Annotated in this window: 107 protein-coding genes and 4 tRNA genes; 48 read left to right on the plus strand and 63 right to left on the minus strand. The window is 66.7% G+C overall.

Features of this window, described 5'->3' with window-relative positions:
* Positions 1–307: 307 nt before the first annotated feature.
* From J2X09_RS23540 to J2X09_RS23550, 3 genes are read right to left on the minus strand one after another with little or no spacing between them, the layout of a single operon-like run.
* Positions 308–1498, minus strand: a complete 1191-nt coding sequence (locus tag J2X09_RS23540; protein WP_310309559.1) for a phospholipase A — start codon at positions 1496–1498, stop codon at positions 308–310.
* 36 nt (positions 1499–1534) lie between these two features.
* Entirely contained in the window at positions 1535–2005 is a 471-nt protein-coding gene (locus tag J2X09_RS23545) for an EVE domain-containing protein (RefSeq protein WP_204735250.1), read from the minus strand.
* A gap of 18 nt (positions 2006–2023) precedes the next feature.
* Positions 2024–3325, minus strand: a complete 1302-nt coding sequence (locus tag J2X09_RS23550) for an NAD(P)/FAD-dependent oxidoreductase (RefSeq protein WP_204735251.1) — start codon at positions 3323–3325, stop codon at positions 2024–2026.
* Between the two features lie 66 nt (positions 3326–3391).
* Between J2X09_RS23550 and J2X09_RS23555 the strand changes: the two genes are divergently transcribed.
* Positions 3392–4546, plus strand: coding sequence for a mechanosensitive ion channel family protein (locus J2X09_RS23555; protein WP_204735252.1), 1155 nt, complete (start codon positions 3392–3394; stop codon positions 4544–4546).
* Positions 4547–4571: 25 nt separating this feature from the next.
* Here the strand turns inward: J2X09_RS23555 and hpnC are convergent, their stop codons facing one another.
* Complete coding sequence (gene hpnC, locus J2X09_RS23560; RefSeq protein WP_204735253.1) at positions 4572–5468, minus strand: squalene synthase HpnC; 897 nt, start codon at positions 5466–5468, stop codon at positions 4572–4574.
* A gap of 122 nt (positions 5469–5590) precedes the next feature.
* Here hpnC and J2X09_RS23565 point away from each other — a divergent pair, with 122 nt between their 5' ends.
* From J2X09_RS23565 to J2X09_RS23575, 3 genes are all read left to right on the plus strand, one after another.
* Positions 5591–6700 carry an efflux RND transporter periplasmic adaptor subunit gene (locus tag J2X09_RS23565; protein WP_204735254.1) on the plus strand — a complete coding sequence of 370 codons (1110 nt, stop codon included), beginning with the start codon at positions 5591–5593 and terminating at the stop codon, positions 6698–6700.
* A gap of 8 nt (positions 6701–6708) precedes the next feature.
* Positions 6709–9867, plus strand: coding sequence for an efflux RND transporter permease subunit (locus J2X09_RS23570; protein ID WP_204735255.1), 3159 nt, complete (start codon positions 6709–6711; stop codon positions 9865–9867).
* A 323-nt stretch (positions 9868–10190) separates the two neighbouring features.
* Positions 10191–11093: a LysR family transcriptional regulator gene (locus J2X09_RS23575; protein WP_204735256.1), complete on the plus strand. Its 903-nt coding sequence runs from the start codon at positions 10191–10193 to the stop codon at positions 11091–11093.
* A 3-nt stretch (positions 11094–11096) separates the two neighbouring features.
* On the opposite strand, the gene J2X09_RS23580 is transcribed toward J2X09_RS23575, so the two are convergent.
* Complete coding sequence (locus J2X09_RS23580) at positions 11097–12338, minus strand: D-amino acid dehydrogenase (RefSeq protein WP_204735257.1); 1242 nt, start codon at positions 12336–12338, stop codon at positions 11097–11099.
* A 182-nt stretch (positions 12339–12520) separates the two neighbouring features.
* Here J2X09_RS23580 and J2X09_RS23585 point away from each other — a divergent pair, with 182 nt between their 5' ends.
* The 4 genes from J2X09_RS23585 to J2X09_RS23600 all read left to right on the plus strand — a co-directional run bounded on the left by J2X09_RS23585 (position 12521) and on the right by J2X09_RS23600 (position 17766).
* The gene (locus J2X09_RS23585; protein WP_204735258.1) at positions 12521–13855 is read left to right on the plus strand and encodes an aspartate aminotransferase family protein; all 1335 of its coding nucleotides are present in this window, start codon (positions 12521–12523) and stop codon (positions 13853–13855) included.
* Positions 13856–14010: 155 nt separating this feature from the next.
* Complete coding sequence (locus J2X09_RS23590) at positions 14011–14982, plus strand: TAXI family TRAP transporter solute-binding subunit (RefSeq protein WP_204735259.1); 972 nt, start codon at positions 14011–14013, stop codon at positions 14980–14982.
* Positions 14983–15083: 101 nt separating this feature from the next.
* Entirely contained in the window at positions 15084–17645 is a 2562-nt protein-coding gene (locus J2X09_RS23595) for a TRAP transporter permease (RefSeq protein WP_204735260.1), read from the plus strand.
* A gap of 34 nt (positions 17646–17679) precedes the next feature.
* Positions 17680–17766, plus strand: a tRNA-Leu gene (locus tag J2X09_RS23600).
* A 65-nt stretch (positions 17767–17831) separates the two neighbouring features.
* Here J2X09_RS23600 and J2X09_RS23605 read toward each other — a convergent pair.
* From J2X09_RS23605 to J2X09_RS23680, 16 genes are all read right to left on the minus strand, one after another.
* The gene (locus tag J2X09_RS23605) at positions 17832–18527 is read right to left on the minus strand and encodes a fumarylacetoacetate hydrolase family protein (RefSeq protein ID WP_204735261.1); all 696 of its coding nucleotides are present in this window, start codon (positions 18525–18527) and stop codon (positions 17832–17834) included.
* Between the two features lie 184 nt (positions 18528–18711).
* Positions 18712–19014 (minus strand): DUF1330 domain-containing protein, encoded by a 303-nt coding sequence (locus J2X09_RS23610; RefSeq protein ID WP_204735262.1) that lies wholly within the window; start codon positions 19012–19014, stop codon positions 18712–18714.
* 17 nt (positions 19015–19031) lie between these two features.
* On the minus strand, positions 19032–20396 hold the full coding sequence (locus J2X09_RS23615; protein ID WP_204735263.1) for a TRAP transporter large permease: 1365 nt from the start codon (positions 20394–20396) through the stop codon (positions 19032–19034).
* A gap of 10 nt (positions 20397–20406) precedes the next feature.
* Positions 20407–20931 (minus strand): TRAP transporter small permease, encoded by a 525-nt coding sequence (locus tag J2X09_RS23620; protein WP_204735264.1) that lies wholly within the window; start codon positions 20929–20931, stop codon positions 20407–20409.
* Between the two features lie 38 nt (positions 20932–20969).
* Positions 20970–22037 (minus strand): C4-dicarboxylate TRAP transporter substrate-binding protein, encoded by a 1068-nt coding sequence (locus J2X09_RS23625; RefSeq protein WP_204735265.1) that lies wholly within the window; start codon positions 22035–22037, stop codon positions 20970–20972.
* 122 nt (positions 22038–22159) lie between these two features.
* Positions 22160–23140 carry a quinone oxidoreductase family protein gene (locus J2X09_RS23630; protein ID WP_204735266.1) on the minus strand — a complete coding sequence of 327 codons (981 nt, stop codon included), beginning with the start codon at positions 23138–23140 and terminating at the stop codon, positions 22160–22162.
* A gap of 42 nt (positions 23141–23182) precedes the next feature.
* The gene (locus J2X09_RS23635) at positions 23183–24121 is read right to left on the minus strand and encodes a TRAP transporter substrate-binding protein (RefSeq protein WP_204735267.1); all 939 of its coding nucleotides are present in this window, start codon (positions 24119–24121) and stop codon (positions 23183–23185) included.
* Entirely contained in the window at positions 24118–25074 is a 957-nt protein-coding gene (locus J2X09_RS23640; protein WP_204735268.1) for an NAD(P)-dependent oxidoreductase, read from the minus strand. The genes J2X09_RS23635 and J2X09_RS23640 overlap by 4 nt, the downstream gene beginning before the upstream one ends.
* Positions 25074–26063, minus strand: a complete 990-nt coding sequence (locus J2X09_RS23645; protein WP_204735269.1) for a Bug family tripartite tricarboxylate transporter substrate binding protein — start codon at positions 26061–26063, stop codon at positions 25074–25076. Before J2X09_RS23645 ends, J2X09_RS23640 begins: the two co-directional genes overlap by 1 nt.
* A gap of 108 nt (positions 26064–26171) precedes the next feature.
* The gene (locus tag J2X09_RS23650) at positions 26172–27137 is read right to left on the minus strand and encodes a Bug family tripartite tricarboxylate transporter substrate binding protein (RefSeq protein ID WP_204735270.1); all 966 of its coding nucleotides are present in this window, start codon (positions 27135–27137) and stop codon (positions 26172–26174) included.
* Between the two features lie 42 nt (positions 27138–27179).
* Positions 27180–27944 (minus strand): SDR family NAD(P)-dependent oxidoreductase, encoded by a 765-nt coding sequence (locus tag J2X09_RS23655; protein ID WP_204735271.1) that lies wholly within the window; start codon positions 27942–27944, stop codon positions 27180–27182.
* Between the two features lie 43 nt (positions 27945–27987).
* Positions 27988–28527: a VOC family protein gene (locus tag J2X09_RS23660; protein ID WP_204735272.1), complete on the minus strand. Its 540-nt coding sequence runs from the start codon at positions 28525–28527 to the stop codon at positions 27988–27990.
* A 28-nt stretch (positions 28528–28555) separates the two neighbouring features.
* Positions 28556–28972, minus strand: coding sequence for a cupin domain-containing protein (locus J2X09_RS23665; RefSeq protein ID WP_204735273.1), 417 nt, complete (start codon positions 28970–28972; stop codon positions 28556–28558).
* Positions 28973–29004: 32 nt separating this feature from the next.
* A complete protein-coding gene (locus J2X09_RS23670; protein WP_204735274.1) occupies positions 29005–30381 on the minus strand; it encodes an NAD-dependent succinate-semialdehyde dehydrogenase in 1377 nt (458 codons plus the stop codon).
* Positions 30378–31445 (minus strand): Ldh family oxidoreductase, encoded by a 1068-nt coding sequence (locus J2X09_RS23675; RefSeq protein WP_204735275.1) that lies wholly within the window; start codon positions 31443–31445, stop codon positions 30378–30380. Before J2X09_RS23675 ends, J2X09_RS23670 begins: the two co-directional genes overlap by 4 nt.
* 52 nt (positions 31446–31497) lie before the next feature.
* The gene (locus tag J2X09_RS23680; RefSeq protein WP_204735276.1) at positions 31498–32463 is read right to left on the minus strand and encodes a Bug family tripartite tricarboxylate transporter substrate binding protein; all 966 of its coding nucleotides are present in this window, start codon (positions 32461–32463) and stop codon (positions 31498–31500) included.
* A 134-nt stretch (positions 32464–32597) separates the two neighbouring features.
* Here J2X09_RS23680 and J2X09_RS23685 point away from each other — a divergent pair, with 134 nt between their 5' ends.
* Positions 32598–33524 (plus strand): LysR family transcriptional regulator, encoded by a 927-nt coding sequence (locus J2X09_RS23685; protein ID WP_204735277.1) that lies wholly within the window; start codon positions 32598–32600, stop codon positions 33522–33524.
* A 48-nt stretch (positions 33525–33572) separates the two neighbouring features.
* Here J2X09_RS23685 and pcaD read toward each other — a convergent pair whose 3' ends face one another.
* The 6 genes from pcaD to J2X09_RS23715 form a co-directional block, all read right to left on the minus strand.
* Entirely contained in the window at positions 33573–34358 is a 786-nt protein-coding gene (gene pcaD, locus J2X09_RS23690; protein ID WP_204735278.1) for a 3-oxoadipate enol-lactonase, read from the minus strand.
* A complete protein-coding gene (locus tag J2X09_RS23695; protein WP_204735279.1) occupies positions 34355–34816 on the minus strand; it encodes a GlcG/HbpS family heme-binding protein in 462 nt (153 codons plus the stop codon). Before J2X09_RS23695 ends, pcaD begins: the two co-directional genes overlap by 4 nt.
* Before the next feature lie 17 nt (positions 34817–34833).
* Positions 34834–35955: an LLM class flavin-dependent oxidoreductase gene (locus J2X09_RS23700; RefSeq protein WP_204735280.1), complete on the minus strand. Its 1122-nt coding sequence runs from the start codon at positions 35953–35955 to the stop codon at positions 34834–34836.
* 32 nt (positions 35956–35987) lie between these two features.
* Entirely contained in the window at positions 35988–36512 is a 525-nt protein-coding gene (locus tag J2X09_RS23705) for a flavin reductase family protein (protein WP_204735281.1), read from the minus strand.
* Between the two features lie 87 nt (positions 36513–36599).
* Positions 36600–37301, minus strand: coding sequence for a TetR/AcrR family transcriptional regulator (locus tag J2X09_RS23710; RefSeq protein WP_204735282.1), 702 nt, complete (start codon positions 37299–37301; stop codon positions 36600–36602).
* Between the two features lie 13 nt (positions 37302–37314).
* The gene (locus J2X09_RS23715) at positions 37315–38346 is read right to left on the minus strand and encodes a Gfo/Idh/MocA family protein (RefSeq protein WP_204735283.1); all 1032 of its coding nucleotides are present in this window, start codon (positions 38344–38346) and stop codon (positions 37315–37317) included.
* Between the two features lie 68 nt (positions 38347–38414).
* On the opposite strand from J2X09_RS23715, the gene J2X09_RS23720 reads away from it, so the two are divergent.
* From J2X09_RS23720 to J2X09_RS23780, 13 genes are all read left to right on the plus strand, one after another.
* Complete coding sequence (locus tag J2X09_RS23720; RefSeq protein WP_204735284.1) at positions 38415–39386, plus strand: NAD(P)-dependent oxidoreductase; 972 nt, start codon at positions 38415–38417, stop codon at positions 39384–39386.
* A 24-nt stretch (positions 39387–39410) separates the two neighbouring features.
* Positions 39411–39869 (plus strand): VOC family protein, encoded by a 459-nt coding sequence (locus tag J2X09_RS23725; protein WP_204735285.1) that lies wholly within the window; start codon positions 39411–39413, stop codon positions 39867–39869.
* 19 nt (positions 39870–39888) lie between these two features.
* The gene (locus J2X09_RS23730; protein WP_204735286.1) at positions 39889–41142 is read left to right on the plus strand and encodes an FAD binding domain-containing protein; all 1254 of its coding nucleotides are present in this window, start codon (positions 39889–39891) and stop codon (positions 41140–41142) included.
* A complete protein-coding gene (locus tag J2X09_RS23735; protein WP_204735287.1) occupies positions 41139–41696 on the plus strand; it encodes a carboxymuconolactone decarboxylase family protein in 558 nt (185 codons plus the stop codon). The genes J2X09_RS23730 and J2X09_RS23735 overlap by 4 nt, the downstream gene beginning before the upstream one ends.
* Before the next feature lie 206 nt (positions 41697–41902).
* Positions 41903–43213: a trigger factor gene (gene tig, locus J2X09_RS23740; RefSeq protein WP_204735288.1), complete on the plus strand. Its 1311-nt coding sequence runs from the start codon at positions 41903–41905 to the stop codon at positions 43211–43213.
* 182 nt (positions 43214–43395) lie between these two features.
* The gene (gene clpP / locus J2X09_RS23745) at positions 43396–44016 is read left to right on the plus strand and encodes an ATP-dependent Clp endopeptidase proteolytic subunit ClpP (RefSeq protein WP_310309569.1); all 621 of its coding nucleotides are present in this window, start codon (positions 43396–43398) and stop codon (positions 44014–44016) included.
* Between the two features lie 134 nt (positions 44017–44150).
* Positions 44151–45416, plus strand: a complete 1266-nt coding sequence (gene clpX, locus J2X09_RS23750) for an ATP-dependent Clp protease ATP-binding subunit ClpX (RefSeq protein ID WP_204735290.1) — start codon at positions 44151–44153, stop codon at positions 45414–45416.
* Positions 45417–45514: 98 nt separating this feature from the next.
* Positions 45515–47947 carry an endopeptidase La gene (gene lon, locus J2X09_RS23755; RefSeq protein ID WP_204735291.1) on the plus strand — a complete coding sequence of 811 codons (2433 nt, stop codon included), beginning with the start codon at positions 45515–45517 and terminating at the stop codon, positions 47945–47947.
* Between the two features lie 88 nt (positions 47948–48035).
* Positions 48036–48111 (plus strand) — tRNA-Gly (locus J2X09_RS23760).
* A gap of 74 nt (positions 48112–48185) precedes the next feature.
* Positions 48186–48259 (plus strand) — tRNA-Cys (locus J2X09_RS23765).
* A 73-nt stretch (positions 48260–48332) separates the two neighbouring features.
* A tRNA-Leu gene (locus tag J2X09_RS23770) sits at positions 48333–48425 on the plus strand.
* Positions 48426–48466: 41 nt separating this feature from the next.
* The gene (locus tag J2X09_RS23775) at positions 48467–49090 is read left to right on the plus strand and encodes a DUF6806 family protein (protein WP_204735292.1); all 624 of its coding nucleotides are present in this window, start codon (positions 48467–48469) and stop codon (positions 49088–49090) included.
* 93 nt (positions 49091–49183) lie between these two features.
* The gene (locus tag J2X09_RS23780; protein ID WP_204735293.1) at positions 49184–50497 is read left to right on the plus strand and encodes an MFS transporter; all 1314 of its coding nucleotides are present in this window, start codon (positions 49184–49186) and stop codon (positions 50495–50497) included.
* A gap of 16 nt (positions 50498–50513) precedes the next feature.
* On the opposite strand, the gene murI is transcribed toward J2X09_RS23780, so the two are convergent.
* Positions 50514–51323: a glutamate racemase gene (gene murI, locus J2X09_RS23785; RefSeq protein WP_204735295.1), complete on the minus strand. Its 810-nt coding sequence runs from the start codon at positions 51321–51323 to the stop codon at positions 50514–50516.
* Complete coding sequence (locus J2X09_RS23790; protein ID WP_204735296.1) at positions 51320–52873, minus strand: fumarate hydratase; 1554 nt, start codon at positions 52871–52873, stop codon at positions 51320–51322. The genes murI and J2X09_RS23790 overlap by 4 nt, the downstream gene beginning before the upstream one ends.
* A gap of 147 nt (positions 52874–53020) precedes the next feature.
* Between J2X09_RS23790 and fumC the strand changes: the two genes are divergently transcribed.
* A complete protein-coding gene (fumC, locus tag J2X09_RS23795; RefSeq protein ID WP_204735297.1) occupies positions 53021–54418 on the plus strand; it encodes a class II fumarate hydratase in 1398 nt (465 codons plus the stop codon).
* Between the two features lie 39 nt (positions 54419–54457).
* On the plus strand, positions 54458–55687 hold the full coding sequence (gene gltS / locus J2X09_RS23800; protein WP_204735364.1) for a sodium/glutamate symporter: 1230 nt from the start codon (positions 54458–54460) through the stop codon (positions 55685–55687).
* A gap of 56 nt (positions 55688–55743) precedes the next feature.
* Here the strand turns inward: gltS and proX are convergent, their stop codons facing one another.
* From proX to J2X09_RS23850, 10 genes are all read right to left on the minus strand, one after another.
* Positions 55744–56709, minus strand: a complete 966-nt coding sequence (proX, locus tag J2X09_RS23805) for a glycine betaine/L-proline ABC transporter substrate-binding protein ProX (protein ID WP_310309599.1) — start codon at positions 56707–56709, stop codon at positions 55744–55746.
* Between the two features lie 100 nt (positions 56710–56809).
* Complete coding sequence (gene proW, locus J2X09_RS23810; RefSeq protein ID WP_204735299.1) at positions 56810–57916, minus strand: glycine betaine/L-proline ABC transporter permease ProW; 1107 nt, start codon at positions 57914–57916, stop codon at positions 56810–56812.
* 64 nt (positions 57917–57980) lie between these two features.
* Positions 57981–59180: a glycine betaine/L-proline ABC transporter ATP-binding protein ProV gene (gene proV, locus J2X09_RS23815; RefSeq protein ID WP_204735300.1), complete on the minus strand. Its 1200-nt coding sequence runs from the start codon at positions 59178–59180 to the stop codon at positions 57981–57983.
* Positions 59181–59592: 412 nt separating this feature from the next.
* Complete coding sequence (locus J2X09_RS23820) at positions 59593–60081, minus strand: ureidoglycolate lyase (protein ID WP_204735301.1); 489 nt, start codon at positions 60079–60081, stop codon at positions 59593–59595.
* A complete protein-coding gene (locus tag J2X09_RS23825; RefSeq protein WP_204735302.1) occupies positions 60078–60425 on the minus strand; it encodes a DUF4286 family protein in 348 nt (115 codons plus the stop codon). Before J2X09_RS23825 ends, J2X09_RS23820 begins: the two co-directional genes overlap by 4 nt.
* Positions 60422–60871, minus strand: a complete 450-nt coding sequence (locus J2X09_RS23830; RefSeq protein WP_204735303.1) for a MaoC family dehydratase — start codon at positions 60869–60871, stop codon at positions 60422–60424. The genes J2X09_RS23825 and J2X09_RS23830 overlap by 4 nt, the downstream gene beginning before the upstream one ends.
* 2 nt (positions 60872–60873) lie before the next feature.
* Positions 60874–61275, minus strand: coding sequence for a MaoC/PaaZ C-terminal domain-containing protein (locus J2X09_RS23835; protein WP_204735304.1), 402 nt, complete (start codon positions 61273–61275; stop codon positions 60874–60876).
* Positions 61276–61401: 126 nt separating this feature from the next.
* A complete protein-coding gene (locus J2X09_RS23840; RefSeq protein ID WP_204735305.1) occupies positions 61402–62565 on the minus strand; it encodes an acyl-CoA dehydrogenase family protein in 1164 nt (387 codons plus the stop codon).
* A 22-nt stretch (positions 62566–62587) separates the two neighbouring features.
* Positions 62588–63784 carry a CaiB/BaiF CoA transferase family protein gene (locus J2X09_RS23845; RefSeq protein WP_204735306.1) on the minus strand — a complete coding sequence of 399 codons (1197 nt, stop codon included), beginning with the start codon at positions 63782–63784 and terminating at the stop codon, positions 62588–62590.
* Positions 63785–63795: 11 nt separating this feature from the next.
* Complete coding sequence (locus tag J2X09_RS23850) at positions 63796–64983, minus strand: CaiB/BaiF CoA transferase family protein (protein ID WP_204735307.1); 1188 nt, start codon at positions 64981–64983, stop codon at positions 63796–63798.
* Between the two features lie 245 nt (positions 64984–65228).
* On the opposite strand from J2X09_RS23850, the gene J2X09_RS23855 reads away from it, so the two are divergent.
* Genes J2X09_RS23855 through J2X09_RS23865 form a run of 3 tightly spaced genes read left to right on the plus strand, consistent with a single transcriptional unit; the run spans position 65229 to position 68372 of the window.
* The gene (locus tag J2X09_RS23855; protein WP_204735308.1) at positions 65229–66161 is read left to right on the plus strand and encodes a dihydrodipicolinate synthase family protein; all 933 of its coding nucleotides are present in this window, start codon (positions 65229–65231) and stop codon (positions 66159–66161) included.
* Positions 66162–66181: 20 nt separating this feature from the next.
* Entirely contained in the window at positions 66182–67594 is a 1413-nt protein-coding gene (gene hydA, locus J2X09_RS23860) for a dihydropyrimidinase (protein WP_204735309.1), read from the plus strand.
* The gene (locus J2X09_RS23865) at positions 67584–68372 is read left to right on the plus strand and encodes an HpcH/HpaI aldolase family protein (RefSeq protein ID WP_204735310.1); all 789 of its coding nucleotides are present in this window, start codon (positions 67584–67586) and stop codon (positions 68370–68372) included. Before hydA ends, J2X09_RS23865 begins: the two co-directional genes overlap by 11 nt.
* A 4-nt stretch (positions 68373–68376) precedes the next feature.
* On the opposite strand, the gene J2X09_RS23870 is transcribed toward J2X09_RS23865, so the two are convergent.
* The 5 genes from J2X09_RS23870 to J2X09_RS23890 are packed head-to-tail and all read right to left on the minus strand — an operon-like array spanning position 68377 to position 72557.
* Entirely contained in the window at positions 68377–69231 is an 855-nt protein-coding gene (locus J2X09_RS23870) for a phytanoyl-CoA dioxygenase family protein (protein ID WP_204735311.1), read from the minus strand.
* Positions 69232–69238: 7 nt separating this feature from the next.
* Positions 69239–70012 (minus strand): amino acid ABC transporter ATP-binding protein, encoded by a 774-nt coding sequence (locus tag J2X09_RS23875; RefSeq protein WP_204735312.1) that lies wholly within the window; start codon positions 70010–70012, stop codon positions 69239–69241.
* Entirely contained in the window at positions 70009–70947 is a 939-nt protein-coding gene (locus tag J2X09_RS23880; protein ID WP_204735313.1) for a dihydrodipicolinate synthase family protein, read from the minus strand. Before J2X09_RS23880 ends, J2X09_RS23875 begins: the two co-directional genes overlap by 4 nt.
* Before the next feature lie 36 nt (positions 70948–70983).
* The gene (locus J2X09_RS23885) at positions 70984–71661 is read right to left on the minus strand and encodes an amino acid ABC transporter permease (protein WP_204735314.1); all 678 of its coding nucleotides are present in this window, start codon (positions 71659–71661) and stop codon (positions 70984–70986) included.
* A 35-nt stretch (positions 71662–71696) separates the two neighbouring features.
* A complete protein-coding gene (locus tag J2X09_RS23890) occupies positions 71697–72557 on the minus strand; it encodes a transporter substrate-binding domain-containing protein (RefSeq protein WP_204735315.1) in 861 nt (286 codons plus the stop codon).
* 246 nt (positions 72558–72803) lie between these two features.
* Here J2X09_RS23890 and J2X09_RS23895 point away from each other — a divergent pair, with 246 nt between their 5' ends.
* Positions 72804–73748: a LysR family transcriptional regulator gene (locus J2X09_RS23895; protein ID WP_204735316.1), complete on the plus strand. Its 945-nt coding sequence runs from the start codon at positions 72804–72806 to the stop codon at positions 73746–73748.
* A gap of 3 nt (positions 73749–73751) precedes the next feature.
* Here J2X09_RS23895 and J2X09_RS23900 read toward each other — a convergent pair whose 3' ends face one another.
* The gene (locus tag J2X09_RS23900; protein WP_204735317.1) at positions 73752–74354 is read right to left on the minus strand and encodes a YqhA family protein; all 603 of its coding nucleotides are present in this window, start codon (positions 74352–74354) and stop codon (positions 73752–73754) included.
* Between the two features lie 148 nt (positions 74355–74502).
* Here J2X09_RS23900 and acs point away from each other — a divergent pair, with 148 nt between their 5' ends.
* Complete coding sequence (acs, locus tag J2X09_RS23905) at positions 74503–76497, plus strand: acetate--CoA ligase (protein ID WP_204735318.1); 1995 nt, start codon at positions 74503–74505, stop codon at positions 76495–76497.
* 82 nt (positions 76498–76579) lie between these two features.
* On the opposite strand, the gene J2X09_RS23910 is transcribed toward acs, so the two are convergent.
* Positions 76580–76894 carry a c-type cytochrome gene (locus tag J2X09_RS23910; RefSeq protein WP_204735319.1) on the minus strand — a complete coding sequence of 105 codons (315 nt, stop codon included), beginning with the start codon at positions 76892–76894 and terminating at the stop codon, positions 76580–76582.
* A 123-nt stretch (positions 76895–77017) separates the two neighbouring features.
* On the opposite strand from J2X09_RS23910, the gene J2X09_RS23915 reads away from it, so the two are divergent.
* Positions 77018–77263 (plus strand): TIGR04438 family Trp-rich protein, encoded by a 246-nt coding sequence (locus tag J2X09_RS23915; RefSeq protein WP_204735320.1) that lies wholly within the window; start codon positions 77018–77020, stop codon positions 77261–77263.
* Positions 77264–77279: 16 nt separating this feature from the next.
* Here the strand turns inward: J2X09_RS23915 and ilvD are convergent, their stop codons facing one another.
* A complete protein-coding gene (gene ilvD / locus J2X09_RS23920; protein ID WP_204735321.1) occupies positions 77280–78983 on the minus strand; it encodes a dihydroxy-acid dehydratase in 1704 nt (567 codons plus the stop codon).
* A gap of 140 nt (positions 78984–79123) precedes the next feature.
* On the opposite strand from ilvD, the gene J2X09_RS23925 reads away from it, so the two are divergent.
* Positions 79124–80050, plus strand: a complete 927-nt coding sequence (locus tag J2X09_RS23925) for a LysR family transcriptional regulator (RefSeq protein ID WP_310309584.1) — start codon at positions 79124–79126, stop codon at positions 80048–80050.
* A 43-nt stretch (positions 80051–80093) separates the two neighbouring features.
* Positions 80094–80894, plus strand: coding sequence for a prolipoprotein diacylglyceryl transferase (gene lgt / locus J2X09_RS23930; RefSeq protein WP_204735323.1), 801 nt, complete (start codon positions 80094–80096; stop codon positions 80892–80894).
* A gap of 166 nt (positions 80895–81060) precedes the next feature.
* On the opposite strand, the gene J2X09_RS23935 is transcribed toward lgt, so the two are convergent.
* From J2X09_RS23935 to J2X09_RS23995, 13 genes are read right to left on the minus strand one after another with little or no spacing between them, the layout of a single operon-like run.
* On the minus strand, positions 81061–83154 hold the full coding sequence (locus J2X09_RS23935; protein ID WP_204735324.1) for a TadG family pilus assembly protein: 2094 nt from the start codon (positions 83152–83154) through the stop codon (positions 81061–81063).
* 10 nt (positions 83155–83164) lie between these two features.
* The gene (locus J2X09_RS23940) at positions 83165–83641 is read right to left on the minus strand and encodes a TadE/TadG family type IV pilus assembly protein (protein WP_204735325.1); all 477 of its coding nucleotides are present in this window, start codon (positions 83639–83641) and stop codon (positions 83165–83167) included.
* Positions 83638–84129 carry a TadE/TadG family type IV pilus assembly protein gene (locus tag J2X09_RS23945; protein ID WP_204735326.1) on the minus strand — a complete coding sequence of 164 codons (492 nt, stop codon included), beginning with the start codon at positions 84127–84129 and terminating at the stop codon, positions 83638–83640. The genes J2X09_RS23940 and J2X09_RS23945 overlap by 4 nt, the downstream gene beginning before the upstream one ends.
* An 11-nt stretch (positions 84130–84140) precedes the next feature.
* Complete coding sequence (locus tag J2X09_RS23950) at positions 84141–84449, minus strand: DUF3613 domain-containing protein (RefSeq protein ID WP_204735327.1); 309 nt, start codon at positions 84447–84449, stop codon at positions 84141–84143.
* 39 nt (positions 84450–84488) lie between these two features.
* On the minus strand, positions 84489–85277 hold the full coding sequence (locus J2X09_RS23955; RefSeq protein ID WP_204735328.1) for a tetratricopeptide repeat protein: 789 nt from the start codon (positions 85275–85277) through the stop codon (positions 84489–84491).
* Positions 85274–86203, minus strand: a complete 930-nt coding sequence (locus J2X09_RS23960) for a type II secretion system F family protein (protein WP_204735329.1) — start codon at positions 86201–86203, stop codon at positions 85274–85276. Before J2X09_RS23960 ends, J2X09_RS23955 begins: the two co-directional genes overlap by 4 nt.
* Positions 86204–86218: 15 nt before the next feature.
* Positions 86219–87163, minus strand: coding sequence for a type II secretion system F family protein (locus J2X09_RS23965; protein ID WP_204735330.1), 945 nt, complete (start codon positions 87161–87163; stop codon positions 86219–86221).
* Complete coding sequence (locus tag J2X09_RS23970; protein WP_204735331.1) at positions 87156–88472, minus strand: TadA family conjugal transfer-associated ATPase; 1317 nt, start codon at positions 88470–88472, stop codon at positions 87156–87158. Before J2X09_RS23970 ends, J2X09_RS23965 begins: the two co-directional genes overlap by 8 nt.
* A gap of 6 nt (positions 88473–88478) precedes the next feature.
* A complete protein-coding gene (locus tag J2X09_RS23975) occupies positions 88479–89765 on the minus strand; it encodes a CpaE/TadZ family protein (protein WP_204735332.1) in 1287 nt (428 codons plus the stop codon).
* A gap of 16 nt (positions 89766–89781) precedes the next feature.
* Entirely contained in the window at positions 89782–91167 is a 1386-nt protein-coding gene (locus J2X09_RS23980; RefSeq protein WP_204735333.1) for a type II and III secretion system protein family protein, read from the minus strand.
* A 32-nt stretch (positions 91168–91199) separates the two neighbouring features.
* Positions 91200–92159 (minus strand): Flp pilus assembly protein CpaB, encoded by a 960-nt coding sequence (gene cpaB / locus J2X09_RS23985; protein ID WP_204735334.1) that lies wholly within the window; start codon positions 92157–92159, stop codon positions 91200–91202.
* Between the two features lie 41 nt (positions 92160–92200).
* Positions 92201–92683, minus strand: a complete 483-nt coding sequence (locus J2X09_RS23990; protein WP_204735335.1) for an A24 family peptidase — start codon at positions 92681–92683, stop codon at positions 92201–92203.
* A 21-nt stretch (positions 92684–92704) separates the two neighbouring features.
* Complete coding sequence (locus J2X09_RS23995) at positions 92705–92896, minus strand: Flp family type IVb pilin (RefSeq protein WP_204735336.1); 192 nt, start codon at positions 92894–92896, stop codon at positions 92705–92707.
* Positions 92897–93584: 688 nt separating this feature from the next.
* On the opposite strand from J2X09_RS23995, the gene J2X09_RS24000 reads away from it, so the two are divergent.
* Genes J2X09_RS24000 through J2X09_RS24020 form a run of 5 tightly spaced genes read left to right on the plus strand, consistent with a single transcriptional unit; the run spans position 93585 to position 99004 of the window.
* Entirely contained in the window at positions 93585–94253 is a 669-nt protein-coding gene (locus J2X09_RS24000) for a GntR family transcriptional regulator (protein WP_204735337.1), read from the plus strand.
* 55 nt (positions 94254–94308) lie between these two features.
* Positions 94309–95640: a malonyl-CoA decarboxylase domain-containing protein gene (locus tag J2X09_RS24005; RefSeq protein ID WP_204735338.1), complete on the plus strand. Its 1332-nt coding sequence runs from the start codon at positions 94309–94311 to the stop codon at positions 95638–95640.
* 32 nt (positions 95641–95672) lie between these two features.
* Positions 95673–96659: a Bug family tripartite tricarboxylate transporter substrate binding protein gene (locus tag J2X09_RS24010; RefSeq protein WP_204735339.1), complete on the plus strand. Its 987-nt coding sequence runs from the start codon at positions 95673–95675 to the stop codon at positions 96657–96659.
* Positions 96656–97423, plus strand: coding sequence for an enoyl-CoA hydratase/isomerase family protein (locus J2X09_RS24015; protein WP_204735340.1), 768 nt, complete (start codon positions 96656–96658; stop codon positions 97421–97423). Before J2X09_RS24010 ends, J2X09_RS24015 begins: the two co-directional genes overlap by 4 nt.
* A gap of 24 nt (positions 97424–97447) precedes the next feature.
* Complete coding sequence (locus J2X09_RS24020) at positions 97448–99004, plus strand: malonate--CoA ligase (protein WP_204735341.1); 1557 nt, start codon at positions 97448–97450, stop codon at positions 99002–99004.
* 303 nt (positions 99005–99307) lie between these two features.
* Here J2X09_RS24020 and J2X09_RS24025 read toward each other — a convergent pair whose 3' ends face one another.
* On the minus strand, positions 99308–99751 hold the full coding sequence (locus tag J2X09_RS24025; protein WP_204735342.1) for a universal stress protein: 444 nt from the start codon (positions 99749–99751) through the stop codon (positions 99308–99310).
* Positions 99752–99861: 110 nt separating this feature from the next.
* Between J2X09_RS24025 and J2X09_RS24030 the strand changes: the two genes are divergently transcribed.
* From J2X09_RS24030 to J2X09_RS24070, 9 genes are all read left to right on the plus strand, one after another.
* Complete coding sequence (locus J2X09_RS24030) at positions 99862–102225, plus strand: heavy metal translocating P-type ATPase (RefSeq protein WP_204735343.1); 2364 nt, start codon at positions 99862–99864, stop codon at positions 102223–102225.
* Between the two features lie 9 nt (positions 102226–102234).
* Complete coding sequence (gene ccoS, locus J2X09_RS24035) at positions 102235–102372, plus strand: cbb3-type cytochrome oxidase assembly protein CcoS (protein ID WP_204735344.1); 138 nt, start codon at positions 102235–102237, stop codon at positions 102370–102372.
* 81 nt (positions 102373–102453) lie between these two features.
* Positions 102454–103899, plus strand: coding sequence for a cytochrome-c oxidase, cbb3-type subunit I (gene ccoN, locus J2X09_RS24040; RefSeq protein ID WP_204735345.1), 1446 nt, complete (start codon positions 102454–102456; stop codon positions 103897–103899).
* Positions 103900–103911: 12 nt separating this feature from the next.
* Positions 103912–104538, plus strand: coding sequence for a cytochrome-c oxidase, cbb3-type subunit II (ccoO, locus tag J2X09_RS24045; protein ID WP_204735346.1), 627 nt, complete (start codon positions 103912–103914; stop codon positions 104536–104538).
* A 17-nt stretch (positions 104539–104555) separates the two neighbouring features.
* Complete coding sequence (locus J2X09_RS24050) at positions 104556–104723, plus strand: cbb3-type cytochrome oxidase subunit 3 (RefSeq protein WP_204735347.1); 168 nt, start codon at positions 104556–104558, stop codon at positions 104721–104723.
* Positions 104720–105634, plus strand: coding sequence for a cytochrome-c oxidase, cbb3-type subunit III (gene ccoP, locus J2X09_RS24055; protein ID WP_204735348.1), 915 nt, complete (start codon positions 104720–104722; stop codon positions 105632–105634). The genes J2X09_RS24050 and ccoP overlap by 4 nt, the downstream gene beginning before the upstream one ends.
* An 85-nt stretch (positions 105635–105719) precedes the next feature.
* Complete coding sequence (gene ccoG / locus J2X09_RS24060; protein WP_204735365.1) at positions 105720–107093, plus strand: cytochrome c oxidase accessory protein CcoG; 1374 nt, start codon at positions 105720–105722, stop codon at positions 107091–107093.
* 27 nt (positions 107094–107120) lie between these two features.
* Positions 107121–107414 (plus strand): nitrogen fixation protein FixH, encoded by a 294-nt coding sequence (locus tag J2X09_RS24065; protein ID WP_204735349.1) that lies wholly within the window; start codon positions 107121–107123, stop codon positions 107412–107414.
* 1 nt (position 107415) lies between these two features.
* Complete coding sequence (locus J2X09_RS24070) at positions 107416–107649, plus strand: hypothetical protein (RefSeq protein WP_204735350.1); 234 nt, start codon at positions 107416–107418, stop codon at positions 107647–107649.
* Here the strand turns inward: J2X09_RS24070 and fnr are convergent.
* The gene (gene fnr, locus J2X09_RS24075; RefSeq protein WP_204735351.1) at positions 107627–108346 is read right to left on the minus strand and encodes a fumarate/nitrate reduction transcriptional regulator Fnr; all 720 of its coding nucleotides are present in this window, start codon (positions 108344–108346) and stop codon (positions 107627–107629) included. The two genes, J2X09_RS24070 and fnr, sit on opposite strands and share 23 nt — an antisense overlap.
* 153 nt (positions 108347–108499) lie before the next feature.
* Here fnr and hemN point away from each other — a divergent pair, with 153 nt between their 5' ends.
* Entirely contained in the window at positions 108500–109879 is a 1380-nt protein-coding gene (gene hemN / locus J2X09_RS24080) for an oxygen-independent coproporphyrinogen III oxidase (RefSeq protein ID WP_204735352.1), read from the plus strand.
* A gap of 21 nt (positions 109880–109900) precedes the next feature.
* Positions 109901–110572 (plus strand): sulfite exporter TauE/SafE family protein, encoded by a 672-nt coding sequence (locus J2X09_RS24085; protein ID WP_204735353.1) that lies wholly within the window; start codon positions 109901–109903, stop codon positions 110570–110572.
* 7 nt (positions 110573–110579) lie between these two features.
* On the opposite strand, the gene J2X09_RS24090 is transcribed toward J2X09_RS24085, so the two are convergent.
* Positions 110580–111548 (minus strand): DMT family transporter, encoded by a 969-nt coding sequence (locus J2X09_RS24090; protein ID WP_204735366.1) that lies wholly within the window; start codon positions 111546–111548, stop codon positions 110580–110582.
* Positions 111549–111750 lie beyond the last annotated feature (202 nt).

A 111750-nucleotide genomic window follows, 5' to 3' on the forward strand; every position in this document is an offset into this window, starting at 1 on the left:
GCGCCGGCATTCGACGCTCGGGTACGTCAGTCCCATACAGTTCGAGCAAGCTAAAGAAGCTTAGGCCGGTGTCAACGAAACCGGCAGCAGCCCAGGTGACGTTCTCCCTGAAACCGGACAGTTCTGAACTACAGGCTGGCCGCTTCGTTTGGTTGAACTGACCTGCTGTTGACGAACTCGTTCGGGGTCAGATTGCCGAGCGAGCCGTGGGGACGGTGGTGGTTCCGACGATTTTTCGCCAGCCGCAAGCGCTCAATGACCGCTTTTAGCGGCGGATTCAACCGGTCGATGCAACACACTAGCCCCCTCAAAACTGCAAAAAGCTGACCCCTGCCCCGACACTCGTCTGCCGGAAGTTGTAGTCCGACAGCGTTTCCCCATACCCGCTGAACAGCTGCACGTACCAGCGCAGGCCGTTGGGCTGGTCGCGGTAGACGGGGTAGGTCCATTCCAGTTGTGCGGTGTTGCCTTTGCCGCCGCGCATGTAGAGCGAGGCGGTGTGCAGGCCGCTGGCCCAGCCGAGGGTGAATTCCGAGCGGCCGCGGTAGTCGATGAGGTCGGGGTTGTTGTCGACTTCCGGGCGTTCTTTCAGGCGCTGTGTGTAGCGGCCGGTGAAGTTCCAGTTGCCCCGCTCGAAGCCGGCGGCGAGGTAGGCGCGGTTCCAGCTGCGCGACAGCGGGTCTGACTGGCCGTTGGACTGGTGGGCCACGCCCGCCATGGTGTAGCGCCATTGCCAGCCGAAGGGCAGGTAGCGCAGGCCGGGGCCGGTGGGCACCACGTACATCAGCTCGGGCTGGTAGTCCGTGTTGCGGAAGGGGCGAGAGTCAGCGTGGTTGTACACCTGCCACATGGTCTGCATGGTGAAGGCGGCCCACAGGTCGGCGCCGGGCAGGCCCACGTTCTGCAGCACCTTGGTGCGTACCGACAGCTGGAACTTGGCTTCTTCGCGCCGGTTGTCCGGCTCGCTCACGGCGGCCTGCGTGGGGGACTGCGGTGAGCGGTTGATGCGGCTGGTGATGTGGATCGGCAGGATGTAGTTCTTCTGGTACCCGACGAAGTTGAAGACGCCGCGCTTGTCTTCGGGGTCGAGCTCCCAGAATTTGGAGATGAGGCTGGTGCTCGCAGGCGCTGTGCCGGATGCGGCGGTGGTCGCGGTCAAGGGGGCGCCGGTGGGTTCCAGCAGCGAAGGGCCGTCGGCGATGGGGGCTGCGGTGGCTGGAGCGGCGGGCGTGGCCACCACTTCACCGGGTGAGGGCTGCACGCCGGGCGGCGGTGGCGCGCCGGGCGCGCGCTTGGCCAGGCGGTCGTAGCAGGCGAGCCGGTCCGTTGGGGCGCCAATGACGGCGCAGCGTTCCAGCGTGGGTTCAGGCAGGTCTGTGATGACAGGTGCGCTGGTCTGTGCGTGCAGCGCGGGCGCGGCGCCCACCGACAGGGCGCAGAGCAGGGACGAATGGAGCAGCGAAGGACGGGGCATGCGGCGGGCGTGTGGTGGTTTCATGGTCGGATGGCGTGGTTCGCTGAAAGTTCGGTGCCGTCAGGCGCCGGCAAGCAGCGTGCCCGTGATGAGTTTCCAGTGCGCTTCGCTCACCGGTGTGATGGACAGCCGGTTGCCGCGCTTGAGCACGACCATGTCGGCCAGCTCGGGGGTGTCGCGCAGCTCGGGCAGGCCGAGCAGGCGGGTCTTGCGCACGGCCTGCACGTCGAGCAGCAGCCAGCGCGGCGCGTCGGGCTTGGATGCGGCGTCGTAGTAGGGCGATGTCTTGTCGAACTGCGTGGGGTCGGGCCGTGTGCCGGAGGCCACGCGCGCAATGCCGGCGATGCCGGGTTCGGGGCAGCTGGAGTGGTAGAACAGCACGCCGTCGCCCACCTGCATGCCGTCGCGCATGAAGTTGCGCGCCTGGTAGTTGCGCACGCCGGTCCAGGCCACGGTGTGTTTCGGGGCCTTGATCGCGTCGTCGATGGAGACTTCGTCGGGCTCGGATTTCATCAGCCAGTAGTTGGGCATGGTCGTGTCCTTCTGGGTTCAATGCAGCTTCACCAGCGGCGTGGCCCGCTTCACCAGGTAGCGCGCCACCGCGAGCACGCCGGTGCGCAGGGTGCCGAGCACGGCCTGGTGGTGCATGAGGTGCAGGCTCACGTACATGAGGCGGGCGAACATGCCTTGCACGTACCAGCTGGAGGAGCGGAACAGGTTGCCCATGAGGTTGCCCACGGACGTCTGCGTGCCGAGCGAGACGAGGGAGCCGTGGTCTTTGTAGATGTAGGGCCGGGTGTTGGCCACCTGGTGGCGGGCGCGGCGCATGAGGGCGTCCACCAGGTAGCTGGCCTGCTGGTGCGCGGCCTGCGCGCGTGGGGGCACGAAGCCGCCATCGGCCGTGGGGCAGGCGGCGCAGTCGCCCAGGGCGTAGATGTCGCTCCGGCCTTTCACGAGCAGGTTGGGCTCCACTTCGACCAGACCGGCGCGCGTGGTGGGCAGGCCGAGCGTGCCCAGGAAGTCGGGCGCCTTGATGCCGGCCGCCCACACCACGATGTCGGCCGGGAACACGCGGCCGGTGGCGTCTTCCACCTGTTCGGGTGTGATGCGCGCCACACGGCAATTGGTTTCGATGCTGACGTGGCGTTCGCGCAGCAACTGCGCGGCGGCGGTGGACACCTTCTCGGGCAGCGGTGCCAGGATGCGCGCCGCGCCTTCGAGCAGCGTGATCTGTACGTCGTGGTGTGGGTCCAGCCGGCGGAAGCCGTAGCGCGAATGCACCACGCTGGCTTCGCGCAACTCTGCCGCGAGCTCCACGCCGGTGGCGCCACCGCCGATGATGACCACACGCACCTGCGCCTCGGCGCCTGCGCTCTTGCGCAGTTCGGCGGCGGTGAGCAGCTTGAGCATGCGCAGACGGAAGTGCTCGGCATCCGCAGGGCGGTTGAGCGAGAGCGTGTGTTCGGCCGCGCCGGGCACGTTGAAGTGGTTGGCCGTGCTGCCCACGGCGATGACGAGCTGGTCGAAGGGCAGGGTGCGTTCCGGAACGAGTTCTTCGCCGTTCTCGTCCTTCACGGGGGCGACGGTGAGGGTCTTGGCCGAAGCGTCGAGCCCGGTCATGGCACCGAAGCAGAAGGTGAAGCGGTTGTCGTGCGCGAGCATTTCGTACGACAGACCTTCCTGGTGAATGTCCAGCGTGCCGGCGGCCACTTCGTGCAGCGAGGGTTTCCAGATGTGGAAGAGCTGCTGGTCCACCAGGGTGACCTGAGCCGCACCCAGCCTGCGCCCCAGTTTGCAGGCCAGTTCCAGGCCGCCTGCGCCACCACCCACGATCACGATCCTTGTCTGCATCCGTCAAGCCTCGCTTCAAAAAACCAAGCGTCACTGTAGACCACAAGCATGGGGATAGGATGGGCCATGAACGCTATTGAACAGTTGCTTGCATCCTCGCCCCCGTTTCTTGCCGACTGGCTGCCCGCGCTCTTGCTGGCGCTTCCATTGCTGATACTGGCCGAGGTGGTGTTCCGCGTGGGCCGGCGCGTGGTGCGCCGCGCCGCGCAACGCGCGCCCATGGTGGGCAGCGTGGGCAGGGCCATCGAGGTGCCCGCGCACTGGCTGCTGCACCTGCTGGCCCTCAATCTCGCCTGGCAGCAGGTTGCCCCGCAGGTGGCGGCGCAGGCGCGCGTGGAGCGCATTCTTTCTCTGCTGCTCATCGGTGTGATGACGTGGCTGCTCGCGCGCGTGGTGCACGGCGTGGCGCGGGGCGTGGCCGAAGCGCACCCCACCGCCGTGGCCGACAACCTGGCGGCGCGCCGCATCCAGACGCAGACGCTGGTGCTGTCGCGCACGGTGCAGGGCCTGGTGGTGCTGATCGGCGTGTCGCTGATGCTGATGACGTTTCCCGCCGTGCGGCAGATCGGCACCAGCCTGCTGGCTTCGGCGGGGCTGGTGGGCATCGTGGCTGGCTTTGCCGCGCGGCCGGTGCTGGGCAACCTCATCGCCGGGCTGCAGATCGGGCTGAGTCAGCCCATTCGCATCGACGATGTGGTGATCGTGGAGAACGAGTGGGGCGTGATCGAGGAAATCACCGGCACTTACGTGGTGGTGCGCATCTGGGACCAGCGGCGGCTGGTGGTGCCGCTGCAGTACTGGATCGAGAAGCCGTTCCAGAACTGGACGCGCGCCACGTCCGAGCTGATTGGCACGGTGTTTCTGTGGGTGGACTACCGCATGCCGCTGGCGCCGCTGCGTGAGGCGCTGCAACAGGCCTGCGAGAAGACGCCGCACTGGGACCGGCGTTTCGCACTGCTGCAGGTGGTGGAGGCGGGCGAGAAGGCGATGCAGCTGCGTTGCCTGGTGACGGCGGCTTCCGCGCCCGCCGCCTGGGACTTGCGCTGCCACGTGCGCGAGTCACTCATCGACTTCATCCAGCGCGAGTACCCGGGCTACCTGCCGCGCCACCGCGCCGAGCTGGACCCGCCGGAGCCCGAGGCCTCGGTGCCTGTGGGCAATGGGCCGCCGCCAGTGGAAGGCGGTGCGGTGGAAATGCAGACGCCGAACACGCCCAGCTGACCAAGGGCGGGCCGACCGCCACACGTCACATCCACAGCGCGCGCCAGACCAGCAGGGGCAGCTCGGTCTTGTGCACGGTCACGCGCGTCTGCCAGCTGCGGTGCTGTTGCGCGGCGATGCGGTCCAGGATGCGCAGCCCGCCTTGCACCACCAGCCGCAGCTCCCACCCGGCGCGGCCCGGCACGCGGTGCACCAGCGGCGCGCCCTGCTGCATCAGGCCGCGCGCATGCGCGCACAGTTCGGCCACGAGCGCCTGCATGGCGGCGGTTTTTGCCGGGTTGGCGGACTCGAAGTCGGCCACGCTCAAACCGTGGCGTTGCAGCGCATCGGCCGGCAGATAGCAGCGTTGGCGCGGCAGGTCCACGCTGATGTCCTGCCAGAAGTTGATGAGTTGCAGCGCGCTGCAGATCTGGTCGCTCTGCTGCAGCGCCGTGTTGTCGCGCACGCCGTACAGATGCAGCAGCAGGCGGCCCACCGGGTTGGCCGACAGGCGGCAGTAGGCCAGCAGCTCGGCCATGTCGGCGTAGCGATGGCCACTGGCGGTGTGGCGCACGTCTTGCTCGAAGGCGCTGAGCAGGTCGTGAAGGCAGGCGGCAGGCAGGCCATGGCGGTGCGCGGCCTGGCCCAGTGCCTGGAAGAGGCCGGGCCAGCGGGCGTCGGGCATGTCCAGGGTGGAGCGCGAGGTGGGCTGCAGGCAGTGGTGCAGTTCGGCGCGGTAGCGGGCGAGGTCGGCCAGGCGCTGGGTTGGGGTGGCCTCGCCCTCGTCGGCCAGGTCGTCGGCCGTGCGGGCGAAGTGGTAGATGGCGGCCACGGCCGGGCGCAACGCCGGCGGGCACAGCCAGGACGCCACGGGGAAGTTCTCGTAGTGCCCGACACCCGAGCCCAACGGCGCGTCAGGGCTGCTGGATGACGCCGTTGTCATGAAGAAGGGCCATGGTTTTGATCTACAATTTTGTTACTAACCGGTCAGTCATTAGTGCGTGCCGCGCCCCGCGGACATTCGCCATCCGTGTTTCCGAACACAAGCATTCAGCCTGTCACACCATGAAAACACCGCATTTTGTCCTGATCGTGATCGCCTCCCTGACGCTCGTGGCCTGTTCACGCCCTCCTGCCCCGGAGGAGCCGATCCGCTCGGTGAAGCTGGTCACCGTGGGCACCGGTCAGGTGGTGGCGCGCAGCGAGTATGCGGGTGAGGTTCGGGCACGCACCGAGTCTCGCCTGGGCTTCCGGGTGGGGGGCAAGCTGGTGCAGCGGCCGGCCGAGGTGGGGCAGCGGGTGAAGGCGGGCCAGTTGCTGGCGCAACTGGACGCCCAGGACCTGGCCCTGTCCAGCCAGGCCGCGCAGGCCCAGGTGAGCGCCGCACAGACGCAGCGCGATCTGGCGGCGGCCGACCTCAAGCGTTACCAGGACCTGCAGGCGCAGGGTTTCGTGAGCGGTGCCGAGATCGAACGGCGCATGGCCACGCTGCAGTCGGCCGAGGCCACGTTGCGGCAGGCCAGGGCACAGGGCGCGGTGCAGGGCAACCAGGCCGGTTACGCGCGCCTGCTGGCCGATGGTGCCGGCGTGGTGCTGGCGGTGGACGCCGAGGTGGGCCAGGTGGTGGCCGCCGGCACGCCGGTGGTGCGCGTGGCGCGCGACGGCGCGCGCGACGTGGTCATCGCCGTGCCCGAAGACCGCGTGGCGCAGATGCGGCCGGGGGCGACCGCTCAGGTGCGCCTGTGGGCGGGGGCGGGCACGGTGTCCAGCGCCGCGCCGATGGAGGCCACGGTGCGCGAGGTGGCGGCCAGCGCCGATCCTGCGACGCGCACCTACCAGGTCAAGCTGTCGCTGCCCGATCAGGCCGCCGTGCCACTGGGTGCGACGGCCTATGTCACCCTGGGTAGCCAGACGGCTGCGAAGGACGTGATCAAACTGCCCACCAGCGCATTGATGCGCTCCGACCAGGGCGACCGGCAGGGCTCGGCCGTGTGGGTGTACGACGCCGCCGCGAGCACGGTACAGCCGCGCCCGGTTCAGGTGGCGGGGGCCGACGGCAATGAGATGGTCATCGTTGCCGGTCTCAAGCCGGGAGAAGAGGTGGTGGTCACCGGCGTACATGTGCTCTCGCCGGGCCAGAAGGTCACGCGCTTCACCGCCACCACCGCGCAGTGAGGCCCGGCATGCACGAAGCCGCCCCGACCTCCGCTGGTGAACCCACATCGTGGGTGTCGCGTTTCAATCTTTCGCAGTGGGCGCTGGACCACCAGGCCTTCACGCGCTACCTGATGATCGTGCTGATGCTGCTGGGCGTTGCCGCCTATTTCCAGCTCGGCCAGGACGAAGACCCGCCTTTCACCTTCCGCGCCATGGTGGTGCGGGCCTACTGGCCCGGCGCCACCGCCGAACAGGTGGCCGAGCAGGTGGCCGACCGCATCGAGAAGACGCTGCAGGAGGTGCCCTACGCGGACAAGATCCGCAGCTATTCCAAGCCCGGCGAGACGCTGATCATCTTCCAGCTCAAGGACTCTTCGCCGCCGACGGAAGTGCCGCAGATCTGGTACACGGCGCGCAAGAAGGTGGGCGACATGCGCGGCACCCTGCCGCAGGGCGTGGTGGGGCCGTTCTTCAACGACGAGTTCGGCGACGTGTACGGCGTGATCTACGCGCTGCAGGGCGAGGGCTTCACCCCCGCGGAGAAGAAGGCGGTGGCCGACGAAGTGCGCCAGCGCCTGCTGCGCGTGAAAGACGTGAGCAAGGTCGAACTCTTCGGCGTGCAGGACGAGAAGCTCTACATCGAGATCTCACAGAAGCGCCTGGCCACGCTGGGCTTGAACCTGCAGCAGGTGCTGGACGCGCTGGGCCAGCAGAACGCGGTGGAGTCGGCCGGTCAGGTGCAGGCGCCGCAGGATGTGGTGCAGGTGCGCGTGGCCGGTGCCTTCAATTCGGTGGAGCAACTGCGCGCCATGCCGATTCGCGCGGGCAACGGCACACAGATCCGCCTGGGCGATATCGCCCGCATTGGCCTGGGTTATGTGGACCCGGCGCAGGTCCTGGTGCGGCACGACGGCAAGGACAGCATCGCGCTGGGCATTTCCATGGCCAAGGGCGGCGACATCATCGCCCTGGGCAAGGCGCTCAAGTCCACCGTGGCCGGCATCGAGGCCACGCTGCCCGCCGGCATGACGCTGGCGCAGGTGCAGGACCAACCCAGCGCGGTGACGAACTCGGTGAACGAGTTCGTGAAGGTGCTGATCGAGGCGGTGGTGATCGTGCTGGCCGTCAGCTTCCTTGCGCTGGGGCTGCACCGGCGCCCGGGCGGTCGGGGGCTCAAACGCTACGTGCTGGACATGCGGCCCGGGCTGGTGGTGTTCATCACCATCCCGCTGGTGCTGGCGATCACCTTCCTCGCCATGCACTACTGGGGCATCGGCCTGCACAAGATCTCGCTGGGCTCGCTCATCATCGCGCTCGGCCTGCTGGTGGACGACGCCATCATCGCGGTGGAGATGATGGTGCGCAAACTGGAGGAGGGCTATGACATGATGCGCGCGGCCACCTTCACCTGGGACGCCACCGCCATGCCGATGCTCACCGGCACACTGATCACGGCGGCGGGTTTCCTGCCCATCGGTCTGGCCAACTCCACCACGGGCGAATACACCTTCGCCATCTTTGCGGTGACTGTGCTCGCGCTGGTCATCTCGTGGGTGGTGGCCGTGCTGTTCGTGCCCTATCTGGGCTTCGTGCTGCTGAAGGTGAAACCGCACACCGAGGGTGAACCGCACGAGGTGTTCGACGGCCCGTTCTACGTGCGCTTTCGCGCGGTGGTGGACTGGTGCGTGCAGCACCGCTGGCTGACCATCGGCGCCACCATCCTGACTTTCGTGCTGGGCATTGCGGGCATGGGCAAGGTGCAGCAGCAGTTCTTTCCCGATTCGAGCCGCCCCGAGATCCTGGTGGACATCTGGCTACCCGAGGGCAGCAGCATGAACGCGATGGACGAGGTGACGCGCCGGGTGGAAAACCGCCTGACGAAGGAAGAGGGCGTGCGCAGCGTGACGACCTGGGTGGGGTCGGGCGTGCCGCGCTTCTACCTGCCGCTGGACCAGATCTTTCCGCAGACCAACGTGTCGCAGATGATCGTGTTGCCCAGGGACCTGAGGACGCGCGAGACGCTGCGCAAGGCCCTGCCGGCCGTGCTGGCCACCGAGTTTCCCGAGGTGCGTGGGCGCGTGAAGCTGCTGCCCAACGGGCCGCCCGTGCCGTACCCGGTGCAGTTCCGTGTGGTCGGCACCGACCCGCAGGTGCTGCGCGGCCTGGCCGACGAGGTCAAGCAGGCGATGCGCGAGAGCCCGAACATGCGCGGCGTGAACGACAACTGGAACGAGTCGGTGAAGCGCCTGCGGCTGGAGGTGGACCAGGCCAAGGCGCGCGCCCTGGGGGTGTCGAGCCAGTCCATCGCGCAGGCCTCGCGCACGCTGCTCTCCGGCACCACGGTGGGCCAGTACCGCGAGGGCGACAAACTGATCGACATCGTGCTGCGCCAGCCGATCGAGGAGCGCGATGCCATCACCAGCCTGGCCAACGCCTACCTGCCCACGGCCAGCGGCCAGGCGATTCCGCTGCTGCAGATTGCGCGGCCGGTGTTCGACTGGGAGCCTGGTGTGTTGTGGCGCGAGAACCGCGATTACGCGATCACGGTGCAGGGTGACGTGGTGGAGGGTTTGCAGGGTGCGACGGTGACGGCCGAGCTGCAGCCGAAACTGAAGGCGATCAGCGACGGCTGGGTCTCCCGTGGCCTCGGGGCGTACCACATCGAGGTGGCTGGCGCGGTGGAAGAGAGCAGCAAGGGTTCGGCGTCCATCGTGGTGGGGGTGCCTTTGATGTTGTTCATCGTGTTCACGCTGTTGATGCTGCAGCTGCAGAGCTTCAGCCGTTCGATGCTGGTGTTTCTGACAGGACCGCTGGGCATGGCGGGCGTGGCGGGTGCGCTGTTGTTGCTGAACAGGCCGTTCGGTTTCGTGGCGTTGCTGGGGGTGATCGCGCTGATGGGGATGATTCAGCGCAACTCGGTGATCCTGATCGATCAGATCGAGCAGGATCGGGCGCGGGGTGTGCCGGCCTGGAATGCGATCGTGGAGGCTGCGGTGCGCCGGATGCGGCCGATCGTGTTGACGGCGGCTGCGGCGGTGCTGGCGATGATTCCGTTGTCGCGCAGTGTGTTCTGGGGGCCGATGGCGGTGGCGATCATGGGTGGGCTCATCGTGGCGACGGTGTTGACCTTGCTGGCCTTGCCGGCGATGTATGCGGCCTGGTTCCGGGTGAAGCGGCCTGCTTGAGGTTCGTTTCTTGCTTCTGTTTCGCGGGGTTCGGAGGTGATTGGCGCTCTGCTCCGCGAATGTCCCCCGGCGGCGGGAGGCCGCCTCCTCCTTTATTTCGCTGCGCAGAGCGCCAATCACCTCCGAACCCAGAACGTGCAGGCATGCCCACAGCGGCGTGCCTGTAGGTCATCGGTGATGCCGGGGCGCGGCGCAGCGGCATAAAAGGAGGAGAACCGGCGAAGCCGGTTCGGGGGACAGCCGCGGAGCCGCGCCCCGGCGTCGCCGATGACCGTTCTCGCCGGAGAAAACCGCCGAAGAAAACACATCGTCAACAATAGGCCATGCGACTAAGACACATCGAAGTCTTCAACGCGGTGATGCTCACCGGCAGCGTGAGCGCGGCCGCCCGCATGATCAACGTCACGCAGCCCGCCGTGAGCCGCACCCTGCAGCACGCTGAAATTCAACTGGGCTTTCCGCTCTTCCAGCGCGTCGGCGGGCGGCTGCGACCGACCGAAGAGGCCCAGACCCTTTATCCCCACATCGAACGCCTCTTCGCCCAGCTCGACGAAGTGCAGCGCCTCTCCGCCAGCCTCAGGGCCGGGCGGGGCAAAGGCGAACTGCGCGTGCTCACCGTGCTCGCTCTCAGCTACGAAGTGTTCCCGCGCGCCATGCGCCTCTTCCGCGAAAAGCATCCCAGCGTGCGCGTGCACCACGAAGCCCTGCATTCGCCGCAGATCATCGCCTCACTCGTGCTGCAGGAAGCCGACGTGGGCTACGTCTTCAGCGCCGTCTCGCACCCCGCGCTCGTGCAGGAAAAGCTCGCCGAACGCCACGTGGTGTGCGTGGTGCCCAAGGGCATGCTGCCTGCGCGGCAGGTGCGGGCCGGCACCATCAACCTCACCCAGCTCTCCAGGCTGCCCGTCATCGCGCTCGACGGGCGCGACCCGCTGGGTCTGCTGCTCGCTCATACCGTGCGCGACAGCGGTGCCGGCCTGCAGGAAGTGATGACCGTGCAGACCTACCACGTGGCGCTCGCGCTCGCGCACCACGGCGTGGGCGTGGCCATGGTGGAGGCCTGCACCGCGGCGTCGGCCGACCCGGAGAAGGTGGATGTGCTCAAGCTCGAACCCGTCGTTCCCACCACCGTGCGCATGCTGCGGCCCGCCGCGAGGCCGAACTCGCTGGTGGCCCGCGCCTTCACGCGCTGCATGCAGCAGGCGCTGCAGGAAATGGAAGACTGAACCTCAGGCGGGCTGCGCGCGCAGCAGCGCAGCCAGGCGCTGTGCGCTGCCGAAGGCCAGCGTGAAACCCAGGGCACCGTGCCCGGTGTTGAACCACAGGTTGCCCGGGCCGCCGGGCAGTTGGCCCAGCACCGGCAGGCCGGTGGGCGTGGCGGGGCGCAGGCCGGCCCAGGGCCGCAGCTCGTCATAGTCGCTGGCATCCGGGAACAGGGCACGTGCACTGGCCCGCAGCGAGTCGATGCGGTCACCGGGAATGTGCGTGTTGTCGCCCGCCAGCTCGGCCATGCCCGCCACGCGCATGCGCTGGCCCAGGCGCGCGAACACCACCTTGCGGGCAGCGTCGGTCACGTTCACCTTGGGGGCGGCCGAGGTCTCTTTCACGTCCACCGTGAGGCTGTAACCCTTGAGCGGGTAGACCGGCACGCGCAGACCGAGCATGCGTGCCAGGGGGTGCGAGGCGGTGCCGAGCGCCACCACGAAGGCATCGGCCTCGATCGGACCGCGCGGCGTCTGGGCTGCCACGATGCGGTCGCCTGAGCGCTTCAGGCCCGTGACGGGCGTGTCGAACGCGAAACGCACGCCCTGCGCGAGCAGCAGGCGCAGGAGCTCGAGGCAGACCTTGTGGCAGTCCGCCGCGCATTCGCTGGGGGTGTGGATGGCGCCGGCAAAGCGCGGCGCATAGCCCGCCAGCGCGGGCTCGATGGCGACGCATTCGGCCGGTGAAAGCGCGTGTTGCACGCTGCCCAGTTCGCGTTGCAGTGCCATCTGCTGGCGTGCACTGGCGAAGCTGGCCTCATCCTGATACAGCACCAGCTTGCCGGTGGCGGAGAAGTCGCATTCGATGTCGGTCTCGGCCCTGAGCTGTTCAAAACCCGCGCGACTCTCGGCGGCGAGGGCGAGCAGGCTGCCCGTGGTGCGGCGCGACACGGAGGCGCGGCAGGCCGCGAGGAACTGCAGACCCCAGGCCCACTGGTGGGGGTCGGCCTGCAGGCGCAGCTTCAACGGTGAGTCCGGCGCCAGCAGCAACTTGGGCAACTGCCGCCAGATGCCGGGGTCGGCCAGCGGTTGCACGTAGGCGTAGCTGAGTTGGGCGCCGTTGGCCGCGCTCGCGCCGGTGCCGGCGTGGGCGCGGTCGACCACGGTGACCTCGAAGCCTTCCCGGCGCAGTTGCCAGGCCGCGGCCAGCCCGACGATGCCCGCACCGAGCACGCACACGTGCCGCGCGGGGGTGGAAGAAGCGTTCATGGCGTCCACTGTAGGCAGACGGCAGTCGGCGGAAAAATGCCAATCGTGCCAACGCCCATGCCGCGAATTTATGGATGGCCCATAACCGGAAGGCATGGATCGGGTTGAAAAAGGCATTTTTCCCGAGGCGGGAGCGCTGCCTACACTGCGCCAGACATCCTCAGTGCCCCCATCGCCACCGCATGAGTTCACCCACCCGCGTCTTTCACCGCCAGCTGCACAAACCGATGCTCTTCGCCGTGAGCGGCCAGGGTATCACGCTCACCGACCAGGCGGGCAAGACCTACCTCGATGCCTCGGGTGGCGCGGCTGTGTCCTGTCTGGGCCATGGGCATCCCGACGTGGTGGCCGCGATGCACGCGCAGATCGACCAGCTCGCGTACGCGCACACCAGCTTCTTCACCACCGAGGTGGCCGAGGAGCTGGCCAACGTGCTGATCGATACCGCACCCGCTGGCATGAGCCATGTGTACTTCGTGAGCGGCGGTTCCGAGGCAGTGGAGGCCGCGCTGAAGATGGCGCGGCAGTATTTCGTGGAGATCGGGCAGCCGCAGCGCCGGCACTTCATCGCGCGCCGCCAGAGCTACCACGGCAACACGCTGGGTGCGCTCGCGGTGGGCGGCAACGCGTGGCGGCGCGAACAGTTCAAACCGCTGCTGATCGATGTGACCCACGTGTCGCCCTGCTACGAGTACCGCGATCGCCGCACCGACGAGACCGCCGAACAATACGGCCAGCGCCTGGTGGCGGAACTGTCCGGCGCGATCGACCGGCTGGGTGGCGAGAACGTGATGGCCTTCGTGGCCGAGACCGTGGGCGGCGCCACGGCCGGTGTGCTCACACCGGTGCCGGGCTACTTCAAGGCGGTGCGCGAGCTGTGCGACCGGCACGGCATCTTACTGATCCTGGACGAGGTGATGTGCGGTATGGGCCGCACCGGCACCCTGCACGCCTGCGAGCAGGAGGGTGTGACGCCCGATCTCATGACCATCGCCAAGGGCCTTGGTGGCGGTTACCAGCCCATCGGCGCGGTGCTGGCGCAGGGCAGGGTGGTGGACGCCTTCCGCCAGGGCAGTGGGCTTTTCCAGCATGGCCACACCTACCTGGGCCACGCCATCGCGTGTGCGGCCGCGCTCGCGGTGCAGCGCGTCATCCAGCGCGATGGCCTGCTTGAACAGGTGCGAGAGCGCGGGCAGCAACTCGAGACCTTGCTGCAACAGGCGTTCGGCGACCACCCGCACGTCGGCGACCTGCGTGGCCGTGGCCTGTTCCGTGGCATCGAGCTGGTGGCCGACCGCGGCAGCAAACAATGGTTCGACCCCGCGCGCAAGCTGCACGCCCGCATCAAGAGCGAGGCCATGGCCAGTGGTCTGATGGTCTATCCGATGGGAGGCACGGTGGATGGCCGCTGCGGCGACCACGTGTTGCTCGCACCGCCTTTCATCAGCACGCCCGCCGAACTGGAAGAGATCGTGGCCCGGCTGGCGGGCGCCATCGACCGCGCGGTGGCGGCGTGATGCACCACCATGCTCCAGCGGCATTCGCGGGCCCTTTCGGGGTAAACCCCGTCGCCCCCGCGGCTGGTCTGCACGATGCTTGCTAGAGGACATCAGAAGCCTTTTCCCGCGCACCAAGTTTGTTCAACCCGTCGAAACCTGCAGGAGCACCCAGCATGAAAAAGATCACCCTCAGCACCCTCGCCGCGGCCGCCGCCCTGATGGCGCCCATGGCGTCTGTCCAGGCGCAACAGAAGTTCATGACCATCGGGACAGGGGGCGTGACGGGTGTGTACTACGCGGCCGGTGGTGCCATCTGCCGCCTGGTGAACAAGGACCGCGCCAAACACGGGATCCGCTGTTCGGTGGAGTCCACCGGTGGCTCGGTGTTCAACGTGAACACCATCAAGGCCGGTGAGCTGGACCTGGGCTTCACCCAGTCCGATGTGCAGTTCAACGCCGTCAAGGGCGTGGGCCAGTTCAAGGACGCGGGCGCGTACGGCGACCTGCGCGCGGTCTTCGCCGTGCACCCTGAGCCTTTCACCGTGGTGGCGCGCAAGGAAGCCAACATCGCCAAGTTCGAGGATTTCAAGGGCAAGCGCTTCAACGTGGGCAACCCGGGTTCGGGCACGCGCGCATCCATGGAGGAGTTGCTGGCTGCCATGGGCTGGAAGATGAGCGACTTCTCGCTCGCCTCCGAACTCAAGGCCGACGAGCATGGCCCCGCGCTGTGCGACGGCAAGATCGACGGCTTCTACTACGCCGTGGGCCACCCGAGTGCCAACATCCAGGACCCGACCACCTCGTGCGGTGCGAAGCTGGTTTCGCTCACCGGCCCTGCGGTGGACAAACTGGTGGCAGAGAAGCCGTACTACGCCAAGGTCACGCTGCCCGGCGGCCTGTACCCGAACAACCCGCAGCCCACGCAGACCTATGGCGTTTCCGCAACCGTGGTGGCATCGAGCAAGACCTCGCCCGACACCGTGTACCAGGTGGTCAAGGCCGTGTTCGACAACTTCGACGAGTTCAAGAAGCTGCACCCCGCGCTGGCCAACCTCACGCCCGAAGGCATGGTGAAGGACGGCCTGAGTGCCCCGCTGCACGAAGGCGCGCTCAAGTTCTACAAGGAAAAGGGCTGGGTCAAGTGATGTGACGTGCGGGGCCGCCACTGGCGCGGCTCGCCGGTCACGAATGGCGAAGTTGCTTCGCCATTTTTTTTATCGCATGCCCTGCACAACCGGAGCGCACCATGAGCACCGACATCGAAAAAGCGCCCGAGGCCCTGCAGCAGCTCGTGGCCGACAGCGACACGGGCGGCCGCAAGCCGGTGGGCCTCACGGCCCGCATCATCTTCGCCGTGGCCTTGCTGTGGGCGCTGTTCCAGTACTGGTACGCCTCGCCCCTGCCGTTCGAGCTGGGCATCGGCATCCTCAACGACACCGAGGCGCGCGCGATCCATCTCGCGTTCGCGCTGTTCCTCGCTTTCCTGGCTTGGCCGGCGTTCAAGCGTTCGCTGCGCAGCCGCGTGCCATTGGTGGACTGGCTGCTGGCCCTGGCCGCTGCGTTTTGCGGCGCCTACATCATGTTGTTCTACGCGGAACTGGCCACGCGGCCAGGCCAGCCCAACACGATGGACATCGCGGTGGGTTCGATCGGCATCGTGTTGCTGCTGGAGGCCACGCGGCGCGCTGTGGGGTGGCCCATGGCTGCGCTCGCGGTGATCTTCCTCGCGTATTGCCTGCTCGGGCCGTATCTGCCAGATGTGCTCTCGCACAAGGGGGCTTCGATCAACCGGTTGATCTCGCACATGTGGCTCACGACCGAGGGTGTCTACGGCATTGCGCTGGGCGTGTCGGCCGGCACCATCTTCGTGTATGTGCTGTTCGGGGCGTTGCTCGATCGCGCGGGTGGCGGCAACTACATGATGCAGGTCAGCTTTGCGGCACTGGGCCATCTGCGCGGCGGGCCTGCCAAGGTCGCGGTCGTGTCCTCGGCGCTCAACGGCATGATCTCGGGATCTTCCGTCTCCAACGTGGTCTCAGGGGGCATCTTCACGATTCCGCTGATGAAGAAGGCAGGCTATGGTGGCGTGAAGGCGGGGGCCATCGAGACCATGAGTTCGGTCAATGGCCAGATCATGCCGCCCGTGATGGGTGCGGCCGCCTTCCTCATGGTCGAGTATGTCGGTATCCCCTACGCCGACATCGTCAAGCATGCGTTCCTGCCCGCCACGCTGTCGTACATCGGGTTGCTCTACATCGTGCACCTGGAGGCGCTCAAACTGGGCATGCAGCCCATCGTGCAGGCGGTGGCTCGGCCGTGGCGCGTGCGCCTGATGCGAAACGCGATCGGCATTGCTGGCAGCATCGTCGTGGTGTGCGCGATCTACTACCTGTTGCAGGCCATCAAGGCGTTCATGGGTGCGGCTGCGCCGTATGCGGCCTCGGCTGTTGTGGTCGGGCTCTACCTGTTCTCGGTGTATCAGGCCGCCAGCTGTCCGGATCTGCCGGAAGACATCGACATCGAACACCCCCAGCCACTGCAGACCTGGCCCACAGTGCGTGCCGGGTTGCACTACATCATGCCGATCGCGGTTCTGATCTGGTGTCTGATGGTAGAGGAGATGTCACCCGCGCTCTCGGCGTTCTGGGCCGTGACCGTGCTGGTGGTGCTGATGCTCACGCAAAGGCCGCTCATCGCAGGGTTCCGCCACGCCGGTGGCGAGGGCAGCTGGCGGCAGGGCTGGCGTTCCGTGGTGGACGGCTTCAACGACGGTTCGCGCAACATGATCGGCATCGGCGTGGCCACCGCCACCGCAGGCATCATCGTGGGGGCCATCACGCTCACAGGTCTCGGGCTGCGCATGACGGAATTTGTCGAGTTCGTGGCGCAAGGCAACGTGATGGTGATGCTGCTGTTCATTGCCTTCGTCTGTCTTGTGCTGGGGTTGGGCGTACCCACCACCGCCAACTATGTGCTCGTGGCCACGCTGATGGCGCCGGTGGTGGTGGAGCTGGGCGCCCAGAGCGGCCTGATCATTCCTCTGATTGCCGTGCATCTGTTCGTCTTCTACTACGGGATCATGGGTGACATCACGCCTCCAGTGGGGCTGGCCACCTTTGCCGCCGCAGCCATTTCCGGCGAAGACGCCATCAAGACAGGCGTGCAAGGCGCCATCTATGCGCTGCGAACGGTCATCCTGCCTTTCATCTGGATCTTCAATCCGCAACTGTTGCTGATCAATGTTCATGGTACCGGCGAACTGATACGTGTGCTGCTGGCCTGCACGCTGGCCACGCTGATGTTCGCTGCCGTGACGATGAACTGGTTCCGTGTGAAGAGCCGCTGGTGGGAAACGGCGCTGCTGACGGTTGCCGTGGTGCTGCTGTTCCGCCCTGACTTTTTCATGGACCGCATTTCGCCCGAGTACCGCCAGGTGCCCGCGTCGCAGGTGTACGACGTGGCGCGGGACACGGCGGCCGATGACCGGGTGGTGATGATCATTCATGGCACGACCATCGAAGGCGATGACGTGACAAAAACGGTGGCGCTGCAGTTGGGAGAGATGGGAGAGGACGGGCGCAGGCGCTTGAATGAGGCGGGCCTGCACCTCGTGCCCTTGGGGGATGCGGTGCAGATCGGACAGGTCAAGTTTGGCACCCGCGCAGCCAAGTCCGGTTTTGAGCAGGGTTGGGACGTGACGGGCATCCAGGTGCGCAGTGACCGACCCACCGCGCACTGGTTCTACCTGCCTGCGCTCCTGCTGGTGGCGTTCGTCTGGTGGACCCAGGGTCGGCGCATGCGCCGCTGAGGCTACAATCGCCGGTTGCCAAAAAGGGCAGCAGGCGCGGGTGGCGAAATTGGTAGACGCACCAGGTTTAGGTCCTGACGCCAGCAATGGTGTGGGGGTTCGAGTCCCCCCTCGCGCACCACCAGAAATGGAAAAGGCGTTGGTCTGGAAGGACCAACGCCTTTTTTCATGCCGACGCTTGGGTGTTCAGATCATTTGAACGCGCAGGTCGGGCAGGCCGGTGATGGTGCCCACCATCGTGTCGCCTGCCACCACCGCATTCACACCCTCGGGGGTGCCGGTGTAGATCAGGTCGCCGGGTTGCAGCTCCCAGGCCGCCGAGAGGTGCTCGATGGTCTCGGCGATGTTCCAGATCAGCTTGTGGATGTGGCTGCGCTGGCGATCCGTGCCGTTCACCTGCAGGGCGATCTCGGCATTCACGATGTCGCCGGCCTGGTCGGCCGGTGTGATCGGGCCGATGGGCGCGCTGAAGTCGAAGCCCTTGCCGATGCACCAGGGGCGGCCCTGTTTCTTCATGTCGTTCTGCAGGTCGCGGCGCGTCATGTCCAGGCCCACTGCGTAACCGTACACATGGGCCATGGCGTCGGCGGCCTTGATGTTCTTGCCGCCCTTGCTGATGGCCGCCACCAGTTCGATTTCGTGGTGCAGGTTCTTCGTCAGCGTGGGGTAGGGCATGCGGCCGGTTTCGCCGGCCGGCACCACGACCACCGTGTCGGCCGGCTTCAGAAAGAAAAACGGTGGCTCACGGCCAGTGAAGCCCATTTCCTTCGCATGGTCCTCGTAGTTGCGGCCCACGCAATAGACGCGGTGCACAGGGAACAGCTCGGATTTGCCGACGATGGGCACGCCGACGGTGGGGGGGGGATTGAACAGGTAGCTCATAAAGAATGGATGAAAAGAAGAATCAAATTTTCACGGTGCCGGAGCGCGACCCGCACCGAACCACACATCCTGGACCAGAGGCATCAAGGGTCCGGCTACGCCGGCCCGAGATGCCGTCCCCCTTCCAGCGCCGAAGGCGCGCCAGAGAGGGGGGACGCCGCGCAGTGGCGCAGGGGGGTGTTCCTCACACCGTCGCGTCGCCGCCTTCGACGATGACGTTCTCCACGATGCCCGCGTCGCCGCGGCGGAACGAGGCCGCCTCGGTGTACTCGGGCGACTGGAAGCAGTTGACGCCCGCCTCGAGCGTGGGGAACTCGATCACCACGAAACGGTGGAAGGTTTCGGGGCCTTCCATGATCTGGTAGCGCCCGCCGCGTGCGAGCACCTTGCCGCCATGGGCAGCGATGATGGCGGGCACACGGTCGGTGTACTTCTTGTATTCGACGGGGTCGCGAACGACGCAGCGGGAGAGCCAGTAGGCAGCCATGTGTGTCTTACTTTCAGTCAGGGGTTGGCAAGGGCGAGGTTGGGCAGCCAGGTGGCCAGCGCGGGGAAGACAGCGATGGTCACGATGGCGATCAGCAGCACGATCCAGTACGGCACGCTGCCAAGAAAGATTTCTCCGGTCTTCAGACCGGGCTCGTTCGGTATCGATGCCCTGACCGTGAACGCCAGGATGCCGAACGGTGGGGTCAGCAGGCCGGTCTCGATGGCGAGGATGCCAAGGATGGCGAAGGCGATCGGATCGAAGCCCATTGCAGCCGCGACGGGCGCGAAAACCGGCACGGTAAGCAGGATGATGGAGATCGAGTCGATCAGCATGCCGAGCACGAACCACACCAGCACCATCATCAGCAGGACCACGTATGGGGACATGCCGGACTGCGAAAAGAAATCCTGGGCCATGCCGGTCACGCCGGTCATGGAGAGCACACGCGAGTAGAGCTGCGCGGTCACCAGCAACAGCAGCAGCGGCGCCGATGTGCGGCCCACCGAGACCACGGCTTCCATCATCTCCTTCAGGCGCATGCCGCGTGAGATGGCCAGCACGAGGGCCAGTGTGGCACCCACGCCAGCCCCTTCGGTGGGCGTGAAGAAGCCGAACCAGATACCCCCCAGGACAATGACGATAAGGGCCACGATGCCGATCGTGCTCCACAGGATGGCGCGCAAATCGGCCTCCGGAACATCGACCGATTGGCCATCTGCCGACAGCGCCTGGACGGGTTGCGGCTTGAATCCCTCACCGACGCGGTGGGGCTGTCGGTAGGCCACCCAGGCGATGTAGCCGACGTAGAGGAGCACCACGAGAATGCCGGGAATGATGCCCGCGATGAACAGCTTGCCGATGGACAGCTCGGTGAGAACGCCCCAGACGATCATCAGCACCGAAGGCGGGATGAGCATGCCCAGGCACGCGCTGCCGGCGATGCAGCCCAGCGCGAACTTGCGTTCGTAGCCATGACGGCGCATCTCCGGGTAGGCGATCTTGGAGAATGCGGCAGCGGCTGCAATGGACACGCCGGTGACGAACGCAAAGAGCGCATTGGCCAGCACCGTGGCCACGCCCAGGCGCCCCTTGATGCGGTTCATGGACCGGTTCACCAGTGTGAACAGGTCTCTCGCGGCGCCGCATTTGGCCAGGAATTCGCCCATCAGCATGAACAGCGGTATCACCGCGAACACATAGTCGCGCAGCGCTTCGTAAGCGGTGGACGAGGCGAAGGAAATCATGCCGTGTATGTCGCCGGTCATGAGAAACAGACCCAGCATGCTGCAAAGGCCCAGGGCCACGGCAATGTGGATGCCCGAGAAGACGAGCGCGAGAAGGGCGCCGATGAGGATCAGCAGATCGGTGGGGTTTTGCATGGGGCCTCGATCAGTGCGTCGTGGAGAACGTGGCAGGGGGCTTGCCTTGAATGGCAAGGCCGATGTTCTGCAGCAGCATCAGCAGGTAGCTGATGCTGGCCATGAACGTGCCCAGCACCACGATGAAACGCGCGGGCCAGACCGGCACACGAAGTGCCCCTTCGCCTTCGAACTCATTGGACGTCCAGGCGTGCATCGCGCCGTCCCAGCTGCCGTAGCAGATGACGCCGAAGAACACCAGGCCGGCAAGGGCGGCGATGCAGGCCATCACGCTTTGCACGCGGGGGCTGCCCATGAGAACAAACATGTCCACGTTGAGCATGCCGCCCGAGCGGATCGCGAAACCCGCCTGCAGGAAGCAGATCACCACGATGGACAGGGACACGATTTCGGTCGTTCCCTTGACGGGACTGTTGAAAGCCCCGCGGCCGATGACATCGGCCACCACGAGGAAACACAGCAGGAAGGCCAGCAACGCAGCCAGTACAAGTAGGATTTTTGTGACGCGGTCGTTGAGCCGCCTGAGCATTTCCATGGTGGTGCCTTGTCAAACGTGGTCGTTGTCCCGCGGGATCACTTGATCTCGTAGCGCAGCGGCCACTTGTGGCCCAGCTTCTCGGCTTCTTCCAGCGCGGTCTTCAGCACCAGCGTGGCCGGCAAGCCCTGCTTGTCGAGCTCGGTCGCTTTCTCCTGGGGCCAGCCCTTGAGCGAATTGGCCCATTCCAGCTTCACCGCATCCGGCACGGACTTGACGGTCACGCCCAGCGTCTTGAGCTGCTCGATCTGTTTGGGGTAGCCCTCCTCATTGACGGTGCCGGTCTTGGCCTCGTATTCGCGGCCCACTTCCACGATGATGTCCTGCACTTCCTTGGGCAGGCGGTTGAAGCGGTTCTTGTTGATCGTGAGGCCGTGCCAGGTGATGGCGCCGAAGCCGATCTGCGTGTAGTACTTGGCCACTTCATTGAGCTTGAAGTTCACCCAGGCCGAGGGGAACATGATCCAGCCGAAGTACACGCCGGTCTGCATGGCCGTGTAGGCCTCGGGCAGCGCGGATTGCACCGGCACCGCGCCCGCGTATTCCAGCCACTTCAGGTTCAGGCCTGCACCCGCGAGCTTCCTGCCCTTCAGGTCGCTGATGGTGTTCCAGTCGAAGGTGGTGCCCAGGTTGTAGCCGTTGTCGGAGATCAGACCAAGCAGCTTCTGGTTGAACTTGTCCTCGAACACCTGCGACATGTACGGCACCTTGTTGTACACGTTGCGCGCCAGTTTCACGCTGCGCTCGGGGCTCATGGTGCCGAAGGGCAGCATGACCTGAAAGCCATGCAGCGGCAGGTTGGACGGCTCGAAGCAGAAGCAGTAACCGCCGATGTCGATGATGCCGGTCTGCACGCCTTCCAGCGTGTCTGCCGTTTTGACCATGGAACCGCCGTAGCCCTCGACGAACTCGATCTTGTGCTGCGTGCGCTCGGCCACGCGCTTGGTGACCTCCGGCACGAAGAAGGTCTGCATCAGGTTGACGTAGGTGTTGACCGCCGGGTGACCCGAGGCGATGCGCAGGCGGATGTTCTCCGCATGGGCAGCCGTGAGGCCACAGGCGGCGAGAACGCCGGCGAGGATGGTGTTTCTGACGAACTTGCTCATGGTCTTGTCTCCAATGTGTGAGGCTGTGGCCCCGTTTCTTCCAACTTTGAAACTGGCGCCGGCCAGGCCGGCACCCGATTCCCCTTCAACAAAAACAGCTGCGGAAATTGAGCACCCTCTGCTCAGGGCAGGATGACGCTCGATCCCTTGGTGCGGCCAGCGGCCAGGTCTGCATGTCCCTTCGCGGCCTCGGACAGCGCATAGCGCTGGTGGATCGAGACCTTCAGAACGCCTTGCGCGCAGAGCTCGAACACGGCCGCCGCCGAGGCGCGCAGGTCGGCCGTGGACGCGGTGTAGGTCACCAGCGTCGGGCGCGTGAAATAGAGGGAGCCCATCTTCTGCAGGGTGGCGGCGGCCACCGGTGGCGGCGCGCCGGTGGTCGTGCCGAAAGACACGAAGTAGCCGCGTGCAGAGAGGCTGTTGAGCGATTGTTCGAAGCTGTTCTTGCCGACCGAGTCGTACACCACGGGCACCCCTACACCACCGGTGATGGCCTTCACGCGCTCGGCCACGTCTTCGGTCAGGCGGTCGATCACGTGCTCGTAGCCGTTGGCTTTGGCAATGGCCGCCTTCTCGGGCCCGGCGACCACGCCGATCATGTGCGCGCCCAGGTGGCGACCCCACTGGCCAGCCAGCAGGCCGACCCCGCCGGCGGCGGCATGCATCAGCACGTGCTGGCCTTTCTGCACCGGGTAGCAGCGGCGCATCAGGTATTCCACCGTCATGGCCTTGAGCATCATGGCCGCGAGCTGTTCGTCGCTCACGCCATCGGGCGAATGCAGCAGGCGCTCGGCGGGGTAGTTGCGGTGCGACGCGTAGGCGCCGAGCACCGGACCGCTGATGTAGCACACACGGTCGCCAGGCTTGAAGTCCGTCACGTCCGCGCCCACGGCTTCCACCACGCCGGCGGCCTCGGTGCCCAGGCCGCTGGGGGTGGGCACGGGGTATTGGCCCGAGCGGGCGTAGATGTCCTGGAAGTTCAGGCCGATGGCGGTGTGGCGGATGCGGACCTCACCCGCGCCGGGTTCGGGCAGGTCCAGTTCGTCGAGTTGCAGGACATCGGGTTCGCCGGCGGCGTGGAAGCGGATGGCTTTGACTTTCATGGAGTTGGGCTGTGTTGGGTTCGTCGGAGAGGGGTAAGGGTTTCAGGGCGTGGCGTGATCGAGCGGCTCGGCGTTCAGGTAGGCCTGCACCAGGCGGGCTGGCAGGCGATCCAGGTAGCGCTGGCGCACGGCAGCCGTGGCTTCGCGCATGGCGGCGAGATCCATCGACGCGGGCATGACCACTTGCACGCCGAGTGACCGCAGTCGCTCGAGGGCGGTCGCGTCCTGCGCGGCGGCGGCCTTGCGTTGCTGGGTGGTGGCCTCGTTCACGGCGGCCTGCAGCTCGTCGCGCTGCGTGGCATTCAGGCGCGCGTACCAGGCGCTCGGGCACACCAGCAGCAGCACGCCGAAGAAATGACCGCTCAGGCTCACGTGGGGGTGGTGCTGCCAGAGGTCGAAGCTCAGCAGGTTGGTCAGCGGGTTTTCCTGCGCCTGCACGGTGCCGTCCTGCACCACGCGGATGAGGTCTTTCACGTCGGTGGTGAGCGCCTTGAAACCGATGGCGTCCAGCGCGTCGCGGTAGAGCGCGCTGTCCAGCGTGCGGATCACCAGGCCTTCGCAGTCGGACGGCGAGCGCAGGGGGCGCACCGCGTTGGAGATATGGCGGAAGCCGTTGTCCCAGAACGCAAGCACGTGGAAGCCGCTCTGCCGCGCCACGGCATCGCGCAGCATGGTGCCGGCATCGCCATCCAGCGCGGCGAGCGCGGTGGCGCGCTCCTGCACGGAGAAGGGCAGGTCGAGCACGGCGAGTTCGGGCACGCGCGCCGAGAGATAGCCCGAGGCCATGTAGCCGATATGGCGTTCGCCCTTCTCGACAGAGGCGAACAGCGACGCCGCGCTCTCGCCGATGGCGGTGACGTCGGTCAGGAGGTGGGGCGTGCCCACGGAGCTGTCATCGAGGCGGCGTGCCAGCGTGGTGAGCGCTGCCGTGAGGATGGACGCGCCGCCCTGGTAGCCGGCAAGGTGGAAGGTGCTTTTCATGTGGGGCTTTCGGAGGGGCCGGACGTGCGGCAGCGGGCGATGGCTTCCACGATGAAGGCGTTGTCGCGGCCCGCTTCGCCGCGCGCCACGCAGCCATCGAGCAGCTCGGCATACACGCCGGCGAAGGGCAGGGCCTGACCGCGTGTTTCGGCCTGTTCGAGGATGAGGCGGAAGTCCTTCAGGCTCTGGTCGACCTTGCCTTGCAAGGGCTCGAAGTGGCGCGTGGCCATCATCAATCCCTTGACCTGCATGACCCGCGAGTACGCGGCCGAGCCGATCAGCACGTCGAGGAAGCGCTCGGGGTCCAGACCCAGCCCACCGGCAAAGACGAGGCCTTCGGCCAGCGCAGCGCGGTTGAGCCCGAGCACCAGGTTGACCGCGAGCTTGGCGCGGCTGCCGTTGCCGATGGCGCCCAGGAAGTGGCGCGACGGGCACAGCGCTTCGAGCACCGGTGCGGCGCGCTGCAGATCGGCATCGGCGCCGGCCACCAGCCCGACGGCCTCGCCGCGTGCCAGCGTGCCGCTGGTGCCAGAGATCGGCATCTCCGCGAAGGGCAGGCCCGCCGCGGCGCAACGTTCTCCCAGGGCGGCGATGCGGTCCGGGTCGCAGGTGCTGACGCACAGCACCACGGGCTTGCGGCCCTTGCGTTGGGCCGCGCCCAGCAGACCGCCATCGCCTTCGATCACCTGTTCGACCTGCGCGGTGTCGAACACCGCCAGCACCACCACGTCGCAGTCTGCGAGGTCGGCCAGCTCGGCCACCGCCGTGCGGCCGGGGCCGGCAAAGGCCGAGCGGCGCGCGGGATCGACGTCGTAGCCGGCCATGGACAGGCCGGCTCCACCCAGGCGTGTCGCGCAGGCGGTGCCCATGAGGCCGAGGCCGGCGATGCCCACGCGCAAGGCAGCGTCGGACGTGGCCGCAGACGCCATGGGCGAAGCGACGCTGGCCTCCATCACTCGGCCTTGATGCCGGCGTCGCGGATCACCTTGCCGATGCGGGCATGGCCGGTGCGCGTGAGCTCGCCCAGTTGTGCGGGTGTGGACCCCAGCGGGTCGAGGCCGAGGCCCATCAGGCGATCGCGCACACCCGGGTCGGTCAGGGCGCGGGCCACCTCGGCGTTGAGCCGGTCGATGATGGCCTTGGGCGTGCCCTTGGGTGCGTAGAGACCGAGCCAGGTGGAGAAGTTGAAGGCGGGCATGCCGACTTCGGTGAAGGTGGGCACGTCGGGCAGCAGGCTGGAGCGGCGATCCGCCGGCTGGGCGAGCGCGCGCAGCTTGCCGTCCTTGATCATGGGGAGTGCCACCGAGACGGCCGAGAACATCACCGGCACCTGGCCGCCGGCCACGTCCGTGGTGGCCTGCGTCGCGCCCTTGTAGGGCACATGGGTCAGCTGAACCTTGTTGGCGGCAGAGAACAGCTCCATGGCGATGTGGTGCGGGCTTCCGTTGCCGCCGGAGGCGTAGTCCAGCTTGCGCGGCTGGGCCTGCGCCTGCGCGACGAGTTCATTCACGGTCTTCGCGGCGTTGTTGTTGGCCACCAGCACCCACGCGATGTTGGCCATGCGGCTGACCGGCTCGAAGTCGTTGAGCGGATCGAAGCTGGTCCTGGCGGCCAGGTTGACGGCGTAGTTCAGCACGCTGTCGGTGATGCCGCCGAGTGTGTAGCCGTCGGGCGCGGCGCGTGCGATGCGGTCTGCGCCCACCAGGCCCGAGGCGCCGGGCTGGTTCTCGATGGCGAAGCTGGCGCCCATGTTCTCGCCCACCTTGCCCAGGACGACGCGGGTTCCCACGTCGGCCGCGCTGCCCGCCTGCAGAGGCACGATCACCTGGATCGGCTTGTTCGGGTAGCTGGCCTGAGCCAGGGCGGTGGCGGGTGCGGCCAGCACGGCCAGCATGGGGGCCGACAGGATGGCGCGGCGCAGCCGGGTAAAGGTGAAGGGCATGGTGGTTGTCTCCGTCTCTTGTTTATGAAAGTCAGGCGCCCGATCGGCGCGATCTCGATGTTCGGGGCTGGAGGTGGAAAGGCCCGGCGCCGCCATGCGGCGCCCGCGTCATTCCTTCATTCCCGCGTCGGCCACGACCCTGGCCATGCGGGCGTGGTCGCTGGCCATGTAGTCGCGCATCTGGGCAGGCGTCATCACCGATGGGTCGATGCCGTTGTCGGCCAGCCGTTTGATGGTGTCGGGGCTGCGCAGCACCTTGGTCAGCTCGCCGGCGATGCGGTTGACGACGTCGTCCGGTGTGGCAGCGGGCGCGACGATGCCGATCCACGAGGCGTAGTCGTAGCCCGGCACCCCCTGTTCGGCCACGGTGGGGGTGTCGGCCATCACGGGTGTGCGCTGGGCGCCAGCCACCGCGATCGCGCGCAGCTTGCCCGCCTTGACCATGGGCAGCACGGTGCCGATGGCGTTGAACATGACATGCACTTCACCACTGGCGACGCCGACCGCAGCGGGGCTGGCACCCTTGTACGGCACGTGCAACATCTTCATGCCGGTGGCGGCTTCGAGCATGCTCATGGCGATGTGCTGGGCGCTGCCGACGCCGCCCGTGGCATAGCTCACCTTGCCCGGGTTGGCCTTCACGTAGGCCACGAGTTCCTGCACGTTGTTCACCGGCAGGCTGGGGTTCACCACCAGCGCCGTGGGCAGCACGGCCACCATGCCGACCGGCTTGAAGCTTTTCGCCGGGTCGAATGGCACCTTGCGCAGGTGAGGGAGCACCCCCAGGATGGCATTGTTGCATCCGCACAGCGTGGTGCCGTCCGGCACGGCGCGCGCGACCTTTTCGGCGCCGATCGCACCCGAGGCACCGGTCTGGTTCTCGATCACGATCGGCTGTGCCAGCGCAAGGGCGAGCTTTTCGGTGACGATGCGCAGCGCGACGTCGGAGGCGCTGCCTGCGGCCAGCGGTGTGACGACCGTGACGGTCTCACCCGCCGCCCAGACCGCCGGCAAGGCCGCGGCTGTGATGCACAGGGTTGTCGTGCGCACGAGGCGCTTCAGCAGGGATGTCATGTTTTGTCTCCTTCTTTTTTTGGGCCGTGCGTGCCGCGGTGCTCAGAGCATCACGCGCCCGCCGTTGGTATCGAGGTTGACGCCAGTCACGAACCCGGCGCCGTCGGATGCCAGGTACAACATCGCGGCGACGTGGTCGTCCACCTGTGCGAGGCGCCGCAGCGGCACCTGGGCGGCGATGCGCTCCACGTCCTCGGCACTGCGCAGGGCGGCGACGCGAGGCGTCAGCGTGGTGAGCGGGGCGATGGTGTTGGCGGTGATGCCGTGCGGGCCCAGTTCGTACGCGAGAAAGCGCGTGAGCTGGGTGACACCGGCCTTCGCCGCGCCATAGGCCGGTGACGACGCGGCATGCACGGTGCGACCCGAGATCGACGTCACGTTGACGATGCGGCCTGCTTTCGACGCTTTCAGCGCCGGGATGGCTGCGCGGCAGCACAGGAAGACGCTGCGCAGATTGAGGGCCACGGTGGCGTCCCATTCGGCGATGTCCATCTGCTCCACGGTGAGCAGCATCTTGTAGCCACCAGCGCAGTTGATCAACACGTCGAGGCCGTGACCGGCAGCGGCGATCTCGTCGAACGCGGCGGTGACGGCCGCTTCGTCCGTGATGTCCACCGCCACACCCCGTGCCATTCCGCTGCCCTGCAGGCCCGCGGCGATCTCGCGCACGCGCCCGCCGTCGATGTCCAGCAGGAAGACGTGAGCGCCCTGCGACGCGAAGGCCTGTGCCGCCGCGGCACCGATGCCACCTGCGGCTCCGGTGACCACGACGCTGCGGCCGGTGAGTTCGGGATAGTTCGGCATCATGCGAGACGCGTGCACGCGCGGGCAGGTTGTCGGCTTCGCGCCATCAGAACGTCGACGCCTTGACGGGCGCCTCTTTCGTCATGACGTCGGCGGCCGACTTGTCGTTTTCGCCTGCATCGGTCCACTCGGGCACGCGGCCGATTCGCGCGGCTTCGTGCCAGGCGAAGTTGAGTTCGACCTTGATGCCGTTGATGGGCTCGCGCATGAACAGCTGGTACAGGTTGGAGTTGTGCGCCTTGCGTTCGCTGAACTCCACTCCGTTTTTGTTCAGGCGGTCGATGAACTCCTCGATGCCTTCGCAGTTCAGGCACAGGTGGTCGATGCGGCCCGAGCCCATGGCGCCGGCGGCGGAGAAGTCCTTGTCGCCGTCAGTGGGCGTCTTGAGGTAGGTGTCCTGGTGGTTGGAGTAGCGCGCCTTGCCGATGTGGATCACGTCCTGTTCACCGATGTAGAGCCAGTACACCGGAAACCCGAATTCGGGGTGGTAGCCGTTGCGGAAGCCCAGGTTCTCCACGAACCAGTCGCGCGTGCCTTCGGGGTCGTGCGTGAGGATGAGCAGGTGTTCGAGAAAGCGCAGTCCCATGGTTGTCTCCTTGTGTTTCTGGTCGGGGTCACTTGCCGTGTTCGGCCGCCACGGGGCGGGTCTCGCCTGTCTCGATGAGCGTGCGCGTGGCATTGACCGAGGCGTAGATCCAGAGGATCTTCATCGGCTCGGTCTCCGACATGTTGCGGAAGCGGTGCGGCACGTTGGGCGGAATGAAGGTGGTGTCCAGTGGCTTGAGCTCCTGCACCTCGCCGTCGATGTCGAGGTAGGCGTGGCCGCTCAGCAGCACCACGCTTTCCTCGCAGTTGTGGCTGTGGAACGGGATCGCGGTGCCGCCGCTGAACTCGGTGATGCCGTTGATGAACGTGCTTGCGCCGACGGAGGGCAGCACCAGCGGGGTGGTGCGCGCGCCGCCGCCCCGGTCATGGCTCTTGATCTGGTCGGGGCGCAGCACGGCGTATTTGGTGGTGGTTTCGGTGGTCATGTGGGGGCTCCTTCAGGTCTGTGTTCGACGGATCAGGTGCGTGCGGGACCTGTCCACACGGTCTTGATGTTGGTGAATTCGTGCAGGCCGAGCACGCCGAGCTCGCGGCCGTAGCCCGATTCCTTCGTGCCGCCGAAGGGCAGGCGCGGGTCGGAAGCGACCATGCCGTTGACGAACACGGCGCCGGCGTCGATCTGGCGCGTGAGCTGGCGCGCGTGGTCGAGGTCGGTGGTCCAGAGCGCGGCCCCCAGGCCGAATGGTGTGCCGTTGGCCACGCGCACCGCTTCGGCGGCATCGGCCACGCGAAGGATGGCGGCGGCGGGGCCGAAGGTTTCCTCGCGCGCGGCGGTCATGTCGGGCGTGACCTGGTCGAGCACGGTGGGTTCGTAGAACGCGCCCGGGCCGGCCACGGGCTTGCCGCCCAGCAGCAGCTTCGCGCCTTGTTGCACGCTGGCTTCCACCTGGGCGTGCAGCTCGTCGCGCAGGTTGCGCTTGGCCATCGCGCCTTGCGTGACGCCATCGCCCATGGGGTCGCCCACCACCAGCTTGCGCGCGCCGGCCACGAAGGCGTCGACGAAGCGGTCGGCCACGGCGTGCTCGACGATGAAACGCTTGGCGGCGATGCAGCTCTGGCCGGTGTTCTGGAAGCGCGCCTTCACCGCCACGGTGGCGGCGGCCTCGACATCGGCATCCGCCAGCACGATGAAGGGATCTGAACCGCCGAGTTCGAGCACCTGCTTCTTCAACGCCTGGCCGGCCTGCGAGGCGATGCTGCGGCCAGCGGGGGTGGAGCCGGTGAACGTGACGGCGGCGATGCGGTGGTCCTCGATCAGGCGCTTGACCTCGCCCGAGCCGACGAGCAGCGTGGTGAACAGGCCGGCGGGCGCGCCCGCTTTCTGGAACACGGCCTCCAGCGCCAGCGCGCACTGCGGCACGTTGCTCGCATGCTTGAGCACCATGCCGTTGCCGCCGGCCAGCACAGGGGCCGCGGCGCGCATGACCTGCCAGAACGGGTAGTTCCACGGCATCACGGCCAGCACGATGCCGAGCGGGTCGTACACCATGCGGCTGTCGGTGGCGCTGCTGGGCACGACCTGGTCCTGCAGCATGCCGGGGGCGGCGTCCGCATAGACGTCGAAGTTCCATGCGCACTTCTCGACTTCGCCCACGGCTTCGGCCAGCGGCTTGCCCATCTCCAGCGTGGCCAAGGGGGCCAGCCCGGCCTTCTGCTCGCGCAGGGCCTGCGCCACACGGCGCAGCAGGGCCATGCGTTCGGCCACCGGGGTGCGGGCCCATTCGCGTTGCGCGCTCGCCGCGCGCTCGAGTTTCTGTTCGATCGCCGGGGCGTCGTGTGCGTCGTATTCGGTCAGCACCGCGTCGGTGGCGGGGTTGAAGGAGGTGATCGTCATGCCAGTGCCATTTCTTCCAGGGGGGCGATGCCGAGGTCGGCCGCCAGTTTGTGCAGGTCGCCCACGAGGCCGCCGGCGATGGGTACGCCGTTCTCACGGTAGCGGTTGCGTTTCTCGTGGCTCTGTTCGCCGGGGAGCCAGATGCGCTCGACGCCGGGCAGCCGGTCGCTGCCACGGATGTCGCGCACCAGCTTGTCGACCGCGCCCTTGAACAGGGCCGGGTCGCCGAAGGCGGCGAGGTCGATCACGAGGATGGCCTGGCCGGTGTTGGTGGTGGTCTTGAAGTCGGCGTTGAAGTCGATCACGTCGCGGCCCATGGCGGCCCCACCCAGCGTGCCGGCCAGCAGGCCGACGATGAGCGCCAGGCCATAACCCTTGTGGTCGCCGATGGGCAGCAGGAAGCCTTCGCCCGCCTTGTTGGGGTCGAGCAGCGGCTTGCCCTGGCGGTCGATCATCCAGCCTGCGGGCATCTGTTCGCCGCGCTTGGCCTTGGCCTTGACCTTGCCGTACGCGGCCACCGTGGTGGCCATGTCGAGCACCACGGGCGGCTCCTCGGCGGTGGGGATGCCGGCGGCGATGGGGTTGGTCGACAGCAGCATGTCCGTGCCGCCCCAGGGCGGCAGGTGGTTGGCATTGCCGACCGCGAAGTACAGGCCGAGCATGTCGTGCTCCAGCGGGCGCCGTGCATACAGCGAGGCCGGGCCGGCGTGGTTGCTGTAGCGCGTGCCAACCCAGGCCACGCCGCAGGTGCGGGCCTTCTCGATGGCGATGTCGACGGCGCGCGAGACCACGAGGTGGCCCATGCCGTTGTCGCCGTCGACCACGGCCATGGCCGCGCGTTCCTGCACGACATGGATGTTCGGGTGCTTGTTGATGCCACCGGCCTGGATGCGCTTGATGTACTGCGGCAGGCGGATCACGCCGTGGCCATCGGAGCCCTGCAGATCGGCCTCGGTCATGAGACGGGCGACCTGCGCGGCATCGGCCTCGGGCAGGCCCTGGCTGGTGAAGGCGGACTGGATGAAGCGCTGCAGCGCTTCGGGAGAGACGGTGATGGAGTTCATGTGAAAAGGGGCGTGGTGTCGGGTCAGGTGCTTTGAACGGAACCGGAACCGTTCAATTGGCCGAGATCCCCTTTTCCTGGATAAGCCGTCGGTACAGCTCGTACTGCGCCTTGGTGGCGGTGCCGAATTCGGCCGCGGTGGTGCCACGCGGGGTGACGCCAATGGCCAGCAGCTTGTCGCGCGTGGCGGGGTCGTTCACGGCAGCGCGCACCTCGTCGTTGAGCTTCTGCACCACCTCGGGCGGCGTGCCGGCCGGTGCGACCATGGCGAACCACGAGTTGAAGGTGAAGTTGGGCATGCCCGCTTCCTGGAAGGTCGGCACGTTCGGGAACTGCGGCAGCCGCTGGGGCGTGGAGACGGCCAGCAGGCGCAGCTTGCCGCCCTGGATCAGCGAGGTGACGGTGCCCAGGCCCTGCATGGACACCTCGACTTCGCCGGCGGCCACGGCCACGGCGGCCGGCGTGGCGCCCTTGTAGGGCACGTGCATGACGTCGATCTGCGCGCGGTCCATGATCAGGGCCATGCCGATGTGCTGCGGGCTGCCGTTGCCACCGCTGCCATAGTTCAGCTTGCCGGGCGCGGCCCTGGCGGCGGTGAGGAAATCGGCCAGCGTGCGGTGGGGCGAGTCGGCCTTGACGACCAGGCCCCATTCGATGGTGCCGACCAGCGAGACCGGCACGAAATCGGTGAGGGCGTTCCAGGGCATCTTCGGCACCATGTGCGGCACCATGGTGAGCACGCTGTCGTTGAAGCCACCGATGGTGTACCCGTCGGGCGTGGAGCGTGCGAGGCGCTCGGCACCGGTCACACCGGCCGCACCCGGAATGTTCTCCACCGCGAAGCCCTGGCCCATGGATTCGCCCATCTTCTGCGTGACCAGACGCGCGGCGTTGTCGACCGCGCTGCCGGCGGCCAGCGGAATGATCATCTTGATGGGCTTGTTGGGGTAGCCCTGGGCCTGTACGGCCAGGGGCAGAGCGAGCAGGGCGGCCAGGCCCAGGCGGCTCAGCATCTTCATGACATGTCTCCGTGTAGTGATAGGCAAGTGCGAGAGTACGCAGCGGCCTCGTCCATGTCTAATGCTGTATTCGCGCTCTGCCATATCAAAGTGATATTGATAAGGCTGCGCATCGGTGCCATCATTCCGGCGCCATGAACCTCAAAACCCTTCGCTATTTCATCGCGGTTGCCGACAGTGGCAGCCTGACCGCCGCCGCGGCTGCGATACCGATTGCGCAACCCGCACTGACCCGGCAGATGCGCGATCTGGAGGCCGAGATGGGGGTGCAGTTGCTGCAGCGTCTGCCGCGCGGGGTGCGCCTCACGCCGGCGGGTGTCACGCTCTACGAATCGGCGCAGCGCATCGTGTCGGAAGCGGCACGGCTGGGGCGCCGGCTCGCGCACAGCCAGCAGAAGAACCGGGCTCCGGTGATCCTGGGCGCGTCGCCCACGCTGGCCCGGTTGCTGCTGCCCCGGCTGATCGAGAACTGCATGGACGCAATGGACGACCTGGAGCTGCGGGCGCGGGAGGCCTTCACCCCCGCGCTGCTGGACTGGCTGGAGCGCGGCATGATCGACATGGCCGTGCTGACCAATCCCGAGCCCGGCCGCACGCTGTCGTTCCAGCCGCTGCTGGGCGAACCCTTTGCGCTGGTGTCGCACGCGCAGATGCGCATCGGGCCGGTGGTGTCGGTCAACCAGCTGGCGCGCATTCCCCTGCTGATGACCAGCTTGCACAGGGGCCTGGTCGACCGGCAGCTGGCCAGTCTGGGCAAGTCGCTGCAGGTGCGCGCCGAAATCGATTCGGTGGACTCCATCCGCGAGCTGGTGCTGCGCGGGCGCTGGGCGACGATCATGCCGGTGTCCGTGTTCAGCGACAACGCGCAGGACGCCTCCATCGTGATGTCCGAAATCTCCGGTGTGCAGCTCAACCGGTTGCTGGTGCTGGCCACGCGCATCGACCCGCGACCGAACCCGTCGCTGTCGCTGGTGCACGAGCTGGTGGTGGCCGAGTTCTCGCGCATGGAGCGCCTGGGCATCTTCAGCTTTGCCACCAGTGGCTCGGCCAGGCATGGCTAGCGCTGGCGACAGGGGGTTCAAGCCGTGGGTGCGCGCGGGCATCGTGCGTCAGCCGAGGAAGCGCTGCAGTTCGCGGTTGAACGCGTCAGGCTGTTCCACGTTGCTCAGGTGGGCTGCGTCGCGCAGCAGCACCAGTTCCGCACCCGGCCAGGCGGCCGCGATCTTGCGCGACATGTCGATCGGCGTGGCCTGGTCTTCTTCGCCCACCATCACGAGCGCGGGTTGCCGCAGGCGTGGCAATTTGTCCAGGGTGTCCAGGCCGCAGATCGCGGCGCAGCAGGCGGCGTAGCCCTCGGCCGGCGTGGCCGCGAGCTGGGCGGCAATGCGTGCGTGCGTCTGCGGGTCGCGCCCGGCAAAAGCCGGGGTGAACCAGCGGCCCATCGTGCCTTCCACCAGTGCACCCATGCCCTGGCTGCGCGCCAGCGCCGCGCGTTCGGCCCACATGGCCTGCGCGGCGGGCGGTACCTGCGAGTTCGAATCGGCGATGACCACGCGGTCCACCACCTCGGGATGCCGCAATGCGAGCACCTGGCCGATCATGCCGCCCAGCGACAGGCCGACCCAGTGCGTGCGCTGCACCTTCAAATGCCGCAGCAGGGCATGCGCATCGTCGGCCAGTTGCTCCAGCGTGTAGGGGCCGGGTGGCACGCTGCTCGCGCCGTGGCCACGGATGTCGTAGGCCAGCACGGTGAAGCGGCTGGCCAGAAACTGCAGTTGCGGCGCCCACATGTTGAGGTCGGCGCCGAGCGAATGCGATAGCGTCACCCACGGGCCACTGCCCATGACCACGGCATTGAGTTCAACGCCATCGAGGTGGATGCGTTGCGGTGTCATGGCTTTGGCGCTCCGCAGTCGGCCACGAGGCCCACCGACGTGATGCCCGCGACGGCAGCCTGTTCGTCTTTGCTGGAGAGTTCGCCGCTGACGCCGACGGCGCCCAGCAGTTCGCCCTGTGCATCGCGCACCAGCACGCCGCCTTGCACTGGCACGAGGTTGCCGCCGCTCAAGGCCTGCACGGCATTCATGAACAGCGGCATCAGGCCGGCGCGGCGTTCCAGTTCCTGACCGCCGAAGCCCATGCCGAGGGCGCCCAGTGCCTTGCCTTGCGCGATCTCCTGGCGGTAGAGGCTGGTGCCGTCTTCGGCCAGGTAGGCCTTGAGCGTGCCGCGCACGTCGAGCACGGCCACGGCCAGCGGGAGCATGCCCGCCTGGCGGGCGTGTGCCAGGGTGGCGTGCGCGATCTGGCTTGCGCATTCCAGGCTGAGGGAAGTGAGAAAGTGGGTGAGTTTCATGGGCGTCTCGTGGTGTGTCAGGCGGTGGCTGCTGCGGCAGGCCCCGTGCGCTGGCCAATGGCGGCGTTCACGCGCGGCATGACTTCGTTGGCGAACAGTTCCATCGAACGGCGGCCCAGGGCCGGGTCCATCCAGTCGTGGCAGGCGTACACCAGGTTGCCGAAATCGCCCACCTGCTCGCGGAACGCGAGGATCTGGTCCACCACCGAGTTCACCGTGCCCGCAAGCACCAGGCGCTGGGTCACGTGGTCGGGCGTGATCTTGCTGTCGGGCATGGCTGGGTCGGTCTTGAACAGGTTGCCGCGTCCGCCGGCGGTGACGAGCTTGCGCACCAGTTGCTTGAAGTAGAAGTGGTATGGGCCACCAGCCTCCAGTGCGTACCGCCGCGCGGTGGCCTCATCGTCCGCCACGAAGATGCTCTTGGCCACGCGCCAGTCGGCCGGGTCGGCCACCGCGCCCACGGCGGTGCGGCCTTCCACGTACTTGGGCCAGTGGGTCTTGACCCATTCGGGCATGAGAAAGTTGGCCGACAGGGGCGTCCAGCCGCGCTTGGCCATTTCGGCCACGCCTTGCGAGAACGGTGCGACTGCCGTGCCGACGATGGGCGGGTGAGGGTGCTGGAAGGGCTTGAGGATGACGCCCTGGCCGTACTCGACCGCCATGGTCTCCTGGACTGAGACGTTCCAGAACTTGCCTTCGATGTTGTATGGCGGCTCCGACGCCCAGATCTTCAGCACCGCGTTGATGCACTCGACAAACATGGCGTTGCGGTCGTTGCGCAGGTTGCCGAAGACTTCCGCGTCCGACATGAGGCCGCCCGGGCTGATGCCCATGATGAAGCGGCCGCGGGCGAGGTGGTCCATCATCGCCGCCTGCGCCGCGATCGTTGCGGGGTGTGAGTTGGGCAGGTTCAGGGTGCCGCTGCCCAGCTTGATCTGTTTCGTCTCGTTGATGAGTGTGGCGAGGAAGATCAGGCTCGACGTGACGGGCTCGGCGGTGTCGGTGACGTGCTCGCCCACGAACGCTTCGCTGAAGCCGAGGCGGTCGGCCAGGATGATGGCTTCGCGGTCTTCCTGGAAAGTGTCGGTCGCGCTGCGGCCCGGCGGGTGCAACGGCATCATGAAGGTGCTGTATTTCACGTGGTCTCGGTGGGTTGGGGTGGAGTGAGGTGTCAGGTCGCGTCGAGTTCCAGACAGACGCTCTGCGCATAGCGGCCCTGGCAGAACAGCAACGCGGGGCCCGGGCGGTGGTGGAAGGCTTCGACGCGGCCGAGGTACAGGATGTGGTCGCCGACCTCCAGGCGCTGCTCGGTGCGGCACTCGAACACAGCAGCGCAGTCGGTCAGCACGGGCAGGCCCTGCTGGCCGGGTTCGTGCGGCACGCCGTTGAACTTGTCCGGGACCGGGGTGGCGAAGCGGCGCGAGAGCGGCACCTGTTCAAGCGTCAGCACATTGATCACGAAGCGACCGCAGGCATCGAAAGCGGGCAGGCTGGGTGAGCTCGTGCGAAGGCTCCAGAGCACGATGGGCGGATCCAGCGATACCGAATTGAAGGAGTTGGCGGTGACGCCGACCGGACGGCTTGCCGTGTCCAGCGTGGTGACCACCGTGACGCCCGTTCCGAAAGCGCCGAGTGCCTGGCGGAGGTCGCGCGGATCGATGGTCTGCGATGGGTTGATCTGCGGTTTGTTGATCATGTGATTACTTTAACGTGATCAATTGATCTACAAAAGCCGGGGAAAACCCGGGCTTCCCGTCCCTTCGGGTGCGCGTGTCCCGAACGGTCAGTTGGAGGTGAGGGTGGCCGGCTCGCCGGGGGCGGTCTGCGGGCGGGATTCGTCGATCAGTCGCGGCAGCATCACGCGCGCGCCGATGAGGAAATGCTCGATCGTCATGGCGATCAGCTCATCGATGGGGTCGTCCACCGGCACGTCGAAGATCCACTCGCGCTGGCCGAAATAGAACACGCGCGCGTTGATGCTCCAGACCAGCTCGACCTCTTTCGTGCCGAGGGGCACTTCGTCCACGCTCGGCAGGCCGAACTCGTGCCGGAGTTCCACGGCGAGGGGTTCCAGGATGCGGCGGCGCAGGATGGCGAGGTACTTGCGGTTGATGTCCTCGCCCCGCAGGCCCGAGAACATGAAAATGCGCACCCAGTCGCGCGTGAGCGCGGCCTTGCTGTACTCGATGTACATGCGCGTGAGCCGCTCCTGCAGCGGCACGCTGCGGTCCTGGATGGTGGTTTCCCAGAAGGGATTCCAGCGGCCCATGTAGACCACCTCGAACACGCGATTGATCAGGGCTTCCTTGTTGGGGAAGTACTTGTAGAGCAGGGACTGCGTCACCCCCAGCCGTTTGGCCAGTTCGCGCGTGTCGCCCCCGAACCCGACCTCCGCGAAGAACCGCACGGCTTCTTCCGTGATGTGCGCTTCACGTTCGGCGGCACTCAGGCGTTTGGCGTGTGGGGAGGTCTTGCGGGTGGCCAAGGTGGGCTCGTGGTCAGGGCTGGGAAACGTCCAGCGGCTTGCGCTCGCGTACGGACGTCATGATAGCCTCGAGCGCCGCCACGTTGGCCAGCATCTCCCGGGGCGTCACGGGGTAGGGCGCCACGCCGCGCACCGCGCGCGCAAAGGCCTCGAGGTTGAGTCGCACCGAGGGCGCGGGCTCCGAGAAGCGGCGCGTCTGCGTCTGTCCGCGCAGGGTGGTGGTGATGTCCCAGCCGGTGGGATTCTCGGGGTGGGTGCGGTCGCGTATCTCGACCCAGCCTTTGGAGCCATAGACCGCGAAGCGGCCTTCGAATGGCGTGGCGAGCACGGCGCTGATCATGGCGTTGGCCCCGTTGGGAAAGCCCATCATGATGCCCAGCGTGTCGCCGTTGGCGAAGTCGGAGCCCAGCGTGGCCAGGCGCGCCCACAGGCTTTCGCAGGGGCCGAGGATGGCGATGCTGAGGTCCACGAGGTGGATGCCGGTGGCGGTGAGGGGGCCGACGGGTGCCAGCGTGTTCGACAGGCGCCAGTTGTCCTTGGGCAGGGCGAGAAATTTGTCCTGACTGAAGTTGGCTTCGATCTGCAGCACGGTGCCCAGCTCGCCGGAAGCAATGAGTTCACTCAGGGCCACCACTTCGGGCTCGAAGCGCCGCTCGTGCCCGATGCCCAGCACAAGATTGCGACGCTGGCATTCGGCCACGGCTGCGCGCGCATCTTCCAGGGTGAGGCACAGCGGTTTTTCGCAGAACACGTGCAAGCCGGCCTGCGCGGCCGCCACGATCTGTTGTGCGTGCTGCGGGTGGGGTGTGCAGAGGATGACCGCTTCCACACCGGGCTGCGCCAGCAACGCCGCCGGATCGCCGTGCAGCGGGACGCCTTCGAGCAGCGGGTCGTCGGCCATCGCGGCCAGCGCCTGGGGCTGGATTTCGGCCACGCCGGCCAGCTCCAGCCAGGGGGATGCGGCGATCTGCGCCGCGATGGTCTTGCCCCACCAGCCATAGCCAAGCAAGCCGATGCGAACAGGTTTTCCGGGGGTCTCCTGCATAAAAGTCTCCGTCTTTCCTGGTGTTGTGTTTAAACTATTTTAGCGAATTACAACAACCAGGAGATCAAATGAGCACCAAGAAACCGGCCTCTTCGGCCGCATCCACCGTTCGCGCAACCGCTTCCCGCTCCCCCCGTTCCACCGCCCCGGCACCTTCGCCTGCCCGCCAGCGCGTGGGCGTGGTGGGGCTGGGCATCATGGGTTCGGCCATGGCCGGCAACCTGCGCAAGGACGGCTTCGACGTGTGGGGCTTCGACCCCAGCCCGGCGGCCCGCAAGGCCCTCAAGGCCATGGGTGGAACCGTGTGCAAGAGCGCGACCGAACTCGCCGGCCTGGTCGACGTGGTCATCACCTCGTTGCCCGGCCCGGCCGCCATGCGGGACGCTGCGAGCGACCTGGCCGCTGGCGCCCGCAAGGGGCTGGTCGTGATCGAGACCAGCACCCTGGACATCGACGACAAGGCGCAGGCGCGCGATGTGCTCGCCAAGGCCGGTGCGGTGCTGCTGGACTGCCCACTCTCGGGCACCGGTGCGCAGGCGGCGGCCAAAGACCTCACGATCTACGCCAGTGGCCCGGCGGCGGCCATCCGAAAGGTGGAGCCCGTGTTCAAGGGTTTCACCAGTGCGCAATTCAACCTGGGCGCCTTTGGCAACGGCATGAAGATGAAGCTGATGGCCAACCTGCTCGTGGCCATCCACAACGTTTCCACCGCCGAGGCCCTGCTGCTGGGCCAGCGCTGGGGCATTTCGCCTGGCACGGCAGTGAAGGTACTGGCGGGCGGCGCCGGCGGCTCGCGCATGCTGCAGGTGCGCGGCCCGCAGATGGAGAACGAGGGCTGGAAGACGGTGACGATGAAGATTGCCGTCTGGCAGAAGGACATGAAGCTGATCGCCGCCGCGCTCAAGGAAACCGGCGTGCCGGCTCCCTTGTTTGCCGCCACCGTGCCGCTGTACGACGCTGCGATGGGCATGGGCCATGGCCTGCACGACACGGCGGCGGTGTTCGACGTGCTCGACCGCATGTCGCGGCCCGCTGCCTGATCGATCTTTTCAGAGGAGGCCCGAATGCCCATCTCGCTCAACCATTTCTCGATCCGCACCACCGATCTCGCCGCCACGAAGGCGTTCTACGTGAATCTGCTGGGGCTGCAAGAGGGGCCGCGTCCGGCATTTCCCTTCCCAGGGTATTGGCTGTACCAGGGACCGCTGGACGCCTATGCCAATGCCGCGGTACACGTGATCGGCATCGACCCGATCGAGCGCTCGGGCCTCGACAACTACCTTGGCGAGCGCGACACGGGCAGCCTCAAGGGCAGCGGTGCGGTGGACCATGTGGCGTTCTTTGCAACCGATCTCATCGGCATGCTGAAGCGCCTGCAGGCCGCCGGCATCGAGCCGCGCCAGCGCACCGTGCCCGGCGTCGGCCTGCACCAGTTGTTCCTGAACGATCCCAGCGGCGTGGTGGTCGAGCTGAACTACCCGATGGAAGAAAAGCAGGCGCTGGACCGCCAGTCGGTCGCGTGAGCGCCGGGAAGGAAAAGTCATGGCGCGCATAGTGGTGGTGGGCGGTTCGCTGGGCGGCTTGTTCGCCGCCAACGTGCTGCATCGCGACGGACACGACGTGACCGTGCTGGAGAAGGCGCGAGGTTCCATGGACGGGCGCGGTGCGGGCATCGTCTCGCACGATGCGCTGGAGGCAGCGCTGGGCCGTGCGGGACTCCGGACCGATGCGTCTCTCGGCGTGGCGGTGCCCGGTCGTGTGATGCTGCGCAGCGATGGCGCCATCGACACGCTGCTGGACATGCCCCAGGTGCTGACCTCGTGGAGCCGTCTGTACCACCTGCTGCTGGCCGCCTTTCCGGCCGAGCGCTACGTGCAGGGAGCGATGGTGACGCAGTTTGTCGATGGCCCCGATGGTGTGGAGGTGCAGGCGGACTGCGGCGGCGTGCCGCGCCGCTGGGAGGGGGATCTGCTCGCGGCCAGCGATGGCATCCGTTCCACCGTGCGACAACGCTGTTTTCCTGACGCGCAACCGCGCTATGCCGGCTACGTCGCCTGGCGCGGCGTGTGTGAGGAGTCCGTGCTGTCGCAACACACGCTGGAGACGCTGTTTCCCCGGTTCGGTTTCTGCATGACCGACAGCGAACAGATCATCGGCTACCCCGTCGCGGGCCCGCGCAACGACCTGACGCCGGGGCGACGTGCATACAACTTCGTCTGGTACCGCCCGGTGCCGATGGGCGAAGCGCTGGCCCGGCTCATGACCGATGCCGACGGCGTGCACCATCCGCAGGGTGTACCGCCCAACCGCGTGTCCTGGCGCCACATTGCCCACGCTCGCCAGGACGCTGCACGCCTGCTTGCGCCCCAGTTTGCCGAAGTGATCGAGAAGACCGCGCAACCCTTCTTCCAGCCGATCTACGACCTGCAGTCCGAACGCCTGTGCGCTGGCCGTGTCGCCCTGATGGGTGACGCCGCGTTCGTGGCCCGCCCGCACATCGGGATGGGCGTGACGAAGGCCGCCGAAGATGCGGTGGCCCTGGCCGGCGCACTGCGGGAGTACGGTGCTACGCTCGAGGCGCTGCGGGCCTATGAACGCCTGCGCCGTCCCGCCGGCCAGCTGGCGGTGGCGCGCGCCCGCTGGCTGGGTGGTTACATGGAGCAGGCCGCCAGTTCCGGCGAGCCGGCTGCCCCCGTTGCAAGTGCCGCGCAGCGCGCGCACCAGACCCTTCACGAGACGGCCATCGACCTCGGCCGGTATGGCCACCTGTCCGCCTTCAAGACAACGAACGCATGAGCATCGACCGCCTTCCCCCGATTCCTGCCGACAACTGGTCCACCGAACAGCGCGCCTGCGCCGAGGAGATCATCGCGGGCCCGCGCCGCGCCGTGATCGAGCCCTTTGTGCCGATGCTGCGCAGCCCCGAACTGTGCACCCATGCCCAGCGCATGGGCGAGTACCTGCGCTACCGCAGCGCGATCGGCCTTCGGTTGTCGGAGTTGGCCATCCTGCTCACGGCGCGGCACTGGAACCAGCAGGTCGAATGGTCGATCCACGCGCCCATCGCCCTGCGGGAGGGCGTCAACCCGGCCGTGGTGGACGCCATTTCCGAACGCCGCGAGCCGCCGTATGAACGCGAAGACGAAAGGCTGGTGCATGCGGTGGTGCGCCAGTCGCTCGAGGACCGCAAGGTGGCTGACGCGACATGGCGCGATGCGGTGCAGGCGTTCGGCGAACAGGGCGTGATCGATCTGCTCGGCATTGCCGGCTACTACACCCTGCTGTCGTTCGTCATGAACGGCGCCCAGACCCCGCCCACGCCCGGGCTGGAGATGCGCCTGGCACCCTGAGCGCGGCGCCACTGGCAGCCCCGGCTGTCAGGAGCGGGTGCGGGATTGGCTAGAATGGCGGGTTGCCATGTCGGGCGGGCCCGCTGCCGTGCGCGGCCGCTCTGGCGGGACTCGCAGTCCCCCTGCAGACCACCCCACCTGACGAAACCGTTTCCGAGGCCCGGCCGCTCCGAGCTGGCCGACCAACATTCCTTTGGAGAAATCCCATGACCGTGACCGTTGAAACCCTGGAAAAGCTCGAGCGCAAGATCACGCTGACGCTGCCGGCCGATGTGATCCAGAACGAGGTGTCCAGCCGCCTCAAGCGCATTGCGCGCGACGTGAAGATGGACGGCTTCCGTCCCGGCAAGGTGCCGATGAACGTCGTGGCCCAGCGCTATGGCTACTCGGTGCACTACGAAGTCATGAACGACAAGGTGGGTGAAGCTTTCGCCACGGCCGCCAACGAGGCCCAGCTCCGCGTGGCCGGCCAGCCCAAGATCACCGAGAAGGAAGGCGCGCCCGAAGGCCAGCTGACCTTCGACGCCGTGTTCGAGGTGTACCCCGAAGTCAAGATCGAAGACCTGTCCACCGCCACGGTGGAGAAGGTGTCTGCCGAGGTGGACGACGCCGCCATCGACCGCACGCTCGAAATCCTGCGCAAGCAGCGCCGCACCTTTGCGCAGCGCGCGCAAGACCAGGCTGCCCAGGACGGTGACCGAGCCACCATCGACTTTGCCGGCAAGATCGACGGCGAGCCGTTCGAAGGTGGCAAGGCCGAAGCCTTCCAGTTCATCGTCGGCGACGGCCAGATGCTCAAGGAGTTCGAAGATGCCGTGCGCGGCATGAAGACCGGCGAGTCCAAGACATTCCCGCTGGTGTTCCCGGCCGACTACCACGGCAAGGACGTGGCAGGCAAGACGGCCGACTTCCTGGTCACGGTCAACAAGCTCGAAGCGGCGAACCTGCCCGCCGTGGACGAGGCATTCGCCAAGTCCCTGGGCATCGCCGACGGCACGGTGGAAGGCCTGCGTGCCGACATCCGCAAGAACCTGGAGCGCGAAGTCAAGTTCCGCCTGCAGGCCCGCAACAAGCAGGCGGTGATGGATGCCCTGGTGTCCAAGGCCGAGCTGGATCTGCCCAAGTCGGTGGTGCAGTCCGAGCTGGATCGCCTGGTCGAAGGCGCTCGTGCCGATCTCAAGCAGCGCGGTGTCAAGGACGCCGACAAGGCGCCCATCCCCGAGGACCTGTTCCGCCCCCAAGCCGAGCGCCGCGTGCGCCTGGGCCTGGTGGTTGCCGAGCTGGTGCGCGCCAATGAACTGCACGCCAGGCCGGAGCAGATCAAGGCCCACATCGAGGAACTGGCAGCTTCCTATGAAAAGCCCGCTGACGTCGTGCGCTGGTACCAGGGCGACAACCGCCGCATGGCCGAAGTCGAAGGCATCGTGATCGAGAACAACGTCACCGAGTTCGTGCTCTCGAAGGCACAGGTCACCGACAAGACGGTCAGCTTCGACGAGCTGATGGCGCAGGCCTGACCTCCGGCTGCGGCCGTCAAAGAGAAGGGCGGAGCGATCCGCCCTTTCTTTTTCGGGTTTGCTCCCCATCTGGGGAGAGCCCGCAGCCCTGCGGCCGTTCCGGTCTTGCGGCCGGTGGACGTGGGGTTCCATGGGGTTGGTTACAGTAGTGGCATGGCAAGCATCAACATACGGAGTCACGCATGAGCGCAATGGACATTCAAGGTTTGGGCATGGTGCCCATGGTCATCGAGCAGTCGGGCCGCGGCGAGCGGGCGTACGACATCTACTCGCGCCTGCTCAAGGAGCGCGTGATTTTCCTGGTGGGGCCGGTGAACGACCAGTCGGCCAACCTGGTCGTGGCCCAGTTGCTGTTCCTTGAGAGCGAGAACCCGGACAAGGACATTTCTTTCTATATCAACTCGCCTGGTGGCTCCGTGAGTGCCGGCATGGCGATCTTCGACACGATGAATTTCATCAAGTCCGACGTGTCCACGCTGTGCGTGGGCATGGCCGCCAGCATGGGCGCTTTCCTGCTGGCCGCGGGCGCCAAGGGCAAGCGTTTCGCGCTGCCCAACTCCAAGGTCATGATCCACCAGCCGCTGGGCGGCACCCAGGGCCAGGCCACGGAAATCGAGATCCACGCCCGCGAAATCCTCAAGACACGCGAGCAGCTCAACAAGATCCTCGCTGAGCGTACCGGGCAACCGCTCGAGAAGATCGAGCGCGACACCGAACGCGACTACTACCTGTCGGCCGCCGAATCGGCCGAATACGGTCTCATCGACAAGGTCATTGAAAAGCGTCCCGGCTCCGCCGCCTGAGGCTCACCGGATTTGACCGTCCACAGGCCTCCAAACCGGGGAGATCGTGCCAAAACCGGCGCTTTTCCCCCGTTTGGACCCTGTGGGGCTTGAACTATCATTGTTGTTACCGCTTCATCCGACCTTCCAGACCTATGGCCGACAAAAAAGCCGCCTCCAGTGAAAAAGCGCTCTACTGCTCGTTCTGCGGGAAGAGCCAGCACGAGGTGAAGAAGCTGATCGCCGGCCCCTCGGTGTTCATCTGCGATGAATGCATCGATCTGTGCAACGACATCATCCGTGACGAACTGCCCGGTCTCGAATCGGTCAAGGCCTCTGGCGACGACGTTCCCACGCCGGCTCAGTTGAAGGCCAACCTGGACAACTACGTCATCGGGCAGCAAGCCGCCAAGCGCGCCCTGGCCGTGGCGGTCTACAACCACTACAAGCGCCTGCGGCACAAGGTCGCGGCGCGCAAGGACGATGTCGAACTGGCCAAGAGCAACATCCTGCTGATCGGGCCCACCGGTTCGGGCAAGACGCTGCTGGCGCAGACCATGGCGCGCATGCTCAATGTGCCGTTCGTGATGGCCGATGCCACCACGCTGACCGAAGCCGGCTACGTGGGCGAGGACGTGGAAAACATCGTCGCCAAGCTGCTGCAGAGCTGCAACTACGACGTCGAACGCGCACAGCAGGGCATCGTCTACATCGACGAAATCGACAAGATCACCCGCAAGTCCGACAACCCGTCGATCACCCGCGACGTGTCGGGCGAGGGCGTGCAGCAAGCGCTGCTCAAGCTGATCGAAGGCACCATGGCTTCCGTGCCACCGCAGGGTGGGCGCAAGCACCCCAACCAGGACTTCCTGCAGGTCGATACGACCAACATCCTTTTCATCTGCGGCGGTGCTTTTGCCGGACTTGAAAAGATCATCGAAAACCGCACCGAGGCGTCTGGCATCGGTTTCGGTGCCGTGGTCAAGAGCAAGAAGCAGCGCAGCCTCACGGAGGCCTTCAAGGAGATCGAGCCGGAAGACCTGATCAAGTTCGGGCTGATTCCCGAACTGGTCGGCCGTGTGCCGGTCATCGCCGCGCTGTCGGAGCTCAGCGAGGACGCTCTGGTGGAGATCCTCACCGAGCCGAAGAATGCTGTCGTCAAGCAGTTCTCCCGCCTGCTGTCGATGGAAGGTGCCGAACTCGAAGTGCGACCGGCCGCCCTCAAGGCGATCGCGCGCAAGGCGCTGGCGCGCAAGACCGGTGCCCGTGGCCTGCGTTCAATCCTGGAAAACGCGCTGATCGACACCATGTTCGATCTGCCAGGCATGAGCAATGTTGAGAAAGTGGTGGTTGATGAATCGACCATAGAGGAAAACAAGCCGCCCCTGCTGGTGTACCGAGAGGCGGCCAGGCAGGCCTGACGCCCTGCCGAGTGGGTCAGGCCCATCAACCCCCTCATGGAGTGATTGGTTGATATCGCTCGCTCCAACCCCATTTACCCGTTTTAGCCGAGGTTGAAATGTCCGGACAGACTCCTCTTCCCAGCACGCCGGTTGAACTGCCGCTTCTGCCCCTGCGCGATGTGGTCGTTTTCCCACACATGGTCATTCCGCTGTTCGTCGGCCGGCCCAAGAGCATCAAGGCCCTTGAATCCGCCATGGAGGCGGAGCGCCGCATCATGCTGGTGGCTCAGAAAGCCGCCGCCAAGGACGAGCCTTCGACCGAAGACATGTTCGAGATGGGTTGCGTCGCGACCATCCTGCAGATGCTCAAGCTGCCCGACGGCACGGTCAAGGTGCTCGTCGAAGGGGTGCAGCGCGCCAAGGTGCTCACCATCCGTGACGGCGAAAGCCATTTCATTGCCAGCGTGAACCCCGTTGATCCGGCGGTGGAGCGGGCGGACGTGCAATCCAACGAACTGGAAGCACTGCGCCGCGCCGTGATGCAGCAGTTCGACCAGTACGTCAAGCTCAACAAGAAAATCCCGTCGGAAATCCTCACGTCGATCTCCAGCATCGATGACGCGGGCCGGCTGGCCGATACCATCGCGGCACACCTGCCGCTCAAGCTTGAATCCAAGCAGGTGGTGCTGGACCTCGACCCGGTCAACAAGCGCCTGGAAAACCTCTTCGAGCAGCTCGAACGCGAGGTCGACATCCTCAATGTCGACAAGAAGATCCGCGGCCGCGTGAAGCGCCAGATGGAGAAGAACCAGCGTGACTTCTATCTGAACGAGCAGGTCAAGGCCATTCAGAAGGAACTCGGTGAGGGCGAAGAGGGCGCCGACATCGAGGAGATCGAAAAGAAGATCAAGGCCGCCAAGATGCCCGCCGAGGCGCGCAAGAAGGCTGAAGCCGAATTCAAGAAGCTCAAGCTGATGTCGCCCATGTCGGCAGAAGCCACCGTGGTGCGCAACTACATCGATGCGCTGGTCGGCCTGCCCTGGAGCAAGAAGACCAAGATCAAGCATGACCTTGCGCACGCCGAAGCGGTGCTGAACGAAGACCACTACGGCCTTGAGAAGGTCAAGGACCGCATCCTCGAATACCTCGCGGTGCAGCAGCGTGTGGACAAGGTCAAGGCCCCCATCCTGTGCCTGGTGGGCCCTCCCGGTGTGGGCAAGACATCGTTGGGGCAATCCGTGGCGAAGGCCACGGGGCGCAAGTACGTGCGCATGGCCCTGGGGGGCATGCGCGACGAGGCCGAGATTCGCGGCCACCGCCGCACCTACATCGGTGCCATGCCGGGCAAGGTGCTGCAAAGCCTGAACAAGGTCGGTACCCGCAACCCGCTCTTCCTGCTCGACGAAATCGACAAGCTGGGCACGGATTTCCGGGGTGACCCGTCGAGTGCGCTGCTTGAGGTGCTCGATCCCGAACAGAACCACACCTTCGGCGATCACTACATCGAGGTTGACTTCGACTTGTCTGACGTGATGTTCGTGGCCACGTCGAATTCCATGAACATTCCGCCAGCGCTGCTGGACCGCATGGAAGTGATCCGCCTCTCGGGCTACACGGAAGACGAGAAGACGAATATCGCGATTCGCTACCTGCTGCCCAAGCAGATCAAGAACAACGGCATTCGCGAAGGCGAGCTGGAGCTGAACGAGGATGCGGTGCGTGACATCGTGCGCTACTACACCCGCGAAGCGGGTGTGCGTTCGCTCGAGCGTGAGCTGTCCAAAATCTGCCGCAAGGTCGTCAAGGGCCTGCTGCTCAAGAAGTACACCCCGACGGTGGTGGTGACCGCAGACAACCTCAGTGAATTCCTTGGCGTGCGCAAGTTCAGCTATGGCCGGGCCGAGGCGCAGAACCAGGTAGGCCAGGTGGTGGGACTGGCATGGACGGAAGTGGGAGGCGATCTGCTGACCATCGAAGTGGCCACCATGCCAGGCAAGGGTGTGATTACGCGCACGGGCTCTCTGGGTGACGTGATGAAAGAGTCTGTCGAAGCCGCTCGTACGGTGGTCCGCAGCCGTGCCCGCATGCTGGGCATCAAGGACGAGCAGTTCGACAAGCGCGACATCCACATCCACGTGCCCGACGGTGCAACCCCCAAGGACGGTCCGAGCGCGGGTGCCGCGATGACGACGGCACTGGTGTCCGCCATCACCGGCATTCCGGTGCGCGCCGATGTCGCGATGACGGGCGAGATCACCCTGCGCGGCGAAGTCACGGCCATCGGTGGCCTAAAGGAGAAGATGCTCGCGGCGCTGCGCGGGGGTATCAAGACGGTCATCATCCCTGAAGAGAACGTCAAGGATCTCGCGGAGATCCCGGACAACGTGAAGCAGGGACTCGAGATCGTTCCGGTGAAATGGATCGACAAAGTGCTGTCGATTGCGCTGGAGCGCCAGCCGGTGCCGCTCACGGAAGAGGAAGTCGCGGCGCAACTCGCGGCTGCGAATGTGAGCAAGCCGGGCAGCGCGCCTGATGCCGTGAAGCACTGATCAAAAATTTGGGGGCGAACTTGAAAGAGGCCCAATTTTCAGGTTAGAATCATGGCTTACCGAAATGCAGCGGCAGACGGTAAAAAATGCGGGAATAGCTCAGTTGGTAGAGCGCAACCTTGCCAAGGTTGAGGTCGCGAGTTCGAACCTCGTTTCCCGCTCCAGATTCAAAAAGGGAAGCTCTGCTTCCCTTTTTTGTCAGAGGTTCAGGTCGGTGCCTTGAGCGCACGATCCCGATGGCGCGATAGCAAAGCGGTTATGCAACGGATTGCAAATCCGTCTAGTCCGGTTCGACTCCGGATCGCGCCTCCAGATGGAACATCGGCCCCGCCAACTCTGGTTGCCGGGGCCGATGCTTTTTCCGACCTGCCACAATGGTCGTGTGGCCTCGATGGTGAAATTGGTAGACACAGCGGACTTAAAATCCGCCGCCATCCTGAAAAGGGGCGTACCGGTTCGACCCCGGTTCGAGGCACCACCCCTAGGATTTTTGCGGTTTCACCGCTACAGTGAGTTTCCATGACCCGATACAACGCGCCCTTCGAAATCCACGTGCATGGCGACGTGCCATTGCGCGAGGAAGTGGTCTACAGCCAGATCCAGGACGCGCTCAAGCCTCTGTGGCAATACGCAGGTGCGCGCTCGCTGGCCGCGGCGGCGGAAAGCAGTTACGAGGATGAGCCCGGCATCCGCTTTGACGCCGAAGCGCATGTGCTGCAGATCTGCTGGACCGTGCCGGGCGACGAGGACTTTCGCCAGGTGATTGAAGAAGCCTGCATGGGCCTGAACGACATCGCTTCTGCGGGGGCGCCACTGGAGGTGTCCTTCTACGATGCCGAATACGACGAGGAAGACGAGTCCTCGCAAGAAGAAGCCCGTGACGATTTCCTGATGTGCTTCGTCGGCCCCACGCCCGCTGCCATCATGCAGGTGCAACGCGATCTGCTGGTGCAGGATGTGCTGCACATCATGGAGCGCCATTTCGATCAGTCCGAACTCGGTGAGGTCGTCGGCGTGATCGACAAGTTGTTCAACCAGCGCTTCGAATCGCTGGTGAATTCGATGCAGCTGGGCAAGCCGCCGCGTGGCCATGGCGGCCAGTCGGGCCATGGCGGTCCGCGCAAGCCGCGCCATCTCCACTGACCCGGCACTTGCCGGGCCTTGCCGGTCCGGTCATCGCCACGTACTAGACTCCGGTCCTGAGCGAGCACATCGCCTCGCCCATCTGGAGTGCCCATGGCTTTCTTTTCGACCGATGCCCTGAACCCCGGTGTGCGCAAGCGCGAGGTGTTCGGGTGGGCCATGTTCGACTTCGCGAATTCCGGCTACACGACGGTGGTCATCACCGCCGTGTTCGCGGCCTACTTCGTGGGTGCGGTCGCCGGCGGCGCCGAATGGGCGACGTTTGTCTGGACGCTGGCGCTCAGTATTTCGCACCTGATCGTGATGTTCACCATTCCCGCGATGGGGGCGTGGGCGGATCGGCACGCCGCCAAGAAGCGTTTGCTGATGCTCACCACGCTCGGCTGTGTGCTGGCCACGGCCGCACTGAGCCTGGTCGGGCCCGGCGCCGTCGTGCTGGGGGTGCTGCTGATCATCGTCTCCAACGTCTTCTTCGCCTGGGGAGAATCGCTCATCGCGGCATTTCTGCCCGAGCTGGCGAAGCCCGAGGCCATGGGACGTGTGAGTGGATGGGGCTGGAGCCTGGGTTATGTGGGGGGCATGCTCGCCCTGGGCCTGAGCCTGGGTTACGTATTGTGGGCGCAGGCCCAGGGTCAGAAGGCCGAGCAGTTCGTGCCGGTGACGATGTGGATCACCGCCGCCGTGTTTCTGGTGGCCGCGCTGTTCACGCTTGGCTTGCTGCGCGAACGCGCGCGGCCTGCGGTGGGCGCATCCGGTGTCTCCGGTTGGCGCGAATCGCTGCGGCAATTGCACCAGACCTTTCTGCAGGCGCGCCGCTACCGCGACTTCATGTGGTTGCTCGCCTGCGTGGCGGCCTATCAAGGCGGGGTGGCGGTGGCCATCACGCTGGCCGCGATCTACGCCGAGCAGGTGATCGGTTTCGTGCAGCAGGAAACCATGATCCTGATCTTCGTCCTGAACATCGCGGCAGCGCTGGGGGCTTTTGCATTCGGGTACTGGCAGGACCGGTTGGGCCACAAGCTGGCCCTGGGCATCACGCTGGTGGGATGGGTGGCGACATGCATCATCGCGGCCGTCACGACCACCAAGGGCGGCTTCTGGTACGCCGCGGCGATTGCCGGCGTGTGCATGGGCGCAAGCCAGTCTTCGGGCCGGGCGATGGCGGGCATGCTGGCACCACCGGCGCAACTGGCCGAGTTCTTCGGCCTGTGGACCTTTGCCACCCGCGTGGCCAGCATCATCGGCCCGTTGAGCTACGGCGCCATCACATGGATGACGGGAGGCAATCAGCGCCTGGCGATCGGATTCACGGCGGTGCTGTTCCTGATCGGCATGGCCTTGCTGCTGCCGGTGAACATGCAACGTGGCCGGGCTGCCGCGCTGGAAGGGCAAGTTCCTGCCACCTGAAGCCCGGTGGCGTGCGTCAGGCGAGAAGAAGGCTGCGTGCCTCGGTGTGAAGGCCGAGCCAGCGTTGCGCGGCGGCCGCGAGGGCGGCGGGCTGCCCGCTCGACAGCAGCAGCGGCGCCTGGGCAGTGGCGCTGGCCGCCGGTGGCAGGCCGAGCACCTCGCGCGTTCGGCGAGCCACGGGGGCGCCAGTGTCCACCAGCGTGACGCCCGTGCCGCTGAGGTGGCCGAGCAGTTCTCCTGCAAACGGGTAGTGCGTGCACCCCAGCACAAGTGTGTCGATGGCTGGCGATTCGGGCGAGCCCTGCAGCAGTTCGCTGATGTAGCGTTCGCTCAAGGCCTGGATGACGGGAAGGTCGTGCCGCTCGATGGCATCGGCAAGGCCGTCGCAAGGCTGGGAACTGAACCAGAGGGGGCGGGGGGATGCGGCCACCAGACGGTCACGCAATTGCGCGAACCGCGTGCTGCCCAGCGTACCGCGCGTGGCAATCACGCCGATGTGACCACTGCGGCTCAGCGCTGCAGCGGGCTTGAGTGCGGGTTCCACGCCGATGATGGGCAGGTCAGGGTGGTGTTGGCGCAAGGCGTCGATGGCATGTGCGGTGGCCGTGTTGCAGGCCAGCACGAGCGCGTCGATGCCGTGCTCCTTCCGCAAATGGGCGGTGATGCGGTGGGTGCGTTCCGACACGTCTTCGGCCGTGCGCTCACCGTAGGGCGCGTAAGCGCTGTCGGCGGCGTAGACGAAGCGCGTGCCGGGGAGTTCGGCCAGCAGGGCCCGCAGCACGCTCAGGCCGCCGACCCCGCTATCGAATACGCCAACGGTTTTCAAGCTGCGGCGACCTCGATGCCCTTGAACTCGCCCGTGGCAATGCGCTTCTGCCACTCGGCAGGGCCCGTGATGTGCGCGCTGGTGCCCCCGGCATCCACCGCCACGGTGACGGGCATGTCGACCACGTCGAACTCGTAGATGGCTTCCATGCCCAGGTCTTCGAAGCCGACCACCTTCGCGTGCTTGATGGCCTTGGACACGAGGTAGGCCGCTCCGCCCACGGCCATGAGGTAGGCGCTCTTGTGCTTCTTGATGGCCTCGATGGCGACCGGGCCGCGCTCGGACTTGCCGATCATCGCGATCAGGCCGGTTTCGGCCAGCATCATCTCGGTAAATCCGTCCATGCGCGTGGCGGTGGTTGGGCCGGCCGGGCCCACGGCTTCGTCACGCACGGGGTCGACAGGGCCCACGTAGTAGATGACGCGGTTGGTGAAATCCACCGGCAGCTTCTCGCCCTTGGCCAGCATGCCCTGGATGCGCTTGTGCGCGGCATCGCGACCGGTGAGCATCTTGCCGTTGAGCAGCAGCGTCTGGCCGGGCTTCCAGCTGGCCACTTCGGTCGGCGTGAGGGTGTTCAGGTTCACACGCTGGCTCTTCTGGGTGTCGGGCACCCAGTTGACGCTGGGCCACAGGTCCAGGCTCGGCGCGTCCAGATAGACCGGGCCCGAACCGTCCAGCACGAAGTGGGCATGGCGCGTGGCCGCGCAGTTGGGGATCATGGCTACGGGCTTGCTGGCCGCGTGCGTGGGGTACATCTTGATCTTGACGTCGAGCACCGTGGTGAGGCCGCCCAGGCCTTGCGCGCCGATGCCCAGTGCATTCACCTTCTCGTACAGTTCCAGACGCAGTTCCTCGACCTGGTCGAGCTTGTCGCCCTTGGCCGATTTGGCCTGCAACTGGTACATGTCGAGGTCGTCCATCAGGCTTTCCTTGGCCATCAGCACCGCTTTCTCGGCCGTGCCGCCGATGCCGATGCCGAGCATGCCCGGCGGGCACCAGCCGGCACCCATGGTCGGCACGGTCTTCAGCACCCAGTCGACCACGGAATCGCCCGGATTGAGCATGACCATCTTGCTCTTGTTCTCGCTGCCGCCGCCCTTGGCCGCCACGGTGATGTCCACCGTGTCGCCAGGCACGATCTCGGTGAAGATCACCGCAGGGGTGTTGTCCTTGGTGTTCTTGCGGGCGAACTGCGGGTCCGCCACGACGGAGGCGCGCAGCGTGTTGTCCGGGTGGTTGTAGCCACGGCGCACGCCTTCGTTGATGGCGTCGTCCAGGCTGCCGGTGAAGCCTTCCCAGCGCACGTTCATGCCCACCTTGAGGAACACGTTGACGATGCCGGTGTCCTGGCAGATCGGGCGCTGGCCGGTCGCGCTCATCTTGCTGTTGGTCAGGATCTGGGCGATCGCGTCCTTCGCGGCGGCGCTCTGCTCGCGCTCGTAGGCGCGGGCCAGGTGGGCGATGTAGTCGGCGGGGTGGTAATAGCTGATGTACTGCAGCGCGGCGGCGATGGATTCGATCAGGTCGGCCTGGCGGATGGTGGTGGTCATGGGTGTCGTGGGCGTGGAGGCAAGTCGCGTCGGTGGCCGCTGGGGCGTCAAGAAGCCATCAGATGAGAATTGCTTTTATTTGGGGCTATGCTGGAGACCCTGGGCAAGGCTGTCCCCAGCCCACTATTTTGACAGGTCGCACATTTCATGAACACACGCCCGGCTACCCGCTCCGAACGAGACACTTTCGGCCCCATCGACGTCCCGGCAGACCGCCTCTGGGGCGCGCAGACGCAGCGCTCGCTGCAGAACTTCGACATCTCCGGTGAACGCCAGCCGCGCGAGATGATCAAGGCGCTGGCGCAGGTCAAGCGCGCGTCGGCCGTGGTGAACCATGCGCTGGGCCTGCAGGACGACAAGAAGACGCAGGCCATCGTGAAGGCGGCGGACGAGGTGATTGCCGGGCAGCACGAGATCGAGTTTCCGCTGGTGGTCTGGCAGACCGGCTCGGGCACGCAGACCAACATGAACGTCAACGAGGTGCTGGCCAACCGGGCCAGCGAGCTGCTGGGCGGCGAGCGTGGGGAAGGGCGCCTGGTTCATCCGAACGACGACGTGAACCGCAGCCAGTCGAGCAACGACGTGTTTCCCACCGCCATGCACGTGGCCGCCGTGGAGGCGATCACGCACCGCCTGCTGCCCGCCATCGCGTTGCTGCGCGGCACGCTGGAGGCGAAGGCGCGCGACTTCGATGACATCGTCAAGATTGGCCGCACCCACCTGCAGGACGCCACACCGCTCACGCTGGGTCAGGAGTTCTCCGGCTGGGTGGCGCAGCTCGCCCATGGTGAAGCCCACGTGCGCGCGGCGCTGCCGCACCTGTGCGAACTGGCGCTCGGTGGCACAGCCGTCGGCACCGGCTTGAACGCGCCCAAGGGCTATGCGGAGCAGGTGGCGGCCGAGCTGGCCAAGCTCACGGGCCTGCCTTTCGTTACGGCTCCCAACAAGTTCGAGGCAATGGCCAGTGTGGACGCGCTGGTGCATGCGCACGGTGCGCTCAAGACGCTGGCTGCCAGCATGATGAAGATCGCCAACGACGTGCGCTGGCTGGCCAGCGGTCCGCGCAGCGGCATCGGCGAGCTGAGCATTCCCGAGAACGAGCCTGGCTCATCGATCATGCCGGGCAAGGTGAACCCCACGCAGAGCGAGGCCGTCACCATGCTCGCCGCGCAGGTGTTCGGCAACGACGTCGCCATCAACTTCGGGGGTGCGTCGGGCAACTTCGAGCTCAACGTGTTCCGCCCCATGGTGTCGCACAACTTCCTGCAGAGCGTGCGCCTGCTGGCCGATGGCATGAAGAGCTTCAACGACCACTGCGCGGTCGGCATCGAGCCCAACCGCGCCCGCATCACCGAGCTGGTGGACCGTTCGCTGATGCTGGTCACGGCCCTCAACACGCACATCGGCTACGACAAGGCCGCGCAGATCGCGAAGAAGGCCCACAAGGACGGTTCAACGCTGCGCGAAGCCGCGCTGGCCCTGGGCCATGTGACGGCCGAGCAGTTCGACCAGTGGGTGGTGCCCGGCAAGATGACGGGCCGGTGACGCCTTGAGCGGGCCGAGGGGCCCGCTACCATGGGCGCCATGATTTCCCTGCCCTGGCGCACCTCCTTCGGCATCGATCCCTTCACCAGCTTCACCCTGGCCATCCTGCTGCTCTTCATTGGCAAGGGGCTCACGCAGCGGTACGGCTGGCTTCGGCGCTACAACATTCCCGAGGCGGTGGTCGGCGGCGTTCTGTGTGCGCTGGTGGCCTGCGGGCTCTATTACGTGTTCGACGTGCGCGTGGTGTTCGACCTCGGCGCGCGGGACATGTTGCTGCTCTATTTCTTCGCTGCCATCGGCATGGGTACCGATGTGCGCACCCTGCGCGAAGGCGGAAAACCGCTGGTGGTGCTGCTGGTGCTGGCCAGTGTTTTCATGCTGCTGCAGAACGGCCTGGGTATGGCGGTGGCCGAGGCATTCGGCATGGACCCGCGCGCCGGCCTCATGGCCGGGTCGATTTCGCTCACCGGTGGCGTGGGCACCACGCTGGCCTGGACGCCGCACTTCGTCCAGACGCTGGGCATCCCCAACGCCGGTGAACTCGGCCTGGCGGCCAACATGCTCGGCATGATCGCGGCCTGCCTGGTGGGCGGTCCCATGGCGGCATGGCTGATGCGACGGCACCGCATCGTGTCCTCGGGCGCGGCCGACGTGGAGGTCGGCACGCGTTACCAGGACGAACCCCACCTGAGGCTCGACTACCACGGTGTGCTGCTGGCCCTGCTGTGGCTCAACCTGGCCCTGATGCTGGGCCATGGTGTGAACGAACTCGTGGCCTTGAGCGGCCTGAACCTGCCGGCCTTCGTCGGCTGCCTCATGGCGGGCATCTCGCTGCGCAGCGCGGGGCAATGGCTGGCACCGTCCGGTGGGCGGCTGTGGAACTGGTCCAGCATGCGCCTGGGCGTGGCGCTCATCTCCGACATCAGCCTCGGCCTGTTCCTCACCATGGCGCTCATGGGGTTGCGCCTGTGGGAGCTGGAGCCCGTGCTGGGCTTCATCGCCACCACCATGGCGTTGCAGGTGGCACTGGCCGTGGCTTTCACGGCCTTCGTGGTGTTCCGCTTCATGGGGCGCGACTATGAAGCTGCGGTGATCTGTTCTGGTTTCGGAGGCATCGCGCTGGGTTCCACGGCCACCGCCATCGCCAACATGAGTGCCGTGGTGCGTGCCTACGGCGCAGCCCCCAAGGCCTTCATTGTGGTGCCGCTGGTCTGCGGGTTCTTCATCGACCTGATCAACGCGCTGGTGATCGGGCTGCTGGCGCGGTAAGGCGCGCACAAAAAAAGGCCACGCAATGCGTGGCCTTGCCAGGAGCGATCGAAACCTTACTTGGCCGCCGCCATGGCCTGTGCCACCCAGCCGTCGAAGGTCTTCTGGTGGGCCTTGATCCAGGCGTCGGTGTGGCGCTCCACGTCCTGGGGCTTGTTCTCGCCGTCGCGCATGCGCAGGTTCTGGGCGTTGATGTCGGCCACGGGCAGCGACATCACCTCGAACAGGCGGGCAGCGGCCGGGTTCTGTTCGGTGAACTGCTTGTTGGCCACGATGCGCTGCGTATTGAGCACGAAGCCGTAGTTCTGGCCGTTGGGCAGTTTCGTGTCCAGCTTGGCCTGCTCGCCGGGCAAAGAGGAGAACGGCACCTGCAACCACACCACCTCCTGGCCGGGACGCAGCACGCCGCTCACCCAGTAGGGCGTCCACGTGTAGTACAGGATGGGCTGACCCTGCTTCAGGCGCGTGATGGTGTCGGCGATCAGCGCCGCGTAGCTGCCCTGCACGTGCGTCACGGTGTCGCGCAGTTTGTAGGCGTCCAGGTGGTGCTCGATCACCGCCTCGCATCCCCAGCCGGGGTTGCAGCCGGTCAGGTCGGCCTTGCCATCGCCATTATTGTCGAACAGCCTGGCGATGGCCGGGTCCTTCAACTGGTCGATCTGCGTGATCTTGTGGGCATCGGCCGTTTTCTTGTCGATGAGGTAGCCCTGCGCGGCACCAGGCGAGTAGGCGCCCTGGCGGTAGAGCTTGGCGTCGCCACCGGCGTTCTTGTAGAAGTCCGCGTGCAGCGGGTCCCAGTGGTCGGCCATGAAGGTGGCGTCGCCATTGGCGATGGCCACGTGGGCGGTGGGGTACTCCACCTCCTTGATGGGTTGCACGTCGTAGCCGAGCTTGACCAGCGCGCGCGAAACGAGCAGGGTCTGGAAGGTCTCTTCGGCGATCGAGCTTTGCAGCGGTTGCACTTTCACGCCCTGACCGGGCAGGCTCTGCGCGGTGGCAGGCGTGTGCAGGGCAAAGGCCATGAGGCCGCCGCCGATCAGGGTTCGCCACAGGGGGGTGGTCGGGTGGAGAGTCATCGGTTTCCTTTCGATGGTGGGAGGAGAAAAGCCTGGGCGCGAACGCTCAGGAGGTGGAATGCGATGGGGCAGGCGTGTCGACGCCGGGTGTGGTGCGCGTGGGCGAGGGACGCACCAGACGCAGCACGAGGCCCACGGGGCCTTGCTGCCACCAGTGGCGTGCGCCACGGCGGGGCTGGCCCAGGGCCTGGGTGATGCGGTCGAGCGCAATGGCCAGCAGCACGATGCCCACGCCGCCCACGGTGGCCATGCCCATGTCGAGCCGGCCGATGCCGCGCAGCACCATCTGCCCCAGGCCACCAACGGCGATCATCGAAGCGATGACCACCATGGACAGCGAGAGCATCAGCGCCTGGTTGATGCCGGCCATGATCGACGGCAGGGCCAGCGGGAGCTGCACCTTGGCCAGCATCTGCCAGGGCGAGGCGCCGTAGGCGCGCGCTGCCTCGATCAGGTCGGGCCGCACCTGGCGGATGCCCAGGTCGGTCAGCCGCACCAGCGGCGGCAAGGCGAAGACGATGGTGACGATGACGCCGGGCACGTTGCCGATGCCGAACAGCATCACCACCGGCACCAGGTAGACGAAGGCGGGCGTGGTCTGCATGGCGTCGAGCAGCGGGCGCATCAGGCGCTGCGTGCGGTCGCTGCTGGCCAGCAGAATGCCCAGCGGCAGCCCGAGGGCAATACAGAACGCCAGCGAGGTCAGCACCAGCGACAGCGTGACCATCGCCTCCGGCCAGATGCCCAGCATGGCCACGAGCAGCAGCGAGACGACGGTGCCGATGGCGATGGCACGGCCCGCGAACTGCCAGGCCAGCAGGCCCATCAGCGCGATCATGGCGAGCAGCGGCACGCTCAGCAGCAGTTGCTCCACGCTGGTCAGCGTGGCATCGATGGGCGCGCGCACGCTCTGGAAGAACGGGCGGAAGTGGCCCACGATCCAGCCCAGCGCCTCGTTGATCCAGCGCTCGACGGGCAGCGAGCCGTCCCACAGCTGGCTGAGGCGGAACCCCTCATCCGCCGGTAAGGTGGTCGCGGCGACGTCCCCGCTGCCGCCACCGAGCCAGTTGTCGCTGGTGGTGGCGGTTGAGGCGCCCCACGGGTCGGTGGATGCGTCAGGGCTGGTGGAAATGGGTGTGTCGGTCTCGTTCATGGAGCCTCGTCTTTCGGAAACGGTGGTCGGGGCAGGCGCGCCGCGCGCCTGGGCGAGCGGGCGTTCAGCCCGCCGCGCGGTCGAGGAACTTCAGCAGCGTGTTCTTGCTGATGGCGCCGCGGTAGCGGCCCGCGTCGTCCACCACCGGCAAGGGGTAGGGCGCCTGCGCGGCCTGGCCGAACAGGTCGGCCACGGGGTGCGCCGCGCTGACGATCTGCACCTCGGGCAGGTAGGCGCGGGAGAGACCGAGCGGGCCGTCGTGGTCCTGCAAGGCCTGGCGCAACGAGTCCGCCGACACCATGCCAAGGTAGCGCTGGTCGGGGCTGACGACGTAGGCCCAGTCACGGTCCTTGTCCTCCAGCATCTTCAGCGCGGCGCGCGCGCCCTTGTTCGGGTGTTCGGCCACCACGACCTGCGTCTGGCGCGCGATGTCGCCGGCCTTGAACACGGCGGCGGCGTCGACACCGCGCACGAAATTGCGCACGTAGTCGTCGGCGGGCTGGCGCAGGATGTCTTCCGGCGTGCCGACCTGCACCACCTGGCCGTCTTTCATGATGGCGATGCGGTCGCCGATGCGCATGGCCTCGTCGAGGTCGTGCGAGATGAAGACGATGGTGCGGCGCTTGACCTGCTGCAGGCGCACCAGCTCACTCTGCATGTCGGTGCGGATGATCGGGTCCAGCGCCGAGAAGGCCTCGTCCATCAGCAGGATGGACGGGTCCGAGGCCAGTGCGCGCGCCAGGCCCACGCGCTGCTGCATGCCGCCGGAGAGTTCATCCGGGTAGCTGTCGCCCCAGCCCGCCAGCCCCACCTGTTCCAGCGCCTGGTCGGCCAGCGCGAGGCGCTGCGCGGGCTTCACGCCCGCGAGTTCGAGGCCGAAGGCGGTGTTGTCGCGCACCGTCATGTGGGGCATCAGCGCGAACGACTGGAACACCATGCTGATGTCCTTGCGGCGCAGGGCGCGCAGGTCGGCGTCGGACAGGTCGTTGATGTTCTGGCCGTCGATCAGGATGCGCCCGGCCGTGGGCTCGATCAGGCGGTTGAGCAGGCGCACCAGCGTGGATTTGCCCGAGCCCGAGAGGCCCATGATGACGAAAATCTCGCCCGCCTGGATGTCCAGGTCGGCGTCGAACACGCCGATGGACTGGCCGGTCTCGGCCAGGATCTCCTGCTTGGTTCGGCCCTGGCGGACCAGGTCGAGTGCGGCCTGGGGTTGGTCGCCGAACACCTTGAAAACGTGTTCGATGCGGATGTGCTTGGCCATGTGCGTGCTGCCTCCTGTGCAAGTTGACAAAGGCACCGCAGACGGTCATGAAGAACAACGGGGGCACACAGATGCCCACCGGGTCAACAGGACCGCAGGCAGACACTGACAGCGACGAATCGGCAAACCCAGCGCCTGCCGTCACGGGCGACCACGCAGCGGGCCCTGTCTGGGGGGCTGGCGGAGGCGGGGGTGACGCGGCGTCGAGGCCGGAAGACCGGCCATGGAATCTCTGTGCCGCGACGGGATACGGGACGATCCGCGAGTAGCACATGAGCGCTTCCCGGCAGGGCGCCAGGAAGCTGAGGTGACGAATTATAACTTTATTGAATGAATGTGACCGATCATCAGTTCCAAAACCTCATGAGGCGGTCGGCCAAGCCGTGTGGCCGCTCTCACGGCCTGCGGGATCTCACCAGCGCACCTCGACCTCGCCGGCCAGTGGCGACTCTTCCAGGTTCCGCCCCTCGCCGCCCCGGTCCACCACCACGAAGTCGCTGATCTCGCCCAACGCCAGCAGTGGGTGGTGCCAGACATTGCGGCCGTAGTTCACGCCTTGCCAGCCCTGGGTGATGAAGGCCTGCAGCGGCCCGGGCCGGCCGCCCGCATCGGGCGCCACCACCACCACGTAGGGCCGTGTCGTCAACGGAATGAACGCCTGCGACCCTAGCGGGTGGCGTTCCATCAGGCTCAGCCGCAGGGGCAGCGAACGGGGCTGTGCGCGGAAAAGGTTGACGATGGGACGGCCGCCATCGGCCAGGGCGTCGATCGCCGCCAGATCGTGGAAGCGCCGCGTGGTGCCACCGTTGATGTCGAACTGTCGGGCGCCATCGAGTTCGATCACCTGACCAAAGGGCGCAAACACCTCCTTCGTGAGTGGGCGGGCCTGCAGCAGGTTCACGCTGCCACCTTTTCCAGCGGCGCGAGCCGCTGGCGGTAGAAGTTGCTCACGTGGGGCGTGAACTCCATGAAACCCGCCACGGCCTCGAACTCGGGTGTGCTGTACACCCAGTCGCCCGCCACTTCGTAGATGGCGCAGTACTTGGGGCCGTCCTCCAGCGACACGAAGCGGCGTGCCGACAGCCAGCCGGGGCAGGCCAGCAGGGCAGGCAGGTGCACGGTGTCGTACCACAGGTTGAACGCAGCCTCGTGCTCGGGTGCAATGTCCACCCGCACCACATGCAGCACGGGCGTGCCGGTGGTCACGCCATCGGGCAGGCGAGGGGGTACGGTGTTGATGTTCATGCCGCAGGGGCCTCGGCCCTGGGCTTGACGCGCGGGAACTTGAGCGTGGCCTCGGCCTTGAGCACTTCCTTGCCGTCTTCGTTGCGGGCGCTGGCCTGCCAGGTCACGGTGCGCGTCTCGGCGTTCATCTCGTGGATCCAGACGCGAAAGGCGATCGTGTCGCCGTAGAACACCGGGCCGGTGAACCAGAAGCGGTCTTCGATCGACACGCCCAGCGTGCCGGCGAGTTCGGCGGTGAGCACGTTGGTGCAGATGCCAGCGACCATGATGCCGGGCGCCAGGCGGCGGCCGAAGCGCGTGGTTTCGGCGTAGGCGTCGTCCACGTGCACCGGGCCGAAGTCGCCCGTGGCGGCGATGTAGAGCGCACCGTCGGCTTCGGTGATGGTCTTGCTCACCGATACCTCGTCGCCAACGTGCAGGCTGTCGAAGGGCTTGAGGTCGTACATGCTCAGCCCGCCTTCACCGGAACCATGCGCGCGGTTCCCAGCGCGACGGCATCGCCGCCCGCGATGGCGCAGCGCAGGGCGCAGGTGATGCCCCCGGCGTCGGCGGCGGTCACCTCGACCAGCGCCTCGACCGTCTGGCCAACCTGCACCGGCGCGTGGAAGTCGATGGACAGGCCCGCCAGGCGCCAGTCCGGGCCGGCGAGGCGGTTGAGTGCCGTCGTGGCCAGCGCCACACCGTTGAGCTCGAAAGACAGCATCTGCTCGAAGCCGGCGGCGCGTGCGGCACGCTGGTCGACATACAGCGGCGCGAGGTTGCCGCTGATGCCGGTGTACATGGCCTGTTCGGCCACCGTGAGGGTCTTGCGGAACGACATCTTGTCGCCCGCCTGGAGTGAAGTGCTCATGAATCTTCGGATGTGATGTTGATATTGGAGTGCCAGTGCCTGGGCCAGAACTCCCGAGGAACCGGCTTTGCCGGGCCTCTGGGAGCGCCTCCCTTGGAGGGAGGCGCCGCAGGCGCTTCAGGGGGGTTACAAGTGCAACCCGCGCTTGATCACGCTGCGCGCGATCAGCATGCGGTGAATCTCCGAGGTTCCGTCGTAGATGCGGGTCACGCGGCTGTCGCGGTAGATGCGCTCCAGCGGCAGTTCCTTCGTGAAGCCCATGCCACCGAACACCTGGATGCCCCGGTCGGCCACGCGGCCCAGCATCTCGGAGGCGTAGAGCTTGACCATCGAGACCTTGTCGCGGCAGTCGATGCCCTGGTCGAGTTCCCAGGCGGTGTTGAGCACCATCATGCGGGTGGCGAAGATCTCGGTGGCCGAGTCCGCGATCATCTGCTGGATCATCTGGAAGTCGCCGATGGGCTGGCCGAACTGCTTGCGGTCGCTGGCGTGGTTGCGCATCAGTTCCAGCACGCGCTGCGCCATGCCGACGGCGCGCGCGCCGATGTGCGCCAGGCGGATGCCCGAGACGCTGTTCATGATGAGCTTGAAGCCTTCACCGACCTCGCCCATCACGGCGTCGGCCGGGATGCGGCAGTTCTCGAACACGAGTTCGGCATGGCCGTAGCCGCGGTGGCCCATCATGGGCTGCACGCTCGTCACCTCGAAGCCGGGCGTGCCCTTGTCGACCAGGAACAGCGAGATGCCGCCACGGGCGCGTTTGTCCTTGTCGTGCACCGCCATCACGATGACGTAGTCGGCAATGTCGCCGTCGCTGATGAAGTGCTTGCGGCCATTGAGCACCCAGTGGTCGCCATCCAGCGTGGCGGTGGTGCTGATGGCGGCGGCGTCGGAGCCGGCACCGGGTTCGGTGATGGCCATGGCACAGATCTTCTCGCCACTCACCGTGGGCAGCAGGTACTTCTCGCGCTGCGCGCCCTTGCAGGCCAGCAGCATGGGATAGACCTGACCGAAGATGCGGCGGATCAGGGCGTCCGACGTCTTGCCCAGTTCTTCCTCGACCAGGCACATCGCGACATGGCTCAGCCCGCCGCCACCGGTGTCCTCGGGCATGTTCATGGCGAACAGGCCGAGCTCCTGCGCCTGCTGGCGCACGCGCTTGAGGGCTTCGGGCGGCACGCGGCCCAGGGTTTCGGTTTCGGTTTCGAGCGGCTGGACCTCCTGGGTCACGAAGCGGCGCACGGTGTCCAGCAGCAGCTGGATCTCGGAGGGAACGGAATAGTCGAACATGGTGGAAGGTTGGTGGGAGAGATCAGGGAAGGGCGGTGGGCATGCCGATGACGCCGGCGTCGGAGAGCGCCTGGCACTCAGCTTCGCTCAGGCCCAGGCGCTGCAGCACGGCCTGGCTGTCCTGGCCGGCCTGGAACGGCATGCCTCGGTAGACGGGCAACTGGCCGTCGTAGCGCAACGGGTGGTTCACCAGCAGCGCGGTACCGCCGCCGGGCACGTCGATCTCGCGGAAGGCCTCGTTGTGCTGCGCCTGCGGGTCTTGCAGCAGGTCGTCGTAGTTGCGCACGCGTTCGTGCCAGATGCCGTGGGCATCGAACACCGGCGAGAGTTCGCTGAAGTGGCGCGTGCGCAGCTCGGCCGCCACGGCCTGGGCGTAGCGGTCGCGCTCGGCGTATCGGTCGATGCCCTGCAGGGCGCGCAAGGCGTCGCTGTCGAGCGCGGTGGCGAGCTTCACCGGGTCGTTCATCGACAGCACCACGTGGCCTTCGGCGAGCGGGTAGAGGCCATAGGGCGCGTCGTGGTACCAGCTGCCGACGTGGCGGTCGCGCGTGAACACGTCGGGCCGGTTCTTCACGGCGTAGTACTTGGTCAGGGCCTCGGTCTGCAGGTCGATGCCGGCAGCGAACAGGCTGCTCTCGACCAGCGTGCCTTCACCGGTCTGCAGGCGCCGCACATAGGCGCCGAGGATGCCCATGGCCAGCAGCGCGCCGCCATGCTGGTCCACCACCGCGGCGCCCACGTTCGACGGGCCCTGACTGCCGCCGCCCGTGGCCGCGATCAAGCCCGAGCGCGCCTGCATCAGCAGATCCTGTCCCGGTCGCGAGGCGGCCGGCCCGGTGCGGCCGAGGCCACTGGCCGAGGCCAGCACCAGCGAGGGCTTACGCTGGCGCAGCATGTCGAAGCCCAGGCCGAGCCTGTCGAGCACACCGGGGCGAAAGTTCTCGATCACCACATCGGCCTCGTCAATGAGGCGCAGCACGAGGTCGCGGCCCTCGGCCTGCTTGAGGTCCACCGCCAGGCTTTCCGTGTTGCGGTTGGCGGACATGAGGAACGCGCTGATCCCATTGACCCAGGAGTTGCCGCCTGACCAGTGACGTTCGAACGCGCCGTTCAAGGGTTCGATCTTCACCACCTCGGCACCCATGTCGGCGAGGTACTGCGCGCAGGCCGGGCCTTGCAGGTAGTGGCAGAAACTGACCACCTTCATCTTCAGTTGCATGGCGCGGCTCCTCAGGCGGTGGTGGCACCGACCACGCGTGACTGCACGAGCGCATCGATCTCGTCGGTGGCGTAACCCACCTCGGCCAGGATGTCGCGCGTCTGCGCGCCCAGCTTCTGCGGCACCAGCCGCAGCGGCGGGGCGGCGCCGTCGAAACGCAGGGGGTGGTTCAGCATCGTGACCGGCGCGCCCTCGGCCCCGGACGTGTCGACGAAGGCCTGCATGTGCGCGAGCTGCGCGTCGCCGCGCAGGTCGTCGTAGTCCTTCACCGGCATGTGCCAGATCGCCTGCTTCTGCAGCGCGGGTAGCCAGTCGGCGGTGGGTTTCTGTGCCAGGCGTTCGGCCACGGTGTGGGTGATCTCGTCGCGGCGGTCGAAGCTGGCCGAGGCGGGCATGTCGGCCAGGGCGGGCAGCTCCAGCGCCACGGCGAGGTCGGCGGGTGAGGCCATGGAGATCGCGAGGTGGCCGTCGGCGGTGGCGTGGATGCCCGACGGGCCGGCGCTGCACCAGCTGGCCAGGCCGTGCGCACCGCGCGGCGTGGCGCTGCGCGCGCCGTTGAGCCACGCCGTGAGCGATTCGGATTGCAGGTCGATGGCGGACTGCAGCAGGCTGCCTTCGACCAGCCGGCCCTGGCCGCTGCTCACGCGGCCGAGCAACGCGGCCAGGATGCCCATGGCCAGCAGGGTGGCGGCGTGCTGGTCGACGATGACCGGCCCGGTGGGTGTCGGTGCACCATCGGCGCGCCCGGTGCGTGCGGCCAGGCCGCTGCGTGCCTGCAGCAACAGGTCCTGGCCGGGCAGGTCGCGGTCGGGGCCGCTGGCGCCATAGCCACTGACGGAGGCGTAGACGATGCCGGGGTTGAAGGCCTTGATGTCCTCGTAGCCGAAGCCCATGCGCGCCATCGCGCCGGGGCGGAAGTTCTCCATCACCACGTCGGCGCGTTCGAGCAGGCGGCGCGCGATGGCCTTGCCTTCGGCCGACTTCATGTCCAGCGCCAGGCTGCGCTTGTTGCGGCCGGTGGTCAGCAGGTTCACGCTCTGGCCTGCGACGAAGTGGTTGGCCACGCCCCAGTTGCGGTGGAAGGCCCCGTCCACCGGCTCCACGGCAATCACGTCGGCGCCGAGGTCTCCGAGAAACTGCGCGGCCATCGGTCCGGCATGAAAGTGGTTGAAGCTGATGACACGGATTCCCGACAGCATGACGACTCCAGAAGGCATGCAAGGCACCCGCCTTGCGTAGGGCCTCAGAGGGGCTCCGGGGCTTTTTCAGAATAGCGGCGGGGGGCTGTTTCCGGACCATTCCGGCCTATTCGTTTTCCGCGACCAACTATCAATCCGTTGCATACGTCAGGGGCCTGGACCGGGCGCGGTGGCTATAGCGGCGGCTTATAGTCGCGCCCCTTGTTGTGATGGGTTCGCGCGGGCCTTCGCGCTAAGGTCACCGCATGACCGCTTCCCCCGAACACCGCTTCGGCGGCATCTACGCCGCCACTATCTGCCCGTTGCAGGCCGACGGCTCGATCGACGAACCCGTGCTCATCGGGCACCTGCGCAGCGTGGCCGGGGTCGACGGCATGACCGGCCTGCTGATCAATGGCCACGCGGGCGAGAACTTCATGCTCAGCCGCGAGGAAAAGCGCCGTGTGATGGAGATCGCGCGTGCCGTTTGCCCGCCAGCCACCGTGCTCATCGGCGGCATCAACGCCGAGGACAGCCACGAGGCGCAGCGGCATGTGGAAGACACCGAGGCCGCTGGCGCGGACGCGGTGCTGATCTTTCCGCCGTTCTCCTGGGGCCTGTCGCAGGATGCCGACGTGGCCCTGCGGCACCACCGCATCGCCACCGAGACCAGCGCGCTGCCGCTGTTCCTGTACCAGGCCGGCGTGCGCGCGGGCACCCTGGCCTATACGCCCGGCGTGCTGGAACGCCTGGTGCAACTGCCCAACGTGATCGGTATCAAGGAAGGCAGCTGGGAAACCTCGGCCTACGAGGCGCACCAGCGGCTGGTGCAGCGCGTGGCGCCGCACGTCCTGATGATGGCCTCGGGCGATGAGCACCTCTTCAGCTGCTTCGCGCTGGGCACCACCGGCAGCCAGGTCAGCCTGGCCTGCGTGGCACCCGAATTCATCACCGGCCTCTACCGTGCGATGCAGGCCGGTGACCTGGCCACCGCCCGCGCCTGGAACGACCGCATCTACCCGCTGGCCAAAGCCGTCTACGGCACCGCGCCAGGCGGCCACGCCACCGCCCGGCTGAAGACCTGCCTGAAGTTGCTGGGCCGCATTCCGGACGACCGCATGCGCGCGCCCATGGGCCCGCTGCCCGACGACGAGGTCGCCATGCTGCGCACCGCACTGCAGGCCGCCGGCCTTCTCTGACCCCATCCGGAGTGCCCCCGATGACCACCACGCTGATCCGCCACGGCCGCATCGTCACCGCCGTGGACGACTACCACGCCGACCTGCTGCTCGAAGACGGCAAGATCGCCGCCATCGGCCGGCACCTGCAGGTCGGCCCCGATGTGCGCGTGATCGACGCCAGCGGCCTCATCGTCTTTCCGGGTGGCGTGGACGTTCACACGCACCTGGAAAACACCTTCGGTGAATCGACCACCTGCGACGACTTCGAGTCGGGCACGAAGTCGGCGGCCTTCGGCGGTACCACCACCGTCATCGACTTCGCGTTCCAGAACCAGAACACCAGCCCGCTCGACGCGATCGCACGCGCCCAGTCCAAGGCGGCCGTTGGCGCGAGCATCGATTACGGATTCCACGTGATCGTGACGCACGTGGACGACGCCGTGCTGGGCGACATGCGCCACGCCATCCGCCATGAGGGCGTGAGCAGCTTCAAGATGTTCATGGCCTACCCGGGCACGGTCATGGTGGACGACGCCGCCATCTTCCGCAGCATGCGCATGGTGGGCGAGCACGGCGGCATGATCGCGCTGCACGCCGAGAACGGCACGGTGATCGACCTGCTGATCAAGGAGGCCCTGGCGCAGGGCCACACCTCGCCGAAGTACCACGCGCTTACCCGGCCCTCGATCCTGGAAGGCGAGGCCACGCACCGCGGCATCAAGCTGGCCGAGCTGGCGCAGGCGCCGGTGTACTTCGTGCACCTCTCGGCCAAGGAAGCCCTGGCGCACGTGATCGAGGCGCGCGATGCGGGCATTCCCGTGTTCGCCGAAACCTGCCCGCACTACCTGTTCTTCGACGAATCGGTGTACGACAGCGACGACTTCTCGCTCGCGAAGTACGTGATGAGCCCGCCGCTGCGATCGCGCGAAGCGCAGGACGCGTTGTGGACCGCGCTCAAGACGGACGACCTGCAGCTCGTCTCCACCGACCACTGCCCCTTCTGCATGAAAGAGGGGCACATGGGCAAGGTGCGCCAGAAGATGCACGGCAAGGACGTCTTCTCCAGGATCCCCAACGGGGCTCCCGGCCTGGAAACCCGCATGACGGTGATCTACGACGGCGGTGTGCGCACCGGCCGCATCTCGATCAACCGCTTCGTCGAACTGACCGCCACGGCGCCGGCCAAGCTGTTCGGCCTGTTCCCACAGAAGGGCACGATCGCGGTCGGCAGCGACGCCGACGTGGTGCTGTTCGATCCCCAGGCCGAGCACGTGATATCGGCGCACACGCACCACAGCCATTGCGACTACAGCCTGTTCGAGGGCCACCACGTGCACGGCAAGGTGCGCAAGGTGTTCTCGCGCGGCGACCTGATCGTGGACGGAGACCAATGGCACGGCACACCCGGGCGCGGGCGTTTCCTGCGCCGGGGCGAGGTCGGTGGCTACTGAGGCGCTGCCCAATGCCGTGGTGCGGCGCTTCGCAGCTGGCGAGGCCGCGCTGGGCCTGGGCATCCAGCAGTTGCGCGCGCCGGCCGTGGTTGGCCTCGCGCAGCGTTGCGGTTTCCACTTTCTGTTCATCGATCTGGAGCATGGTCCGCTGACCTGCGCCATGGCGGTGGATATCGCCGCGGCTGCTCTGCCGGCTGGCCTGCCGGCGCTGGTGCGCGTGCCGGGCAAGAACTCGCCCGACATCGCCAGGCTGCTCGACGGCGGGGTGCAGGGCATCGTGGTGCCCCACGTCGACACGCCCGAGGAAGCGCAGGCGGTGGCCTCGGCCTGCAAGTACCCGCCGCTGGGTCGGCGCTCCTTCTTCGGGTTGCAGCCGCACTTTGGTTACCGGCGCGTGCCGGTGCACGAGGCGATGGCGCTGGGCAACGCGCAGGTGCTGACGGTGGTGATGCTGGAGTCGCCACAGGCTCTTCGTCATGTGGACGAGATCGCCGCCGTGCCGGGCATCGACGTGCTGATGATCGGCTGCAACGACCTGTCGATGGAACTGGGCATTCCGGGTGAACTCGATCACCCGCTGATGGTGATCGCGCGGCATGCCGTGGTGGACGCCTGCCGCCGGCATGGCAAGACACCGGGACTGGGTGGCATTGCCGACGCGGTGTTGTTGCGCCGTTGCCTGCGCGAGGAGGGCATGCGCTTCGTGCTCGCCTGCAACGACACCGACCTGCTGCTCGATGCGGGCGTGGCCCGCGTCGACAGCCTGCAGCAGGCCTGAGACCTCAGGCGGCAGCCGCCGCCTGCTTCGCTTTTCGCTTCTCCATCTGGCTGCTGTACATGGCCTTCATGCGCAGGTCCACAGCGCGTGCGTGGGCCTCCTGCGCAGCGGCGTCGCGCTCGGTCACCGGGCGGGGCTCGTGGTCGAAATGCTTGAAGCGGTCGGTGCCGCGCACCAGCAGCGCCGATTCGCGCGTGGCGGTGCAGCGCACATGCGGTGGAATGAAGCGCGCTGCGATACCAATGCGGGCATCCGTGCCGGTGTTCTTGCCGGACGCGTGCAGCGTGCGCCCGTCGTGCAGCGCCACTTCACCCGCACGCAGCAACACGTCGACCGCACGCGATTCGTCCACCCCCTGGGCCGTCTGGCCACTGATCAGCATGTTGCCTTCGCTCTCGTCGGTGGCCACGGGCAGGCGCTCTTCGACGTGGCTGCCCGGGATGTAGCGCAGCGGGCCGTTTTCCGGGCCGATGTCCGACAGCGCGATCCACACCGTGACCTGTTCGACCGGGGCGATGTTCCAGTAGGTGTCGTCCACGTGCCAGGAGACAAAGCGCTCATCGCCGGGCTGCTTGATGAAGAACTCGGTGGACCACAGCAGCATGTCCTCGCCGATCACGCGCGCGGCGAGGTCGAGCACCGTGGTTTCGGTGGCGAGCTCCGTCAGCCAGGGGAAGAGCAGGTGCGGCTTGAGCGTGTACCTGCCTTCGAATTTGCCGCCCAGGGCCTGTTGCGAGGCCTCGAGCTGGCGGCGGTAGTGCAGGGCGCGCCCGGCGTCCATGGCGCGGATCGGGAAGGCGTAACCGTCGCGCGCGTAGTGTTGCATCCGATGGTCATCGTTCAGGGAGCTGGTTTGCATGGGTCTTTCAGTGCGTCATGACCTGCTTCAGGAACAGCTGGGTGCGCTCGCTCTGCGGTCGTGTGAAGAATTCGGAGGGTGGCGCCACTTCGATGACCTGGCCCTTGTCCATGAAGACGACCGTGTCCGCCACCTTGCGGGCAAAGCCCATTTCATGCGTGACGCAGATCATGGTCATGCCTTCCGAGGCAAGTTCCGTCATGACATCGAGCACCTCGTTGATCATTTCCGGGTCGAGCGCCGAGGTGGGCTCGTCGAACAGCATCACCTGCGGCTGCATGCACAGCGAGCGCGCGATGGCCACGCGCTGCTGCTGCCCGCCGGAGAGCTGGCCGGGGTACTTGTGGGCCTGGTCGGGAATGCGCACGCGGGAGAGAAAGTGCATGGCGCGCGCCTCGGCTTCGGGGCGCCTGATCTTGCGCACCCACATCGGGCCGAGCACGAGGTTCTCCAGCACGGTGAGGTGCGGGAACAGGTTGAACTGCTGGAACACCATGCCCACCTCGCGGCGCACCGCCACGACGTTCTTCGACTCGTTGTTGAGCTCGATGCCGTTGACGTGGATGTGGCCGCGCTGGTGGTCCTCCAGGCGGTTGATGCAGCGGATCAGGGTGGACTTGCCCGAGCCCGACGGGCCGCAGATCACCACGCGTTCGCCGCGCTTGACCTGCAGGGTCACGCCGTCGAGCGCGTGGTACTCGCCGTACCACTTGTGCACATTGGTCAGACGGATGATGGGTTCGGCATTGCCGTCCGTGGCGGGTGCAGCTGCGGTGCTCATGCGGTGGCCTTGGTGGTGGAGGGAGAAGAGATGCCGGCCTGCGCGAGCGCGGCGGCGATGCGGGTGGCGTCGTCGCCCGGCAGTTCGCGCACCATGCGCGAGAGCGGGCAGGCGATCACGCCGAGTTGCCACAACGCCAGCTTGATGCGGGCGTACATGTGCGGCCGCGGCAGGGCGTAGATGGCGCGCACCAGTGGGTAGAGCTGGTCGCTCACGGCGCGCATGGTGGCAAGGTCGTTGCGCTCGCTGGCGGTCCACAGTTCGTGCAGCTGCTGCGGCACCAGGCTGGCCAGACCCGAGAGCAGCCCGTGGCCACCCACGGCGAGCTGGGCGAGGAACCAGTCGAAATTCGACGGCAGCACCGCGACCTTGGCGCTCGCGAGGCGGATGGCGCGCCAGTTGTCTTCGTACAGCGTCATGGTGTCGCTGCCTTCCTTCACCGCCACCACGCTGGGCAGCGTGGCCAGGCGCGTGAGCAGGGCGGTGCTGTACGACGCGCCGGAGCCGATGGGGTACTGGAACAGCGCCAGTGGCAAGCCGCTGGCGTCGGCGATCGCCTGCACGTGATGCAGCACCTCGGCATCGGTGCGGGCGGGCGAGGGCGGGAGGGGGAACACGGTCAGCACGTCGGCATCGGCCGTGCTGGCCGCGCGGGCCTGTTGCACGGCGTCTTCCGTGGTCTCGGCCACGATGCCCGCCACCAGCTTCTGCCCTGGCCGCAGGTGGCGGCGGGTAAAGCGGATCACCTCGCTGCGTTCGTCGGCGGTGAGGGCCGAACTCTCACCCGCGTGGCCGTTGACGAACACCGCGTGGGTGGAGGCCGGCGATGCGGCGTACGACAGCAGGTGGGCGTAGCCAGGCCAGTCGATGCCGCCGTCCGGCAGAAAGGGGAGCACCGTGGCGACGGTGACGCCGCCCAGGAGAAGTGGGGTCATGGCAAGGCGCGAAGAAAAGACTGCGTGAGACACCGCTCAACGGGCATGGGCGGTGGAGGCGCCGAAGCGGCGTTCCAGGCGTTCCTGGATGAAGCCCCAGGCGGTGGTCATGACCAGGTAGTAGATGGCGGCCACACCGAAGACTTCGAGCACGTGGAAGTGCTCCTGCATCACCATCTGGCTGCGGCGCATGAGCTCTTCCATCGAGATCACGGAGGTGATGGAGGTGGCCTTGAGCAGGCCGTTGATGGAGTTGCCCAGCGGTGGAATCATCAGGCGGAAGGCCTGCGGCAGCGTGACCTTCCACACCACCAGCCAGCTGGGCAGGCCCAGCGAGTCGGCGGCTTCGCGCTGGCCCTTGGCCACGCCCATGAAACCGCTGCGCACGATCTCGGACATGTAGGCCGCCTCGTTCAGGATCAGCGCGATTAGCGCCGATTCGAGCACCCCCAGGCGCAGCCCCAGCTGGGGCATGCCCGAATAGATGATCACCAGCTGGATCAGCAGCGGCGTGCCGCGGAAGACCCACAGGTAGAAGCGAGCGATCTGCGAGAGCGCCACGTTGCTCGACATGCGCATGCCCGCCAGCACGAGGGCCAGCAGCAGGCCCCCCGCGGCAGCGGCAACCGTCATGCCCAGGGTGACACCGGCGCCCCAGAGCAGGAACTGGTTGGTGAGATAGCCGGCGAAAGCGGCAAAGTTGAAGATTTCCATGCGCGTGTCAGCTTGTCAGGAACGCAGACCCTGTATCAGTTCGGGCCCGGGCCGCGGATCGCGAACGGACGGTCGGCGAGTTTGGTCACGCCGTACTTGTCGAACAGCTTGTCGTAAGTGCCGTCCTGCGCCATGCCGTTGAGCACGGTGGCGATGGCTTCGGCCAGCGGGCGCGAGCGGAAGGCCATGGCGGTGGGGGTGCCACCCTGGCTGGCCAGGGCCATGCTGGCCTGGCCTTTGCGCACATAGTCCTTGCCGGTGTAGTCGGGCGGGGCGATCAGGTCGACCTGGCCGGCGCGCAGGGCCGCCATGGCGTCGGCGGTGGTCGGGAAGGCCTGGATGCGAATCGGCTTGGCGCCCTTGGCTTCGTTGGCCTTCTGGCGGTCGCGCAGCCAGCGTTCCATGTAGGAGTCGGCTTCCACACCGATGGCGAAGCCGCTGATCTCATCGGCCGATGCCAGGGTGATCTTCCTGTTCGGCGCGGCCACCAGATCCAGGCCGGTCATGCCGTAGGGCACCAGGAACATGGCCTTGGAGCGCTCTTCGGTCCAGAACATGCCGGTGTGGATGCCGTCGGAACGGCCGCCGCGCAGGGCGGGGGCCTGGGCCTGGAAGTCCATGCGCACGAAGTTCATCGTCAGACACAGGCGCCTGGCGATTTCGTCGCCCAGGTCGATGTTCATGCCCAGCAGCTTGCCGGTGCTGTCGACGTACTGCATCGGGGGCAGGGTCGGGTTGGTCGTGAAGGTCAGCTTGCCAGCCTCGACCAGTTCGGAAGGCGCCACGGCGACCACGGGCTTGCAGGCCTGGGCGCTGGCGGACAGGGGCGCGAAGGCGGCGCCCCCGGCGATGAGGGCCAGCGCGAGGGCTGAGCGGATGCGGGTGAATGACAACACGGTGGGACCTTTCGTTGGATCTGCCTGTCGGGAGTGAGCAGGAAGTGGACCCAAGAATAAGTCTGGCAATGACCGGTCTTCAATTCAGTTGAGGGGCGCGACTATAAGGGCACGGTATATGCGTTCCATGGTGCATGGCGCACACCAGAACGGCGCACCACCCCTTTCTGGCGCGCACGTTTTCCAACCTGGTGCATGTTTCGCGAGAGATTGCACCGAACCGAGGCGGTGTGCACCGCCGCAAACATGACCAACCCCGCCACGAAGACCCTGATCAACCTGCGCCAGCTCGAGGTGCTGCGCGCCGTGATGCGCTACCGCACAACCACCGGCGCCGCTGAAGAACTGGGCATGTCACAGCCCGCTGTGAGCAACGCCATCAAGCTGGCCGAAACCAAGGTCGGCGTGGCCCTGTTCGACCGCATCAGCAACCGCCTGCAACCGACGGCGGATGCGCAACTGCTGCTGGCCGACGCCGAGCCGTTGTTCCGCCTGCACGAGGCCATCCAGCGCAAGGCCTGGGACCTGCGCACCGGGCGCGCCGGTGTGCTGCGCATCGCCTCCACCGCCGAGCTCTCGCAGATGCTGGTGCCGGGCGTGCTGCGCCTGCTGCAGGACGCACACCCCGATGTGCGCATCGCGCTGGAGACGGTGCGCATGGACGAGCTGGTGGAAAGCGTGGAGAGTGGCAGCGCGGACATCGGTGTGGCGATGCGCCCGCCATCGCGGCCGAGCCTGGTGCGCGAGGTGCTGATCGAGTCCGAGCTGATGTGCATCTGCCCACCGAACGACCCCCTGGCCAACATGCCGGTGCTGACGCCGTTCGATGTGCATGGCCGCGACACCATCGGACCGGCCTCCGGCAGCCCGCTGGGCATCCTGCTGGACGCCGCGTTCGAGCGCTTCGGGGAGCACTACAGCCCGGTCATCGAGGCGCGCTTTTCCAATGTGGCTGCGCCGCTCGTGGAGCAGGGGCTGGGCATCGGTTTCGTGGACGAACTCACCGCGCGGCACCGTCCGCAACCCGGTTACTCGGTGCACCGGTTCAGCCCGCGCGTGCCGATCAAGGTCTGCGCGCTGGTGCTGCGCGACCGGCCGGTACAACGCATGACGAAAGCCTTTCTTGAGCTGGCGCGCGAGTTCCTGCAGGCGCGCCTGGACACCCGGACGGCGACGCCCGGCGTGTCCTGAGGGTCAGTGCTCGTCGCGTGGCGCGGTGTGCGCCATGAGGCGGTCCGTCATGGCGATGGCCATGGCGCTGAGCAGGAACACCACGTGGATGATGGTCTGCCACATCAGCACCTTCACGTCGTAGTTCGCGGCGTTGATGAAAGTCTTGAGCAGGTGGATGGAGCTGATGCCGATGATGGCGGTGGCCAGCTTCACCTTGAGCACCGACGCGTTCACATGGCTCAGCCATTCGGGCTGGTCGGGGTGGTTCTCCAGGTGCATGCGGCTGACGAAGGTTTCGTAGCCACCCACGATCACCATGATGAGCAGGTTGGAGATCATCACCACGTCGATCAGCGCGAGCACCACCAGCATGATCACCGTCTCGTTCAGGCCGGTCAGGGCTACGTCGCTCTTGTAGCCGATGCTCGTGATCAGCTTCTGCAGGGCGACTTCGCTGCCGAAGGCGGCCTCGATGAGGTGAACCAGTTCGACCCAGAAGTGGAACACGTAGATCGCCTGCGCGGCGATCAACCCGATGTAGAGGGGCAGTTGCAGCCAGCGGCTGGCGAAGATGAGGTTGGGGAGTGCCCGGATCGGGGCTTGGACTTTGACGGGGTCGCTCATGGGAGGTGACACAATGGCCGAGCGCCCGGGATGGGCGGCCAGTCGGCAGGCGGTATTGTAGGTCTGCGGCCTGTCCTGTAAGAGACTCGTAAGAGCGCTTGAGCACAGTCCCGGCCTGTCATGTGCCCACAACATTTAGGAGACATTCATGTCAGCGTCTTCGTCGACGATCGAATCCACCCTGGTCGAAAACCGCGTCTTTGAGCCCTCTGCGGCGACCGTGAAGGCGGCCCGTGTGTCGGGTATGGAGGGCTATCAGGCGCTGTGCGCCGAGGCCGAAAAGGACTTCGAAGGCTTCTGGGCCCGTCTCGCCCGCGAGAACCTGACCTGGAGCAAGCCTTTCACCAAGACGCTCGACAGCTCCAAGGCGCCCTTCTACAAGTGGTTCGAGGACGGTGAGCTCAACGCCTCTTACAACTGCCTGGACCGCCACATGGGCACTCCGGTCGAGAACAAGACCGCCATCATCTTCGAGGCCGACAACGGCGACGTGACCAGGGTCACCTACAAGGAGCTGCTGGGCAAGGTCTCGCAGTTTGCCAACGCGCTCAAGGCGCGCGGCGTGAAGAAGGGCGACCGTGTCGTCATCTACATGCCCATGACGGTCGAAGGCGTGGTGGCCATGCAGGCCTGCGCCCGGATCGGTGCCACGCACAGCGTGGTGTTCGGGGGCTTCTCGGCCAAGGCACTGCAGGAACGCATCCAGGACGCCGGTGCCGTGGCCGTGATCACGGCCAACTACCAGTTGCGCGGTGGCAAGGAGCTGCCGCTCAAGGCCATCGTGGACGAAGGCATTGCCATGGGCGGCTGCGATTCGATCAAGAACGTGATCGTGTTCCAGCGCACGCCCACTGCCTGCAACATGGTGGAAGGGCGGGACACCTTCATGCACGACGCCATGGCCGGCCAGTCGAGCACCTGCCCGGCGGAGATGGTGGGTGCCGAGCACCCGCTGTTCGTGCTCTACACCTCGGGCTCCACCGGCAAACCGAAGGGCGTCCAGCACAGCACGGGCGGCTACCTGCTGTGGGCCCGGCTCACGATGAACTGGACCTTCGACCTCAAGCCCGAAGACATCTTCTGGTGCACGGCCGACATCGGCTGGATCACCGGCCACACCTATGTCGCCTACGGCCCGCTCGCCGCGGGTGCCACGCAGATCGTGTTCGAGGGCGTGCCGACCTTCCCGAACGCTGGCCGCTTCTGGCAGATGATCGAGAAGCACAAGGTCACCATCTTCTACACCGCGCCCACGGCCATCCGTTCGCTGATCAAGGCCGCCGAGAGCGACGAGAAGGTGCACCCCGCGCGTTCCGACCTCTCCAGCCTGCGCCTGCTGGGTTCCGTGGGCGAGCCCATCAACCCCGAAGCCTGGATGTGGTACTACAAGCACGTGGGCGGGGAGCGCTGCCCCATCGTGGACACCTTCTGGCAGACCGAGACGGGCGGCCACATGATCACGCCGCTGCCGGGAGCCACGCCGCTGGTGCCGGGCTCGTGCACGCTGCCACTGCCGGGCATTGCCGCTGCCATCGTGGACGAAGCCGGCAACGACGTGCCGAATGGCTCCGGCGGCATCCTGGTCGTCAAGCGGCCCTGGCCCTCGATGATCCGCACCATCTGGGGCGACCCCGAGCGCTTCAAGAAGAGCTACTTCCCTGAAGAGCTCAAGGGCTACTACCTCGCCGGCGACGGTGCGGTGCGCAGCGCCGATCGCGGTTACTTCCGCATCACCGGGCGTATCGACGATGTGCTCAACGTATCGGGCCACCGCATGGGCACGATGGAAATCGAGTCCGCCCTGGTGGGCAAGACCGACCTCGTGGCCGAAGCCGCGGTGGTGGGCCGCCCCGACGACGTGACCGGCGAGGCCATCGTCGCCTTCGTCGTGCTCAAGCGTGCACGCCCCACGGGGGACGAGGCCAAGGCCATTGCCAAGCAACTGCGCGACTGGGTGGGCAAGGAGATCGGCCCGATCGCCAAACCCAAGGACATCCGCTTCGGCGACAACCTGCCCAAGACCCGCAGCGGCAAGATCATGCGCCGCCTGCTGCGCTCGATCGCCAAGGGCGAGGCCATCACGCAGGACACCTCCACGCTGGAGAACCCGGCCATCCTGGAGCAGCTGGCGGAGAACAACTGACCGCAATGGGCGCACGCCCCGCGTCCGGGCAACAAAAAACCCGCTGGAGGCCAGCGGGTTTTTTCATGGGGAAGCGGGGCGCTTACTTGATGCTCAACACCCAGGCCGCCAGCTTCTTGGCGTCGGCTTCGCTGACCTGCGGGTTCGGCGGCATGGGCACGGCGCCCCAGTTGCCCTTGCCCACTTCGGAGCCCTTGACGATCCTGGTGGCAAGCAGATCCACCGCCTTGGCGTCACCCGCGTACTTCTTGGCCACGTCCTTGTAGGAAGGGCCCACCAGCTTCTTGTCGACGGCGTGGCAGGCCATGCAATTCTTGGCCTTGGCGAGTGCTTCGTCGGCGATGGCCGGGGCAGCCAGCGTCGTCACGGCGGCCATAATCAGGAGAGCGCGTTTCATGGGGTGTCCTTCTGAGTGAATGCAAGAGAGTGTCACGCAAGGGATTCTACCGAGCCACATTCCCAGGGAAACGAACGGTTACAGTTTCTTGCCCGCTTCACGGGGCCTTTACGGGAGTTTGTGATGTATTTGCTGATCGCCGGTCTCGTCCTGTCGCTGCTGAAGACCATGGAGTTCGGTGTGGTGGCCGAATGGTCCTGGTGGTGGGTGCTGTCTCCCTTCGCCATGGCGGCCGCGTGGTGGGCCTGGGCGGACTACTCCGGTTACACCAAGCGCAAGGCGATGGAGAAGATGGAGCAGAAGAAGAAGAACCGCATCGACAAGCAGCGCGAGGCACTGGGCATCAAGCCCAAACGGCCTTCGCGCTGAGTCTCGCTCTGTCGCTTCAGTAGTTGTCGAGCACGGCGCCCTTGCTGGCACTGGCCGCGTTGAACGCGAACTTGGCCTGCACACCCCGCGTGTAGCGCGGTGCCGGGGCAGTCCAGCCTTGGCGGCGCCTGGCCAGTTCGGCCTCGGGCACGTTCAGTTCCAGCTTGAGTTCGTGTGCATCGATGGTGATCGAGTCGCCTTCGTGCACGAAAGCGATCGTGCCGCCAGCCGCTGCCTCGGGTGCCACGTGGCCCACCACCATGCCCCAGGTGCCGCCGGAGAAGCGGCCATCGGTGATCAGGCCCACGCTCTCACCCAGGCCCGCGCCGATGAGGGCGCCGGTGGGTGCCAGCATTTCCGGCATGCCCGGTCCGCCCTTGGGGCCGAGGTAGCGCAGCACCATCACGTCGCCGGCGACGATCTTGCCGTCCAGGATGGCCTTGAGCGCCGATTGCTCGTCGTCGAACACGCGTGCCGGGCCGGTGATGACCGGGTTCTTCAGACCGGTGATCTTGGCGACCGCACCTTCGGGCGAGAGGTTGCCCTTGAGGATGGCCAGGTGGCCTTCTTCGTACATGGGCTTGTCGATGGGGCGGATCACGTCCTGGTCGGCGCGCAGCGGCGGCACGTCGGCCAGCGTTTCGGCAATGGTCTTTCCGGTGATCGTGATGCAGTCGCCGTGCAGCAGGCCTGCGTCCAGCAGCACCTTCATCACGGCAGGGATGCCGCCGGCCTGGTGCAGGTCCACGGCCAGGTACTTGCCGCTGGGTTTCAGGTCGCAGATCACGGGGATCTTCTTGCGCATGCGCTCGAAGTCGTCGATGGTCCATTCCACGCCGGCCGTGTGCGCGATGGCGAGGAAGTGCAGCACGGCGTTGGTCGAACCGCCGGTGGCCATGATCACCGCGACCGCGTTCTCGATCGCCTTCCTGGTCACGATGTCGCGGGGCTTCAGATCTTTCTTGATCGCCTCGATCAGCACCTTGGCCGACTCTCGGGCCGAGTTCTGCTTCTCGTCGTGCGGGTTCGCCATGGTCGACGAATACGGCAGGCTCATGCCCAGCGCCTCGAACGCGCTGGACATGGTGTTGGCCGTGTACATGCCGCCGCACGAGCCCGAGCCGGGAATGGCGCGCATTTCGATTTCGCGCAGGTCTTCGTCGCTCAGGTTGCCGGCGGCGTTCTGGCCCACGGCCTCGAACACGCTGACGATGTTCAGATCCTGGCCCTTGTAGCGGCCCGGCAGGATGGTGCCACCATAGACGTAGATGGCTGGCACGTTGGCGCGCAGCATGCCCATCATGCCGCCGGGCATGTTCTTGTCGCAGCCGCCGACCACGAGCACGCCGTCCATCCATTGGCCGCCCACGCAGGTCTCGATGCAATCGGAGATCACCTCGCGGCTGACCAGCGAGTACTTCATGCCCTCGGTGCCCATGGCCATGCCGTCGGAGATGGTGGGCGTGCCGAACACCTGGGCGTTGCCGCCGGCTTCCTCGATGCCGGCGATGGCCGCATCGGCCAGCTTCTGCAGGCCGCTGTTGCAGGGCGTGATGGTGCTGTGGCCGTTGGCCACGCCGACCATGGGCTTCTTGAAGTCGCCTTCCTCGTAGCCCATGGCGTAGAACATGGAGCGGTTGGGCGCGCGCGACTTGCCTTCGGTGATGTTGGCGCTGCGGCTGTTGATGGGCTTGATGGAGATGGTCTTGTTGTCTGCCATGGGAGGTTTTATTCGTGGGTCGGGGGAGGGCGGCAGGCCGGCTGCCGGGCGGAGGCCAGCCGCGAGTATGCGTCAGGCCCGGTGCCGTTTCCAATTGGTTTGGCGGCTTTCAGTAATATGTCTGGCATATGAATGAGGCCATGAAATCGTTGCGCATTGAATTGCGTCTGTGGCGCCAGTTCGTGGTGCTGGCGGAGGAACTGCACTTCGGGCGCGCCGCGGCACGGCTGCACATGACACAACCGCCGCTCACCCAGGCGATTGCCGGGCTGGAGGAGGCCCTGGGTGTGCGGCTGTTCGACCGAACCCGCCGTAGTGTGGCACTGACGCCGGCCGGCGCAGCCCTGTTGCCGGAGGTGCGCGACCTGCTGGCCCGCGCCCAGGCCTTGCCCGAGCTGGCACGCGCGGCCGCCGCTGGCGAACTGGGGCGCCTGCGACTGGCGTTCGTGTCCACCGTGGGCTTCGAGTTGCTGCCCCGCTGGGTGCGCGCGTTCCGCCAGCGCTGGCCGCAGGTGGCGCTGGAACTGATCGAGGCCACGGGCGATGTGCAGCTGGAGTTGCTGTCGCGTGGCGAGGTGGACGCCGGCATGATGCTGCACTCGCCCGGGCTGATGGCGCCGGGGCTCGCGCAGGCGCGCGTGGCGAGCGAACCGCTGGTGGCGGCCCTGCCCGAGTCGCATCCGCTGGCCGCGCAGCAGCACCCCGGACTGGTCGCGCTGCTCGATGAACCGCTGGTGATCTTTCCGCGCCGCATCCTGCCCACGCTGCACGACGCGATCTTCGCGCTGTACCACGCCGCCGGCCGGGCACCGCTGGTGGCCCAGGAGGCCATCCAGATGCAGACCATCGTGAACCTCGTGTCCGCCGGCCTGGGCCTGGCCTGGGTGCCGCAGAGCGTGCGGCAGTTCCAGCGCCCCGGGGTCGTCTATCGCAGCCCACGGGCTTCACGGGGTCGCACGGTGCCGGCGTGCGAGACCAGCCTGGTCTGGCACGCGGACGCCGTCAGCCCCGCGCTGACCCACTTCATCGATTTCGCGCGCGCGCAAGGAGCGCGGCAGGCCGAATAGGCCGGGCCCCGGCGCTGCAACCAGGCCCTGCCACAATGCGCCCATGCTTCAACATCCCCAGATCGACCCCGTTGCCCTGCAGATCGGCCCCCTGGCCATTCACTGGTATGGGCTGACCTATCTCCTGGCTTTCGGGCTGTTCCTGCTGCTGGCGAACGCGCGCCTGCGGCACCCGCCCTTCGCGAACATCACCCAACCCCCCTGGACGCGCCGCGACGTGGAGGACATCCTCTTTCTCGGTGTGCTGGGGGTGGTGGCCGGTGGCCGCATCGGTTATTGCCTGTTCTACAAGCCCGCCTACTACCTGGCCAATCCGCTGGAGATCTTCGCGGTGTGGCAGGGCGGCATGAGTTTCCACGGTGGCCTGCTGGGCGTCATGCTGGCCATGGTCTGGTACGCACGCAGCCGCCAGCGCCCCTTCATGCAGGTGATGGACTTCGTGGCGCCCTGCGTGCCCACCGGTCTGGCCGCCGGGCGCCTGGGCAACTTCATCAACGGGGAGCTGTGGGGCCGCGTGGCCGACCCGTCACTGCCCTGGGGCATGGTGTTCCGTGGAGCGGGTGACCTGCCGCGCCACCCCTCGCAGGTCTACCAGTTCCTGATGGAGGGCCTGCTGCTGTTCGTGCTGCTGTGGTTCTATGCGCGCAAGGAGCACGCGCGCGGCCAGGTATCGGCGGTGTTCCTCTTCGGCTATGGCGTGTTCCGCTTCATCGCCGAATTCTTCCGCGAGCCCGATGCCCACCTGGGCCTGCTGTCGCTGGGCATGAGCATGGGCCAGTGGCTCTGTGTGCCCATGATCCTGGGTGGCGCCTTCATGTGGTGGTGGTTCGGGAAAAAGCCGTAAAGCCACCCCCTGCGCCGCTTCGCGGCTTCACCCTCTCTGGCGCCTTCGGCAGGGAGGGGGACGGCACCCCGGGGCCGGCGGAGCCGGACCCTCGGTGCCCCTGGGGGAGGTTCCTTCGCATGTGGCGGATTGCGCTCCGGCGCGACCGGGAGGCGTGTCTCTGCGGTCAATACACCAGGTGGGCCCGGGCCTGGCAGTTGAGGGTTCTCAGGTTCACGTCGATTTCACCCAGCCGCAGTCCGAGCACGTCGCGCAGCAGGGGGGTGAGCACATTGGTGCCCACCGCATCGAGCACCGGGCGCAGCACCTGCAGCAGGTAGCTGGTGAGTGAGGTGATGGCGTTGGGCACGGTCTCGCCACCGGCCGACGAGTTGCCATCAAGGCTGCTGGCGATGCCGCTGACGCAGGCCGCGTCGTTGGAGCCGATGAGGGCGGTGCAACCGCCGATCAGCCCGCCGAGCACCGCGCCCAGGACATCGCCCAGGCTCGTGAGCAGCCCGCCCACCAGATTGCCCACGCCCGCCAACAGGCCCTGCACGTTCAGCGCCAGGGTGTTGTTGAGCAGTGCGAGCACCTCGCTGGTCAGGCCACCGAGGAAGTCGCCCAGGCCCGAGGTGCTGTTCTGCATCGCGGTTTGTATGGCGGTCAGCCGGTTGACACGGCAGGTCCGTGTCGTGCAGGCAGCGCCTTCGGCGTTCCACAGGTTCTGGGCCATGGCCTGGCGTTGCGACAGCGAGAGGGTCGGCCCCCGGTCCAGCGTTTCCACCAGGAGGGTGGCCAGCAAGGCGTTGGTGATGTTGCTGACCGTGGTGCCCAGCAGCAGGTCGTTGCCCACCGTGGCGGTTTCGCCGGCCGCCAGTGTCACGCTGCTTTGCTGGGGCAGGGCATCCAGGTCGAGATGGGTGCGCAGGCTCACGAGGTTCACACCGAGCAGTCCGATGCGCAGCAGGTCTTCGTCGGCCAGGTTCTGGTCGCAGCTCGCGCTGGTGGAGAAGATCTCGTTCTCCTGCGCCGGGTTCGCGCCCGGTCGGCCCACGCAGACCTTGACGATGGACGCGTCCACGGCGATCGCTGCGCGCTCGGTGCCGTTCGGGGCGCGCAGCGCGGGGGTGCACATCTGGGTGAGCGTGCCACGGCCGTTCACCACGTCCATCATGATGGGCAGCCTGACACGCGCGATGTGCCCGATCACCGGCAGGTTGCCGGTGTCGATCTCGGCCCAGGTGCGCAGCTGCGCCGTGTAGGCCGTGGCCCCCACACCGCCGATGGCGATCGAGGGGGGCTCGATCAGCACCGTTCTCGCACTCACCAGACTGGACAGGCTCAGGCCGGAGACGTTCACGGCATGGCGTTGCGTGGCCACACCAATGGACGAATGCAGCAGATCGAGTGCGTTCACGCCCACGTTGAGTGCGGAGGAGGCACTGGCGCCCGGTGCGACGATTTCGGCGAACAGACCCGATGGGCCGCTGGCGAGGCTGCCGAGCTGCACCTGCAGGTTCGGTGCGCCCACCCGTGTCACCACGGCGTTGAGCAGGGACACGTTGGACACCAGCAGGCTGTCCTGACCGGCGAGCGTCACGATGGCGTCGAGCAGCGTGCCCAGTTGCACGTTCTGTGCTGCGAGCAGGGTGTTGAGTTCGCCCACGCCGATGTCGGTGGCCACAGGAATGTTCAGCGCCTGCAGCAGCCCCGCCGGTGTGATCTGCAATTGGGCCAGGCCGTCGTAGCCCACCAGCGATGTGCCGGTGAGATCGAGACCGATGCCTTTGAGCATGTCGCCCAGCAGCGAACTGCCCGTGCGCAGCAGGGTGCTGCCCACGGAGAAGGAGGCCAGCGGGTCGGTGGCGGCGGCCACGGCCTCGGCCTGCAGGCTGCGCTGGCCGGGAAAGAACGCGAGCAGCGGAGGCGGTGTGCCCGAGATGACGACGTGCACCGCGTTGTAGGCGGTCTGGTCGGCCGCGAAGTTGCGTTCGGTGCCCTGGGCCGGATCCCAGCGGCCGCAGGTGGCCACCGTCGTGAACCCCGCGAGGTTCTGCGCGGCGTTGGCGAGCGTGGCGGCACGGGCCGCCGTGCAATCGGCCGGCTGCACCGCCGTGGCCCCCGCGACGGCCGCGAGGTCGGCGGTTTTCTGGAGCTCGCGCTTCACGACAAACAGGTAACCCAGCTCCGTGCCGATGAGTGCGATGATGATCAGGCTCAGGGCGATGGCCGTGTTGATGACGATGGAGCCGGACTGTCGTTGGCGCAGGGCGGACATGGGTCTGCTCCTAGAGCGCGGCGGTGGCGCGGCTGGTGAGCGTGGCGGGCATCCACTGGCTCGTGTCGAACATCGGCACCCAGGGCAGCAGGCGGCCCGCCGCGTACGGGTAGGTCACCGTGACGGTGAGGGTGGTCGTGGGCGTGGTGACGTCGATGTTCATGGTCTGCGCCAGCCAGGCACGCCGGTTGGCCGGTGTGTCGCTGTGGGCCAGCGGCACGATGATCGAACCGGCCAGCGAGTCCCACACCACGGTTTCGATGTGGCTGCGCGCGGTGGCGAGCTCGGGGCCGGTGGCGGTGCGCAACTGCGGGAACATCTGCACCGCGCGTGCGCCATCGGCGGCCGCGCGCGCCAGCGCCTGCTGGGTGTAGAGCACCAGGCCGAAGGTGGCGATGCCGTAGAACGCCAGCAGCAGGCCCAGCATCACGAAGGCGAACTCGATGGCGGCCACGCCGCGCTGGACGCCCTTCAGGGTGCGATTCACAGCCGGCTCCCATCGAGGAGCACATGCGCCTCGCCCACCAGCTCGTCCGGCAGCGCAAACGCCGGGAAGGGCGGCAACACGCGGTGCAGGTCGCTCAGCCGCACGGTGACGCTGACATGGCAGCGCTGCGCCCAGCTGGTGTCGCAGGCCAGCGTGCCGGCGGGTTGCAGGCAGTTGCCCGAACCGGTCTGGCAGATCGAAGGCAACGGAATGGTGAGCACCGCGTCGGCGGGCTTCCAGCCCAGCGAGCGCTGCTCGGCCACTTCCTGCGCCTTGAGCTGCCGCGCGGCCAGGCTGGTCTGATGACGCAACGCCGCGCGCGCACCGTCTTCGGCGGCGTTCTGCAACCCGAAGCGGAAAGTGAACACGATGCTGTAGCAGATGATCGAGTAGACCAGGCCGAAGAAGAGCAGGAAAGCCATGGCGTACTCGATGGCATAGACGCCGCGCTGCGAGCGACGGCGGCGGCACCGGTGGTACGGGGACATGGCCGTGGGCCTTACTTCTTCTGGCCCAGCCCCGAGTTGAACCAGGGTGGCACCGGTTGTTCGAAGCTCTTCAGATAGCGCTGGTGGCTGAGGTCGGCCACGCGCCCATCGATCGGCCGGGCGTAGGGAGATGCCTCGCGGCCTTCGCGCTGGCGCTGCAGCAGGCTGTGGGTGGCATCGCCCACGCGCACCTCTGGTTCAGCCGCCGGGGCCTGGGGTGTTTGCGGCGCGGCCGTGGCCTGGGCCCACAGCGCCGGAGCGGCGGTGAGCGCGGCCAGGAGAGGCAGGCAGTGGAACAGGCGCTTGTGTCGCGTTTTCATGGGGCCTCCTTGCGGGTGTGACAGCTCAGGTGTGACAGATCAGGGTGTGGCCAGTGCCGGGGGGCTGGTGAGCATGGAGCTCATCCGCAGGCCGGTGTGGATCGCAGGGCCGCTGGAGGCCTGGACCGGCGGGGCCAGTTCCAGCGCCAGTTGTTCGATGGCCTGGCGCGTGGCGCCATTGAATCGGGCTTCGTCCATCACCTGGCGCGCCTGATCGGTCTGGCCCTGCGTGAGCAGGTACAGCGCGAGGTTGCTGCGCACCTTGGGGTTGGCGGGCTGCAGCTGGGCAGCCTGCAGCACGGGCAGGCGGGCCGCGTCGAAGCGGCGCGCGCGCAGCAGGGCATAGCCGAGGTCGCTGAGCAGAAGGCCATCGGCCGGCAGCACCTGACGCGCCTTCTCGAACATCTCGGCGGCGCGCGCGTAGTCGTCGCTGGCGCCGGCGAGCAGGCCCAGCCCGCGGTAGGCCGAAGCGCGCTCGGGTGTGTCGAGCAGCTTCTGGTAGAGCGCTGCGCTGGCCGCCTGGTGCCCCGTCTGCCGCAGGGCATCGGCCCGCAGCAGGCGCGTCTCGTGGGTCACCCCCCAGCGTTGCTCGAGCGCGTCGATGTGCGCCAGCGAGGCGAACCACATGCCGCTGCCCTGCATCTGCCGGATCAGCGCGAGGTAGGTGGGCTGGTTGTCCAGACTGGGTTCGCGCGAGGCGGCCTGCGCGGCCTCGGCCTGGGCCGCATCGGGCAACGAGGCACAGGCGCCGAGCGCCAGGGCGCTGGCGGCGACAAGGAGTCGGCCGCAGGTGCGGCGCAGGGACAGAAGTTGGGCGGTGGTGTTCATCGTGCGGTCATGCTCCCGACGGAGCGGATGATGGCGAGGAAGCCGGGGCCCGCGGTGACGATCATCAGCGCGGGCAGGAGGGTGGTGACCATCACGACGGTCATCTTCACGGTGATCTTTCCGATGAGGGCTTTCATGCCCGCCTTGCGGTGCACACGCAGCCGCTCGCTGAACTGGCGGATGGGTTCCTGCACGGCGCCACCGTGCTTGTCCACCTGGTTGATCAGGGTGACGAAGTCCATGAGGTGCTGGTTGCCATGCAGGCTCGCCATCCGCTGGTAGGCGTGCTCGCGCGTGCGGCCCTGGCTGTACTGGCGGTTGGCCCGGGCCACCTCGGCGCCGATCACCGGCATCACATGCTGGAAGTCGTTGGCGATCACCTTCAGGCTCTGGTCCAGGCTCAAGCCCACACTTTGCAGCAGGCCCACCATGTCGACGAACAGCGGCAGTTCATGGCCCACCCGCTCGCACTGGCGACTGGCGCGGTGCCTGAGCCACCACTTGGGGGCCATGAATCCCAGGGCAAAACCGGCGGCCGACCAGAGGAGACCATTCGCTGTGTGGCCCCAGGCCAGGTGGATCAGCACCGGCAGGCCAAGCGCCAGCACGGCGCGCGAGATCAGCAGGCCGAGCTGGGTGCGGACGCTGGGCAGGCCGCACTGCTGGATGAGCTTCCGGTCTTCGTCGGCCACCAGCAGGCGTCCCACGCGGCTCTCCAGCCAATGGCTGGCGCGTTCGTTGTCGCGCACGAAGGCCAGTTCGTCGGGCAGGACATGGACCGGCGTGCCGTTCTCACCCAGCGCGCGCTGGATCACCTGGGTGGCGGCGTTGCGCTGCGCATGGCGGTGCAGCAGCAGGCCGGCCACGGTGGCCAGTGCCAATGCCAGCAGAAGCAGGGCCAGGATGGAGAGCTGCAAGGTGTTCATGCCGGTACTCCCTTGTCAGGACAGCCGTGCCAGCCGGTACAGCAGCAGGCCGCCGAATGCCTGCAGCGCGAGCGCGCCCACCACCATGACCTGGCCCGTCGGGTCGGTCCACATGCGGGCGAAGTAGTCGCCATTGGTGGTGACGATCGCGCCGCCGACCACGATGGGCAGCAGCCCGAGGATCCAGGCCGAAAGGCGCGTCTCGGACGACATGGCGACCAGTTCCTGGTCGGCTTCCTCGCGGTCCCGCATGAAGTGGGCCACGCGTTCAAGCAGCAGGTCGGACCGGCCGCCATAGCGCACGCCCAGACCGAGGATGGAGGCCAGCAGGAACAGCTCTTCGATGCGCACCTTGCGCGCCACCTGCAGCAGCGCCTGGTCGATGTCCATGCCCGCGCTCACCAGGCTTGAGGCGTTGTCCATGTGCGCGCGCAGCGGTGCCTTGGTGCCCGCCACGGCGGTCTGGAAGGCGGCCTGGGTGGAGTTGCCCATGACGATGAGGCGCACGATCACGTCCAGAAAGCCGGGCAACTGGCGGATGATCTGCCGCCGCATCGACTGCACGCGCAACCACACCGCGAACGCGCCTCCGATCAGCAGCATCAGCAGCAGCCCGAGCGCACTGACCGCGCCCGACAACAGCGCGGCGGCCCCCCCCGCGATGGCGATGGCCGCGCAGCCACCGATCAACGCGCCCGGCGACACGGCGCCCAGCAGCCAGCCCGGCAGGCGGATGGCCGGCTTGCGGGCGACGGCGCCGGCGGGCACCAGGGGCGGTGGTGCTCCGAAACGCAGCGAGCCGTGCGGCATGGGGTTGGACGGCTGCGGGTCGATCTTTTCGGCCAGCTGGCGCTGGGCCTCCAGGCGCCGCTGGCGGCGCACCGAGGCATCCCACAGCAGGAGGCCGGCAGCGGCAAGCAGCAGCGCCACGGCGAGGGAGATGAAGCTGCCTTCAGACATCGAGATGCCCCTTCGCCTGGGCCTGCAGGTTCTGCCGCAGGCGGGCGATCTTGGGCGAGTGCGGTGCCACGCCCATGGCAATCCAGCGGTCGCGTTCTTCGCCGTCGGGCAGCACCTGTGGCTCGTGGCGGAACAGCTCCTGCATGGCGACCACACTGTCGTTCAGGCCGGTCACCTCGCTGATGGAAAGGATGCGGCGCGAACCGTTGGGCAGGCGGCCGATCTGCACGATGAAGTCGACCGCGTTGGCGATCTGGCGGCGCAGGCTGAGCTCGCTGCCCTGGTAGCCGGCGAAACCCGCGAGCATTTCCAGCCGGTACAGGCACTCGCGCGGCGAGCTGGCGTGGATCGTGCCCATCGAGCCGTCGTGCCCGGTGTTCATGGCCTGCAGCATCTCGATGACCTCGCCGCCGCGCACCTCACCCACGATGATGCGGTCGGGGCGCATGCGCAGGCTGTTGCGCAGCAGGTCGCGGATCGCCACGTTGCCCGAACCGTCGTAGCCTCCGGGCCGGCTTTCCAGCCGCACCACATGCGAATGGTTGAGCGCAAGTTCGGCGGTGTCCTCGATGGTGACCACGCGTTCCGTGTCGGGCACGAAATTGGCGAGCGCATTGAGCAGCGAGGTCTTGCCCGAGCTGGTGCCGCCACTGACCAGGATGTTGCAGCGCGAGCGCACCGCCATCTCGAGCAGGTGGCCCATGGCCTGGTCGAACGTGCCCAGACGGAACAGGTCTTCGGGGCTGAGCGGGTCCTTGCGGAACTTGCGGATGGACACCGCCGGCCCGTTGATGACCAGGGGTTCGATGACCACGTTGATGCGTCCACCGTCGCTCAGCCGTGCGTCCACCATGGGGTTGGACTCATCCAGTCGGCGGCCGATGGGCGCGAGGATGCGCCGGATGATGCGCATCAGGTGCTCGTTGTCGGTGAAGTGCAGGTGCTCTCTCTGCAGCAGGCCGTGCCGCGACACGTACACCTGCTTGCTGCCGTTGATCAGGATGTCCTCCACGGCAGGGTCGTTGAGCAGGTCCTCGAGTGGCCCGAAGCCGGCGAACTCCTTGGTCAGCGCGTCGGCCAGCAATTGCGTTTCGCGGGCGTTGATCGGCACCCGGTGCAGGCGGACCTGGCTCTCGCATTCGAGGTTCACGAACTGCTGCACCGAGCTGCGCGACCACCGCCCGAATTCGGCACCGAGTTCCTCGATGCGGTTGAGTAGGTGTTCGTGGATGAAGGTCTTGACGGTCTGGAACTCGGCAGAGTTCAGGAAGACGTGCTGCGTGTCCGAGAATTCGACGTTGGTGGTCATGACCGTTTACCCCCGGTGAATCCACTTGTTCAGCATCTGGGCGATGCGCGGTGTGCGCAGCGGCTCCTCCCGGTCCGACGATGCGCTGCCATCGATCCACGGCACCAGCCCGCGCACCATCTGGCCCACCGCCTGCACGTAAGGGTCGTTGCGACCCGTGTGTGCCAGCAGCCGGCCCTGACAGGACGCCGCCAGCAGCGCGCTGGCCCGCGCGGGCAGCACGTGGGCCAGTGGCAGGCCGAGTTGGTTGGCGATGTCCAGCGCCGGCAGGTTCACGAACGGCTCGAACTTGTTGACCACCAGCGAGAGGTGCTGCATGTTGACGTCACGTTCGCGCAGCTCGCGCAGCAACGCGGCGGTGGACACGATGCCGCCGATGCTCTGGTCGCACACCACCCAGGCTTGGTCGGCGTTGCTGGCCAGCTGTGCCACGAAGTCGACGGTGGTGAAACCGCCCAGATCGGCGATCTGCACATCGAAGAAGTCTTTCAGGCGCTGGATGAGCGAGACGGACTCGGCATGCGAGATCTCGCGGATCTGCGCCAGACTCGACGGCAGCGGCAGCACGGCCGGTCCGCCAGCCTGTTGCGCCAGCGCGGTCTGCAACAGGGTGGCGTCCAGACGGTGCATGCTGTGCACGCCATCGACGAAGCTGAACTCGCTCTTGAGGCCGAGGTAGAGCAGGTCGTCGCGCGCGGGCAGGCCCAGGTCGAGCAGGGCAACGCCCTGGCGCTGCGGCGCGCGGCCCGGCACCCGGCTCAGGGTGATGGTACGTTGTGCCTGCAGCAGGGCGGCCAGGTTGCAGGCCAGTGTGCTCACGCCCAACCCGGCGCGCGCGCCCAGCAGCGCCAGCGTGCGGCCCTTGGCCTGCGGCGAGCGCAGCCCCTGGCGGCGCGCCATCAGGTCCTGCAGCACCGGCAGCACCTCGCTGGTCGGTCCGTCGAGGTCGAGGAAATCGTCCACGCCTGCGCGAAGCGCGGTGAGCGTGGTGTTGGTTTCGGTGGCGTGGCCGGTGCCGATCAGCAGCAGTTCGGGCCAGTCGCGCCGCAAGGCGGCGGCCAGGCGTGTGCTGCGCATCGCCTGTGCGCCGGAGAAGTCGAGGAATACGGAGCGCGGGTGCGCGGACGCGATGCGTTCGCCCAGCGCACCCTCGTCGAGCGCCACGGTGGTCACATGGCCAAGGTCGCCCAGCGCCGCATTCAGCCAGCCCGCGTGCTCGCCGTTGTCCGACGCGTAGAGGTAGACGTTGTGGCCCTGGGCGCTGGCTTGAAGTGGTGGGGGCATCTTGGTCATGGCGTTGGGTCGATGTTCATCGGGAGAAGCCGGGCAGGGCGTCATCGGCGCCGTTGCCGACCAGGAAGCTGCGCCAGAACGCGGGGTCGCGCTGCTCGCCCGCGCCTGGCAGCGCGGCGTTCACCTGTGTGCCCTGGGCCAGCGGCTTCACGAGATGGGGAGTCACCACGATCACCAGTTCCCGCTCGTTCTGCTGGAAATCCTGACGCTTGAACACCGTGCCCAGCACCGGCAGGTCGCCCAGCATGGGCACCTTGTCCACGCTGGAGGTGGTGGTGCGACTCACCAGGCCACCGATCACGAAGCTTTCGCCATCGCCGAGTTCCACCGTGGTGTCCGCGCGGCGGGTGGTGAGCGCGGGCACGGCCACGCCGTTGAGCGTCACGGCGTTGGTGTAGTCCAGGTCGCTGGCCTCGGGCGCCACCTTGAGCACGATGCGCTGGTTGGACAGCACGGTGGGCGACACCGTCAGCCCGATGCCGAACGGCTTGTATTCGATGCTGGTGGTGCCCAGCCCCTGCGCGATCGGTACCGGAATCTCTCCGCCGGCGAGGAAGTTGGCACTCTGCCCCGAGAGGGCGACCAGCGTGGGCTCGGCCAGCACGCGAGCCAGGCCATTGCCTTCGAGCAGCCCGAGATTGATGCCGATGTTGGCCTTGCCGAAGCTCATCAGCAGACCGAAGGCCTGCGCAAGTGGCGAGGTGGCCTCACCCTTGATGACCCCGTTGGGCTCGAAGGTCGACGAATTCAGCGAGCTGGGCGAGAACACGCCGAAGCTGAAGCCATGCCGGTTGGGCGCGGTGCTGAAGATGTTCAGGCCGGCTTGCTTGAGCACGCGCTTGTTGAACTCCACGATCCGCACTTCCACCTGCACGCTGTGGCTCTTCACGTCGATGGTGGAGCGGTCGGCCAGCGGGGCCTTGTCGGGCTGCGTGGCCAGCGCAGACTCGCGCGCCAGCTGGTGTTCCGTGACCGAGGGAAAACTGCCCTGCAGTACCGCGCCGCCACGCTGCACGTCGATGTTGTAGGTGGTGGCGGTGTCGCTGCCGCGTTCCCATACCAGCATCGACGTGGTGCCTGGCGCCTTGGCCGTGACGATGAGCCGGGCCGCCGGTGCCCCCGAGGCACCGCGCGACTTGCGCGTGACCATGACCGAGGCCACCTGCTCGTTGGCGATGGCAATGCGGTCCACGCCCTTGTCGATCACCAGTTCGTGCTGCGTGCCCGCCGCCAGGCTGAGCTGCTGCGCGGCACGGGATGGGGCCGTGAGGGTGCCAGCGGGTTGCGCGAACAGGCCCCCGGAAGATGCCGTCATCAACAAGCCCGCCAGCAGCACCAGACGAGGCCAGCGCGACGGCGTTTGTGCAGGGGTCCGTGCGGGGTGCGAAGTGGGCTTGGACATGGCGGGGCACCTGGTGGTTGTGGCGCGTGGGCTCAGTAGCGCACGGTGTCGCGGCGGTCGCCGCGGATGATCTCGACCTCATGGCCGGCGGGGAGGGCGGCGGCCAGCACCGGGCGGGCCGCCACGCTGATGGGGGGTGGCCGGCGGTGGCTGGACGCGCTGCCACCGGCCGCCAGGTCCTGCGTGGTCAGGCCGGCTTGCGCGCGATCGATGGGGGCCACGGGCGCGCCGCGCGGCTGCAGGGCGGTCTGCAGTTCGCTGAACAGCGAAGGATCCGGCTCGGTGGTGTCGTTCGGATGGCGCAGGGCCAGCAGCAGGCGGCCATGGGCTTCGCCCAGCGCCAGGCGGTTCACGTCTTCCACGCGCACCGCCAGCACCGCGGTGCGCGCCGGCTGGTTGCTGTTGGGTTGGGCTCGCTGGCTGCCCCGGCCTTCGGCGCTGGCGGGCATGCCGTCCACCGACGCGCTGCCGAACGCCAGCACGCGCATGCGCGAGAGCAGCAGGCGGGACTGGCTGCGTTCCACATCCTTGCCGTCGGCCTTGAGGGCAAAGAAAACGTCCACGAAATCGCCCGGGCGCACGTTGTTGCCCACGCCCATGACTTCGTCGGCCTTCACCGCGACAGCGCGCTCGCCGACCTCGAGCCGCATGGACAGACCCGAAACGAGCTGGTTCTCGAGCAGCGGAGCACCGACGCCCAGATCGAAGACCGGCACACGGCCCACCACTTCGGACACCGCCATGAAGGCGCCGCCGGGGTTGATGGTGAGTTGCGCCACCCGCAGGGCACTGGCGTCAATGGCCTGTCCGGCGGGCAGGGGCCTGGTGGCCACGACCACGGGAAAGGTGGCTTCGGCGGCCGCAGGCTGGGCGTGCGGCTGCGGTGTGGCCACCGGTGGGGGAGGCTGGCGGCTGAGCAGCCAGGCGTAGCCGATCAGCAGAAGGGCCAGCAACACCAGGACGGCAGCGATGATTTTGGAGAAGCGGATCATGGCGTTGTGGGATGTGAAGGGTGGATCGGTGTCGCAATGGCTCAGGTGCCCAGGCCAGACGCCATGAAGGCGATCGTCGCGACGGCGAGGTAGGCGGCCAGGGGGATCGGGCGGGGCCGTCGGCCATGGTCTCCTGGCCGGCCGGACAACGCCAGGGCCAGGCGGGGTGCGACGTGCCAGCGTTGCAGCACGAGCCAGAGCAGGCCATGCAGCCCGGCCAGCAGGCTGGCAACCACCCAGATGGGCAGCAGCGGTTGCATGCCCACCCACAGGCCGAGGGCGCCCGCGAACTTCACGTCGCCCGCGCCCATGAGCCCGAAGGCATAGAAACAGAGCAGGCCGCCGAAAGCGACAGCACCCCCCAGCAAAACCTCGGGCCCGCGCAGTCCGAACGGTTGCAGATCGAGCGCCACGGCCAGCAGCGCCAGTGCGGCACCGGTCAGCACAAAGCCGTTGCGTACCCGGCGCTCACGGCCGTCCTGGACGATGGCCGCGAGCAACCAGATGAGCAGGGCCAGCTTCATGGCGGTAGCCGGGAGGCGGGCTCAGGGCGTGGTCGCGCCGGTGGTCGCGACGGTCTTCACGTGATCGAAGATTTCGATCAGCGTGCCGCGGACGCCTGCGTCGCTGTTGAAGACGGCCAGCAGGATGACGGCCATCAGGCCGGCAATGATCCCGTACTCGATGGCGGTGGCGCCTTCTTCGTCGCGGAGGAAGCGGGTGATGCGTGCGTTCATGGAGAGCTCCTTGAGAAAACCTGACAAAAAAACGAGAACTTTGGATGGACTGTCATCGGGGTCATATAGGCCCCGATGTATTCACTTTTCTGGCGCCCTGGGTGCCAGCGTATTACCGTTGTTGAAATCAATTAGTCCCTTGGACCTCATCGTCGGCCGGTAAATCAGCGATGACCAATGCGTCTTTTCGATAATTCAACCTCCTATTGACTGTGTGCCAAGGTATTACGTTCTGGATGGCCGATCCAGCTTTCCCTACACCGTTTTCCGAGAATTCATTACATCTTCCAACCATCTTCACAAGTCTTGTGTATGTGCTTGTGTTGAAAGGACTTTATGGTGGCGTTCCCTGGGTATGAAGGCTATCGGCATGGCGTCCTGATAATGAAGGAAAGAGGGCTATTTGGACCGTCCAGTAATTGGCTTTGGCGTTTCATGGTGTGAGATTTGTCGCGTCGAATTCGCCTTTCGATGCGTGACTCTGAAAATTGACCGTCCGGTCTGAATTTTTCCTGCAGCAGTTGGTAATCACACCCGGCCATCTAATGCACTTATTTGTATTTGCCGGGGACCGAAGCTGTTGTCCTGGGTAGGGCCGGAGCAGGGGGTGAAGCGGTCATCGGGTTAACCCGGGGGGGCGACGCGCGTCAGAGCTCTAGAATTACACGTAATTACCGGTGATTACAGGATGCGACTGGTGCTCAACTCTCTGCATGACGAAGTGGCTGCGAAGCTTCGTGACCGCATCTTCTCGGGCGATCTCGCGCCGGGCAGCTTCGTCGACGAACCCGCGCTGTGCGCCGAGCTGGCCATCTCGCGCACTCCCCTGCGCGAAGCGCTGAAGGTGCTCACGGCCGAAGGTCTGCTGCGCCACGAGCCACGGCGGGGCTGTTTCGTCAGCGAGGTCACGGAGCGCGATCTGGACGACATCTTTCCCGTCATCGCCCTGCTGGAAGGGCGCTGCGCCTTCGAGGCCGCCAACAACGTGACGGATGCCGACCTCGTCGCCCTCGAGCAACTGCACGACCGGCTCAACCGCAGCGCCCGCGCGAGCCGCATCAACGAGTACTACGAAGCCAACTTCGCCATCCACGAAGCCATCATCACGCTGGCCAACAACCGCTGGCTGGCGCAGGTGATCGGCGACCTGCGCAAGATCGTCAAGCTTGCGCGCCTGCAGCAGCTGCATGCGCCAGGCCGGCTGGACCAGAGCCTGTCCGAACACATGGCGGTTTTCGCCGCGCTCAAGGCGCGCGATGCCGAGGGCGCCGAAGCCGCCATGCGCACCCATCTCACGCGGCAGCGCGTGGCCTTGCGAGAACTCGCGCGCAATCAGAAATCGAGGCTGTCCGCATGAACGCGGGCCGCTCCCCACCGTCTTGCGCCGCGCTGTGCGGCATGGAGGTTTTGCGATGACCCCCCCGGATTGGCTTGCACAAGGTGTTTCGATGCTGCGGCCGGCAGCCAGAAGCACCGGCCCGCGTTCCACGCAGGAGCGGCTCAAGGCCACGCTGCGGCTGGACGAGGAGGCCATGTCGCCGCGCATGCTGCGGCAGACCCTGAAAGACCTGCAGGCCATCGTCGACCCGATGGTGAGTGAGGTGGAAGGCGGGCGCCGTGCGCAGGCCATGATGGACTGGTACGCCACGGCCTCGATGCCGCACCGCCGCGACCTGTGGCTGCTCATGAGCGAGCGTTTCGTGGCCGACCCTCAGCACGTGAAGAAAGCCCAGGCCCAGTTCGCCGCGGCCGTGGGCACACCCGATGAAGCCGCGGCCGAGGTGCTGTACCGCCGTGCCACCGTCTCGCCCCGGCGGCGCCTGCTGCAACGCTTCAGCGCCAACCTCGATGGCGTGCGCTTCCTGGTGGACATGCGGGCCGAACTGCAGCCGCAGCTCAAGTCCGACAAGCGCCTGCTCGCGCTCGACGTGGAGATGGAATACATGTTCTCCACCTGGTTCGACGTGGGCTTTCTCGACCTGCGCCGCATCACCTGGGACTCGCCGGCTTCGCTGGTGGAGAAGCTCATCAAGTACGAGGCGGTGCACGACATCCGCAGCTGGGCCGACGTGAAGAACCGCCTCGACAGCGACCGGCGCTGCTACGGCTTCTTCCACCCGCGCCTGCCGGAGGAACCATTGATCTTCGTGGAGGTGGCGCTGATGAATGAGATCGCCGACAGCATCACACCGCTGCTGGACGAGTCGGCCGCCCCGGCCGACCTGGGCTCGGCGACCACCGCCATCTTCTATTCCATCAGCAACACGCAGACCGGCCTGAAGGGCGTGAGTTTCGGGGACTCGCTGATCAAGCGCGTGGTGGAGACGCTCAAGCAGGAGTTCCCGCGCCTCAAGACCTTTGCCACGCTGTCGCCCATTCCAGGGCTGCGCGCCTGGCTCTCGAAGAACGCGCCTGCCGACATGCTCAAGGTGTGGGAACAGGTGAACGAGCTCGACGAGGAATCGGAAGGCCGGCGCGCCCTCATGGGCTGGGCAGCGCGCTATCTGGGCGACGAACTGCACGACGGCAAGCCACTGGATCCGGTGGCACGTTTCCACCTCGGCAACGGTGCGCGGGTCGAACGGCTCAACTGGGCGGCCGATCCATCGGCCAAGGGACAGAAGCAGTCCTACGGCCTGATGGTGAATTACCTCTACGATCTCAAGCGCCTGGACAAGCACCGCGCCTCGCTCGCGCAGGGAAAAATCCCGATAGCAGCGGCCATCAAGGACCACTACCTTTGAGGCCGCCATTTCAACCACAAGGAGACAACAGCATGACTGAGAGCCTGAACAGACGAGACATCCTGCGCGCGGCGATGGCCGGCACCGCCCTCTACACCACGGCGGGGTACGCCCAGTCGACCTGGCCCACCAAGCCCGTGACGATGATCGTGCCCTTCCCGGCGGGTGGTGGCACGGACGCCTTTGCACGGCCCATGGCGGCGCAGTTCGCCCGTCTGTCAGGCAAGAGCCTGGTGATCGACAACCGGGGCGGCGCGGGCGGTACGCTGGGCGCGGGCATCGCGGCCAAGGCCGCCCCCGATGGTTACACCCTGTTCATGGGCGCCGTGCACCACGCCATTGCGCCCAGCATGTACCCCAAGCTCGACTACGACCTGGAGAAGGACATGGTCCCGCTGATCCTGGTGGCCAGTGTGCCGCAAGTGGTGGTGGTGAACCCCAAGCGGGTGACCTCCGCCAACTTCCAGGAATTCCTGGCCATGGCCAGGGCCAACCCGGGCAAGCTCAATTACGCATCGGCCGGCAGCGGTACCTCGCACCACCTGGCGGGCGAGCTGTTCAAGCAGCAGACAAAGACCTTCATCACCCACATTCCCTATCGGGGTGCCGGCCCGGCGCTGAACGACCTCATCGCAGGCCAGGTGGACGTGATGTTCGATGGCCTGGGCTCTTCCGCTGGCCATATCAAGGGTGGCCGCATCAAGCCGCTGCTGGTCTCGGGCAACAAGCGCAGCCTCGCCTTGCCCGACGTGCCCTGCGCCGCCGAGATGGGTCTGCCGGACTACAACGTCACCACCTGGTACGGTGTGTGGGCGCCCAGGGGCACGCCCGCCGGCGACCAGGCACGCGCCATCGAGGAGATCCGCAAGGCCGTGACCTCGGACGAGGCCAAGGCCGTGTGGGCCGCGCAGGGGGCCGAGTTCGCCAACATCAGTGGTCCTCAGTTCGAGGCCTTCGTCAAGGGCGAGATCCAGAAGTGGGCGCAGGTGGTCAAGGCTTCGGGGGCCAAACTCGAATGACAGGACGTGTGCACCTGGCCATCGATCACACGCTGGCGCGGGTGACGCTGTCCCATCCGGGCAAGTTCAACGCCATGTCGCATGCGATGTGGCGCGAGCTCAAGACCGTGTTCGACGGGCTGCAGGCCCGCCCGGACCTGCGCTGTGTGATCGTGGCGGGCGAGGGCGGTCACTTCTGCGCCGGAGGTGACATTGCCGAGTACCCGGGCTTCCGTTTCGATGCCGCTCAACTGCGCGCGTTCCACGAGGACGAGGTGTGGGGTGGCCTGAACGCCATGCTCGCGTGCGACCTGCCGGTGGTTGCGCAGATCGACGGCAACTGCATGGGCGCGGGCGTGGAGATCGCGGCCTGCTGCGACATCCGCGTGGCCGGTGACAGCGCGCGCCTGGGGGCCCCCATCGCCCGCCTCGGTTTTCCCATGGCCCCGCGCGAGGCCCGGCTGGTGGCGCGCGAGCTGGGCCTGGCCACGGCGCGTGCCATGCTGCTCGAAGCCGCCGTGTTCGATGCCGCCGACATGAAGGCGCGCGGTTTCCTGCACTCGGTGTTGCCCGATGCCGAGGTGGCCACCGACGTGCTGGCGCGCGCGCAGCGCATCACCCGCCTGGCGCCGCAGGCCGCGCGCATGAACAAGCAGACCCTGCGCGCACTGGCCGACGGCCATGCGGTGGAGCCGCTGTTGGACCAGGCCTACCATTACGCGGACAGTGCCGAACACCGTGAGGGCATCGCCGCTTTTCTCGCCAAGCGCCCGCCCGCTTTCTGATTTCCTTCGTTCCGTTCCAGCACCATGAACAACCACAACCTGTATGCCGCCTTGCGCGCGGCCTTTCCCGCCGACCTGGACAGCACTGCCGTGGAAACCGTCGGCGGCGCGACGGCCGGCCTGCGCTACAGCTGGCGCGACCTCGAACGCGCCAGCGCCATGATGGCCAACCTGCTCGACTCGATGAAGCTGCCCGAGGGCTCGCGCATCGCGGTGCAGGTGGAGAAGTCGGTCGAAGCGCTGGTGCTGTACCTCGCCACCTTGCGCGCCGGCCATGTGTTCCTGCCGCTCAACACGGCCTACCAGGCGGGCGAGATCGAGTACTTCATCGGCAACGCCGAACCCGCCGTGGTGGTCTGCAGCCCGGCCAATTTCGGCTGGGTGTCCAAGATCGCCTTCAAGGCCGGCACACGCCATGTGTTCACCCTGGGCGACGACCGCACCGGCAGCCTGCTGGAGCGGGCCGCGCACCACAGCGACGTGCACACGCCGGTGCAGAGCATGGCGGGCGATCTGGGCGTGATCATCTACACCAGCGGCACCACCGGCCGCAGCAAGGGCGCGATGCTCTCGCACGGCAACATGCTGAGCAACGCCCGTGTGCTGCGCGAGTACTGGGGCTGGCAGCCAAATGACGTATTGATCCACGCGCTGCCCATCTTCCACGTGCATGGGCTGTTCGTGGCCATCCACGGCGCGCTGATCAACGGCAGCCCGATGCTGTGGCTCAACAAGTTCGAACCGCGCGCGGTGGTGGAACTGTTTCCCCGCGCCACGGTGTTCATGGGCGTGCCCACGCTGTACACGCGCCTGCTCGCCGAACCCGGTCTCACGAAGCAGCAGGTGGCACGCATGCGCCTGTTCGTGTCGGGCTCGGCACCCTTGCTCATCGAGACGTTCGATGAATGGAAGCAACGCACGGGGCACACCATCCTCGAGCGCTACGGCATGAGCGAGACGGTGATGATCACCTCCAACCCCTACGCGGCGGACGCACGTTTCGGCGGCGCGAGCGAGCGGCGCGGCGGCACGGTGGGGTTTCCCTTGCCGGGCAACGAGTTGCGGGTGGTGGACGATGCCAACCAGCCGGTGCCAGTGGGCGAGATCGGTGCAATCCAGGTGCGGGGGCCGAACGTGTTCAAGGGCTACTGGCGCATGCCCGAGAAGACGGCCGAGGAGTTCACGGCCGACGGCTTCTTCAAGACCGGCGATGTGGGCCGCGTCGACGACCGCGGCTATGTGAGCATCGTCGGCCGCAGCAAGGACCTGATCATTTCGGGTGGCTACAACGTGTACCCGGCGGAGGTGGAGGGGTACATCAACGAGATGGCAGGCGTGGCGGAAAGTGCGCTGGTGGGCGTGCCGCACCCGGACTTCGGCGAGGTGGGAGTGGCGGTGGTGATCGCGAAGCCGGGCGCTTCCGTGAATGCGGATGAGATCGTGTCGGGGTTGAAGGCGCGGCTGGCAAACTTCAAGATTCCGAAGCGGTGTTTCGTGGTGGACGAGTTGCCGCGCAACACCATGGGCAAGGTGCAGAAGAACCTCTTGCGGGATCGGTACAAGGGCTTGTTTGCGTCTTGATTCATTGAGTTTCTGAGGGAGCGGCTCGCGGTGACCGGGGTGGCCGGCTCCGCGGCTGTCCCCCGAACCGGCTGCGCCGGTTCTCCTCCTTTTATGCCGCTGCGCCGGCCACCCCGGTCACCGCCAGCCTATGGGCACCTGGACTGTTGGGGCACCTGCATTTCTTTGGAGGACGGGGCGGCGGGGCTCTGCGCAGCGACATAAAAGGAGGAGGGCTGGCGCAGCCGGCCCGGGGGACAGTCGCGGAGCAGAGCCCCGCCGTCCCGTCCTCCCGCGAGGTCTCAGCGCGAAATCCCTAAGCCATCACCTCAACACCAGCACAGGAATGTGCGAATGCGTCAGCACCTGCTGCGTCTCGCTGCCCAGCAACAACCGCTTGATGCCCCGGCGCCCGTGCGACGCCATCACGATCAGATCGCACTTGTTGCGCTTGGCCGCCGCGATGATCGCCTCGGCCACCAGATCGGACTTCACCGTCACCGGCTTCACCTTCACCTCGCGCAACTGGCCCGCCGATTTGACCGCGTTCACCGCGACCAGCGCCTCCTCCTGCCAACTCTTCTCGATGCGCGCCACCTCGGCCGCCGCCAGCGCCACGCCCCCCTCGAAATAGGTTTGCGGGTAGCGGGGAATCACCTTCAATGCCACCACCTCGGCGCCCGTCAGGTCCGCCAGATTGATGCCGTGTTCCACCGCCTGTTGCGACAGTTTCGAGCCATCGGTGGCCACCAGAATTCGCTTGTACATCTGCATCTCCTTGTTGGTTGAACCCGGAAGCCTCAGGGTAACAAAGCAGAGGCATTCGTGCTTGACCTATGTCAAGGGCAGCGAACACCGCCTGGAATACGCTCAATGCCATGAACCCGGCCGCCACTGCGCTCCCGGCACATGGCGTGCCTGCCCCCCTGGCGCCTGCTCCGTCACCCGTGGCGGGCGGGGTGGATGCGCGCGCCGACTGGATCGGCCAGCACCGTGGACTGCTCACCGTCACCGACGACTTCACCGTGCTCGATGACCCGGTGGAGCAGGAGGTCTTCACGCACCGCCTGGCCCAGGGCGGTGAATCCGGCGAAGTCGAATCGGTGCTGATGGTGCAGGGCATGTATTGCGCCGCCTGTGCCGACACGGTGGAGTCCGTGCTGCAGGGGCGCCCCGGCGTGGCACGCGCCCAGGTGCACGCCGCGACACGGCGGCTCACCCTGCGCTGGGACCGCAACCAGGCCCGCCTGTCTGATCTGGCCCGCGCGCTCGGCGAAGCCGGCTACCGCGTGCTGCCGCTGCAACAGGCCCTGTCGATCAGCGAGCGCCTGCGCGAAACCCGGCAGGCCTTGTGGCGCCTCTTCGTGGCCGGTTTCTGCATGATGCAGGTGATGATGTATGCGTGGCCCGCGTACGTCACCCAGCCGGGCGACATCCCGGCCGATATCGAGCAGTTGCTGCGCTGGGCGAGCTGGGTGATCAGCCTGCCCGTGGTGTTCTTTGCCAGTGGTCCCTTCTTTGCCAGCGCCTGGCGCGACCTGAAACGCGGGCGCGTGGGCATGGACACACCCGTGTCCATCGGCATCCTCGTGACCTTCCTCGCCAGCTCGGCCGCCACCTTCGACCCCAGCGGTCCCTGGGGCGCCGAGGTCTGGTTCGACTCGCTCACCATGTTCGTGTTCTTCCTGCTGGGCGGGCGCTACCTCGAGCACAAGGCGCGCGACCGAACAGCCGGCGCGCTCGATGGGCTGATGAACCGCCTGCCCGAGGTGTGCGACCGGCAGAAGCCCGAAGGCGGTTACGAATCGGTTTCGCTGCGCCGTCTGAAGGCGGGCGACACGGTGCGCGTGCAGGCCGGTCAGGCTTTTCCCGCCGATGGCACGCTGCTCGAAGGGCGCGCCTCGGTGGACGAAGCCCTGCTCACGGGCGAGTCGCACCCGGTGTCGATTGAGGCCGGGCAGGGCGTGGTGGCCGGCAGCTACAACCTGGGCGGGCCGGTGCGTGTGCGCATCGACCGCGTGGGCGCGGACACCCGCTTCGCGCAGATCGTGCAGCTGATGGAGCGCGCCTCGACCGAGAAGCCCCGGCTGGCGATCCTGGCCGATCGCGTGGCCGCGCCGTTCCTCGTGCTCGTGCTGCTCGCGGCCGCTGCGTCGGGTATCTACTGGTGGCAGATCGACCACACGCAGGCCCTCGCGGTGGCGGTGGCGGTGCTGATCGTCACCTGTCCCTGTGCGCTGTCGCTGGCCACGCCAGCCGCCATGCTGGCTTCGGCGGGCGCACTCGCGCGCCGGGGTGTGCTGGTGCGCCGGCTGCAGGCCTTCGAGGTGCTGGCCGGGATTGACGCCGTGGTGTTCGACAAGACCGGCACACTCACCCACGACCGGCTCACCCTGCGCGACGTCAGGCTGCGGGACGGCCTGAGCCGTGGCGCGGCGCTGGCCTTGGCGGGTGCGCTGGCCGAAGGCTCGCTGCATCCCGTGTCGCGGGCCATTGCGCGCGAGGCGAATGCCTGTACCGTGGACCTCGCGCCGTTGGCCGGGCACACCGAGCAGGCGGGGCAGGGCATGCAGGCGCTGCGTCCGGACGGTGGCTGGGTGCGTCTGGGGTCGGCGGAGTTCTGCGGCATCGACACCGTGCAGGCAGCGCGAGAGGGCGCTCCGGTGGTGCACCTGAGCGATGCCCAGGGCTGGCTTGCCACCTTCGAACTGCAGGAGGGGCTGCGCACCGACGCCGTGGCCACGGTGGCGGCGCTGCGTTCCATGGGCGTGCGCACCTGGCTGCTGTCGGGCGACCGCGAGGCCGCGGCACGAGAGGTGGCGCGGGTGGTGGGTGTGGACCATGTCATTGCCCATGCCTCCCCGGAGCAGAAGCTGGCCGAGATCCAGGCGCTGCAGGCCCGGGGCCTGAAAGTGGCGATGGTGGGCGACGGCCTGAACGATGGCCCGGTGCTCGCCCGTGCCGACACGTCCTTCGCACTCGGGCATGCGGCGCCGCTGGCCCAGTCGCAGTCGGACTTCATCGTGCAGGGCGGCAAGGTCATGGACGTCGTGCGCACGCTGCAGCAGGCGCGCGCCACGTTGCGCACCGTGCGGCAGAACCTCGCCTGGGCCGCGGCCTACAACGTGGTGAGCGTGCCGCTGGCGCTGGTCGGCCTCATGCCACCCTGGCTCGCGGGTGCGGGCATGGCCGCCAGTTCGCTGCTGGTGATCGGCAACGCCTTGCGCCTGGCGCGCCAGTGAAGGTCTGCGATGGACATCCTCTACCTCCTCATCCCGCTCTCGGTTCTGCTCGTGTTCGGCATCATCGGCGTGTTCTGGTGGGCCTTGCAGGCCGGGCAGTTCGACAACATCGAACGCGAAGGCGAGCGCATCCTCAAGGGTGATTGAGGTTGCGCTTGACGTAGGTCAAGGCAGAAAAGGAACTCCCTGCGCACACTGCATGCAGTGACATTGGCAAGGAGTTTCTGTATGTCCGTGACCAACAAGACCAGCCCGTCGGCGGTCTACAACGACACCGTGGTTCGGCAGTTCGCCATCATGACGGTGATCTGGGGCGTGGTAGGGATGCTCGTGGGCGTGATCATCGCGGCCCAGCTCACCTGGCCCGCCCTCAACCTGGGCATCGAGTGGCTGTCCTACGGCCGCCTTCGACCGCTGCACACCAACGCGGTGATCTTCGCATTCGGCGGTTGCGGCCTGTTCGCCGCCAGCTACTACGTGGTGCAGCGCACCTGCCAGGTCCGCCTGTTCGCCGGCAAGCTCGCCGCCTTCACCTTCTGGGGCTGGCAGGCCGTGATCCTGCTGGCGGTGGTCTCGCTGCCGATGGGCATGACCTCCGGCAAGGAATACGCCGAACTGGAGTGGCCGATCGACATCCTGATCACGCTGGTGTGGGTGGCTTACGCCATCGTGTTCTTCGGCACCATCGGCATGCGCAAGGTGCGCCACATCTATGTGGCCAACTGGTTCTTCGGTGCCTTCATCCTCGCGGTGGCGGTGCTGCACCTCGTCAACAGCGCAGCGGTGCCGGTCGATCTCTTCAAGAGCTACTCGGCCTATGCCGGTGTGCAGGACGCGATGGTGCAGTGGTGGTACGGCCACAACGCCGTGGGCTTCTTCCTCACCGCCGGCTTCCTCGGGATGATGTATTACTTCATCCCCAAGCAGGCCGAGCGCCCGGTGTATTCGTATCGCCTGTCGATCGTGCACTTCTGGGCGCTGATCTTCACCTACATGTGGGCCGGCCCGCACCACCTGCACTACACCGCGCTGCCGGACTGGACGCAGTCGGTCGGCATGGTGTTCTCGCTCATCCTGCTGGCGCCCAGCTGGGGCGGCATGATCAACGGCATCATGACCCTCTCGGGTGCATGGCACAAGCTGCGTGACGACCCGATCCTGCGCTTCCTGATCGTCTCGCTCTCGTTCTACGGCATGTCGACCTTCGAAGGTCCGATGATGTCGATCAAGACGGTGAACGCGCTCTCGCACTACACCGACTGGACAGTGGGCCACGTGCACTCCGGCGCCCTCGGCTGGGTGGGCCTGGTGACGATGGGCTCCATGTACTACCTGATCCCGCGCCTGTACGGCCAGAAGAAGATGTACTCGGTGCCCGCCATCGAACTGCACTTCTGGATCGCCACGCTGGGCATCGTGCTCTACATCGCCGCGATGTGGATCGCCGGTGTGATGCAGGGCCTGATGTGGCGCGCCGTGAACCCCGACGGCAGCCTGACCTACACCTTCGTCGAGTCGGTCAAGGCCACGTTCCCGTTCTACGTCATCCGGCTGCTCGGCGGCGTGCTGTACCTGGCCGGCATGGGCGTGATGCTGTGGAACACGGTGATGACCGCGCGCAGTGGCCGCGTGGAAGACGTCCGCATTCCCGTTCTCAACCCCGCCCACGCCTGAGGAGCCACCACCATGGCCGACAACAACAAGCCCCAGGGTTTCACCCACGAGCGGATCGAGACCAACAACTTCCTGATGATCGTGCTCATCGTTCTGGTGATCGCGGTCGGTGGTCTGGTCGAGATCGTTCCGCTGTTCTTCCAGAAGTCCACCACGCAGCCGGTGGAAGGCCTCAAGCCGTACAGCGCGTTGCAGATCGCCGGGCGCGACGTGTACGTGCGCGAAGGTTGCTACAACTGCCACTCACAGATGATCCGCCCCTTCCAGGCCGAGACGCTGCGCTACGGCCATTACTCGGTGGCGGGCGAGTTCGTGTACGACCGTCCCTTCCAGTGGGGCAGCAAGCGCACGGGCCCCGATCTCGCCCGCGTCGGTGGCCGCTACAGCGACGAGTGGCACCGCATCCACCTGAACAACCCGCGCGATGTCGTGCCCGAGTCCAACATGCCGGCCTACGCGTGGCTGGAGAAGAAGACCGTGAACGACGCCGGCCTGCCCAAGCGCATGGAAGTGCTGCGCACGCTGGGCGCGCCGTACACGGACGAAGAAATCGCCGCCTCCAGGGCCGAGGTGAAGGGCAAGACCGAAATGGAAGCCCTGATCGCCTACCTGCAGGTGCTGGGCACCGCCATCAAGTAAGCGCCAGGAGAAAACCCATGGACCTCAACGACCTGCGCAGCGCCGTGACCGTGATCAGCCTGATGACCTTCCTGGGCATCGTGGGCTGGGCCTGGGCCCGGCGCAACCAATCCCGCTTCGACGAGGCAGCCATGCTGCCGTTCCAGGACGAAGCCCCCAACGACAGCACGAAAGAACCGTCATGAGCGACTTCACCAGCGAATTCTGGTCCTGGTATGTGGCCGGGCTGACCGTGGTCAGCATCCTGGCCTGCCTGATTCTGCTCTGGGTCAGCGGCACCACCAAGGTCAAGGCCTCGGCCGACAACACCACCGGCCACGTGTGGGACGGCGATCTGCAGGAGATGAACAACCCGCTGCCGAAATGGTGGGTCTACCTGTTCATCATCACCGTGCTGTTCTCGCTGGCCTACGGCCTGCTGTACCCGACCTTCGGCAAATACCCCGGCCTGCTCGGCTGGACGTCTGGCGGGCAGCACAAGGCCGAGGTGGCGAAGGTCGAGAAGGCCATCGCACCGATCTACGAGCAGTTCGCCAGCAAGACGCCGCCCCAGCTGGCGGACGATGCCCCGGCCATGGCCATCGGCGAACGCCTGTTCATGAACAACTGCGCGCAGTGCCACGGCTCGGACGCGCGGGGCGCCAAGGGCTTTCCCAACCTCACCGACCGCGACTGGCTCTGGGGCGGCGATCCGGATGCGATCAAGACCACCATCACCAACGGCCGCACCGGCGTGATGCCGCCGATGGCCGCGGCCGTCGGCACGCCCGACGACGTGCGCAACGTCGCTCACTATGTGCTCAGCCTCTCGGGCAGCCCGCACGACTCGGTGCGCGCCGCGCTCGGCCGCAGCAAGTTCGGCGCCTGCGCGGCCTGCCACGGCATGGACGGCAAGGGCAACACCGCCATGGGCGCACCCAACCTGAGCGACAACACCTGGCTGCATGGCTGGGGCGAAGAGGCCGTGGTGCGCGCCGTCACCAAGGGCTTCAACAACCAGATGCCCGCGCAGGCCGGCAAGCTCAACGCGGACCAGATCCACGTGTTGACCGCCTACGTCTGGGGCTTGTCGAAAAAGCCAGGCTCAGCGAATTGATCCCCGAACCTTCGATCACACCGTGACCACCGCCACCGGCAAACCCAGAACCACCATTCCCATCGTCCCCGCAGAGGACGAGACCATGGTGTCGCTGTACGCATCGCGCGAGAAGATCCAGCCGCGTTCCGTCAAAGGTCTGTTCGCCACGTGGCGCTGGGTCATGGTGTGGATCACGCAGCTGGTGTTCTACGGGCTGCCCTGGCTGGAGTGGAACGCGCGCCAGGCAGTGCTGTTCGATCTGGAGGCACGCCGCTTCTACATCTTCGGGCTGGTCCTGTACCCCCAGGACTTCATCTACCTCACCGGCCTGCTGGTCATCTGCGCCTTCTCGCTGTTCCTGTTCACCGCGGTGGCCGGGCGGCTCTGGTGCGGCTTCGCCTGCCCGCAGACGGTCTATACAGAGATCTTCCTGTGGATCGAGAAGAAGGTGGAGGGCGATCGGGCCGCGCGCCTGCGGCTGGATCAGTCGGCAATGTCTGCGGTCAAGTTCGGCAAGCGCTCGCTCAAGCATGCACTGTGGATCCTGTTCTCCCTCTGGACGGGATTCACCTTCGTCGGCTACTTCGCACCGATCCGCGAACTGGGTGCGCTCTCGCTGGCCGGCGCCCTCGGACCGTGGCAGTGGTTCTGGATCTTCTTCTACGGCTTCGCCACCTACGGCAACGCCGGCTTCATGCGCGAGCAGGTCTGCAAGTACATGTGCCCCTATGCGCGCTTTCAGAGCGCCATGTTCGACCGGGACACCATGATCGTCACCTACGACGAACAGCGCGGCGAACCGAGGGGCGCCCGTTCGAAGAAGGCGGATCCGAAGGCCCTGGGGCTGGGTGCTTGCGTGGACTGCACCCTGTGCGTGCAGGTCTGCCCCACCGGCATCGACATCCGCAAGGGCCTGCAGTACGAGTGCATCGGCTGCGCCGCCTGCGTCGACGTGTGCGACGACGTGATGGACAAGGTGGGTTACCCGCGCGGGCTGATCCGCTTCTCCACCCAGAACGGCGTGGCCAACGGCTGGAGCACGCGCCAGATGCTGCGCCGCGCCATGCGCCCGCGCGTGCTGGTCTACACCGCCATCCTGGCCGCGATCACCCTGGCCGTGGGCCTGAGCCTGTTCCTGCGCACACCGCTCAAGGTCGACGTGATCCGCGACCGGGGGGCGCTGGCCCGCATGGTGGAGCAGGGCCGCATCGAGAACGTCTTCCGCCTGCAGATCATGAACGCCACCGAGGTGCCCCAACGCTATGCCATCGGCGTCTCGGGTCTGCCAGGCATCGCGCTGGCCTCCAGCCCCGAGGTGGAGGTGCTTTCCACCGAGGTGCGCGCGGTGGCGGTGCGGGTGCAGATTCCGCCGGACGCGGCCAGCAGCGGCTCGCACCCGATCCAGTTCGACATTCGCGCCGTGGGCGACGAGGCGATCCATGTGTCCGAGAAGGCCGCGTTTCTTGTGCCGCGCTGAACTCTCATCTTCATCCGAGGAGCTTCCATGAACCCATCGACATCTCCCGCGGTCGCCGCGGCCCCCGTTGCCTGGTGGCGCGTGCCCCACATGTGGCTGGTCGTGGGCGGCCCGCTGGCCGTGGTCGTGGCCAGCATCTTCACCGCCTTCATCGCTGTCAGGAACGCCGACCCCGTGCTCGACAAGGCCGAGTTCGAACGCGACCGGCAGGCCGTGCAGGTGCTGGAAGGGCAGGCGAAGACGGATGCGCTGATCAAGCTGCAGCCCGCACACCAGGCCCGCAACCACGCGGCCTCGCCGGTGGTGCCCAGGGAGCCCTGAGATGAGCGCGCGCCCATGGATGGCCATTGCCTGGCCTGCCTTCCTGTTCGCAGCGGTGCTGGAAATGGTGGTGTTCGCCGCAGTGGATCCGGGCGATCTGCACGGGCTCAGCGGCGAGCCGCTGGGCTGGACCCGGCAGGCGGTCTACACCGTGTCGTTCTTCGTGTTCTGGGCCGTGACGGCCGCCGCCAGCGCGCTGAGCGTGGCTCTCGTCAACCGCAGGTCTGAGGGTTGACGATGCGGCGCAGGCCGTCGGTGTTCTTGATGTGCACGTAGCGCTGCTTCACATCGATGATGCCGTCCTCCACGAACTTGGAGAACGTGCGGCTGACGGTTTCCAGCTTCATGCCGAGGTAGCTGCCGATTTCCTCGCGCGTCATGCGCAGCACCAGCTCGGATTGCGAGAAACCCCGTGCGTGCAGGCGCTGCACCAGGTTGAGCAGGAAGGCGGCCAGCCGTTCTTCGGCGCGCATGCTGCCCAGCAGCAGCATCACGCCGTGGTCGCGCACGATCTCGCGGCTCATGATCTTGTGCACGTGGTGCTGCAGCGTGGTGAACTCGCGCGAGAGCTCTTCCACCTGGTCGAACGGCATCACGCAGACCTCGGCGTCTTCCAGGGCCACGGCGTTGCAGGAATGGTGGTCGCTCACGATGCCGTCGAGGCCGATGATCTCGCCCGTCATCTGGAACCCGGTCACCTGGTCGCGGCCGTCGGCCGTCGTCACACAGGTCTTGAAGAAGCCCGATCGCACGGCGTAGAGCGACGTGAACTTGTCGCCCACGCTGAACAGCGACGTGCCACGCTTGACGCGGCGGCGTTTGGAGATCACCTTGTCGAGCTTGTCCATCTCATCGGGGTTCAACCCCATGGGCAGGCAGAGTTCGCGCAGGTTGCAGCTCGAGCAGGCGACTTTGATGCTTTGAGCGTCCATTGGAAAAGGTCCAGATTCGCAAAAGGTTACAGCATACCCCCCAGGGGTGTGAATTGACGCCCCCGGAGGGGATCAGATCGACGTCTTTTGATCCGGATCAAAAGATATTGCGGGGCAGTGGCGCACAGTGAAGGCCTTGATGGAGATTCGATCTTGAGCCACGCCATATCCGAGGACCTGCTGCGGCGTTTCGACGTATCCGGGCCCCGGTACACCTCGTACCCCACTGCCGACAGGTTCGTGGAGGCCTTCACCGAGAACCAGTACATCCAGGCCCTGGAGCAGCGCCGCGCCGGCTCCATGGCCTTGCCCTTGTCGCTGTACGTGCACATTCCGTTCTGCGAATCAGTCTGCTACTACTGCGCGTGCAACAAGGTCATCACGAAACACCATTCGCGCGCGGCCGAGTACCTGCGCTACCTGGCGCGTGAAGTGGAGCTGCAGGTGGCTCACCTGGGCACGGGCCACAACGTGTCGCAGCTGCACCTGGGTGGCGGCACGCCCACCTTTCTCTCCGACGCCGAGCTGGAAGACCTCATGGCCATGCTGCGGCGCCACTTCACCCTGGTGCCGGGTGGCGAGTACTCCGTGGAGGTCGACCCGCGTACCGTGACCGAAGAACGCCTGAAGACGCTGGCCCGGCTGGGCTTCAACCGCCTGAGCTTCGGGGTGCAGGACTTCGACCCGGCGGTGCAGAAGGCCGTGCACCGCGTGCAGCCCGCCGGGCAGGTGTTTGAGCTGGTGGCGGCCGCGCGGCGCATCGGCTTCGAATCGGTGAATGTGGACCTGATCTACGGCCTGCCGCTGCAGACGCCCGAGTCGTTCGCGCGCACGCTGGCGCAGGTGAGCGAGCTGAGGCCCGACCGCATCGCGCTCTACGCCTACGCCCACCTGCCGTCGCGCTTCAAGCCGCAGCGCCGCATTGTGGCCGCCGAACTGCCCAGCGGGGGTGACAAGCTCGGCATGCTGTCCATGTCGCTCGACAAGCTCATGGCCGAGGGCTATGTGTACGTGGGCATGGACCACTTCGCGCTGCCCAACGACGCGCTGGCGGTGGCCAAGCGCCAGGGCCGGTTGCACCGCAACTTTCAGGGCTACAGCACCCAGCCCGATTGCGATCTGATCGCGCTCGGCGTTTCCGCGATCGGGCGCATCGGCGCCACCTACAGCCAGAACGCGAAAACGCTGGAGGAATACCGCGACCTGCTCGACCAGGGGCGGCTGCCCATCGTGCGCGGGCTGGCGCTCACGCGCGACGACTTGCTGCGCCGCGCCGTGATCATGTCGCTCATGTGCCAGGGCGAGGTGTTGTTCGAATCGATCGAACTCGGCCACCTGATCAACTTCCGCAGCTACTTCGCGCGCGAGCTCGATGTGCTGGAGGGCCTGGAAACCAACGGCCTCGTGCGCCTGAGCCCGACGGGCATCCAGGTCACGGAAACCGGCTGGTTCCTGGTGCGCGCCATCGCCATGGTGTTCGACAAGAACCTGCAGGTGGATCTGGACCGGGCGCGTTTCTCCCGGATCATCTGAGGCCAGGCCCGCGCCGCCACCATGCAGACCTCGATGGCGATCACAGCCCTCTTCATGGGCTTGGTGGGCGGGCCGCATTGCGTGGCCATGTGTGGCGCGGCCTGTGCCGGCGTGGCGCGTGCCGCCGGGCCGCGTGGCACGCAGGCGCTGGTGGGTTTCCAGCTCAGCCGCATGCTGGGCTACGCGTTGTTCGGCGCGTTCGCGGCGGGTTCCGTGCAGGGCCTGGCCTGGCTGGGCACCCACACCGCCGTGCTGCGGCCCGTGTGGACCATGTTCCATGTGGCCGCTTTGCTGCTGGGCGCGGTGCTGCTCTGGCAGGCCCGGCAACCGGCCTGGATCGAAAACCTGGGGCAGAACGTCTGGCGGCGTGCACGCCCGGTGATGGCCACGCTTGGGCCGCGCGCGCCGGTGGTGCTGGGCATGGCGTGGGCGCTCATGCCCTGCGGGCTTCTCTACTCGGCGCTGCTGGTCGCGTCGCTCTCGGCCAACGCGCTGGAAGGTGCGGCCATCATGGCCTTGTTCTCGATCGGCACCTCGGTCTCGCTGACCGCCGGGCCGTGGCTCCTCTTGCGGCTGCGCGGTGCGCGGTCGGGCCAGTGGGGCATTCGCCTCGCGGGCCTCGCGCTCCTGGCCACGTCAGGCTGGGCCCTTTGGATGGGCATCACACAGCCCACCGGCCTGTGGTGCCTGTGATGCGCCTTTAGTGAGACGGCGCGTTGCGGCCGGGCAGGGTGGCCAGCACGAGGCCCAGCAACGCAATGCCAAAGGCCACGCCCTGCAAGAGGGTGAGCCGCTCGCCCATGAAGAGCACACCAATGGCCGCTGCGCTGATTGGCAGCATCACCGTGAACACACCGGCCTGCGAGGCGGGTACCGTCTTCAGCCCGGTCATCCACAGCCACACCGTCCACACGCTTGCGGCCAGTGCGTAGAACACCAGCAGGCCCCAGATGGGCAGGGCGACGGTGGAGAAGTCGAACGTCCACGCGGCCCACAGGCCGAACGGCGTGACCAGCGCGAAGCCCCAGAGGTTGATGATGGCCGAGATGCGCTTGGGCCCCAGCCCTTCGGTGAGGTGCTTGCCGATCACCACGTACGAGGCTTCGCACACCACCGCCGCGAACACGAGCAGGTTGCCAAGCAATGCCTTGCTGATACCGAACGGGCCGCTCGTGTCTGCCACGGCCGCGGCCGTTTCTACCTTCTGCAAGGAGAACAGGCCGATGCCGATGGCCGCGCAGGCGATGCCCGCCGCACTGCGCCAGCCAATGCGCTCGCGCAGAAAGACCCAGCTCAACACCGCCACCACCGCCGGAATCGACGACATCACCACACCCGCCGCCACGGCGGTGGTGAGGCTCACGCCGAACAGCATGCAGATGGAGAACAGGAAGTTGCCCAGGAACGATTCGAGGAAGAGCAGGCCGCGTGTGCGCGGCGACAGGGCGGGCTCGTCGGCCGGCTTCTTCAGCCAGTTCCACATCGCCACACCCCCGATGCCAAAGCGCAGCCAGGCCAACAGGAACACCGGAAACACGAGGACCAGCGGCTTGGACAGGGCGACATAGCTGCCCACCAGGGACATGCTCAGGGCCAGGCTCGAATAGGCCCACAGACGGTTCGGGGAAGTCACGGTTGCTACTTGAAGAGGCTCGAAAGTGGATCGCATCATGCCTGAGAGCCGTTCTTTTCAGGATGAGAGATTTTCTTTTCTCATCGTGAAATTGTGAAATGCTGCATCGCAAGAAATTTTCTCAATGCAAGAAACTGGTTTTTGTATAGAGAAAAATAACAAGAAGATCATTGAAAACAAAAAAGAAAATTTTTGTCTTATATAAGACATAAGAGCTTCCAAAGGTCTTCTATAAGAC

Origin of the sequence: Hydrogenophaga laconesensis, assembly GCF_031457235.1 — a bacterium.
In the GTDB taxonomy this organism is placed as follows: Bacteria; Pseudomonadota; Gammaproteobacteria; order Burkholderiales; family Burkholderiaceae_C; genus Hydrogenophaga; species Hydrogenophaga laconesensis.

Bases quoted from the DNA above. Each gene is read 5' to 3' on its own strand.
- J2X09_RS23540 (WP_310309559.1), bottom strand. From the start codon at position 1,498: ATGAAACCACCACACGCCCGCCGCATGCCCCGTCCTTCGCTGCTCCAT.
- J2X09_RS23545 (WP_204735250.1), bottom strand. From the start codon at position 2,005: ATGCCCAACTACTGGCTGATGAAATCCGAGCCCGACGAAGTCTCCATC.
- J2X09_RS23550 (WP_204735251.1), bottom strand. From the start codon at position 3,325: ATGCAGACAAGGATCGTGATCGTGGGTGGTGGCGCAGGCGGCCTGGAA.
- J2X09_RS23555 (WP_204735252.1), top strand. From the start codon at position 3,392: ATGAACGCTATTGAACAGTTGCTTGCATCCTCGCCCCCGTTTCTTGCC.
- hpnC (WP_204735253.1), bottom strand. From the start codon at position 5,468: ATGACAACGGCGTCATCCAGCAGCCCTGACGCGCCGTTGGGCTCGGGT.
- J2X09_RS23565 (WP_204735254.1), top strand. From the start codon at position 5,591: ATGAAAACACCGCATTTTGTCCTGATCGTGATCGCCTCCCTGACGCTC.
- J2X09_RS23570 (WP_204735255.1), top strand. From the start codon at position 6,709: ATGCACGAAGCCGCCCCGACCTCCGCTGGTGAACCCACATCGTGGGTG.
- J2X09_RS23575 (WP_204735256.1), top strand. From the start codon at position 10,191: ATGCGACTAAGACACATCGAAGTCTTCAACGCGGTGATGCTCACCGGC.
- J2X09_RS23580 (WP_204735257.1), bottom strand. From the start codon at position 12,338: ATGAACGCTTCTTCCACCCCCGCGCGGCACGTGTGCGTGCTCGGTGCG.
- J2X09_RS23585 (WP_204735258.1), top strand. From the start codon at position 12,521: ATGAGTTCACCCACCCGCGTCTTTCACCGCCAGCTGCACAAACCGATG.
- J2X09_RS23590 (WP_204735259.1), top strand. From the start codon at position 14,011: ATGAAAAAGATCACCCTCAGCACCCTCGCCGCGGCCGCCGCCCTGATG.
- J2X09_RS23595 (WP_204735260.1), top strand. From the start codon at position 15,084: ATGAGCACCGACATCGAAAAAGCGCCCGAGGCCCTGCAGCAGCTCGTG.
- J2X09_RS23605 (WP_204735261.1), bottom strand. From the start codon at position 18,527: ATGAGCTACCTGTTCAATCCCCCCCCCACCGTCGGCGTGCCCATCGTC.
- J2X09_RS23610 (WP_204735262.1), bottom strand. From the start codon at position 19,014: ATGGCTGCCTACTGGCTCTCCCGCTGCGTCGTTCGCGACCCCGTCGAA.
- J2X09_RS23615 (WP_204735263.1), bottom strand. From the start codon at position 20,396: ATGCAAAACCCCACCGATCTGCTGATCCTCATCGGCGCCCTTCTCGCG.
- J2X09_RS23620 (WP_204735264.1), bottom strand. From the start codon at position 20,931: ATGGAAATGCTCAGGCGGCTCAACGACCGCGTCACAAAAATCCTACTT.
- J2X09_RS23625 (WP_204735265.1), bottom strand. From the start codon at position 22,037: ATGAGCAAGTTCGTCAGAAACACCATCCTCGCCGGCGTTCTCGCCGCC.
- J2X09_RS23630 (WP_204735266.1), bottom strand. From the start codon at position 23,140: ATGAAAGTCAAAGCCATCCGCTTCCACGCCGCCGGCGAACCCGATGTC.
- J2X09_RS23635 (WP_204735267.1), bottom strand. From the start codon at position 24,121: ATGAAAAGCACCTTCCACCTTGCCGGCTACCAGGGCGGCGCGTCCATC.
- J2X09_RS23640 (WP_204735268.1), bottom strand. From the start codon at position 25,074: ATGGAGGCCAGCGTCGCTTCGCCCATGGCGTCTGCGGCCACGTCCGAC.
- J2X09_RS23645 (WP_204735269.1), bottom strand. From the start codon at position 26,063: ATGCCCTTCACCTTTACCCGGCTGCGCCGCGCCATCCTGTCGGCCCCC.
- J2X09_RS23650 (WP_204735270.1), bottom strand. From the start codon at position 27,137: ATGACATCCCTGCTGAAGCGCCTCGTGCGCACGACAACCCTGTGCATC.
- J2X09_RS23655 (WP_204735271.1), bottom strand. From the start codon at position 27,944: ATGATGCCGAACTATCCCGAACTCACCGGCCGCAGCGTCGTGGTCACC.
- J2X09_RS23660 (WP_204735272.1), bottom strand. From the start codon at position 28,527: ATGGGACTGCGCTTTCTCGAACACCTGCTCATCCTCACGCACGACCCC.
- J2X09_RS23665 (WP_204735273.1), bottom strand. From the start codon at position 28,972: ATGACCACCGAAACCACCACCAAATACGCCGTGCTGCGCCCCGACCAG.
- J2X09_RS23670 (WP_204735274.1), bottom strand. From the start codon at position 30,381: ATGACGATCACCTCCTTCAACCCCGCCACCGACGCGGTGCTGACCGAA.
- J2X09_RS23675 (WP_204735275.1), bottom strand. From the start codon at position 31,445: ATGAACTCCATCACCGTCTCTCCCGAAGCGCTGCAGCGCTTCATCCAG.
- J2X09_RS23680 (WP_204735276.1), bottom strand. From the start codon at position 32,463: ATGAAGATGCTGAGCCGCCTGGGCCTGGCCGCCCTGCTCGCTCTGCCC.
- J2X09_RS23685 (WP_204735277.1), top strand. From the start codon at position 32,598: ATGAACCTCAAAACCCTTCGCTATTTCATCGCGGTTGCCGACAGTGGC.
- pcaD (WP_204735278.1), bottom strand. From the start codon at position 34,358: ATGACACCGCAACGCATCCACCTCGATGGCGTTGAACTCAATGCCGTG.
- J2X09_RS23695 (WP_204735279.1), bottom strand. From the start codon at position 34,816: ATGAAACTCACCCACTTTCTCACTTCCCTCAGCCTGGAATGCGCAAGC.
- J2X09_RS23705 (WP_204735281.1), bottom strand. From the start codon at position 36,512: ATGATCAACAAACCGCAGATCAACCCATCGCAGACCATCGATCCGCGC.
- J2X09_RS23715 (WP_204735283.1), bottom strand. From the start codon at position 38,346: ATGCAGGAGACCCCCGGAAAACCTGTTCGCATCGGCTTGCTTGGCTAT.
- J2X09_RS23720 (WP_204735284.1), top strand. From the start codon at position 38,415: ATGAGCACCAAGAAACCGGCCTCTTCGGCCGCATCCACCGTTCGCGCA.
- J2X09_RS23725 (WP_204735285.1), top strand. From the start codon at position 39,411: ATGCCCATCTCGCTCAACCATTTCTCGATCCGCACCACCGATCTCGCC.
- J2X09_RS23730 (WP_204735286.1), top strand. From the start codon at position 39,889: ATGGCGCGCATAGTGGTGGTGGGCGGTTCGCTGGGCGGCTTGTTCGCC.
- J2X09_RS23735 (WP_204735287.1), top strand. From the start codon at position 41,139: ATGAGCATCGACCGCCTTCCCCCGATTCCTGCCGACAACTGGTCCACC.
- tig (WP_204735288.1), top strand. From the start codon at position 41,903: ATGACCGTGACCGTTGAAACCCTGGAAAAGCTCGAGCGCAAGATCACG.
- clpP (WP_310309569.1), top strand. From the start codon at position 43,396: ATGAGCGCAATGGACATTCAAGGTTTGGGCATGGTGCCCATGGTCATC.
- clpX (WP_204735290.1), top strand. From the start codon at position 44,151: ATGGCCGACAAAAAAGCCGCCTCCAGTGAAAAAGCGCTCTACTGCTCG.
- lon (WP_204735291.1), top strand. From the start codon at position 45,515: ATGTCCGGACAGACTCCTCTTCCCAGCACGCCGGTTGAACTGCCGCTT.
- J2X09_RS23775 (WP_204735292.1), top strand. From the start codon at position 48,467: ATGACCCGATACAACGCGCCCTTCGAAATCCACGTGCATGGCGACGTG.
- J2X09_RS23780 (WP_204735293.1), top strand. From the start codon at position 49,184: ATGGCTTTCTTTTCGACCGATGCCCTGAACCCCGGTGTGCGCAAGCGC.
- J2X09_RS23790 (WP_204735296.1), bottom strand. From the start codon at position 52,873: ATGACCACCACCATCCGCCAGGCCGACCTGATCGAATCCATCGCCGCC.
- fumC (WP_204735297.1), top strand. From the start codon at position 53,021: ATGAACACACGCCCGGCTACCCGCTCCGAACGAGACACTTTCGGCCCC.
- gltS (WP_204735364.1), top strand. From the start codon at position 54,458: ATGATTTCCCTGCCCTGGCGCACCTCCTTCGGCATCGATCCCTTCACC.
- proX (WP_310309599.1), bottom strand. From the start codon at position 56,709: ATGGCCTTTGCCCTGCACACGCCTGCCACCGCGCAGAGCCTGCCCGGT.
- proW (WP_204735299.1), bottom strand. From the start codon at position 57,916: ATGAACGAGACCGACACACCCATTTCCACCAGCCCTGACGCATCCACC.
- proV (WP_204735300.1), bottom strand. From the start codon at position 59,180: ATGGCCAAGCACATCCGCATCGAACACGTTTTCAAGGTGTTCGGCGAC.
- J2X09_RS23825 (WP_204735302.1), bottom strand. From the start codon at position 60,425: ATGAACATCAACACCGTACCCCCTCGCCTGCCCGATGGCGTGACCACC.
- J2X09_RS23830 (WP_204735303.1), bottom strand. From the start codon at position 60,871: ATGTACGACCTCAAGCCCTTCGACAGCCTGCACGTTGGCGACGAGGTA.
- J2X09_RS23835 (WP_204735304.1), bottom strand. From the start codon at position 61,275: ATGAGCACTTCACTCCAGGCGGGCGACAAGATGTCGTTCCGCAAGACC.
- J2X09_RS23840 (WP_204735305.1), bottom strand. From the start codon at position 62,565: ATGTTCGACTATTCCGTTCCCTCCGAGATCCAGCTGCTGCTGGACACC.
- J2X09_RS23845 (WP_204735306.1), bottom strand. From the start codon at position 63,784: ATGCAACTGAAGATGAAGGTGGTCAGTTTCTGCCACTACCTGCAAGGC.
- J2X09_RS23850 (WP_204735307.1), bottom strand. From the start codon at position 64,983: ATGCTGTCGGGAATCCGTGTCATCAGCTTCAACCACTTTCATGCCGGA.
- J2X09_RS23855 (WP_204735308.1), top strand. From the start codon at position 65,229: ATGACCGCTTCCCCCGAACACCGCTTCGGCGGCATCTACGCCGCCACT.
- hydA (WP_204735309.1), top strand. From the start codon at position 66,182: ATGACCACCACGCTGATCCGCCACGGCCGCATCGTCACCGCCGTGGAC.
- J2X09_RS23870 (WP_204735311.1), bottom strand. From the start codon at position 69,231: ATGCAAACCAGCTCCCTGAACGATGACCATCGGATGCAACACTACGCG.
- J2X09_RS23875 (WP_204735312.1), bottom strand. From the start codon at position 70,012: ATGAGCACCGCAGCTGCACCCGCCACGGACGGCAATGCCGAACCCATC.
- J2X09_RS23880 (WP_204735313.1), bottom strand. From the start codon at position 70,947: ATGACCCCACTTCTCCTGGGCGGCGTCACCGTCGCCACGGTGCTCCCC.
- J2X09_RS23885 (WP_204735314.1), bottom strand. From the start codon at position 71,661: ATGGAAATCTTCAACTTTGCCGCTTTCGCCGGCTATCTCACCAACCAG.
- J2X09_RS23895 (WP_204735316.1), top strand. From the start codon at position 72,804: ATGACCAACCCCGCCACGAAGACCCTGATCAACCTGCGCCAGCTCGAG.
- J2X09_RS23900 (WP_204735317.1), bottom strand. From the start codon at position 74,354: ATGAGCGACCCCGTCAAAGTCCAAGCCCCGATCCGGGCACTCCCCAAC.
- acs (WP_204735318.1), top strand. From the start codon at position 74,503: ATGTCAGCGTCTTCGTCGACGATCGAATCCACCCTGGTCGAAAACCGC.
- J2X09_RS23910 (WP_204735319.1), bottom strand. From the start codon at position 76,894: ATGAAACGCGCTCTCCTGATTATGGCCGCCGTGACGACGCTGGCTGCC.
- J2X09_RS23915 (WP_204735320.1), top strand. From the start codon at position 77,018: ATGTATTTGCTGATCGCCGGTCTCGTCCTGTCGCTGCTGAAGACCATG.
- ilvD (WP_204735321.1), bottom strand. From the start codon at position 78,983: ATGGCAGACAACAAGACCATCTCCATCAAGCCCATCAACAGCCGCAGC.
- J2X09_RS23925 (WP_310309584.1), top strand. From the start codon at position 79,124: ATGAAATCGTTGCGCATTGAATTGCGTCTGTGGCGCCAGTTCGTGGTG.
- lgt (WP_204735323.1), top strand. From the start codon at position 80,094: ATGCTTCAACATCCCCAGATCGACCCCGTTGCCCTGCAGATCGGCCCC.
- J2X09_RS23935 (WP_204735324.1), bottom strand. From the start codon at position 83,154: ATGTCCGCCCTGCGCCAACGACAGTCCGGCTCCATCGTCATCAACACG.
- J2X09_RS23945 (WP_204735326.1), bottom strand. From the start codon at position 84,129: ATGTCCCCGTACCACCGGTGCCGCCGCCGTCGCTCGCAGCGCGGCGTC.
- J2X09_RS23950 (WP_204735327.1), bottom strand. From the start codon at position 84,449: ATGAAAACGCGACACAAGCGCCTGTTCCACTGCCTGCCTCTCCTGGCC.
- J2X09_RS23955 (WP_204735328.1), bottom strand. From the start codon at position 85,277: ATGAACACCACCGCCCAACTTCTGTCCCTGCGCCGCACCTGCGGCCGA.
- J2X09_RS23960 (WP_204735329.1), bottom strand. From the start codon at position 86,203: ATGAACACCTTGCAGCTCTCCATCCTGGCCCTGCTTCTGCTGGCATTG.
- J2X09_RS23965 (WP_204735330.1), bottom strand. From the start codon at position 87,163: ATGTCTGAAGGCAGCTTCATCTCCCTCGCCGTGGCGCTGCTGCTTGCC.
- J2X09_RS23970 (WP_204735331.1), bottom strand. From the start codon at position 88,472: ATGACCACCAACGTCGAATTCTCGGACACGCAGCACGTCTTCCTGAAC.
- J2X09_RS23975 (WP_204735332.1), bottom strand. From the start codon at position 89,765: ATGACCAAGATGCCCCCACCACTTCAAGCCAGCGCCCAGGGCCACAAC.
- J2X09_RS23980 (WP_204735333.1), bottom strand. From the start codon at position 91,167: ATGTCCAAGCCCACTTCGCACCCCGCACGGACCCCTGCACAAACGCCG.
- cpaB (WP_204735334.1), bottom strand. From the start codon at position 92,159: ATGATCCGCTTCTCCAAAATCATCGCTGCCGTCCTGGTGTTGCTGGCC.
- J2X09_RS23990 (WP_204735335.1), bottom strand. From the start codon at position 92,683: ATGAAGCTGGCCCTGCTCATCTGGTTGCTCGCGGCCATCGTCCAGGAC.
- J2X09_RS23995 (WP_204735336.1), bottom strand. From the start codon at position 92,896: ATGAACGCACGCATCACCCGCTTCCTCCGCGACGAAGAAGGCGCCACC.
- J2X09_RS24000 (WP_204735337.1), top strand. From the start codon at position 93,585: ATGCGACTGGTGCTCAACTCTCTGCATGACGAAGTGGCTGCGAAGCTT.
- J2X09_RS24005 (WP_204735338.1), top strand. From the start codon at position 94,309: ATGACCCCCCCGGATTGGCTTGCACAAGGTGTTTCGATGCTGCGGCCG.
- J2X09_RS24010 (WP_204735339.1), top strand. From the start codon at position 95,673: ATGACTGAGAGCCTGAACAGACGAGACATCCTGCGCGCGGCGATGGCC.
- J2X09_RS24015 (WP_204735340.1), top strand. From the start codon at position 96,656: ATGACAGGACGTGTGCACCTGGCCATCGATCACACGCTGGCGCGGGTG.
- J2X09_RS24020 (WP_204735341.1), top strand. From the start codon at position 97,448: ATGAACAACCACAACCTGTATGCCGCCTTGCGCGCGGCCTTTCCCGCC.
- J2X09_RS24025 (WP_204735342.1), bottom strand. From the start codon at position 99,751: ATGTACAAGCGAATTCTGGTGGCCACCGATGGCTCGAAACTGTCGCAA.
- J2X09_RS24030 (WP_204735343.1), top strand. From the start codon at position 99,862: ATGAACCCGGCCGCCACTGCGCTCCCGGCACATGGCGTGCCTGCCCCC.
- ccoS (WP_204735344.1), top strand. From the start codon at position 102,235: ATGGACATCCTCTACCTCCTCATCCCGCTCTCGGTTCTGCTCGTGTTC.
- ccoN (WP_204735345.1), top strand. From the start codon at position 102,454: ATGTCCGTGACCAACAAGACCAGCCCGTCGGCGGTCTACAACGACACC.
- ccoO (WP_204735346.1), top strand. From the start codon at position 103,912: ATGGCCGACAACAACAAGCCCCAGGGTTTCACCCACGAGCGGATCGAG.
- J2X09_RS24050 (WP_204735347.1), top strand. From the start codon at position 104,556: ATGGACCTCAACGACCTGCGCAGCGCCGTGACCGTGATCAGCCTGATG.
- ccoP (WP_204735348.1), top strand. From the start codon at position 104,720: ATGAGCGACTTCACCAGCGAATTCTGGTCCTGGTATGTGGCCGGGCTG.
- ccoG (WP_204735365.1), top strand. From the start codon at position 105,720: ATGGTGTCGCTGTACGCATCGCGCGAGAAGATCCAGCCGCGTTCCGTC.
- J2X09_RS24065 (WP_204735349.1), top strand. From the start codon at position 107,121: ATGAACCCATCGACATCTCCCGCGGTCGCCGCGGCCCCCGTTGCCTGG.
- J2X09_RS24070 (WP_204735350.1), top strand. From the start codon at position 107,416: ATGAGCGCGCGCCCATGGATGGCCATTGCCTGGCCTGCCTTCCTGTTC.
- fnr (WP_204735351.1), bottom strand. From the start codon at position 108,346: ATGGACGCTCAAAGCATCAAAGTCGCCTGCTCGAGCTGCAACCTGCGC.
- J2X09_RS24085 (WP_204735353.1), top strand. From the start codon at position 109,901: ATGCAGACCTCGATGGCGATCACAGCCCTCTTCATGGGCTTGGTGGGC.
- J2X09_RS24090 (WP_204735366.1), bottom strand. From the start codon at position 111,548: ATGCGATCCACTTTCGAGCCTCTTCAAGTAGCAACCGTGACTTCCCCG.